Raw genomic sequence first — 115,343 nt, 5'->3', positions numbered from 1 at the left:
ACGGGCGGCGCATCTGCCACTCCCGGCGGCCCGCGTGCGGGGTGTGCCCCGTCGCGGACCTGTGCCCGTCCTACGGCGAGGGCCCCACGGACACCGCCCAGGCGGCGGCCCTGCTCAAGTACGAGTTCGCCCCGGGCCGGGAGGAGCTGCTGGAGCTGTTCCTCGCCGGGCGCAGCCGGGCCCAGCTGCAGGCCGACGGCTGGCCCCTGAGCTCGTGAGCGGCACCGACCACCGACGACGCGACCACCGAGGAGGACGGCCCGTGGGCGACGCCTACCAGGACCTGCTGCGCGTGGCCCGCAGCGGCCGGCAGCTGCGGATGGAGGACCGCGAGCCGTGGCGGATCGGGCAGATCGACGAGAACTACCGCCGCTCGGCCGTGCTCATCCTCTTCGGCGCGCTCGACGACCTGCCCTCGCGCGCCGCCGAGCACGCGGAGGGCGTGGGCCGGGACCTCGACGTCCTCCTGGTCCAGCGGGCCGCGACGCTGCGCTCCCACCCCGGCCAGGTCGCCTTCCCGGGCGGGCGCCTGGACCCCGAGGACGGGGACCTGCACGAGGTGCTGTCCGTGCCCGGCGGCGAGGTCAGCGCCGCCCACGTGCGCGCGGCCGTCCGCGAGGCAGAGGAGGAGACCGGGCTGGACCCGCACGGGGTGGAGGTGCTCGGCGCCCTGGCCCCGGTGCCCCTGCCGGTCTCCAACCACCTCGTCACCCCGGTGCTGGGCTGGTGGCGGGACGTCTCGCCGGTGGACGTCGTGGACCACGCCGAGTCCTCCCTCGTGTTCCGCGTCCCCGTGCTGGATCTCATCGACCCGGCCAACCGGCACTCCGCGACCGTCACGCGCGGCCGGCAGACCTACCGCTCGCCCGCCTTCACGGTCCCCGTGCCCGGCACCGCGTCCACCGTGACCGTCTGGGGGTTCACCGGAGTGCTCCTGGACCGGGTGCTCACGGCGCTGGGCTGGGCCGTGCCCTGGGACACCGGCCGGGACCTGCCCGCACCGCTGTAGCACGCCCGGGGGCATGACGCCGCCCCGGGCGCAACATTGCCGGCGCCGCGGCAAGCGGACTTACCATTCCAGGGTCCCCCGTGCCCACGACCCCCCGAGGAGGCTCCCGGTGGCCTCGCCCCCGCCCGGCCCCGAGCGGCCCCGGCTCGCCGAGCAGCTCAGCGCCGCGCGCCGCCGCCGCGGCCTGTCGGTCCGGGCGCTCGCGGCCTCCTGCCGGCTGCCGGCCAGCACCATCCAGGGCTGGCTCAGCGGGGCGCACCTGCCCGGCCCGGCCCTGCGCGAGGAGTTCACGGCCCTGCTGGACGCCCTCGGGCTGACGGACGAGCGCCCCGCGGAGCTGTGGTGGGAGGACGTCAACCGTTCCCGCACCCCGGTCAGGCCGGACTCCACCCCGTACGTGGGCCTGCGCTCCTACCGCCCCGAGGACGAGACGCACTTCTTCGGCCGGACCGCCGAGGTCGCCGTGCTCGGCGAGCGGGTGGTGCGGCTGGCGGACGCCGGCGGGCCCCGCATCCTGGCCGTGGTGGGAGCCTCCGGCGCGGGCAAGTCCTCGCTGCTGGGCGCCGGGCTCCTCGGCCGGCTGCGGGCCGAGGGCGGGCCCCTGCACGGGTGGAGCGCCGTGGCCACGACCCCGGGCCTCGACCCGGTGCGCCGGCTCGAGGACGCCGTCGCGGCGGCTCCGGACCTGCTCGTCGTCGACCAGCTGGAGGAGCTCTGGACGGGCGCCCGGGAGGCCGAGGAGCCCGGGCGGTTCCTGGACCGGCTCGCCGCGGCGAGCCGGGACCGGGTGGTCGTGGTCGGCCTGCGGGCGGACTTCTTCGGCACCGCGAGCCGGCACGCCGAGCTGCGCACCGCCCTGGAGCGCCCGGTGCTGCTCGGCGCGCTGACCCGCGAGCAGCTGGAACGGATCGTGGTGGGCCCCGCCGAGGCCGTCGGCGCCCGCGTCTCCCCGGACCTGGTCGGGGTGATCCTGCGGGACGTCGCCCCCCGCGGCACGGAGGCCGGCGTGGGCCTGCTGCCGATGCTCTCCCAGGCGATGCTCGGCACCTGGGAGCACGCCCGCACCCGCGAGCTGACGGTGGCCGACTACCACGCGGCGGGCGGCATCACGGAGGCCGTGGACCGGCGGGCCGAGGAGGTGCACGCCCGGCTGGGCCCGCGCGAGCGGGAGGTGGCCCGCGCGGTGTTCCTGCGGTTGGTGCGCGTGGTCGGCACCGGGACCTCCGCCACGGTCGTGCGCACCCCGGTGCTCCGGGAGGAGCTGCCGGAGGGCGGGGCGGCCGTGGTCGAGGAGTTCGCCCGCGCCCGGCTGCTGACCATCGACCGGGACGAGATCCAGCTCAGCCACGAGGCCCTGCTGGACCACTGGTCCCGGCTCAGCCGCTGGATCGAGGACAGCCGCCGCGACCTCTACGTCCGCCAGCAGCTGCAGCGGGCCACCCAGATGTGGCTCGCCAACGACCGCGACCCCCTCGCCCTGATCCCGCTGGGCCAGCTCGCCTCCTTCCGGGACTGGACCGGGGACCCGCGCCAGCAGGCGCTCCTGAGCCCGGCCGAGCGCGAGTACCTGGCGGAGAGCGAGCGCCACTACGAGGACGCGCTGGAGCGGCAGAAGCGCAGTGCCCGGGAGATCGAGCGGCGCGGCCACGTGGCCCTCGTCCTGCTCGCCCTGGCCGTCTGCGCGGCCGTGGTGGCCGGGGCGCTGGGCGTCCGTGCGGAGCGCTTCCAGACCGTCGCGGAGACCGCCCGCGACGAGGCGCTCTCCCGCCAGACCGCGCTGGAGGCCTCCCGGATCCGGGGCGAGTCGCCCAACCTCGCCTCGCAGCTGAGCCTCGCGGCCTACCGGATGGCCCCCACCCGGGAGGGCACCTCGGCCCTGATCGACGCCACCGCGGTGAACGCCCCGGAGCGGTGGCTCGGCCCGGACGGCGCGTCCCGGCTCGCGGCGCTGGACGACGGCTCCGTCGTCGCGCGCGCCGCCGGGGACGGCCTGCTGTCCGTGTGGCGGGACAGCGACCGGCTCGCCGAGAACCGGGAGGACCTCGCCGTGGTCGACGGCGCCCCCGGACTGAGCGACGTGGACCTCCTGGCGGTGGACGGGCGGGTGCTCGCGGCGGTGGGCGGGCTCGGGCACGTGAGCCTGTGGGACGTCACCGGGGCGCCGGCCCGGCGGCTGGCCGGGCTCGACGTGGGGGCGGGGACACCGGTCAACGCGGTCGTCCTCTCGCCCGACGGACGGCAGCTGCTGGCCGGGGGGCGGGGCGAGGTGCTGCGCTGGTCGATCGAGGACCCCGGGGCCCCCGCGCCGCTGCCGGCCCTGGCGCTGGGGGAGGACGCAGACGTCCTGGCCCTGGCGGCCGCCCCCGACGGAACGGTCTACGCGGGCGGGACGTCCGGGGAGATCACCCGGTACGCCACCGACGGCGCCCGCGCGCAGCGCCTCGACCCGGTCCCGACCGGGCGGGTCGTCCGGGCCCTGGACCTCGCCGACGACGGCGCGCGCCTCGCCGCCGGGCTGAGCGCCCGCGAGCTGCGCCTCTACGACGTCGAGGGGGAGCGGGTCTCCCGCTCCGGGACGCTCACGGACTTCGGCAGCTGGATCAGCGACGTCTCCTTCACCCCGGACGGCGAGGCCGTCGTGGCCGCCAGCTTCGACCAGAACGCCTACGTGCACCGGCTCTCCGACCTCGCCCGCATCGACTCCCTCCCCACCGCCGCCCGGGTCACCAGCGCGCTGCGCGTGGGCGAGCGGGTGCTCACCACCTCCCAGGACGGCACCACCCGCGCATGGGACCGGCGCGGGCCCGTCATCCACCGGCAGGGCGAGCCCGTGTACCAGCTCTCCGTGGACCGGCAGCACACCGTGCTGAGCGCCGTCGGCGTCGGCCCCGACGTCGTGTCCCTCTTCGACCTCTCGGGCGAGGACCCCCGGCCGCTGCCGCCCCCGGAGGCCCCGCCCGGGGAGACCCTCTGGTACGCGGGGGCCGTGGCCCCCGACGCGTCGCTCATCGCGGGGGGCACCGAGGACGGGGACGTCCTCGTGTGGCCCCTGGACGGGGGCCGCCCGGAGGAGCCGGAGCGCGCCGCGGCCATCGAGGCGGGCATCACGGGCGCCGACGTCACGACGAACGCCGGCACGATCGCGGCGTGGTCCGAGGTGGGCTCCGAGATCGCCCTCCTGCGCCGCGGCCCCGAGGCGCCGCTCCGGCGGGTGGCCACGATCCCCGTCCCCGGCTCGGAGGCCGCCCGGTTCGACGCGGACGGCACCCTGTTCGCCGCGGCGGACGACACCAACGGCGTGGAGCTGTGGGACGTGTCCGACCCCGCCGCCCCGCGGCGGGCCGCGGGGCTGGCCCTCGACTCCGTGGCCACCTCGATCGCGTTCTCCCCGGTGGCCGACCTCCTGGCCGTGGGCACGGAGGCGGGCCGGGTGCGGCTCTGGGACGTCGCGGACCCGTCCGACCCCCACCCCGTGGGCGAGACCTCGGACGCCCTGTCCTCCGTCAAGGGCCTGCAGTTCTCCGCGGACGGCACCCTGCTGGCCGGGGCCTCCGGCGACAAGTTCGTGTGGATGTGGACCGTGGGCGCCGCGGACCTCGACGTCTACGCGGCCCTGTCCGCCTCCGGCGACCGGATGAACGACGTGCGGTTCGTGGGGGACCGGCTGGTCGCCACCGGCGACGACGGCGTGGTGCGCAGCTGGCTGGTCCGGGCCGAGGACGCGGTCGAGGCGGTCTGCGCCAACCGGGGCGACCCGATCACGGAGGACGAGTGGCGCCGGCACGTGACGGGCGCCCCCTACCGGGACCTGTGCTGAGGCCCCTGCTGTGACCTGGGCCGGGGCGGCCTACTTGGCGTCCGCGTAGGACTCCACCACGGCCACGCTGACGGGGAACTCCACCGGGATCCGCCCGAACACCAGCCGGGCCGCCCGCTCCGCGCACTCGCGGACCAGCTCGGCGGCCCGCTCGGCGTCCTCCCGCGCGCAGTGCAGCACGACCTCGTCGTGCAGGAAGAACACGAGCTCGGCGTCGACCGCCTCCCGCGCCAGCGCCGAGCGGATGGCGCCCATCCAGCACACGGCCCACTCGGCGGCCGTGCCCTGGACCACGAAGTTGCGGGTGAAGCGGCCCTGCCCGCGGGCCATCGCCCCGGCGCGCCGCTCGGCCTCCTCGGTGGCGGTGTCCCGCTGCGTCGCGTCCCACGCCGGGCCCGGCAGCGGGGACCAGCGGCCCAGGTGCGTGCGGACCTGTCCGCCCGTCTCGCCCACCCGGGCGGCCTGCTCCACGTAGTCCACGGCGCGGGGGAACATCCGCGCGAGGTGCGGCATGAGCCGGCCCGACTGGCCCGTGGTGGCCCCGTACATCGCGCCCAGCATGGCCACCTTCGCCTGGGGGCGCTCGGTCAGCTCCGAGCCCCGCTCCTCGCCGAGGTCGGCGATGGCCTGGTAGAGGTCCCTGCCGCGGGACGCGGCGGCCAGGGCGTCGTCGTGGGCCAGCGCCGCCAGCACGCGCGGCTCGAGCTGGGCCGCGTCCGCCACCACGAGCACGCGCCCGGGATCCGCCCGCACGGCGTCCCGCACCACGTGCGGGATCTGCAGGGCGCCCCCGCCGCGGGCCGACCAGCGGCCGGTGACCACCCCGCCCACCACGTACTCCGGGCGGAAGCGGCCGTCCCGCACCCACGTGGCCAGCCAGTGCCACCCGTTGGCGCTGAGCAGCCGCGCCTGCTTCTTGTGCTCCAGGACGGGCTCGATCAGGGCCTGGCGCCGGGCCGCCAGGCCGGGCACGGCCCGCGCCCACTCGACGAGCTCCCACTGCCGGGTGCTCGTCACGTCGATCCCCGCCGCCCGCATCGCCTTGAGCAGCTCCTGCGGGGAGTCCGGGTTCAGCCCCGGCGCGTGCAGCGTCTCCCGCAGCCGGGCCACGGTCTCCTCCATCCGCGGGGGGCGCTCCCCGGGCGCCGGCTCGGGGCCCAGGGCGTCCTCCAGCAGGGCCCGGTGGACGTCCTCCCGCCAGGGCACCCCGGCGTGCTGCATCTCCGCGGCGATCAGCGCGCCCTGGGACTCCGCGGCCAGCAGCAGGGTCAGCCGGCGGGCGTCCACCGCGCCGGCCACCGCGGCGAGCTGTGCCCGCAGCTCGGCGACCAGCACGGCCGCGTCGGGACCCGTGGCGCGGGGGAGGTCGAACAGGCTCGACTGGTCCTCGGCGGGGGACGGCGGCGGGAGCAGCCCGGGCGCCTCGTCGGCGGGCAGCGGCGGCAGCACCGGTTCGTAGGGCAGCGGGCCGTCGGCGCCGGACCCGTGGGCGGTGGCGGCCGTGGCGAGGATCGCCTGGCACAGCCGCAGGTCGTGGCAGCGCTCCACCCGGACGCCGGCGGCCAGCAGCTGCGGGTAGACGGCGCCCGTTCGCTCCCAGGTCCAGCGCGGCGGCGTGGACCCGGCGCGCCGGGCGGCCTCCTCGCGGTCGGCGACGAACGCGGCCAGCTCCCCGGCGGGCACGTCGACGCCGGGCCCGTCCGGGTCCCCGGAGCCCGTCAGGTCCTGGACCCGGTGCCCGCCCCGGCCGTCCTGTGCTGGTCCCACCACGATGTGCATCCGGCCATTGTCCTGCACGGGTCCGTCACGCTACGCCGGTGCCCGGACTGCACACGCCCGCGGGGCCGCCGGAAGCCCGCCGCCCGTCCACACCGGCGCCCCCGCCGGGCCGGCCCGGTGCCGCCCGCCCGGACAGTGGGGCCATGAGCACCGCCGCCCACCTCTCCGCCCCGGCCCCGCCGCATCCGGGCACCGCGGTCCGCGCGCGCACCGTGCGCCTCGTCAGCGAGGACGCCGGGCTGCGCGCCACGGTCGAGCGCGTCTGCGCGGCCGCCGGCGCCGACCTGCTGGCCGATCCGCCCGGCGCGGCGGCGGCCACCGCGCCGGGCACGCTCGCGGACACCGAGCTCGTGGACGTGCGCCACGCCGTGCGGGGGCGGGTCCGTCCGGGCACGGTGCTCGTGGGCCGGCCCGAGGACCCCGGGATCTGGGACCGGGCGGCCGACCTCGGCGGCTGCGCCGTGGCCGTGCTGCCCGACGCCGCCGGATGGCTCGCCGACCTGCTCACCGCCCGGCCCGGCGGCCCCGCCGGTCCCGGCGGCACGGGCCGGGTGCTGGGCGTGCTGGGCGCCGTGGGCGGGGCCGGCACGTCCACGCTGGCGTGCTGGCTCGCCGACCGCGCCGCGCACGAGGACCGGCCGGCCGTCCTCGTGGACGCGGACCGCGCCGGCTGCGGCATCGACGTCCTGCTGGGCCTCGAGGACCAGGACGGTCTGCGCTGGCCGGACCTGCTCCGGATCGCCGGGACGGTGCACGCCGAGCAGCTGTGGCCGGCCATGGCCCGGACCGGACAGCTGCGCTGGCTCTCCTGGGACCGCTCCCAGCCGGACGGAGCCGCCGCGCCGTACGCCGGCGTGCTCGAGGCGCTGCGCCGGGCGGCCGCCCTCGTCGTCGTGGACCTGGGCCGGGCGGGGGCGGGCACGGCGGACACCGCGGCCCTGTGCGACGAGGTCCTCGTGCTCACGCCCCGGACGGTGCGCGGCGTGCTGGCCGCGCGGTGGGCCGCCGGTTCCCTGGCGGGCGCCAGTGCCCGCCTGGTGCCGGCCGGGCTCAACGTGGCCGACGTGGACGACGCCCTCGCCGCCGCCACGACCGGTCTGCCCGTCGCCGGCTCCCTGCGCTTCTCCGGCGCGGTGCCGGAGGCCGCCGAGACGGGCCGGCTGCTCGAGGCGGGCCGCTCCCGGCGGCTCGCCCGGGACGTGGCGGGCCTGCTCGAGGCCGTGGGGGCCGCCCCGTGAGCGCCGCGCTGCCGGCCGCCCTGCTCGACGACGTGCGGGACCGGCTGCTGGCCGCCCCCGGGCCGGTCACGGACACCGACATCGCCGCGGCCGTGCGCGCGAGCGGCCGGGTGCTCGGGGCCGCCGGCACCCTGCGGGCGGTGCAGGCCGTGCGCGCCGAGCTGACCGGTCTCGGTCCGCTCGAGCCGCTGCTGCCGCACCGGGGTCTCACCGACGTCTACGTCAACGGGCCGGACCAGGTCTGGCTCGAGACCGAGGCCGGGGTGCGCCGCGTCCCGTCCCCCTTCCGCACCGACGCCGAGGTGCGCGCCCTGGCCGTGCGCCTGGTCACCGCCGCAGGACGCCGCCTCGACGCCGCCCACCCGTGCGTGGACGTCCAGACGGCCGCCGGCTACCGGGTGCACGCCGTCCTCCCGCCGATCTCCACGGGCGGGACCCTGCTCTCCGTCCGCTTCCGCAGCACGAGGACCCTGTCCCTGCAGGACCTCGTGGCGGCGGGGACCGTCCACCCCGGCACCGCCGAGCTCCTCGTGGGCGCCGTGCGCTCGGGCGCCAACTTCCTGGTCAGCGGCGCCACCGGGGCGGGGAAGACGACCGTCCTCAACGCCCTGCTCTCCTGCTCCCCGGCGCACGAGCGGATCGTGCTCATCGAGGACGCCGCCGAGCTTCGGCCCGAGCACCCCCACGTGGTCGGTCTCCAGGCGCGGCACGCCAACACCGAGGGCGCGGGCAGCATCGACCTGGCGGAGCTCGTCCGGCAGGCCCTGCGGATGCGGCCCGACCGGCTCGTGGTGGGCGAGTGCCGCGGCGCCGAGGTGCGCGAGCTCCTCACGGCCCTGAACACCGGCCACGCGGGGGCGGGCACCGTGCACGCCAACTCCGCCGAGGCGGTCCCCGCCCGGCTCTCGGCCCTGGGCGCCCTGGCCGGGATGAGCCGGGAGGCCGTGACGCTGCAGGCCGCGAGCGCCCTGGACCTGGTCGTCCACGTGGCCCGGGCGGGCGGGCGCCGAGAGATCCGGGCGGTGTCCCTGCTCGAGGACCGGGCCGGCGCCCTCGTCTCCGTGCCCGCGGCGGTCCGGTCCCACGACGGCGTGCGCCGCGGCCCGGGCTGGGACGGGCTGTGCGCCCTGCTCGACCACCGGCCCGACCGAACGCCCGGCGACGCGTCCGACCGCTCGCCCGACCGTTCGCCCCACCCCGGCGGGGACCTCGCGGGAGGCCGGCCGTGAGCACGGTCCTCGTCCTCTGCCTCGCCCTCTGCCTGTGCCTCGCCGGGGGCGCCGCGGTGCTGGTCGCGGGTCCGGGCCACCGCGTCCGGTCGGCCGCGAGGGCGGGCGCCGGCACCGTCGTCCCGGTCCGGTGGTGGGCCCGGTTCGCCCGGGACGCCGAGACGGAGGCCGCCGAGTGGATCGCGCTGCTGCGCCGGCTCGCGGCGCTGCTGGAGGCGGGCCGGTCCCCGGCGGCCGCGTTCGAGGGAGCGGGGCCCGGGGGCCGCGCCGCCCGCACGGGCACCGGCCGGCACCTCGAACTGCTGTGCACGTCCGTGGCGGCCGCCGCCCGCCTGGGGCTGAGCGTCTCGACCGCCCTGGCGGGGGTGCCGGCCCCGGAGCTGGGCCACCGCGCGCTGGAGCGGCGGGCCGTCGCCACCACCGCCGAGCTCTCCCTGTGCTGGGAGGTCTCCGAGCGCACCGGCGCGCCCCTCGCCGCCCTGCTCGGCGGCCTCGCCGACGCCCTCGAGGCGGAGCTCGACGCCGAGGCCGCACGCGGCACCGCCCTGGCCGGCCCCCGCTCCACCGTCCGGATCCTGACCTGGCTCCCGGTGCTCGGCATCGGACTGGGCATGCTCATGGGCGTCGACCCGCTGCGCACGCTGCTCACCACCCCGTGGGGGCTGGCCGCCCTCGTGGCCGGCGCTGCGCTCACGGGCCTCGGCCGGGTGTGGACGCGCACCCTGATCAGCCGCGCCGAGGCGGTGGGTGCGCGATGACCGCCCTCGCAGCGCCCGCCGCCGGGCTGCTCCTGGTGGCGGCCGTGGCGCTGGCGGCGCTCCCGTCCCGAGCCCGGCTGCCGGGAACGCCCCGTCCGGCCGCGGCCCGCCGCCGCCCGCCGGGACCGCACGTCTCCGCCGGCGTCCTCGTGGAGCTCACCGCCGCCATGCTGGACGCCGGTCTGCCGCTCGCGGAGGCCGTGGCGGTGCTGGGCGGGTGCCGGACGGACGCCAACGGCGCCGCCCTCGAAGGCGTGGGCTCCCGGCTGCGGCTCGGGCTGCCCTGGCACACGGCGTGGACCTCGGCGGGCGAGCTGCCCACGCACCTGGCCGACTACCGCGAGGCGCTCACGTTCACCGCGACGTCCGGGGCGCCGTCGGCCCGGAGCCTGCGCTCGCAGGCCGCCCAGGTCCGGCGTGCCGCCTACCGGCGGGCCGAGCGCGCCGCGGAGTCGCTGTCCGTCCAGCTCGTGCTGCCCCTGGGCCTGTGCTCCCTGCCGGCCTTCGTCTGCTGGGGCGTCCTGCCGGTCGTGATGGGGCTCGTGCCCGAGGTGTTCGGATGACCCGCCGCGCCCGGAGCCGCGGGCCCCCGGCCGCCGGGGCGTTCCCCGTCCGCCCCTGCGCCCTCGAGGACCGGCCCGGCGCCGCTGCGCTGCGCCGTCCGCCGTCCTCCGGCGGGCCCTGCCGCCCGTCCGGCACCGGCTCGGCGAGTGCTGCTCGCCCAGTGCTGCCCGGCCCGTGCTGCCCGGCCAGTGCCGGCCGTCCGGCACCTGCTCACCCCGCACCAGTTCGCTCCGCACCGAAAGGAACCATCATGTCCCAGCACCAGATCACCGCCTCCCGTCCCGCCCGGAAGCGCCGCAGCCCCTCCGGGCCCGGCCTGGAGGTCGCCGCCGGGGGCCGCCCGGTCGCACCGTCCGCCCGCCGGGCCACCGGCGCCCCGCCCCGCCCGCTCGTCCGGGCCGGGGACCCGGACCTCGGTGCGACCACCGTGGAGTACGCCATGGTCGTGCTCGCCGCGGCGGCCTTCGGCGGGGTCATGGCCGCGGTCCTCTCCTCCGGCCAGGTGCGCGAGCTCCTGACCGCGATCATCGAGAAGGCGCTCGGCGTCTGAGCGGCTGCTCCCGCGGGGTCCGTGGTGCCGTCCCCGGCGCCGCGGACCCCGCGGGAGCGTCCTCCCCGTCCGTCCTGGCCGCCGGTCCCAGCAACCCGAGCCGCCGTGCGCCCTGCCCGTGAGGAGTCCACCATGCCCGCCCACCGCCCCCGATGCTCATCCCGTGGTCGGTCTCGTCCGCCGTCCCGACCCCGTTCCCGTGCTTCCCGGTGGCGTGTCGGTTCCCGCCTCCGTCCGTGGTCGCCGCGCGGCCCCAGGTCCCGGTCCGCGCCGCGGCCGGTGCCGCCGGACCGCGGCGCCGTCACCGCCGAGACGGCCGTGCTGCTGCCCGCCCTCGTGCTGCTCCTGGCCGTGCTCCTCGCGGCCGCCGCGGCCGGGATGACCCTGATCCGCTACGAGGAGGCCGCGCGGGCCTCGGCCCGGGCCGCCGCCCGCGGCGAGAGCGCCGCCGTGGTCCGCTCCACGGCGCTGCGCGTGGCCGGGGAGGACGCCGCGATCCGCCTGGGCGGGAACGCGGGGACGGCCACGGTCACCGTCACCGGCCCCGCCCCCGGCATCCTCGGGACCTGGGGCGGCTGGGAGCTGCGCGCGGACGCCTCCGCCGAGACGGAGGGGGCCGGAGCGGCCGATGGGCACGGTGGCTGAGCCCGCGGTGCCGGGCATCCCGGGGCGGCCCGACCGCTGTCCGGACCGCGACGGCGACCGGGGGAGCGGCACCGTGCACGCGCTGACGCTCACCCTGGTGCTCGGCGTGCTGCTGGTGGCCGTGCTGCTGCTGGCCCAGGCGGGGATCGCGACCCACCGTGCCGGCAAGGCCGCCGACCTCGCGGCGCTCGCCGCCGCCGACACCGCCCGGGGCCTCGTGGCCGGCGACCCGTGCGGCGCCGCCGAGCGCGTGGCCCGGGACAACGGGGCACGGCTCGAGCGGTGCGCGCTCGTGGAGCCGGAGCGGGTCGTCGTGGACGTGCGCACCGCCGTGGCCCTGGACGGGCCGCTCGCCCGCTTCGGGGCCGCCCGCGGCGTGTCCCGGGCCGGGCCCCCGGAGGCCGCCCGTGCGCCGTGAGGACTCAGGCGCGGGGGGCGTCGTGCAGCACCGCGTCGATCAGCCGCACGGCGCCGGCCTTGTCCAGCGGGTTGTTGCGGTTGCCGCACTTCGGCGACTGCACGCAGGACGGGCACCCGTGCTCGCACTCGCACGAGGAGATCGCCTCCCGGGTGGCGCCCAGCCACGCGACGGCCGTGGCGTAGCCGCGCTCCGCGAACCCCGCCCCGCCCGGGTGGCCGTCGTAGACGAACACTGTGGGCAGCTCCGTGTCGGCGTGCAGCGCGGTCGAGAGCCCGCCCACGTCCCAGCGGTCGCACGAGGCCACGAGCGGCAGCAGGCCGATCGCGGCGTGCTCGGCCGCGTGCAGCGCCCCGGGGACGTCGGGTTCCTCGATCCCCGCGCCGGTCAGCACGGGGCCCGGCACGGTGAACCACACGGACTTCGTGAACAGGTCGCGGGCCGCGAGGTCCAGGGGCTCCTCGCCCAGCACCTCGTTGGAGATCACGGCCTTGCGCTGGAACGAGACCACCTTCGTGGTGACCTGCACCTGGCCGAAGTGGACGGTCACCGGCCCCCAGCGCTCCGAGCGCTCCTCGGCGACCACGCTCACCTGCGTGATGTCCCGCGCGGTGGTGTAGAAGTCGGGGTTCGCCCGCGTCACGGCGGCCACCGAGCCCGCCTCGTCGAGCTCGTCCACGATGTAGGTCCGGCCCTGGTGCACGTACACGGCCCCCGGGTGGGCCTGGTAGTGGGACTGGGGGGAGTCCATCGTGCCGAGCACCGCGCCGGTGTCCGTCTCGATGATCCGGATCGGCCCGCCGCCGTCCGAGCGCAGCGACACCATCCCGGCCGCGGACTGGGGGTGCGTCCAGAACCAGCCGTTCGGCCGGCGGCGCAGGTGCCCGCTGGCCACGAGCGAGCCGAGCACCTCCGGCGCGGTGGGCCCGAAGCTGTCGATCTCCTCCGCGCGCAGCGGCTGCTCGGCCGCGGCCGCGCACAGGTGCGGGGCCAGCACGTAGGGGTTGGAGGGGTCGAACACCGTGGCCTCGATGTCGACGTCGAAGATCGCCTCCGGATGGTTCACGAGGTACGTGTCGAGGGGGTCGTCGCCCGCCACGAAGGCGGCCAGGGCCTCCTGGCCGGCCCGGCCCGCCCGGCCGATCTGCTGGAAGAAGGACGCCCGGGTGCCGGGCCATCCGGCCACGACCACGGCGTCCAGCCCGGCCACGTCGATGCCGAGCTCGAGCGCGGACGTGCTCGCGATCCCGAGCAGCCGCCCGTCCCGCAGCGCCTCCTCGAGCTCCCGGCGCTCCTCGGGGAGGAACCCGGAGCGGTAGGCCGCCACCCGGTGGGCCAGCGAGGGGTCGACCTCCTCCAGCTGCCGGTGGGCGATCTGGGCGATCGTTTCCGCGCCGCGGCGGGACTTGATGAACGCGATGGTGCGGACCTGGCGGAGCACCAGGTCGGTGAGCATGTCGGCGGTCTCGGCCAGGGCGGTGCGGCGCACCGGGGCGTCGTTCTCGCCGCCGCCGTCGGTCTGCTCCGGCTCCCAGAGCACCACGGTGACCGGTCCGTGCGGGGAGAAGTCCGTGGTCACCGGCGTCACCTCGGCCTCGGGGACGCCGACGAGGCGGGCGAAGGAGGCGTGCGGCTCGAAGGAGGTCGCGGACGCCCCGATGAAGACGGGGTCCGCGCCGTAGAGACGGCAGATCCGGCGCAGCCGCCGCATGAGGTTGGCCACGTGCGAGCCGAAGACACCCCGGTAGGAGTGGGCCTCGTCCACCACGACGTACTTCAGGCGGCGGAAGAACCGGGACCAGCGCGCGTGGTTGGGCAGCACCCCGTAGTGCAGCATGTCCGGGTTGCACAGCACCACGTCGGCGTGGTCCCGGACCCACCGGCGCTCCGCTGGGTCGGTGTCGCCGTCGTAGGTCGCGGCGCGCAGGGTCGGCAGGCCGAGGGCGTCCAGGCCCTTGAGCTGGTCGGCGGCCAGGGCCTTGGTGGGGGACAGGTAGAGGGCCGTGGCCTCGTCCGGGTGGTGGATCATGCCCGGGTTCGCCAGCGCCGCGAGCCGGCCGCGGTGCACGGCGTCGGCCACGGGCGCCTGGTAGGCGAGGGACTTCCCGGACGCGGTCCCCGTGGCGACCACCACGTGCCGGGGGGCCAGCACCGCCTGGACCTGGTGCAGGTACGGCGCGTGCACGCCGAGCCGTTCCCAGGCCGCGACCACGTCCGGGTGCAGGTGCTCGGGCCACGGGACCGTCACGGCGTCCCGGTCGGGGATCTCCCGGACGTGCCGCACCTGCTCCGGCGCGTCGCCGCGGCCGAGCAGGGGGATCAGGGAGACGTGGTCGGAGGACGGCACCGGTTCATTGTGCCACCGCCGCCCCGGCGGCCCCACCGGCGGGGCGGCCGCCGGGAGCCGCCAGGGCAAAGGCGCTCGGTGCTGTCCCGGCGGCTCCGTGCGGCGCCGCGGCGCGGTGGCGCCCTGCCGCTGCGGCGCGTCTCAGCCCTGCGTGTCCGCGCCCCGGGTCCGCCGGTGCACGCGGGCCTCCCACGGCCGCAGCAGCCCCTCGTCGCCGGGGACCACGCCGTCGGGGCGGTTGCCGATCAGCAGCTCGGCGCCGGCCCAGCCCTCGGGCAGTTCGGTGCGGACCTCCTCGCCCGAGACGTTGGCGAGCACCAGCAGCTCGACGTCCCCGAGCCGCCGGGTGAAGGCGTAGAGCTGCTCGTGGTGGGGGGCCAGCATGGTGAAGTCGCCCAGGGCGACCACGGGCTCGGTGTGCCGCAGCTCGATGAGTCGCCGGTAGTGGTGGAACACCGAGTGCGGCTCGGCCCGGGCGGCCTCGGCGTTGACCTCGTCGTGGTTCGGGTTGACCGCGATCCACGGGGTGCCGGTGGTGAACCCGGCGTTCGCGCCCGCGGTCCACTGGACCGGGGTGCGGGCGTTGTCCCGGCTCGACCAGCGCAGTCCGCGCAGCACCCCGGCGGGGTCCGCGCCGGCGGCCACGGCGTGGCGGTAGTGGTTGACCGACTCGATGTCGCGGAAGTCCTCGATCGTCTCGAACGGTGCGTTGGTCATGCCCAGCTCCTCGCCCTGGTACACGTAGGGCGTGCCGCGGTGCAGGTGCAGCAGGGTGGCCAGGCAGGTCGCGGAGGCCACCCGGTGCTCGGGGCTGTCGTCGCCGAAGCGGGAGACCGCGCGGGGCTGGTCGTGGTTGTTCCAGTACAGGGAGTTCCAGCCGACCTCCTCCAGGCCCTCCTGCCAGCGGCCCAGCGAGGCCTTCAGGTCCGTCAGGCGCAGCGGCTCGGGGTCGAACTTCCCGCCGGGCCCGTGGTCGAGGCCCACGTGCTCGAACTGGAAGACCATGTCCACCTCGGCGCGGGCCGGATCGGTGAAGAGCTGGGCCTGCTCCACGGTGACGCCGGGCATCTCGCCCACCGTGATGAGCTCGGCGTCCCGGCCGGCGAAGACCTCGCGGTGCATCTCCTGGAGGAACTCGTGGATCCGGGGACCGCACAGGTAGGACGCGGAGCCGTCGCCCCAGGGCGTCCCGTCCACCGGGGGCCCGTCGTGCAGGTGGCCGTCCTCGGCGACGTCCTTGCTGATCATGTTGATGACGTCCATGCGGAAGCCGTCCACGCCGCGGTCCAGCCACCAGCGCATCATGGCGTGGACGGCCTGCCGCACCTCGGGGTTCTCCCAGTTCAGGTCCGGCTGCTTGCGGGAGAACAGGTGCAGGTAGTACTCCCCGGAGGCCTCGTCCAGCTCCCACGTGGAACCCGAGAAGAAGCTCTGCCAGTTCGTCGGCTCCGCGCCCGGCGCGCCGGCCTCCATCCCCCGGCGGGGAGCGCGCCACCAGTACCAGTCCCGTTTCGGCGAGTCCGGCGAGGAGCGGGACTCGACGAACCACGGGTGCTCGTCGGAGGTGTGGTTGACCACGAGGTCCATCACCAGTTTCATGCCGCGGGCGTGCACCGCCCCGAGCAGCTCGTCGAACTGCTCGAGGGTGCCGAAGACCGGGTCGATGTCCTGGTAGTCGCTGATGTCGTAGCCGTTGTCGTCCTGCGGGGAGGAGTAGATCGGGGACAGCCAGACGACGTCCACGCCCAGGTCCTGCAGGTGGTCGAGGTGGGCGATGATGCCCCCGAGGTCGCCGATCCCGTCGCCGTCGGAGTCCGCGAAGGAGCGGGGGTAAATCTGGTAGACGACCGCGTCGGTCCACCACGCGGGGGTCTCCCCGGCGCCGCTGCCGGTGCCGGGCCGCTGCGCGGTGATGTCCTGCTGCTGGGTGCGGGTGCTCATTCGGCTGCTCCTCGGGTGACGCCGCTGACGACCGCCCGTCGGCAGGCAACGGCCCCCGGCGTGGCGGCGTCGTCGTGCAGCCGCGAGCGGTCTCGATACCCGACCAGTCTGCTCGGACGGAGTGCGCCGGCAACACCGCCGAGCCCGAACCGGAAGCAACATAAATACACGCGTGATATGTTCGAATCAACACCCCGAGGGTGGCGTCGGTCCGCGTGCCGCACTGCACTCCACCGCACGGACGGCTCGACGAACCCGGAGAACGGATGACCGAGATGCTCCCCGACCGCCGACGGCGGGAGATCCTCGACCGCGTGCGCGCCTCCGGTGCGGTGCGGGTCGCGGACCTGGTCGCCGAGCTGGGCGTGTCCGACATGACGGTGCGCCGGGACCTGGACCGGCTGGCTCGGGACGGGGAGCTGCAGAAGGTCCACGGCGGGGCGAAGCTGCCGGCGGGATCCTCCGCGGCCGAGCCCGGATTCACGCACAAGTCCGAGCTGCAGCTGCCGGAGAAGGCGGCCATCGCCGCCGCCGCCGAGGCGATGGTGCGACCGGGCATGTCCGTCTCGCTGAACTCCGGGACCACCACCTTCGCGCTGGCCCGGGCCCTGCGCCGCGTCAGCGACATCACGGTGGTGACGAACTCCCCGCGGATCGCGGACGTGCTCCAGGACGCGCCCGCCACGGGGCAGACGGTGGTCCTGCTGGGCGGGGTGCGCACCCCCTCGGACGCCCTGGTGGGCCCGCTGGCCACCGCGGCCCTGCGCACCCTGCACGTGGACCTGGCCTTCCTGGGCGTGCACGGGCTGTCCGAGCGCGACGGGCTGACCACTCCGAACATGATGGAGGCCGAGATCAACCGCCTCTTCCTGGAGCGCTGCGACCGCAGCGTGGTGCTGGCCGACTCCACGAAGTGGGGCCTGTCCGGGCTCCACCGCATCGCCGGTCTCGACGAGGTCGACACCGTCGTGACCGACGACGGTCTGGGCGCCGCCGACCGCGAGACCCTGAGCCAGCACGTCCCCGACCTGCGACTGGAGCCCGTCCGATGACCTCTCCCGCCCCCGCCGAGCGCGCCGCCGCGCCGCTGATCGCGCACCGGACGCACCACCTCGCCGACGGACGGGAGGCCGTGTTCTTCTCCGACCGCGGCACCCCGCCCGTGGAGCACGTGGTGGACCGCCGGCCCCTGGACGTCCGCTCCGGCGGCGGTGAGGTGCGCTTCGACCGGCTGACGGGGGAGTGGGTGGCGGTGGCCGCCCATCGGCAGGCGCGCACCTACCTGCCCCCGGCCGACCAGTGCCCGCTGTGCCCGAGCGTGGGTGGGCGCGAGTCGGAGATCCCGGCGGAGGACTTCGACGTCGTCGTCTTCGAGAACCGCTTCCCCTCGCTGGGCCCGGAGCTGGCCGAGCTGCCGGACCCGCGACAGGTGGGGGAGCGGTCCCTGTGGGGAGTCCCGTCCCCGGCCGTGGGGCGGTGCGAGGTGGTGGTGTTCACCCCGGAGCACCAGGGCTCCTTCGCGTCCCTGTCCTCCGAGCGGGCGCGCACCGTGGTGGAGGCCTGGGCCCAGCGCACCGACGCGCTCTCGGCCATGGCCGGGGTCCGGCACGTGTTCCCGTTCGAGAACCGGGGTGAGCAGATCGGGGTGACCCTGCACCACCCGCACGGGCAGATCTACGCCTACCCCTATCCGGCCCCGCACGCGGCCCGGCTCGCGGCCCGCTCCCGGGCGCACCTCGAGGCCACGGGGCGGACCCTGATGGGCGAGGTCCTGGCCGACGAGACCGCCGCCGGGGACCGCATGGTGCTGGCCGGGCAGCACTTCTCCGCCTACGTGCCCTACGCCGCGCGCTGGCCCCTGGAGGTCCACCTCGTCCCGCACCGCCGCGTCCCGGACCTCGCCGCGCTCACGGGGCAGGAGCGGGACGAGCTGGCGGTCCTCTACCGCGATCTGGTGCAGCGGGTGGACCGGCTCTACGACACGCCGACCCCCTACATCGCCGCCTGGCACCAGACCCCCGTGAATGCGGCGGACCGGGAGGCCGGCCGGTTGCACCTGCAGCTCACCAGCCCGCGCCGGGCCGAGGACAAGCTGAAGTTCCTGGCCGGCTCCGAGGCCGCCATGGGGGCGTTCATCAACGACGTCACCGCGGAGCAGACCGCCGCACGCCTGAGGGAGGCCGCACGATGACCGGACAGCACACCCCCCAGCCGGCCGCTCGGCAGACAGGCCAGGACGACGCCGCCCGGGCGGATGAGCTCTCCCGCCGCTTCACCGAGGTGTACGGCCACGCCCCGGACGGGGTGTGGCGTGCCCCGGGACGGGTGAACCTCATCGGGGAGCACACCGACTACAACGACGGCTTCGTGCTGCCCTTCGCCATCGACCGCTCGGCGATGGTCGCCGTCCGGCTGCGCCGGGACGCGGAGCAGGGGCGGCGGACCGGGCAGGGCGAGGACGCGATCCGGCACGACGTCGTCGACCTGGCCTCCACGTACGCCCCCGACGGCGGGGGGCTGTCCCGGGCCCGGTTCCGGATCCCCGGGCTCGCCCCCGGGGCGGTCGGCGGCTGGGGGGCGTACCCGGCCGGCGTGGTGCACGTGCTCGCCGGCCTCGACGGGGTGGAGGTGCCCGGGTTCGAGCTGCTGCTGGACTCGACCGTCCCCGTGGGCGCGGGCCTGTCCTCCTCGCACGCCGTGGAGGTCGCCACGATCGTGGCCCTGAACGACCTGCTCGGACTGGATCTGGACCGGCCGGCGATGGCGCGGCTGACGCAGCGGGCGGAGAACGAGTTCGTCGGCGCCCCGACCGGGATCATGGACCAGTCGGCCTCCCTGCGCGGCCGGGCCGGCGCGGCGCTGTTCCTGGACTGCCGCACCCAGGAGGCCGAGCTCGTGCCGCTGCCGGTGGCCCGGCACGGGCTCGCCGTCCTGGTGGTCGACACGAAGGTCGCCCACTCCCACGCCGACGGCGGCTACGCCGCCCGGCGCGCCTCCTGCGAGCGCGGGGCCGCCGCCCTCGGAGCGGTCTCCCTGCGCGACGTCCCGGACGGGACCGACCTGAGCGGACTGGACGAGGAGACCGCCCGCCGGGTCCGGCACGTGCTCAGCGAGAACCGCCGGGTCCTGGAGACGGTCCGGCGGCTGCGGGCCGGGGACGTCCGGGGCATCGGGGAGCTGCTGGTCGCCTCCCACGCCTCGATGCGGGACGACTACGAGATCTCCTGCCCCGAGCTCGACCTCGCCGTCGACGCGGCCCTGGCCGCCGGGGCCGCCGGCGCGCGGATGACCGGCGGGGGCTTCGGCGGCTCCGCGATCGCCCTCGTGCCCGCGGCGCGGGCGGAGCAGGTCGGGAACGCGGTCGCCGAGGCCTTCGCGGACCGGGGTCACCGGGCGCCGGACGTCTTCGTCGTCGTGCCGGGGGAGGGTGCCGGCCGGGTGCGGTGAGGCGCGGATCCTTCGCAGGACGACGTCGGTGGCACCGCGCCACTGCTCCTCGGCCCCGGGCCCACTGGGCCCGGGGCCGGCGTCATCGCAGGGCGCACTCTTGACGTGCAGTGTGATCTGGATCATCCTTGTGTTCAAGATATAAACACAGTTGCCAGCATATGGCAACGGTCCGGCCGGCCGGGCTCCTCGCGAACCCGTCCACCCGCCGGTGCACCTCTCTCCAGCTCCGCTCACGTCCCTGCCCCCGCCGTCCGGGGTGCCCTCAGCGAAGGACCTCCCATGCACAACGCTCCTCCACCGGCCGCGGCCGCGACCCACGGCAAGACCCCGAAGAAGGCGGCCCTGGCCAGCTGGATCGGCTCCGCCCTGGAGTACTACGACTTCGCCGTCTACGGGACGGCCGCCGCCCTGGTGCTCAACCACCTGTTCTTCCCGGCCGACACGTCCCCCGGGGTGGCGATCCTGCTGTCGATGGGCACCGTGGGCGTCGCCTATGTCGTCCGGCCCCTGGGGGCCCTCATCATGGGCCCCCTCGGAGACCGGTTCGGGCGCAAGTTCGTGCTGATGCTGACCCTCTTCATGATGGGTGCCGGCACGTTCGCCGTCGGCTGCCTGCCGACCTACGACCAGGCCGGGCTGCTGGCCCCGGCCCTGCTCGTGACCTGCCGCGTCATCCAGGGGCTGTCGGCCTCCGGCGAGCAGGCCAGCGCGATCTCGGTCTCGCTGGAGCACTCCGAGGAGCACCGGCGGGCCTTCACCACGAGCTGGACGCTGCAGGGCACCCAGTTCGGCACCCTCCTCGCCACCGCCGTCTTCATCCCCTTCACGCTCGTGCTCACCGAGGAGCAGCTGTTCAGCTGGGGCTGGCGGGTCCCGTTCTGGCTCTCCGCCGTCGTGGTGGTCGTGGCCTATCTGATCCGCCGCCACCTGGAGGAGCCGCCCGCCTTCGAGCAGGCCCGGGCCGTGCTGCCCGGCGAGAAGCCGGCCACCCCTCTGGCCCTGATGTTCAAGCACCACAAGACCGCGGTGCTGCGCGTGGCCGCGGCCGCGATGATCAACACCGTCAACGTGGTCTTCCTGGTGTGGTCGCTGTCGTTCGCCACCTCCGTGGTGGGCCTGGACCGCTCGACCATGCTCTGGGTCTCCGTCATCGCCAACGCCGTGGCCCTGCTCGTGATCCCCGTGGCGGCCACGGTCGCCGACCGGGTCGGGCGCAAGCCGGTGTTCATCGCCGGGGCGGCCGGCGCGGCCGCGGTGATGTATCCCTACCTGGCCGCCGTCCACGCCGGGAACTGGACGCTGATCTTCCTCCTCGGCGCCGTCATGTCCGGCTTCTTCTACTCCATGTCCAACGGCATCTGGCCCTCCTTCTACGCGGAGATGTTCCCCACCCGGGTGCGCGTGACGGGGCTGGCCCTGGGCACCCAGATCGGCTTCGCGATCTCCGGCGGCTTCGCCCCCGTCCTGGCCAGCTCCCTGGCCGGGGCCGAGGGGGACAACTGGCTGGGCGTGGCGGGGTTCGTCACCGGCGCCTGCCTGGTCGCCGTGGCCGCCGCCCTGACGGCCAAGGAGACCAAGGACAGGACCCTGGGCCAGATCGACGACCTGCACACCACCCGCACCGAGGCGGCCGAGCTGGAGCGGCTGCAGGGGGCGGGCACCGCCTCCAGCCGCTGAACGCTGCGGAAGCGCTGACGAGGGCGGACGCCCCGGCCGGTCACCCGGCCGGGGCGTCCGCCCGTCCCGGACCGGGTTCCGGTCACGAACATGACACGGGTCACGCCCGCGGAGGCCCCGTGCCAGAATGACCGCATGAGCAACCCCATGAACATCTCCGGGCACAATCCCGACAAGGAGGCCCGGGCGCACCGGCCGCCGGTCACGGAGCTGACCCCGGAGCAGTGCTGGGAGCACCTCTACAGCGCACGCTTCGGCCGGATCGCCACCATGGACGGCGACGAGATCGAGATCACCCCCATCAACCTCGTGGCCGACGACGGGAAGATCTACTTCCGCACCGCCAAGGGCACCAAGCTGCTGCACCTGGTGCTCAACGAGCACGTCGCCGTGCAGGTCGACCAGGCACAGGGCGGGGAGGCCTGGTCCGTGATCGTGCGCGGCACGGCCCGCCAGCTGACCGACCCGGAGGAGACCGACCGGGTGGACGAGCTGCCGCTGCGGCCGTGGGTCGGGACCACCAAGCTCGAGTACGTGGAGGTGGCCCCCACGAAGGTCACCGGCCGCGTGTTCCACCTGGGCCACTGACCCGGCGCCCGGACCGCTCGGCGCCGGACGCCCCGCCGCGCTTGTAGCCTGGACCCGTGGCACAGCACCGGATCGTCCTGCACTACGTCTTCACCCCGCTCCCCGACCCCACGGCCGTGATGCTCTGGCAGCGCGCCCTGTGCGAGGGGCTGGGCCTGCGCGGGCGGATCATCGTCTCCCCGCACGGGCTCAACGCCACCGTGGGCGGTGAGGTCGGGGCGCTCAAGCAGTACGCCCGCACCACCCGCTCCCACCCCGGTCTCCGGGACACGGTGTTCAAGTGGTCGGACGGCTCGGCCGAGGACTTCCCGCGGCTGTCGGTCAAGGTCCGGGACGAGCTCGTGTCCTTCGGCGCGCCCGGCGAGCTCGCGGTCGACGAGCACGGCGTGGTCGGCGGCGGCACCCGCCTGGCGCCCGACGCCGTGGACGAGCTCGTGGCCCGCCGCGGCGAGGACGTCGTGTTCTTCGACGGGCGCAACGCCCACGAGGCCCGGATCGGGCGCTTCCGCGGGGCCGTGGTCCCGGACGTGGCGCACACCCGCGACTTCGTGGCCGAGCTGGACTCCGGGAAGTACGACCACCTCAAGACCCGGCCCGTGGTCACCTACTGCACCGGCGGGATCCGGTGCGAGGTGCTCTCCGCACTGATGCGCAACCGCGGCTTCCAGGAGGTCTACCAGCTCGACGGCGGCATCGCCGAGTACGGCCGCGAGCGCGGGGACCGTGGGCTGTGGGAGGGGTCCCTGTACGTCTTCGACCGGCGCATGCACGTGCGGTTCACCCCGGCCGCGGTCACGATCGGGCGCTGCGACCGGTGCGCCGGCCCCGCGAACCGCTTCGTCAACTGCGCGGACGGCACCTGCCGCGCCCTCGTGCTCGCGTGCCCGGCCTGCCTCGAGGAGCGGCCGCGGCTCACCTGCCCGGCCGGGTGCGGCACCGCCACGGCACCGGGGGCCGGCGACGGCGCCCCGGTCGCCGTCGCACCCGCCCCCGCACCCGTGCCCGTGCCGACGGGCGCCGCATGAGCCCCGCCGCCCCCGGCCCCTCGGCGGCACCGGCCTTCTCCCGGGTCCCGGGGACCCCCGTCTCCGACGACCCGCGGGCGCCGGCCGAGCTGCACGACGCCCTCCGCCGGACGGGCTTCACCCACGACCGCGTGGCGGAGCTGCTGGGGGAGGCCGCCATGGACGCGCTCGCACGGGACCAGGCGGTGCCCGCCCTGCGGGTCCTCGAGCCGGCCCTCCGCACGCCCGGGCACCCGGACCGGGGCCTCGCCGGGGTCGTCTCGCTCTTCCTGCTCGGCCGCACCGTCCCCGCGGAGACGCTCGCGCCCGCCCCGGTGCGCCCGGAGCAGCTCGTGGGCCTGGGCCTCGCCGAGGAGACGGAGGGCGGGCTGCGCTCCACCGTGGACCTGCGCCCCCACGCCTCCGACGACGGGACGGAGCTGTACGTGGCGAGCGACCTGGGGGAGTCCCAGCGCCCCGGCGTGCTGCGCCGCGACCACGTGCTGGGCATCGGCCAGGCCTCCCTGACGCTGGCCCAGACGACCGACCGCCGCCGGGTGGAGCGGGCGCTGGACCTGGGGACCGGGTGCGGCATCCAGACGTTCCACCTGCTCGCGCACGCGGGGCACGTGACCGCCACCGACGTCTCGGACCGGGCCCTGGGCTTCACCCGGTTCAACCTGCTGCTCAACGCGCAGGCGCTCGGGATCGACCCCGACCGGCTCGAGGACCGCGTGAGCCTGCGGGCGGGATCCCTCCTGGAGCCCGTGCGCGGTGAGCAGTTCGACCTCGTGGTGTCCAACCCGCCGTTCGTCATCACCCCGCGCCCCGCCGGAGAGACCCCTCTCGACCGCTACACCTACCGGGACGGCGGTCTGCCGGGGGACCGGATCGTGGCCGACCTGGTGCGGGGGCTGCCCGGGGTCATGGCCCCCGGGGCCATCGCCCACCTGCTCGGCAACTGGGAGGTCCTCGCCCCGCCGCCCGGGGACGCGCGGCCGGCCGCCGAGCGCTGGGCGCAGCGGCCCGAGCAGTGGGTGCCCGAGGGCGTCGACGCCTGGTTCGTCCAGCGGGAGCTGGCCGGCCCGGAGGAGTACGCCGAGACGTGGCTGCGGGACGCGGCGGAGTCCCGCGACCTCGAGCACTACGAACGCGCCTACCGCGCCTATCTCGACGACTTCGCCGCCCGCAGCGTCGAGGCCGTGGGCTTCGGGATGATCCGCCTCCGCCGCCCGTCCCGGGCCCGGCCAGGAGGCGCGCTCCGCCGCTTCGAGCACGTCCCCCACCCGGTCCAGCAGCCGCTCGCCCCCGCGCTCGCCGCCACGTGGGAACGGGCCGACTGGCTCGCCGCGCACCCCCAGGACTGGCTGGACGCCCACCTCGTGGCCGCCGAGGACGTCACCGAGGAGCGCCACCAGCGTCCCGGCGCGGAGCACCCCGGCGTGATCCTGCTCCGGCAGGGGGCCGGGCTGCGCCGGACCGTGGTGCTCTCGAGCGAGGCCGCGGGCTTCGCCGGGGCCTGCGACGGCGAGCTGAGCGCCCGGCAGATCCTCGGGGCGCTCGCCGCCCTGCTGGACTGGGCGGGCGAGGAGCGGCAGCGGCTGACCGAGGAGGTCCGGTACCTCGTGCTCGACGGCTTCCTCGTGCCGCACGAGCCGGTGCCGTCCGCCGCCTGAGCGACGTTGTGGGCGGATGAGCAGGCGGCGCCGCGACCGTGGGGGTGGGAGGATGGGAGCATGAGCATCGGAGACAACCTGAACCCCATCAAGACCCTCGACAAGGACACCGTCTGGCAGCTCCTCGAGCAGCACCCCTTCGGCCGGCTGGCCGTCGAGGCCGCCGGTCTCGTGGACATCTTCCCGGTGAACTACGTGGTCCACCAGCGCAAGCTGTACTTCCGCACGGCCCAGGGCTCCAAGCTCTCGAGCCTCATCGTCAACGACCAGGTGGCGTTCGAGATCGACGAGGTCTCGGAGGAGCACGTCGTGCGCTCCGTGGTGGTCCACGGCCGGGCCCGCCGGCTCGAGACGCGCGCCGAGATCGACGCCGCGGAGGAGCTGCCGCTCAGGCCGTGGGCGCCCACGCTGAAGTACAACTTCGTGGTCATCGACGTGGAGCACGCCACGGGCCGCGAGTTCACGATCGGCGACGAGCCCGAGCGCTACCCCTCCTGAGACCGGTCCGGGCCGCCCGGGCCGGGCGGCCCGCGCGGCCCGCCCGGGGACGCCGATGTCCTCCGGGTCCCCGCCGCGCGGGGGTTGACGGCGGTGAGGCGTTATGGTGGAGCGCAACGGCGGGCCGACGCCCGCCCGTTCGACCCGACGTCCAGCAGCGCCGCGGCCCGCGGCACCGCGGACCGCAGCAAGGAGTACCGTGCCAACGAAGGCCACCCAGAGCCCGGGAACGGGCAAGAGCCTGCTCATCGTGGAGTCCCCCTCCAAGGTCAAGACCATCGCCGGGTACCTCGGCGACGCCTACGAGGTCGAGTCCTCGATGGGGCACATCCGCGACCTCCCGCAGCCCTCGGAGCTGCCGGCGGAGCTCAAGAAGGGTCCCTACGGCAAGTTCGCGGTGGACGTGGAGCACGGCTTCGAGCCGTACTACGTGGTGAACCCGGACAAGAAGAAGAAGGTCACCGAGCTCCGGCGCAAGCTCAAGGACGCGGACGCCCTCTACCTCGCCACCGACGGCGACCGCGAGGGGGAGGCCATCGCGTGGCACCTCCTGGAGGTGCTCAAGCCCAAGATCCCCGTCTACCGGCTGACCTTCTCCGAGATCACCCGCGAGGCCATCGAGCGGGCCTTCGGGGAGCTGCGCGAGCTCGACCAGGACCTGGTCGACGCGCAGGAGACCCGGCGCATCCTCGACCGGCTCTACGGCTACGAGATCTCCCCGGTGCTGTGGCGCAAGATCGCCTCGGGCCTGTCCGCCGGGCGCGTGCAGTCCGTGGCCACCCGCCTGGTCGTGGAGCGGGAGCGCAAGCGCATGGCGTTCGTGCCCGCCGACTACTGGGACCTCAGCGGGACGTTCGCGCGCACCGACGGCGAGGACGCCGGCACCGCCTTCAGCGCCCGGCTCTCCTCCGTGGACGGCAAGCGGGTGGCGGGCGGCCGCGACTTCGGCGACGACGGAGTGCTCAAGGGCGCCGCGGACAAGCTCGCGCACCTGGACGAGCAGGCCGCCCGCGAACTGGCCGCCGGTCTCGAGGACGCGGCGTTCACGGTCCGGTCGCTGGAGACCAAGCCCTACACACGCCGCCCGGCCGCCCCGTTCACCACCTCCACGCTGCAGCAGGAGGCGGCGCGCAAGCTGCGCTTCACCTCCCGCACCACCATGCAGGTGGCGCAGAAGCTGTACGAGAACGGCTACATCACCTACATGCGCACCGACTCCGTGGCGCTGTCCGACCAGGCGGTCACGGCCGCCCGGCGCCAGGCCACGGAGCTCTACGGCGCCGACTTCGTGCCCGGCTCCCCGCGGCTCTACAGCTCCAAGTCGAAGAACGCGCAGGAGGCGCACGAGGCCGTGCGCCCCGCGGGGGACTCCTTCCGCGCCCCGAACCAGGTCCGCGGCGAGCTCTCCGCGGACGCGTTCCGGCTCTACGAGCTGATCTGGAAGCGCACCGTGGCCTCCCAGATGGCCGATGCCAAGGGGTCGACGGCGACCGTCCGGCTCGGGGCGACGTCCTCCGCCGGCCGGGACGCCGAGTTCTCCGCGTCCGGCACCGTCATCACGTTCCGCGGCTTCCTGGCCGCCTACGAGGAGGGCCGGGACGAGGACCCCGCCACGGACAAGGACGGCGCCAAGGACGGCGACAAGCGGCTCCCGCGGATGGCCGAGGGCGACCGCCTGGACGCCACCGAGGTCGAGGCGGACGGGCACCGCACCTCGCCGCCGCCGCGCTACACCGAGGCGTCCCTCGTGAAGGTCCTCGACGAGCTCGGCATCGGCCGGCCCTCGACCTACGCGGCGACCATCTCCACGATCATGGACCGCGGCTACGTCCGCGTGCGGGGCTCCGCGCTCATCCCCTCGTGGACCGCGTTCTCCGTGGTGCGCCTGCTCGAGGAGCACTTCTCCGACTACGTGGACTACGACTTCACGGCGGAGATGGAGGAGGGCCTCGACCGGATCGCCCGCGGCGAGGAGGACAGCACCGACTGGCTGCAGGACTTCTACTTCGGCTCCCAGGGCCACGAGAACGGGCTCAAGCCCATCGTCGACGACCTCGGCGAGATCGACGCCCGCGCCGTGAACTCCATCCCCGTGACCGAGGACATCACCCTGCGGGTCGGCAAGTTCGGCCCCTACCTGGAGGTGGCCGGCGCCGTCGACCCGGAGACCGGGGAGATCACCGACCCGATCCGGGCCAACGTGCCGGAGGACCTCGCCCCCGACGAGCTCACGCCCGACAAGGCGCGCGAGCTCATCGAGACGGGCAAGGCCGACGGCCGGGAGCTCGGCCGCGACCCCGTGACCGGGCGCGCCATCGTGGCCAAGGACGGCCGCTACGGGCCCTACGTCACCGAGGTGATCCCCGAGCCCACCGCCGAGGAGCTCGCGGCCCAGCCCGTCGAGTACTACAAGAACGGCAAGCCCAAGCCCCCGAAGAAGCCGGTCAAGGAGAAGCCCCGCACGGGCTCCCTGCTCTCCACGATGACGCTGCAGGACGTGACCCTCGAGGACGCGCTCAAGATCCTGTCCCTGCCGCGCACGCTGGGCACGGACGCCGAGGGCAACGAGATCACGGTGCAGAACGGCCGCTTCGGCCCCTACCTGAAGAAGGGCGGCGACTCGCGCTCCCTGCAGTCCGAGGAGCAGCTGTTCACGGTCACCCTCGACGAGGCCCTGGCGATCTACGCCCAGCCCAAGCAGCGCGGCCGCGGCGCCGCCAAGCCTCCGCTCGCGGACCTCGGCACCGACCAGATCACGGAACGGCCCATGGTCATCAAGGACGGGCGCTTCGGCCCCTACATCACCGACGGCGAGACCAACGTGACGGTCCCGCGCGGCGAGACCGTGGAGCAGATCACGCCGGCGCGCGCCAGCCAGCTGCTCGCGGAGAAGCGCGCCCAGGGCCCCGCTCCGAAGAAGACGGCCCGGTCCACGGCCAAGGGGACGACGACCAAGGGGACGACGGCCAGGAGCAGCACGGCGAAGAAGAGCACGGCCAAGAAGCCCGCGGCGGCCAAGCCCGCCCGCGCCGGGTCCAAGGGCTGATCCGCTCCGCACGCGCGGGACGGACACGGAACTCGAAGGAGCACCACGGCATGCGTCTCGGAGTCCTCGACGTGGGGTCGAACACCGTCCACCTCCTCCTGCTGGACGTCTACCCGGGCTCCCGGCCCGAGCCGTACGCGTCCCACAAGCTCGCCCTGCGGCTGGTGCAGTACCTCGACGCCGACGGCAACATCTCCGACGCCGGCCGGGACGCCCTCACCGCGTTCGTGGTCGAGGCCCGCGACTTCGCCGTGGACAACCGGGCCGAGGACTTCCTCGCCTTCGCGACCTCCGCGATCCGCGAGGCCGGCAACGGGGCGCAGGTGCTGGACCACGTGCAGTCCCGCTCCGGCGTGACCCTCACGGAGCTGGCCGGGGACCAGGAGGCGGCCGTGACGTTCTTCGCGGTGCGCCGCTGGTTCGGCTGGGGCGCGGGGACCGTTCTCGACCTCGACATCGGCGGCGGGTCCTTCGAGATGGCCCTGGGGGACAACGCGCTGCCCACCGTGGCGACCTCGGTGCCGCTCGGCGCGGGGCGGCTCACCCGCACCTTCGTCGCCGGGGACGTCGCGACCCCGAAGGAGATGAAGGCCCTGCGCAAGCACGTGCGCCAGGAGCTCCGGCCCGCGGTCGACCGGGTCCGCGCGGCCGGGGCGCCCACCTGCGTGGCCGGCACCTCCAAGACGTTCCGCTCCCTGGCCCGGATCTGCGGCGCGGCGCCGTACGAGATGGGCCCGTACGTGCCCCGCACCCTCCACCTCGAGGACCTGCGGCTGTGGACCCGCCGGATGGAGGCCATGTCCCCGGAGGAGCGCGCCGAGCTGCCGGGGGTCTCCGCCGCACGGGCCCGGCAGATCCTCGCCGGCGCCGTGGTGGCGGAGTCGGCGATGGACGCCTACGGCGTCGAGTCGATCCGGATCTGCCCGTGGGCGCTCCGCGAGGGACTGATCCTGCGCCGCCTGGACCAGCTGAGCAGCCACTCCGACGTCCGCACCGTGGACCCCCGGCACCTGGTGGGTGCGGCATGAGCGAGCAGCAGGGCGCCGCCCCGGAGCCGTACCGTCCGCACGTGGCGCTGTCCACCAGCTCCCTCTATCCGCTCGGGGTGCCGGAGACCTTCGAGGCGGCCGTGGAGCTGGGCTACGACAGCGTGGAGGTGCTCGTCACGCACGAGCGGATGAGCCAGCTCACCCACCAGCTGCAGGACCTCGTGCAGCGCCACCAGCTCCCCATCTCGACCATCCACGCCCCGACCCTGCTGCTGACCCAGCAGGTGTGGGGCAAGTCGTGGACCAAGATCCAGATGGCGGCCGCGCTCACCGAGCAGGTGGGCGCGGAGGTCGTCGTGGTCCACCCGCCCTTCCGGTGGCAGCGCCGGTACGCCGCGAACTTCGTGGAGGGGGTGCGGGTGGTCTCCCAGGCCACCGGCGTGAAGATCTCCGTGGAGAACATGTACCCCTGGCGGGTCCGCGGCCGCGACACCGTGGTCTACGCCCCGCACTACAGCCCGCTGGGCCTGGACTACGACTGGGTGACGTGGGACTTCTCGCACGCCGCCACCGCCCGGATGGACTCCCTGGCCGCCATCCGGGAACTGGGCCCCCGGCTGGGCCACGTCCACCTGACCGACGGGTCGGGGGAGACCACGGCGGACGAGCACCTGCTGCCCGGCCACGGGGTGCAGCCGGTGGCCGAGTCCCTCGAGTTCCTCGCCTCCACCCGGTGGCAGGGCATCATCGGGGTCGAGGTCTCGACCCGCCGCTCGAAGAACGCCGACGAGCGCACCCAGTGGCTTTTCGAANTTCGAAAAGGCACACGAGCCGCTCCGACGGCGCCCCGAGCGCCGGCGGCCCCGACGGCACGGAGGGCGCGGACGGCAGCCGGGGCTGAGGCCCGGGCGCACCCGGCCCGCCGGCCTGCCGGCGCCGTTCCCACCGTCCCGTTCCCACCGTTCCGATTCCACCGTTCCGATCCCACCGATGAGAGGACCTCACCGACCATGACCCCTGTGCTCGCCTTCCTGGGCTGCGGCTCCATGAACGGATCCATCCTGCGGGGGGTGCTGGCCTCCGGCGTGCCCGTCGAGCAGGTCCGGGCCACCGTCCGCTCCGCGGAGAGCGCTCGCCGGCTCGAGGACGAGACGGGCGTGCGGCCCTACGTCACCGGGGACGATCCCGAGGCCAACCGGCGGGCCGCCCGTGAGGCGGACGTCGTGCTGCTCGGCGTCAAGCCCGTCGGCATCCTCGACCTCGCCCGCGAGATCGCCCCCGCCCTGCGCCCCGGCACGGTCGTGGCCTCGGTAGCGGCGGGGATCTCCGTCGGCGCCCTCGAGCGCGCCCTCCCCGCCGGCCAGCCGGTCGTGCGCACGATGCCGAACACACCCTCCAGCGTGGGCCGCGGGGTGGTCTCGGTGACCCCGGGGGCCGCCACCGGCCCCGAGCAGACGGAGGCCGTGCGCCAGGTGCTCGAGGCCGTGGGCACCGTGGTCGAGGTCCCCGAGGAGCAGGTGGACGCCGTGACCGGCGTCTCGGGCTCCGGGCCCGCCTACGTGTTCCTGCTGGCCGAGGCCATGCAGCAGGCGGGGGAGCGGATGGGGCTGCCGGCGGACGTCGCGCGGGTCCTCGCGAAGGAGACCGTCTCCGGCGCCGGGGAGCTGCTGCGCCCGGCGGAGGCCGACCCCGCGGCGCTGCGCAAGGCGGTCACCAGCCCCAAGGGCACCACGGACCGGGCCATCACGACCTTCCAGGACAACGGCTTCGAGGCTCTCGTGGCCTCCGCGGCCCGCGCCTCGGCGGACCGCTCCGCGGAGCTCACGCGCGAGTTCAGCGGCGACTGAGCCGCGGACCGGCCGGTCCCCGGGTCAGGGGCGGGCCGCGAAGCGCTCGAGCAGGTCCACGTGCCCCGAGACGATCAGCAGGTCGCGGGAGGTGACCTTGGTGTCGGGGCGGGCGTACGTGAAGTCCTCGCCCGGGGACTTCACGCCCACCACGGTCACGCCGTACTTGGAGCGGACGTTGGAGTCGCCCAGCGTGAAGCCCTGCACCTCCCGCGGCGGATACATCTTGACGATCGCGAAGTCGTCGTCGAACTCGATGTAGTCCAGCAGCCGGCCCGAGACCAGGTGCGCGGTGCGCCGCCCGGCGTCCGCCTCGGGGAAGATCACGTGGTGCGCCCCGATGCGGGAGAGGATCTTGCCGTGCGAGGGCGTGATGGCCTTCGCCCAGATCCGGCTCACGCCGAGGTCCACGAGGTTCGCCGTGATGAGCACGCTCGACTCGATGGACGTGCCGACGCCCACCACGGCGGAGTCGAACTCGGCCGCCCCCAGCTGGCGCAGGGCGTCGATGTCCGTGGCCTCGGCCTCGACCACGTGGGTGAGCTGCCCGGAGAGCTTCTGGACCAGCTGGGCGTCCCGCTCCACGCCCAGGACCTCCCGGCCCTGGCGGGCGAGCTGGAGCGCGGTGGCGGTGCCGAAGCGGCCGAGGCCGATCACCAGGACGGGGACGCTGTGGGACGAACGGTCAGCCAATGATGGGCCTTTCCTCGGGGTACCGGTAGAGGCGCCGGCGTGAGCGCAGCGCCAGGGCGGCGGCCACGGTGGTCGTGCCGATGCGCCCGATGAGCATGATCAGGGCCAGGACGTACTTGCCGGCGGGGGGCAGCTCGCCGGAGAGCCCCACGCTGAGACCGCACGTCGCGTACGCGGAGATCACCTCGAACAGGACCCGGTCCAGCGGCTCCTCGGAGATCTCCAGGAGGATCCCGCAGCCCACCAGGACGACGGTCGCCCCCATCATGATCACCGAGATCGCGATGCGGAGGGCGTCCTCGGGGATGGTCCGGTAGAACGCGATCACGGACCGGTCGCCCCGGGCCTCGGCCAGGATCGCCAGGAAGACCACGGCGAGGGTGGTGACCTTGATGCCGCCGGCCACGGAGGCCGGGCCGCCGCCCGCGAACATCAGCGCGTCGGTCATCAGCAGGGTCACCGGCTCCAGGCTGTTCATGTCCACGAGGTTGAAGCCCCCGGAGCGGACCATGACGGAGTGGAAGAAGCCCTCGAAGATCTTCTCGTGCACGGGCCGGTCCCGCAGGGTGTCCGGATTGGACCACTCGAAGGCCAGGAACAGGGCCCACCCCACGAACAGCAGGATCGTGGTGGTCACGATCACCAGCTTCGTGTTGAGGTTCCACCGCGAGAAGCGCAGCCCGGTCTGCCGCAGCACGAGGACCACGGGGAAGCCGAGGGAGCCCAGGAGGACGCCCAGGGCGATCGGCAGGAGGATCAGCACCGCGTCCGTGTACGGGACGAGGCCGTCCGAGTGCGGGGTGAACCCCCCGTTGTTGAACGCGGAGACCGCGTAGAACACCCCGTGCCAGAGCGCCGTGAGGAACGGCTCTCCGACCACCAGGAAGCCGATCGTCAGCACCGTGGCCAGGATCGCCTCGATCGTCACGGACATCAGCACGATGATCTGCAGGAGCGAGCCGACCTCGCCCAGGCGCCCGATGTTCAGGGCCTCCTGGGTGATCAGCCGGGACTTCAGGCCGAGCTTGCGACCGATGGCCAGGGCCAGGATCGAGGTCATGGTGAGGGTGCCCAGACCGCCGATCTGCATCGCGACCAGGATCACGAACTGGCCGAAGAACGACCAGTTGGCCGCCGTCGACACCGTGGTCAGGCCCGTCACGGTGACCGCGGAGGTGGCCGTGAACACGGCGTCCTCGACCGGTGTCACGACGCCGGGGGCCGAGGCCACGGGCAGCCACAGCAGGAAGGAGAACACGGACACGACCGCGGCGAAGGAGATGACGGCGAGACGGGCGGGGGAGCCCGCCGCGATCCGGTCCACGAGGTCGCGCAGCGAGGTGAGCAGCCAGAACCGGCCGCGCTCCTCCGGACGGGCCCAGGGCGCGCGCTGCAGGTGGCTCACGGGCTCTCCTCCTGGTGTCCTGACCGCCCGGGCGGGGCGGCGGCCGCGGCGTTCGCCTCGACCCGAGACAGTATTCCACCCGAGCCCGTCCGCGGCGGGCAGCCGCGGGTGTAGGTTGTCGCCCATGCCCCTGGAAGAGGCCCTGCTGCGCGCCCGGGTCCGTCGACTGACCCGACGGCACGGGATCCGCTCCCCCCACGGTCGTCGGCCGGGACAACGGCGGAGCACCGATCCGCGGGAGGTGACCGCGGCGCGCACGGCGCAGCTGATCATCGGTGCGTTCGCGACCGCCCTGGCCGTCGGCACCGTCCTGCTGATGCTCCCGGTCGCGAGGTCGGGCCCCGGCGGGGCGTCGTTCATGGAGGCGTTCTTCACCGCGACCTCGGCGATCTGCGTGACCGGGCTGGTCGTGGTGGACACGCCGACCTACTGGACGCCGTTCGGGCAGGCGGTGATCCTGGCCCTGATCCAGATCGGCGGGTTCGGGGTGATGTCCTTCGCCACCGTGCTCGGGATCCTCCTGGCCCGCCGGCTGGGCCTGACGGCCCGGATCATGAGCTCGACCGAGACGAAGAACCCCGGCTACGGGGACATGCGCCGGGTGCTGCTGCGCATCCTCGCCACCACGCTGCTGATCGAGACGGTCGTGGCCGCGGCGCTCGCCCTGCGCTTCTTCGCCGGCTACGGGTACGGACCGGGGCAGGCGGTGTGGCACGGCGTGTTCCACGCGGTCTCGGCGTTCAACAACGCCGGCTTCGCCCTGTACACCCTGTCGATCATGGACTTCGCCGCCGACCCCTGGGTCAACCTGCCGATCGTCGTCGCCGTGGTCCTGGGCGGGCTGGGGTTCCCGGTGCTCTACCAGCTGCGCCGGGAGTGGCGCCGGCCCCGGCGGTGGAGCATGAACACCCGGATCGTGCTGTTCGCCACCGTGGTCCTGCTCGGCGCCGGCACGGTGTTCCTGTGCGCGGTGGAGTGGTCCAACCCCGCCACCCTCGGGCCGATGCGGGCCGACGAGAAGCTGATGGCCGGGTTCTTCCAGTCCACCATCGCCCGCACGGCCGGGTTCAACAGCATCGACATCTCGGCGATGCACCCGGTGTCCTGGCTGGGGCTGGACCTCCTGATGCTCATCGGCGGCGGCCCCGCCGGGACGGCCGGCGGGCTGAAGGTCACCACCGTCGCCGTCCTCGGCTTCATCGCCTGGACCGAGATCACCGGGGGAACGGCCGTGCACGTCCTCGGCAAGCGCCTGTCCCGGTCGGTGCAGCGCCAGGCGATCACGGTGGTCGTCCTGGCGCTGGGTGCGGTGACCACCGCCACGATGGCGCTGATGCTGCTGCACGAGGACATCGGCCTGGACCGGATCCTGTTCGAGACGATCTCCGCGTTCGCCACCGTGGGCCTGTCCACGGGCATCACCGCGGATCTCTCGCCGGCGGGCCAGGGGGTGCTCATCGCCCTGATGTTCCTGGGCCGGCTGGGGCCCATCACCGTGGCCACCGCCATGGCGGCCCGTCCCCGGAAGGCCCTGTACGAACTGCCCAAGGAACGCCCGCTGATCGGCTGAGTCCACCGCGCTCGCCCGGCACACCACCCCACGGGGCCCTGCGGCCCACCCCGACACCTCTTGGAGGTCCCCACATGTTCCCCTCCCGCCCCGGCACCGCCCCGTACCACCACTCCGGCCGCCGCCGGCCACCGGGCACGGTGGCCGTGATCGGCCTGGGCCGCTTCGGCGCCGCCCTGGCCCTCGAGCTGATGCGCAACGGCGCGGAGGTGCTGGGCATCGACGTCGACGAGGACGTCGTCCAGGAGCTCAACGGGCAGCTGACCACCGTGGTGCGCGCCGACGCCACCCAGGAACAGGTGCTGCGCCAGCTCGGCGTCGACGAGTTCGACAAGGTGGTGGTCGGCATCGGCTCCGACGTCCAGGCCAGCATCCTGGTCGCCTCCCGGCTGCTGAAGTTCGCCCACCCCGAGATCTGGGCGAAGGCCATCACCACACCCCACGCCGAGATCCTCGAGCAGCTCGGGGTCCACCACGTCATCAGCCCCGAGCACGACATGGGCGTGCGCTCCGCCCACCTGATCCAGGGCCGGGTCCTCGACTTCGTGACGATCGACGAGGGATTCGCCCTCATCCGCTGCCCGGCCCCGGAGGCCGTCCAGCAGCGGCCGCTGGACACCCTCAGCATCCGGCGCACCCACGGGGTCTCGATCGTCGCGGTCCGCCGCCTGGGCCAGGGGTGGGAGGCCACCGAGCCCGGCACGGTCCTCTACGAGAACGACCAGATCCTCGTGACGGGACCCACCCGTGCGGTCGAGGCCTTCAGCGACCTCGACTGAGCCGCGCCGGGGTGACACAAAGGGCGCCGGCGCCACGCCCGCGACGGCGGGCCCCGGCCCCGAGTGGTCTAATGGCGGTGTGACCCCTGCTACGTCCGGGCCCGGCGCCCCGTACCCCACGCGACTGTTCTGGGACCCCGCCCTGCTCGAGTACAACTTCGGGGACCACCACCCCATGCACCCGTCCCGGCTCGAGGCCACCTACCGGCTGGTCCAGGAGTTCGGCCTGGACCGCCGGGACAACGTCACGGTGGAGGCGCCCGAGGTGGCCCCGGACGAGGTGCTCAACCTCGTCCACCCGCAGCACTACGTGGCCTCGGTCCGGGCCGTCAGCGCCGACCCCACCGTGGAGGTCCCCGAGTGCGGTCTCGGCACCGAGGACACCCCCGGGTACCCGGGGGTGCACGAGGCGAGCGCCCGGCTCGTGGGCGGCACCTACCAGGGCGCCGTGGCCGTTCTCGCGGGGGACGCGGTGCACGCCGTGAACTTCGGGGGCGGGATGCACCACGCCCACGCGGAGAAGGCCAGCGGATTCTGCATCTACAACGACTGCGCCGTGGCGGTCCAGCACCTGCTGGACCAGGGTGTCCGGCGCGTGGCCTACGTGGACGTCGACGGCCACCACGGCGACGGCACCCAGTCGATCTTCTACGACGACCCCCGCGTGCTCACCGTCTCGCTGCACGAGACGGGCCTGACGCTGTTCCCGGGCACGGGCTTCGCCAACGAGACCGGCCGCGGGGAGGCCGAGGGGCACTCCGTGAACGTGGCGATGCCCACGGCCTCCGACGACTCCATGTGGCTGCGCGCGTTCGACGCCGTGGTCCCGCCCCTGCTGCGCCAGTTCCGGCCCGAGGTGATCGTGAGCCAGCACGGCTGCGACTCGCACTTCGCCGACGAGCTCACCCACCTGCGCGTCAGCGTCGACGCGCAGCGGCAGACCGCCGTGGCCCTGGCAGGGCTGGCCCACGAGCTGTGCGAGGGCCGGTGGATCGCCACGGGCGGGGGCGGGTACAACTGCTACGACGTGGTGCCCCGCTCCTGGACGCACCTGGTGGGAGTCGCCGCCGGCCACCCGATCGACGTGGGCACCGCGGTGCCGCAGCCGTGGCGCGACTACGTGCAAGAGCGCTACGGCGCCGACGCGCCGCGGGTCATGGGCGACGAGGTGGACCTGTGGTGGCGCTCCTGGGAGGTGGGCTTCGACCCCAACGACGAGACGGACCGCACGATCATGGCCACCCGCAAGGAGGTCTTCCCCCAGTGGGGGCTGGACCCGTGGTTCGACTGAGCCCGCCGCCCGCGGGCTCCGGCAGCGGCGGGGGCAGCCACGGGGGCGGCACGGACGTGCCGGTGCCGGGAGCCGCACGGCAACCCGTTTACAGTGATCGGATGGGCAACAACGACGTGTTCGCGGTGATCGCCGACAAGACCCGGCGGGGGATCCTCGCCGCGCTCAAGGACGGCGAACGACCCGTGGGCGACCTCGTGGCAGAGCTGGGGGTCTCCCAGCCGACCGTCTCGAAGCATCTGAAGATCCTGCGCGAGGCCGGTATGGTGTCCATGGAGGCACAGGGGCAACGACGTCTCTACGCCGTGCAGCCGGAGCCGCTGGCCGAGGTCACCGCTTGGGTCCACGAGGTCGTGGGCGGTGCGGCGCACCAGCCGGCCGCCCCGACGCGCGCCCCCGGGGACGCCGCGGACAGCGGCACTGCCGGGGCCGGCGTCGCCGGACCCGACGTGGTCGTGACCGCGGGGGCCGATGGGACCGGGACGGCTCCGGAGGCGACGCCCGGGACGGACGTGCTGGACGCCGCGGCGGTGGCCGTTCCGGAGCCGGCCGTCGTCCCCAGCCCTGAGCCGGCGGTCGAGACCGGCCCGGCGCCGGCGGTCGGCGGCACCCCCGCGCGCCCGGGCAGGGGCGCGGGGGCTCGTGCGGTGGACATCCTGTCCAGCCTCTCCGGCCTGCGCCGCCGCACCAGGAACCCGCGGCGGTGACCGGCCGGGCCCAATCGATCCGAACGAGGAGCACCATGCACGAGGACCTGTACCCGATCCGCCAGGCCGTACTCGCCCGCAACCCCGGAGAGGTGGAGTTCCACCAGGCCGTGGACGAGGTCTTCGACTCCCTGGGCCCCGTGGTCGCACGCCACCCCGAGCTGCTCGACGCCGCCGTGCTCGAGCGGATCTGCGAGCCGGAGCGGCAGATCATCTTCCGCGTGCCGTGGACCGACGACGAGGGCCGCGTGCACATCAACCGCGGCTTCCGCGTGGAGTTCAACTCCGCGCTCGGGCCCTACAAGGGCGGGCTGCGCTTCCACCCCTCCGTGTACCTGGGCATCGTGAAGTTCCTGGGCTTCGAGCAGATCTTCAAGAACGCCCTCACGGGCATGCCGATCGGCGGGGGCAAGGGCGGGTCGGACTTCGACCCGAGCGGGCGCTCCGACGGCGAGATCATGCGCTTCTGCCAGTCCTTCATGACCGAGCTCTACCGCCACATCGGCGAGTACACGGACGTCCCCGCCGGTGACATCGGGGTGGGCGGACGCGAGATCGGCTACCTGTTCGGCCAGTACAAGCGGATCACCAACCGCTACGAGTCCAGCGTGCTCACCGGCAAGGGCCTCAGCTGGGGCGGTTCCCTGGTGCGCACCGAGGCCACCGGCTTCGGCACCGTGATGTTCGCCGAGGAGATGCTGCAGACCCGCGGGCAGTCCTTCGACGGTCAGACCGTGCTGGTCTCCGGCTCGGGCAACGTGGCGACCTTCGCGATCCACCGGGCGCAGCAGCTCGGGGCCACCGTGGTCACCGCCTCGGACTCCAGCGGCTACGTGGTGGACCCGGACGGCATCGAGCTGGACCTGCTCCGCGAGGTCAAGGAGGTGGAGCGCGGCCGGATCTCCGAGTACGCCGAGCGCCGCGGCGGACGCGCCCGGTTCATCGCCAAGGGCTCCGTCTGGGACGTCCCCGGCACCGTGGCCCTGCCGTGCGCCACCCAGAACGAGCTGGACGGCTCCCACGCCAAGAAGCTGCTCGGCCACGGCGTGCTCGCCGTGGCGGAGGGCGCGAACATGCCCACCACGGGCGAGGCCACCCGCCTGTTCCAGGAGGCGGACGTGCTCTTCGGCCCGGGCAAGGCGGCCAACGCCGGGGGCGTGGCCACGTCCGCGCTCGAGATGCAGCAGAACGCCTCCCGCGACTCGTGGACCTTCGAGTACACGGAGGAGCGGCTCGGCCAGATCATGAAGTCGATCCACGACACCTGCGCCGAGACCGCCGAGGACTACGGCATGCCCGGCAACTACGTGGCCGGCGCGAACATCGCCGGGTTCATGAAGGTCGCCGGCGCCATGATGGCGCAGGGCCTCATCTGACCCGTGCCGGGTCCGGTCCGCCGGGCCCGGCACGGGTTCCCCGTCCGCACTTCCGACACGTCCGGACCCGCGTTCGTCCCACGGAGGGCCGCGGTGGTCCTACCCTGGAGACTATGGCAACGCATCGGCAGGTCCTGCAGTGGCTGGAGAACGAGCTGTTCGACGGCCACCTCGTGCTGGGCCAACAACTGCCCTCGGACCGCGACCTCGCGGCCATCCACCGCGTGTCCCGCAACACCATGCGGGAGGCGCTCAAGACCCTGGAGGCCCAGGGCATCGTGCGGCTGTTCGACGGGCCGCGCAAGTCGATCCTGCCCATGCTGGTGCGGGAGCCCGCCGCGTCCGCGGGGCCAGCGCTGCAGCTGCACATGGCCACCTCGGACTACCCCCTGCGGGACATCGTCCAGACCCGGGTGCTGCTCGAGACGTGGGCCCTGGAGCGCTCGGACCCGGAGCACCCGGCGATGGCCGAGCTGCGGGCGCTGCTCGAGCAGATGGCCCGGGACGACCTGTCGCTCAAGGAGTTCCACCACCTCGAGGTGAGCTTCCACATCGCCCTGTGCAAGACCGCCGGCAACTCGGTGGTCTCCGCCCTGATGTCCTCCCTGCGGGACTCGATCTACGAGTACACGATGGCCCTGGTGGGCCACGTGCCCCTGTGGAGCACCACCGCGGACCGGCTGCGCGCGGAGCACCACGCCATCTACTCCGCCGTGGCGGCCGGTGACCGCCGGCTGGCGTCCCGGCTGGTGGCGGAGCACATCGAGTACCAGTACCGCGAGGCCGGCGTGGACCCGGACCAGGAGCAGCGCACCCCCGGTCCGGCCCCGGACGCGCCCGCCGAGCTCAACCCGCCCGGCGCCGCGGCGCAGCCGGACACCGGCGCGCACGAGCTCGCGGACGCCTTCGAGGAGGAGCCCGGGGACGGGCCCGCACCGGTGTCCCGCAGCGCCTGAGCCGGCCGCGGCCGGACCGAGTACAGCAATCTCCCCACAAGACGGTAGGGTGTCAGTGAACGTTTGCCCGGCCGTCACCGTCCGCAGGCCGGCACCCCTGGTTCCCGCCTGTCGCGCGGAGTCCCCGGGGGCACACCACCGAGACATGAAGATGCGAGGGATCCTATGGGTTCAGTGATCAAGAAGCGCCGCAAGCGGATGTCCAAGAAGAAGCACCGCAAGCTGCTCCGCAAGACCCGTCACCAGCGCCGCAACAAGAAGTGACCCTGCGCTGAGCGCCACCGGGGGCCGCCGTCCGATCCAGGACGGCGGCCCCCGGTGCGTTCCCGGGCCCGTCCGCACCGCGCGGCGGGCCCGTAGCATGGGCTCCATGACTCCTCCTCCGCCGCCCGCCGTGACCCTCCTCACCCGCCCGGGGTGCCACCTCTGCGAGGCCGCCCGGGAGTCCGTGGACCGGGTCGCCTCCGCGCTGGGGCTGGAGTGGGAGGACGTCGACGTCGACACCGACCCCGAGCTGGCCCGCCGGCACGCCGAGGAGATCCCCGTGGTCCTCGTGGACGGCGTCCCGCGCGACTTCTGGCAGATCGACGAGCGCCGCCTCGCCCGGCTGCTGCGCGAGCGCCTGGCCGGCTGAACCGCCCCCCGTTTTGGGGCCGGTGCGCCCGGTCTGGGACCATGGGGGCATGCCCTCCTCGACCGTCCACCTGCTGCGCCACGGCCAGGTCCTCAACCCGGACCGCATCGTCTACGGGAGGCTGCCCAGCTACGGCCTCACCGAGCTCGGTGCGCGGATGGCGGAGGCCGCCGCCGCGGAGCTCGCCCGCCGCGTGAACACCGGCTCGCGCATCGTCCACCTCGTCTCCTCGCCGCTGCAGCGCGCCCGGGAGACGGCCGCGCCCGTGGCCCGGGAGCTGCACCTGCCGGTGCACCCGGACGAGCGGATCATCGAGGCGCACAACCACTTCGAGGGCCTGCACGTGGACCTCCCCGAGCTGCTGAGGCCCCGGCACTGGCCGCACCTGCGCAACCCGCTGCGGCCCTCCTGGGGCGAGCCCTACCGGCACCAGGTCGCGCGCATGGCGGAGGCGGTGCTGGACGCCGGGCGCGCCGCCGTGGAGCGCGGCGGGGACGGCGCCGAGGCCGTGCTCGTGTCCCACCAGCTGCCGATCTGGCTCACCCGGCTCTCCGCCGAGGGGCGCCCCCTGCCGCACGACCCGCGGCGGCGGCAGTGCAACCTCGCCTCCATCACCTCGCTGGTCTTCGACGACCTCGACTCCGGGCGCCCGCCCCGGGTCGTCTACAGCGAGCCCGCCGCCGACCTCTACCCAGGGGTCAACCAGCTTCCCGGTTCATAATGGCCGGGCGCCGCCGCCCTCCCCGTCCCGTCCAGAGCACCAGGTGATCCGTCCGTGACCTCCCGCCCCTCGCCCGCCCCCCGTCCGTCCCGCCGCCGCGTGCTCTCGCTCGCGGGCCTCGGCGTCCTCGGACTCGCCCTCGCCGGGTGCACGGAGGAGGACTCCCTCGCCCAGCAGGCGAACTCGGGGGACCAGAAGGGCTACATCGCCGGGGACGGCACGGTCTCCGAGTACCCGGCCGCCGAGCGCGGGGAGCCGGTGCAGTTCGCCGGCACGCTGTTCGACGGCACGCCCCTCGCCGCCGAGGACCTGCGCGGGCGGCCCGCGCTGCTGAACTTCTGGTACGCGGGCTGCGCCCCGTGCCGCGTGGAGGCCCCCGACCTCCGCGAGCTCGCCGAGCGGTTCGAGGGGCAGGCCGCCTTCTACGGTGTGAACCTGCGCGACGAGCGGGCCACCGCCGCGGCGTTCGAGCGCACCTTCGAGATCCCGTACCCCTCCGTCGCGGACAAGGACGGGGGCGTGCTCATGGCGCTGAGCGCGTACGTGCCGCCGCAGGCCGTGCCGACCACGCTCGTGCTCGACGCCCAGGGGCGGGTGGCCGCCCGCATCCTCGGCATCGCGGACCGCTCCGTGCTCGAGACCCTCCTCGAGGACACGGTGGCCGAAGCGGCATGACGGCTGGCAACCCCTTCGCCGAGATCGTCCTCGACGGCTCCCTCCTCGTCGCGCTGCCCGTGGCGCTGCTCGCCGGCCTCGTCTCCTTCGCCTCCCCGTGCGTGCTGCCCCTCGTGCCCGGCTACCTCGGCTACGTCACCGGCCTGACCGGCGCGGACCTGCAGGAGCAGCGGCGCGGCCGCGTGCTCGCGGGGATCACGCTGTTCGTCCTCGGCTTCTCCGCCGTGTTCCTGCTGATGTCCGTGCTGCTGGCCCAGCTGGGCGCCTACGCCTGGTTCCTGGGCCAGAACTGGATCACCGTGGTCCTCGGCGGGCTCGTGGTGCTCATGGGCGTCGTGTTCCTCGGCGGGGTGTCCTTCTTCCAGCGGGACCGCAAGATCGAGCACCGCCCACCGCCCGGGCTCTGGGGCGCCCCGCTGCTCGGCGTGACCTTCGGCCTCGGCTGGGCCCCCTGCATCGGCCCCACCTTCGCGGCCGTGCAGGCGCTCGTCTACGTGGACGGCGCCTCGACCGGCAAGGCGGCCGTCCTCACGGTCGCCTACTGCCTGGGCCTGGGCGTGCCGTTCCTGCTGCTCGCCCTCGCCCTGCGCCGGGGCATGGGCGCCATGGGCTTCTTCCGCCGGCACCGCCTCGGCATCCAGCGCGCCGGCGGCGGCCTGCTCGTGCTCGTCGGCCTGCTCATGATGACGGGCGCGTGGACCGCGTTCGTCTCCTGGGTGCAGGCCGAGCTCGTCACCGACTGGGTGATGCCGATCTGAGCACCTCCGACCCGCGAGCCCGCACCGACAGCAGAAAGGCCGCCATGAGCACCGCAGCGCCCCCGTCGTCGTCGGGCCCCGCGTCCCCGGACCCGTCCGGACAGCGCACCCCGGACGTCGAGCTCCCCGCCCTGGGGCCCCTCGGCATGGCCCGGTGGGCCTGGACGCAGCTGACCAAGATGAACACCGCCCTGTTCCTGCTGCTGCTCCTGGCGGTCGCCGCGGTGCCGGGATCGATCTTCCCGCAGCGGATCCAGGACCCGGCGGCGGTCCAGGACTACATCGACAACAACCCCGTCCTGGGGGAGTGGCTGGACCGGGTGCAGCTGTTCGACGTCTTCTCGTCGGCGTGGTTCTCCGCGATCTACATCCTGCTGTTCGTCTCCCTCGTGGGGTGCGTCCTGCCGCGCGCGGCCAAGCACTGGCGGGCGTGGCGGGCCGAGCCCCCGCGCACCCCGCGCCGGCTCGAGCGGCTGCCGGAGCACCGCTCCCTGGCCCTGGGCGGCCGTGACGGGGCCGGGGCGCCGGCCCCGGACGACGTCGTGGCCGACGCCGCCCGGCTGCTGAAGAAGCGCGGCTACCGGGTGGCGGTCCGGGACGCCGGCACGGCCGCCCCGTCGGTGGCCGCCGAGCGCGGCATGTGGAAGGAGGTCGGCAACATCGTCTTCCACCTGGCCCTGCTGGGCGTGCTGGTGTCCGTGGCCGTCGGCTCCCTCTTCGGCTACAAGGGCCAGCGGGTGGTCGTGGAGGGCGAGTCCTTCGTCAACACCCTCATCGGCTACGACTCCTTCACCCCCGGCCCCAACTACGACGCCGACTGGCTCGACCCCTTCTCGGTGCGGCTGGACAGCTTCGAGGCCGTGTTCAACCGGGACACCACGAACCCGCGCAGCTACGGGGCGCCGCTCGACTTCACCGCGGAGGTCACCGTGCAGGACGAGCCCGGCGCCGAGCCGCGGCAGGAGGTCCTGAAGGTGAACCAGCCGCTCAACGTGAACGGCGTGAAGAGCTACCTCGTGGGCAACGGCTACGCCCCGGTGGTGCGGGTGACCGACGGCAACGGGGACGTCGCCTTCGAGGGGCCGGTCGTGACCATCCCCTCCGACGGCGTCTACACGTCCTCGCTCGTGCTCAAGGTCCCGGACGCCCGTCCCGACCAGCTCGGCCTCGTGGGGCTGCTGCTGCCCACCGCCGTGGGCGGCGAGGGCGAGATGCCCCGCTCCGTGGACCCCGGCCTCGCCAATCCCCGGCTGATCCTCTCCGCGTACCACGGGGACCTCGGCCTGGACAGCGGCGAACCGCAGAACGTGTACGTGCTCGACGTCGAGCCGCTCACCGAGCTCAACGCCATGACCAACGAGAACGGCGCCATCACGCTCGACGCCGCGAACCCCGTGCACGAGCTGCCCGACGGCAAGGGCACCGTGGAGTTCCTGGACGTCAAGCGCTACGTGGGTCTGGACGTCCACTACGACCCCGGCAAGACGGGCGCCTTCGTCTCCTTCGTCGCGGCCTTCGCCGGCCTGCTCATGTCCCTGTTCATCGCCCGCCGCCGCGTCTGGGTGCGCGCGGCGGAGGGCGTCGACGCGGACGGACGGCCCTGCACGGTGCTGGAGTACGGGCTGCTGGCCCGCGGCGAGGACCCCCGGCTCGCCGCGGAGGCCGAGCGGCTGGACCGGCTCTGGACCGAGCAGTGGCAGGACGCCGGCGTGCGGGACAACGACACCACGACCACGACCACGTCCGGGACGGCGACCACGCCGGCACCAGCGACAGCAACAGCGACCGCGGCGACGGCCGGGAGCACCGGGCACGCCGCCGGCCGGCCGGACGGCCGGACGGACTCCGTGCCGGACGCCCGGCCGGACCACGAGTGAGAGGATGGGCGGCATGACCGTCAACGAGACACTGGGCGCCTGGAGCGAGCTCTTCATGCTCCTGGCGGCCATGACCTACCTGGTCGCCTTCGTGGCCTTCGCGTGGGACGTGGCGTCCCACTCCAAGACCCTGCGCGGGGCCGAGGGCAGCGGCGAGCGCGAGCTCGTGGGCGCCGCCGCGGGAGCCTCCGCGGCGACCTCGGGGGACGCCGCCGAGCCCGCGGACTCCCGGGCCGGCCACGGCGCGGGCCACCGCGGGCGCGGCTACCGCACGAGCGCGCGCTCCGCCCTGTCCGGCCACGTGGCGGACGAGGAGATGCGCTACACCGGCGAGCGCCGGCCCGCCGCCCGCGTGGCCGTGGCCGTCATGGTCCTGGGCTTCGCCGTGCACGCCGCCGCCGTGCTCAGCCGGGCCTTCGCGGCCGGGCGGGTGCCGTGGGGCAACATGTACGAGTTCTGCACCACGGGCGCCCTGGTCGTCGCGGGCGTGTTCCTGCTGGCCCTGCTGGCCCGGGACCTGCGCTTCGTGGGCTCCCTGGTGTCCGGGCTCGTGGTGATCATGCTCTGCGCGGCCACCATCGGCTTCCCCACCCCGGTGGGACCGCTGCAGCCCGCCCTGCAGTCCTGGTGGCTGGTGATCCACGTGTCCATCGCCGTGGCCGCCTCCGGGATCTTCACCATCACGTTCGCCATGGCCGTCCTGCAGCTGCTGCAGGCCCGGCGGGAGCAGATCATCCTGTCCGGCGAGCGGCCCGGCGCGGAGTTCCTGGCGATGGTCCCGTCCTCCCAGGCGCTCGAGAACCTGTCCTTCCGGCTCAACGCGGTCGGGTTCGCGTTCTGGACCTTCACCCTCGCCGCCGGCGCCATCTGGGCGGAGCAGGCCTGGGGCCGCTACTGGGGCTGGGACACCAAGGAGGTCTGGACCTTCGTGATCTGGGTGGTCTACGCCGCCTACATGCACGCCCGAGCCACCCGGGGCTGGACCGGCAACCGGTCGGCCTGGCTGTCGATCGTCGGCTACCTCTGCGTGATCTTCAACTTCACCGTGGTCAACACCGTCTTCCCCGGCCTGCACTCCTACTCCGGGGTCTGACCCGGCCGCCCCGCCGGGCGACGACACCGGAACGGCCCGCACCGGCAGGTGCGGGCCGTTCGTCGTGGTCGGGGCGGTCGTGGCCGGGGCGTCCGGCCCGGTCGGGTCCGCGGCGGGGCGGCTCCGGCGCGTGGTCCCGCTCTGAGCGGTCCTGCCGTGGGGCCCTGCCGGGTGGTCCCGCCGTGCGGTCCTGCCGGGCAGTCCTGCCGGGCGGATCAGCCGCGCGGGGGCCGGCTGCCGGGGGAGCCGTCCGTCGGTCCGTCGCTGCGGCCGGCGGACGAGCCGCCGGAGGGCCCGTCGTCGGGGCGCTCGCCGGGAGCCCCGTCCGGCCCGGTGCCGCCGGACGCTCCCGGTCCGCCGTTGCGTCGCAGCTCCTCCTCCCACTGCCGGAGCTTCTCGGCCTTCTCCTGCTGCCGGCGGCGCTCCTCGAGGTTGCGCAGGAACTGGGGGTCGTCGTCGGGCCCCCTGCCGCGCGCGGGACGCGAGGACTCCGCGGTGCCCTTGGGCCGCCCGAGGAACAGCCACAGGAGGGCGCCGAGGAGGGGGAGGAGGAGGATCACCGCGATCCAGCCTCCCTTGCGGAGACCGCGCATGTCGGTGCTGTCGGTCCGGGCGCACTCGATGAGGGAGTAGACGATCACGCCCACCGCCAAAGCGGCCGCGCCGATGATGAGGATGGCTCTGCCCATGCCGACAATCGTAGGGGAGTTGCCTGGACGCCAGCTCAGCGCTCCGGAGGCCCTGTCCGCCGCTCCGCCGGCCCGGGGAACCTGTCAGGAGCTCCGGCTAGACTGGGCGCGTGAATTTCCTGAAGTACTCCCTGCTCCGGTTCGCGCTGCTCGTGCTGGCCTTCCTGCTCAGCATGTGGCTGGGCGTGGGGCTGGTCCTGTCCGGGGTCGCCGCGGTGGTCATCTCCTTCGCGGTCTCCTACCTGTTCTTCCCGCGCCTGCACAGCGCCGCGGGGGAGGAGTTCCACCGGTGGTTCGCGCGGGCGCCGAAGCCCCGCAACCGGGTGGCGCTCGAGGACCAGGAGGTCGAGGACGCCTACGTGGACCGGCGGCTGCGCGAGGACGGCCGCGAGGTCTGAGCCGCCCGCCGTCACCTCCTCACCGGGTGCTCACCACCACTGCCGCAGCAGCACCGCCAGCAGGAAGAGCACGGCCCAGCCCACGTTGAGCACCCCGCACTGCCGGAGCACGGGGATGAGCTGGCGCCGGTCCTGCACCCGCAGCACCGTGGCCACGGGCGCCCACGCCAGGGGCAGGAGCAGCAGCACGAGCAGCATCCACGGGTTGTCGGGCACCAGGAACAGCACGAGCGCGAACGCCACGGCGATCTCCGCGGTGAACACCACCCGCGCCAGCGGGTCGCCCAGCCGCACGGCCAGGGTCCGCTTGCCGACCTCCCGGTCCCCGGGCAGGTCCCGGATGTTGTTGGCCATCAGCAGGGCGGTGGCGATCAGACCGGTGGACAGGGCCGCGACGAAGGCCTCGAGGTTGAGGGTGCCCGCCTGGGTGAGCGTGGTGCCGAGCACGGCCACGAGCCCGAAGTACACGAACACGAACACGTCCCCGAGCCCGCGGTACCCGTACGGGCTGCGCCCGCCGGTGTACCCCCACGCGGCGAGCACGGCCGAGAGGCCCACGGGGATGAACCACCACTGACGGCTCAGCACCACCAGGGCCGCGCCGGCGAGCGCGGCGAGGCCGAAGCACAGCAGCGCCGCCGCCCGCACCTGCCCCGGCGCGGCGGCCCCGGAACCCGTGAGGCGCAGGGGGCCCACGCGGTCGTCGTCGGTGCCCCGGATGCCGTCGGAGTAGTCGTTGGCGTAGTTCACGCCGATCTGCAGGAGGAGGGCGACCAGCAGCGCGAGCAGCGCGCGGACGGGGTCGAACGAGTGCAGGGCCTGGGCCGCGGCGGAGCCGGCCACCACGGGGGCGAGGGCCATCGGCAGCGTCCGGAGCCGGGCCCCCTCGATCCACTGTGCTGGCGTGGCCACGGGCTACCTCCGTCGGGAACGACCCGCGCGGGTGCGGGGTGCGGGATGCGGGCCGCGGTGGGGGTCCGTGGCCGCGAACCATTGTGTCACGGCCCGGCCCCGGACCCGGCTCGGGCGGGGGCTCAGCCCAGCAGACGGCCCACGGCGGCGCGGTCCGGCTTCCCGGTGGGCAGCAGGGGCAGCTCGTCCGGCCAGGCCCAGCGCCGGGGCACCGCGGCGGCGCCGTGCCGGGCGCGCACCGACTCCTCGAGCTCGGCGCGCAGCCGCCGGCGGTCCGCGCCGGGGACCGCGACGACCGCCGCCCCGACCGCCTGCCCCCACTCGGGGTCGGGCACGCCGAGCACCAGGGCCTGGCGCACCCCCGGGTGCTCCGTGAGCGCGGCGCTCACGAGCCCCGCGGCGACCTTGACCCCGCCGGTGTTCACCACGTCGTCGACCCGCCCGTGCACCGTGAGCACGCCGTCGGCGGAGATCTCGCCGAGATCGTCCGTGCGGTACCAGCGGGTCCCGGCGGCCTCCCGGAAGTGCCGTGCGGTCTGCTCCGGGTCCCCGGCGTAGCCGGCGGCGACGACGTCCCCGCCGAGCCAGATGCGGCCCGGCCCGGACCCGCCGGTGACCCCGGTTCGCGGGACGTCGTCCTCGGCCCCCTCCGTCCCCACGTGCACGGAGACGCCGTCCAGGGGCACGCCGTCGTAGACGCAGCCCCCGCACGTCTCCGACATCCCGTAGGTGACGACCACCCGGACGTCGGCGGCCCGGGCGGCCGCCAGCAGCCGCGGGGGAGCGGCCGAGCCGCCGAGCAGGACCGCGGAGAAGCTCTTCAGCGCGGAGACCGCGTCCCCGTTGCGCACCCCGGAGGCCGGTTCCAGGATCCGCTGCAGCTGGGTGGGCACGAGCGAGGTGAAGCGCACGGGGTCCTCCAGCTCCTCGGCCGCCGCCGCGAAGGCCTCGGGGGTGAAGCGGGCCGCGGGGTCGAGGACCACGGGGTCCGTCCCGGCGTAGAGGGAGCGCACGAGCACCTGGAGCCCGGCCACGTAGTGGACGGGCAGCGCGAGCAGCCACTGGCCCACCCCGCCGGTGCGCACCGCGGTGGCCATCGAGGACGCCGCGAGCGCGTCCCGGGTGAGGACCGTGCGCTTGGCCCGGCCCGTGGAGCCGGAGGTCCGCACGACGACGGCGGGGCCCTCCCGGCCCAGCGCGCGGGTCAGAGGGGACAGCAGCCGCAGGGGGTCGCCGGGCACGGGCCCGTCGAGGACCACGGCGTCGCCGGGGACGATCAGTTCGGCCATCGCGGGTCTCCTCCTCGCGCCGCCGGTCGGCTCCCGACCCGGGGACGGGTCGTGCACCGGCGGCAGCCGGATCAGAAGTAGTAGGGGAAGCCGGACCAGTCCGGGTCGCGCTTGCCCAGGAACGCGTCCCGGCCCTCGACGGCCTCGTCGGTCATGTACGCCATGCGGGTCGCCTCGCCGGCGAAGACCTGCTGGCCCACCATCCCGTCGTCGGGCAGGTTGAAGGCGAACTTCAGCATCCGGATCGCCTGCGGGGACTGGGCCGCCACGTCCCGGGCGGCGGCGATCGCCGCGTCCTCCAGCTCCGCGTGCGGGACGACCTCGTTGACCGCGCCCATCTCGAGCATCCGCTGCGCGTCGTACTCCCGGGCGAGGAAGAAGATCTCGCGGGCCGCCTTCTGCCCCACCTGCCGGGCGAGCAGCGCGGAGCCGTAGCCGGCGTCGAAAGAGCCGACGGTGGCGTCCGTCTGCTTGAACCGCCCGTGCTCCCGGGACGCGATCGTGAGGTCGCAGACCACGTGCAGGGAGTGCCCGCCGCCCGCGGCCCACCCGGGGACGGCGGCGATGACCACCTTGGGCATGGTGCGGATCAGGCGCTGCACCTCGAGGATGTGCAGCCGCCCGGCGCGGGCCGGGTCGATGCTCTCGGCGGTCTCGCCCCCGGCGTAGCGGTAGCCGTCGCGGCCGCGGATGCGCTGGTCCCCGCCGGAGCAGAACGCCCAGCCGCCGTCCTTGGCGGAGGGCCCGTTGCCGGTGAGGACCACGGCGCCCACGTCCGAGCTCATCCGCGCGTGGTCGAGCGCGCGGTAGAGCTCGTCGACGGTGCCCGGCCGGAAGGCGTTGCGCACCTCCGGGCGGTCGAAGGCGATCCGCACCCACGGCAGGTCCCGGAGCACCGCGCCGTCCGCGTCCCGCTCCACACCGCGGTGGTAGGTGAGGTCCTGCAGGTCCTGGAAGCCCTCGACCGTCCGCCACTGCACGGGGTCGAAGAGCTCCGAGACCTGCTCGGGGAGGTGGTTGCTGGCGGGGGTCGGGGTCGCGTCGGTCACGGGTCCGAGTCTACGGGGACTTCTCCGCCGGCCTCGAGACCGCCCCCCGGACCGTCAGCGACGGTGCGGTGGAGGGCGGGAGGAGAACGCCCCACGACAGCCACCGGCCGTCAGGCCGGGATCGCGCCAGCGGCGCCCGCCAGCAGCGCCCGCACCTCCGCGGCGGACCCGCACGCCAGGGCCCGCCGCGCGAGGTCCTGCGCACCGGCCAGCGTCACGTCCCGCAGGCGCGCCTTGACGAGGGCCACCCGGGTGGGCACCACGCTGAGCTCCTCGACGCCCAGCCCGGCGAGCACCACCGCCGCGGCCGGGTCACCGGCGAGGTCGCCGCACACCGCGACGTGCGTGCCCTCGGGCACCTCGGCGCACACCCGGGACACCAAGTCGAGCACGGCGGGCTGCCGGGCGTCCGCCAGCGCCGAGACCGCGGTGTTGCCCCGCTCGGCGGCCATCGTGTACTGCGCGAGGTCGTTGGTGCCGATGCTCACGAAGTCGAGCCCCTGCGCCACGCGGCGGACGGCCAGGGCCGCGGCCGGGACCTCGATCATGACACCGACCCTCATGCCCGCCGGGCGGCCGCCGATCGCCGAGGAGGCCTCGTCGAGCCGCTCCAGCGCCCACGCCACCTCCTCGGCGGTGCTGACCATGGGGAACATGACGTGCACCGGGTGGTCCCGGGCCACCAGACAGATCGCGGTCAGCTGGTCGCGGAGCACCTCCGGTGCCCGCCGCATGAGCCGGAGCCCGCGCTCGCCGAGGAACGGGTTCGCCTCGTCGGGCGCCGGCAGGAAGGACAGCGGCTTGTCGCCGCCGACGTCCCAGGTGCGGACGGTCACCGGCCGCCCGGCGAAAGCCTCGGCGATCCCGGCGAACGCGGCCGCCTGCGCCTCGACCGACGGGGCGTCGTCCAGGTGGCCGAACAGGACCTCGGTGCGCAGCAGCCCGCACCCCTGCGCGCCGAACGCGACGGCCCGGCCGGCGTCGGCGGGCGTCGTGACGTTGGCGAGCACCGGCACCGGGTGGCCGTCCGCCGTCGCGCCCGGTTCGCGGGCGGTGGCCAGGACGCGCTCGGCCTCGACGGCCCGGGCGGCCGACAGCTCGCGGAGGGAGCGCCGGGTGCTCTCGTCGGGGTCGACGACGAACCGCCGGGCCCGCGCGTCGAAGCCGACGACGGTGCCGGGTGCCACAGCGGCCGCGGCCGGCCCGGCGTCGTGGTACACCGGGATGCCGCGCGAGCGGGCGACGAGGACGCCGTGGCCGGTGTCCCCGCCCGCCAGCGTGACCACGCCCGCGACCCGGTGCGGGTCCAGCGTCGCCGCTGTTGCGGCGTCGAGCTCCCGCACGACGAGGACCGCGGGCGGACCCTCGGCCGGGACGGCGTCCTCGGGCGCGCCGGCTCCGGCCAGTGCGGCGAGCACCCGCTGCCGCACGCTGCGGACGTCCTCGGCGCGCGCCCGCAGGTAGGGGTCGTCCATCGCCTCGAGCTCTCCGCCCAGCGCGGAGAGCCGGTCCTCCCACGCCGTGGGCGCGGGCGCGCCGGCGGCGATGCCGGCGGAGACCGCCTCGATCAGGCCGGGGTCGACGAGCAGGGCCTCGTGGGCCTCGAGGACGGCGCCCACCGGGCCGGGGCCCCCGGTGGCGGAACGGCGCAGTGCGGCCAGCTCGGCGAGTGCGCGGGCGACGGCCGCGTCCGAGCGCCGCTGCTCCTCGGCAGGCCCGCCCGGCCGGTAGCCGGAGAGGTCGATCGCGCCGCCCCGCACCACCGCCGGGCCGAGGGCGACGTCGCCGCCCGGTCCGGTGGCGGGCGGCACGGGCACGACCGTCGGACCGGCCGACCCGGGGGCCGCCGGGGGCGCCTGGTCGGCGGGCCGGTCGCCCCAGGAGTCCGCGGCCAGCGCCCGCACCGCCTCGGTCAACGACTCGGCGCCGGGTCCGGACGCCTCGAAGCGCAGCCGGTCGCCCTGCCGGACGGCGAGCGTCACGAGCCCGGAGAGGCTGCGGGCGTCGACCGGACCGCGGCCCGTGCGCAGGTTCGTGACCACGGCGGCCGCGTCGGCGGCCCGCACGAGCCCGACCAGCCGGGCGGCCGGGCGCGCGTGCAGGCCGTGCGGGGTGTCCACGGGCAGCTCGGCGACGACCTCGGGTGCCGCGGGCGGCGCCGTCGTGCCCGCCGCCGACGGGTCCGCCGCCTCCCCCAGGTGATCCAGCTTGGCGGCCAGTCCGCGGCCGGCCTCCTCGAGCACCGCGTCCAGCGGCGCGCCGGTCGCGGCCGTCACCACGGCGGCGACCAGCCCCTCGACGAGCGGAGCGGGCGACAGGCGCACCCGCTCGGCGACGTCGGGCGGCACGAGCTCCCGCGCCATCTCCGCGCTGAGCACGGCGCTGCCGAGGTCGAGGAGCACCAGCACGCCGTCCGGTGAGTCGACGGCGGTGATGGCGTCGGCGACCGCGACGGCGTCCGTGCCGAACCCGGCGCCGGCACCCGCCGCCACGGCGATCGGCGGGCGCTCCGCGACCATCTCGCAGGCCAGCTCGACGGCCGCCTCGGCCAGCGCGCGGCTGTGCGAGACGACGACGATGCCGATCACGGCAGGCTGTCGGCGGCGGACCGCAGCAGCAGCGCCGTGCTGGTGGCGCCCGGGTCCTGGTGCCCGGCGCTGCGCTGGCCCAGGTAGCTGGCCCGGCCCTTGCGGGCCACGAGCGGGATCGTCGCGGCGCAGCCCGCCTCGGCCGCGTCGGCCGCGGCGGACAGCGCGTCGGCGATGCCGGCGCCCCCGGCCACCGCCGCGTCGTACGCGTCGAGTGCCGGGACCAGGGCGTCCACCATCGTCTTGTCGCCCTGCTGGGCCTTGCCCCGGGCGACCACGCCCTCCAGCCCGGCCCGCAGCGCCCCGCCCAGCGCGGCGGCGTCGACGGCCCGCCCATCGGCCAGCCCGCCGCCGACCCGCAGGAAGAACGTGCCGTACAGCGGGCCGCTGGCCCCGCCGACGGTGCTGACCAGGGTCATGCCGGCCTTCTTCAGCATCGCGCCGGCGTCCCCGGCACCGCCCGCGTCCAGCGCGCCGACGACCGCCCGCATGCCACGGTCCATGTTGCTCCCGTGGTCGGCGTCGCCGATGGCGGAGTCGAGCTCCGTGAGCTCGGCGGCGTGGTCGTGGACGACCTCCGCGAACCTCCGCAGCCAGCGGTCGAGACCCTCGGCGGTGACCTCCGGCATCACGTGCCCCAGCGCAGGCCGGGGGTGTTGACCGGCGCGTCCCACAGGCGGACGACCTCGTCGTCCGCGCGCAGCAGGGTCACGGAGCAGCCGGCCATGTCCAGCGAGGTGATGTAGTTGCCGACCAGGCTGCGGGCGACCGGGATGCCGGCCTTCTGCAGCAGCTGCTGCACCTCGGAGTACATGATGTACAGCTCGATCAGCGGCGTGCCGCCCATGCCGTTGAGGAACGCGATCACCGGGGCGCCGTCGGCCGCGGGCAGGTCGGCCAGGACCGGCTCGACGAGCATGGCCGCGACCTCCCGCGCGGGAGCGATCGGCCGCCGTTCGCGTCCGGGCTCGCCGTGGATGCCGATGCCGACCTCGATCTCGTTCTCGCCGAGCTCGAACGTCGGCCTGCCCGCGGCCGGGACCGTGCACGAGGTGAGCGCCATGCCCATGCTGCGCCCCTGCTCGTCGACCCGCCGCGCGATGTCGGCGACCTCGGCGAGCGGACGGCCCTCCTCGGCGGCCGCACCGGCGATCTTCTCCAGCAGCACGGTGACCCCCACGCCGCGACGTCCGGCGGTGTACAGGCTGTCCTGCACGGCGACGTCGTCGTCGGTGACGACCGAGACCACCTCGACACCGTTCTCGGCGGCGAGCTCGGCGGCCATCTCGAAGTTCATGACGTCGCCGGTGTAGTTCTTCACGATGTGCAGGACGCCGGCGCCGCCGTCGACGCCGAGGGTCGCGGCGAGCATCTGGTCCGGCACCGGGGAGGTGAACACCTCGCCGGCGCAGGCCGCGTCCAGCATCCCCGGGCCCACGAACCCGCCGTGCATCGGCTCGTGTCCGGAGCCGCCGCCGGACACCAGGCCCACCTTGCCGCGCCGGGGCGCGTCGGCGCGGAAGACGACGCGGTTGGAGTGGTCGACGCGCAGGCGGTCCCCGTGCGCCGCCTGCATGCCGAGCAGGGCCTCCCGGACGACGTCGGCCGGGTCGTTGATGAGCTTCTTCATGTGCCCCATCCGACCACTCCGCCGGTGGTCGTGACAACAGTTCCGGACGACTGTGGGGCATTGAGTCCTCGGCGCGCGACGAGAGCGCCGTCCTCTCCGGCGGCCGAGACCCTAAGCTCGGAGGATGGCTGAGATCCGGACGAGCACCCTGCACACCACCGCTGTCGGGGACGACGGCGACCGCGTCGTCTTCCTGCACGGTCTGTTCGGCCGGGGCAAGAACTTCACCCGGATCGCCAAGGACCTCCAGCCGGACTTCCGGAGCCTGCTCGTGGACCTGCCCAACCACGGCGGGTCCGCGTGGACGGACCGGGTGGACTACGAGCAGATGGCGGACTCCGTGGCCGAGACCCTGCGCGACGACTTCGCCGCGGCGGGGCCGGTCGCCGTCGTCGGGCACTCCCTCGGCGGCAAGGTGGCGATGGTGCTGGCGCTGCGGCACCCGGAGCTCGTCTCCCGGCTCGTCGTGGTGGACATCGCCCCCGCCCGGGCCGGGGGCGGCGAGGGCGAGTTCGCCCACCTGCTGGACAGCCTCGCGGCCGTGGACCTCACGGCCGTCGAGCGCCGCTCGGACGCGGACGAGGCCCTCCGGGGGCCCATCCCGTGGGACACCACCCGGAGCTTCCTGCTGCAGAACCTGCGCAGGGGCCCGGAGGGCCTCTCCTGGGAGCCGAACCTCGAGCTGCTGCGGTCGAGCCTGGACACCATCGGCGGCTTCCCGGACACCGGGGACGCCGTGTACGAGGGGCCGGTGCTCTGGGTCGCCGGCGGGCGCTCGGACTACGTGCGCGACGAGCACGCGCCGGTCATGCGCCGGCTGTTCCCCCGGGCGCACCGGGTGACGATCCGCGAGGCCGGCCACTGGGTCCACTCGCAGGAGCCGGAGAAGTTCGCCGCGGTGCTGCGCGGGTTCCTGGCCCGCACCGGGCCCTGACCGCTCTCCCCGCCCGGGGCGCGGCCGCCCCGGACGGTGCGCGCCGGGTGCGGCGGCCGCCGTCCGCCGCGGCCGGCCCCCGCGGCGGTGGGAGACTGGGGCGATGAGCCCCGTCCCCTTCGACCTCGCCCGGATCGGCGCCGGCCTGCCGGTCGCCGGGGTGCTCGGCGAGCTCCGCGCGGCCCTCGCCGGCGGCGTCGCCGTGGTGCAGGCCCCGCCCGGCACCGGCAAGACCACCCTGGTGCCCCCGCTGGTCGCCGACCTGCTGCACGAGCGCGCCACGGGTCCCGGGCCCGGCCGGGTGGTCGTCACCCAGCCCCGCCGGGTCGCCGCCCGCGCGGCGGCCCGGCGGCTGGCGCACCTGGCCGGGACCCGGGTGGGCGCGCTCGTGGGCCACACGGTGCGCGGCGACCGGCGCACCGGGGCCGGCACCCTCGTCGAGTTCGTCACGCCCGGCGTGCTCCTGCGCCGGCTGCTGCAGGACCCCGGGCTGCCCGGGGTGGGCGCCGTGGTCCTCGACGAGGTCCACGAGCGCGGTCTCGAGTCCGACCTGCTCGTCGGCATGCTGGCCGAGGTCCGGCAGCTGCGCGAGGACCTGGTGCTCGTCGCGATGTCCGCGACCCTCGACGCCCCGCGCTTCGCCGGGCTGCTGGGCGAGGGCGTCCCGGCCCCCGTGGTCGACTGCCCGGCCGCCCTCCACCCGCTCACGGTCCGGTGGGCCCCGGCCCCCGGCCGGCGCACCGACGAGCGCGGGGTCACCCGCCCGTTCCTCGACCACGTCGCCCGGACCGCGGCCGACGCCCACGCGCAGGCCCTGGCCCGGGACGGCGCCGCGGACGCGCTCGTGTTCGTCCCCGGGGCGTGGGAGGTCGCCCAGGTCGCCCGGCGGCTGCGGGAGACCTGCCGCGGGACCGAGGTGCTGGAGCTGCACGGCCGGGTCGGGGCCGCCGAGCAGGACCGGGCGATCTCGGGACGCCGGCCCGGGGACCCGCCCCGCGTGGTCGTCTCCACGTCCCTGGCCGAGTCCTCCCTGACGGTGCCGGGCGTGCGCCTCGTGGTCGACTCCGGGCTCTCCCGCGAGCCCCGGCGGGACGCCGGCCGCGGCATGACGGGCCTGGTCACGGTGGCGGCCTCCCGGGCCTCGGCCGAGCAGCGGGCGGGCCGTGCCGCCCGGCTCGGGCCCGGGGAGGTCGTGCGCTGCTACGACGAGCGGACCTGGGCCGCGATGCCCCGCCACCTCACCCCCGAGCTCGCGGCCGCCGACCTCACGGGCGCCGCGCTGCTGCTCGCCTGCTGGGGCGCCCCCGGCGGACGGGGCCTGCCCCTGCCGGACCCCCTGCCCGCGCCGGCCCTGGCCGACGCCGTCGCCGTGCTGCACGGGCTCGGCGCGCTCGACGAGGACGGCCGGGCCACCGCCACCGGTCGGCTGCTCGCGGCGGTGCCCGTGGACCCGCGCCTGGCCCGCGGCCTGCTGGACGGCGCCCACGCGGTGGGCGCCCGGCCGGCGGCCGAGGTCGTCGCGATGGTCTCGGACGACCACCGTCCGCCCGGCGGGGACCTGACCCGCCTGCTCGCCGAGCTGCGCGCCGGGCGGGCCCCGGAGGCCCGCCGCTGGGCCGACGAGGCCCGCCGGCTGGAGCGGATCGCCACGGACCCCGCGTTCTCCGCAGCGCCCGCGCCGCCGGCGGCCGGGGACGTCCCGGCCGATTCCGTGACCGGTGCCGTCGTGGCGCTGGCCCTGCCGGAGCGGGTCGCCCGGAAGGTGGGGGACACCTACCTGCTCGCCTCCGGGACCCGTGCGGGACTGGCCCCGGGGAGCGGCCTGGCGGGCCACGAGTGGCTCGCCGTCGCGGACGTCACCCGGGCGTCCGGCCAGGCCGCCGCCGGGACCGGGGCGGTCGTGCGCGCCGCGGCGGCGCTCGACCGGCCCCTCGCCGAGCGCTGCGCCGAGCACCTGCTCACCGACGAGGTCCGCACCCGCTTCGAGGACGGGCGGGCGAGCGCCCGCCGGGTCCGGGCGCTCGGGGCGATCGAGCTGTCCTCGACCCCGGTGCGGCCCACCCCGGCGGCGGCCCGCGAGGCGGTGCGCGCCGCCCTGGCCGAGCAGGGCCTCGGCCTGCTCGGCTGGTCGGACGGCGCCGACCGGCTGAGGCGCCGGCTCGCGCTGCTCCACCACCGGCTCGGGGACCCGTGGCCCGACGTGTCCGACGCCGCCCTGCTCGACCGGCTCGACGAGTGGCTCGCCCCCGAGCTCGACGCCCTCGCCGCCGGCCGCCGGGTCGACCTCGCCCCGCCCCTGCGGCGGCTGCTCCCGTGGCCGGAGGCCACCCGCCTCGACGAGCTCGCGCCCGAGCGGCTGACCGTGGCCAGCGGCTCCCGGGCCCGGATCGACTACCCGGCCGCCGACGACCCCGCCGGCCGGCCCGTGGTCAGCATCAAGCTCCAGGAGTGCTTCGGGTGGGCGGCGTCCCCGGCCGTGGCCGGCGGCCGGGTCCCGGTCCTCTTCCACCTGCTCTCCCCGGCGGGGCGGCCGCTGGCCGTGACCGACGACCTCGCCTCCTTCTGGTCCGGCCCCTACGCCCAGGTGCGCGCCGAGATGCGCGGCCGCTACCCCCGGCACCCCTGGCCCGAGGACCCCTGGACCGCGCCCGCGACCGCCCGCACCGCGCGCCGCTCCTGAGCCCGGACCCGTGCCCGGGCACGGCGGGTGGCGTCCCGGTGTGATCTGGGTTACGGTGGAGTCACCGCACCTGCCGAGCGCGTTGATCCAGCGCGCACGGACCGGCTCGCCCACCTCGCGATCCCCGGTCCGGGGCACGCACCGGCCGGACCCCCGCGACGCGATCGTTCCCGCGGGCCCGGCACCGGTCACGGTTCCGCCGGGCAGCACCTGCCCTCCCAGCACGGGTGCCCCGGCACATCTGTCACACCGCAGCTCGCTGCACCTCACGGAGAACGGGTACGCCCTCATGACTGCCACCTCGATCGAGACCACGCCGACGACCCCGACCACCTCGTCCCTGCCGCTGGTTCCCCAGGTCGCCGCTCCCGCGGTCGGCCCGGAGCTCGCCCGCTCCTGGCTGCTCGTCAACGGCGCCCAGGCCGAGCGGTTCGCGGCGGCCCGGGCGAGCGCGGCCGACGTCGTCGTCCTGGACATCGAGGACTCCGTGGCGCCCAAGGACAAGGAGCGCGCCCGCCGCAACGTCATCAGCTGGCTGGACGCCCGGGACGAGCACGGCGAGCAGCACCACGCGTGGGTGCGGGTCAACGGCTTCGGCACCCAGTGGTGGGAGGAGGACCTCCGGGCCCTTGCCGGCGTCCGCGGCCTGGACGGCGTCATGCTGGCCATGGTCGAGTCCCCGGAGCACGTCACCCGCACCGCGGAGCTGCTCAAGGACACGCGGATCGTGGCGCTCGTCGAGACGGCCCGCGGCGTGCAGCACCTGCAGGCCATCGCCGGCGCCCGCTCCACGTACCGCCTCGGCTTCGGCCTGGGCGACTTCCGGCGCGACACGGGCTTCGGGGAGAACCCCATGACGCTGGCCTACACGCGCTCGCAGTTCACGATCGCCTCCCGGGCGGCCAACCTGCCCGGCCCCATCGACGGGCCCGCCGTCGGCGCGCTCGGGCCGAAGCTGGCCGAGGCCACGTCCGTGACCCTGGAGTTCGGCATGACGGGCAAGCTGTGCCTGATGCCTGAGCAGACCGCCACGGTCAACGAGGGCCTGAGCCCGTCCCTGTCCGAGCTGTCCTGGGCCACCGAGTTCCTCCAGGAGTTCGACGCCGACGGCGGGGAGATCCGCAACGGCTCCGACCTGCCGCGCCTCGCCCGCGCCAAGAAGATCCTGGGCCTGGCCGGCGCCTTCGGCCTGAGCATCCCCGAGGGCTACGACGTCCACTTCGAGGCGCCGACCGACACGTACCACTGCTGATCCGGTGGTGAGGGGCCGGCACCCGGCCCCGCCCCCGCGCGGGAGCGCACCCCCTCCCCGCGCGTCCGACGGACCGGTGGGTGCCGTGCAGACACGGCGCCCACCGGTTCTTCCGTGTCCGGATCCCTCCGCCCCGGCCTGTCCCGTCCGGGGCGGGACGGACTAGATTCGACACCGTGCAGACTCCCCGCCCCGCCCCGCAGCCCCCGGCGTCCCGGCCCCGCCCCCGGCGGCCGAGGGCGGCCCTCCCGGTCGCCCTCTCCGCGGCCCTCCTCGTCACCGGCTGCTCGGCGCTCGCCCCCGACGGCGGGCGGGAGACCGCCGACCGGGTCGCCGCGGCCCTGGGCGCGGGCAGCGTCCAGGAGCTGTCCTTCGGCGACGTCGAGGGTCCCTCCGCCCAGGAGCAGTACGAGCGGATCACCGCGCCGCTCGGGGAGGCCGCCCCGGCCGTCGAGGTCTCCGCGGTCGAGGACACCGGGCAGGAGGACCGCCGCGAGGCCACCCTGTCCTGGTCGTGGGACCTCCCGGGCGTGGCGCAGGACTGGGCGTACGACTCGGTCCTCCCGCTGATCCGGACCGGGTCCGGGGACTGGTCCGCCGAGTGGTCCCCGGCCGTGGTGCACCCGGGCCTGGCGGAGGGGGAGGCCCTGCGCGCCCGGACGGTGGCCGCGGACCGCGGGGACATCCTCGGGGCGGACGGCGAGACGCTGGTGACGGAGCGCCCGATCCGGCGGGTGGGCATCGACCGGTCGCAGCTCGACGGGGCGGATCCCGAGGAGGCGGCCCGCCGGCTCGCCGAGGCCGTGGACATCGACGCCGACGCCTACGCCGAGGCCGTCGGACAGGCCGGGCCCGAGGCGTTCGTCGAGGCCGTCCCGCTGCGGCTGGAGGACTTCCGGGAGCTGGACGCGGCGGAGATGGAGGAGGTCCCGGGCCTGCTCGTGGTCGAGGACGAGCTGCCGCTGGCGCCCTCCCGCGGCTTCGCCGCCGACCTGCTGGGCGGGGTGGCCGAGGCGACGGCCGAGGACGTGGCGGACTCCGGCGGGGAGCTCGCCCCCGGGACGGCGATCGGCCGCGGGGGAGTGCAGGAGCGCTTCGACGACCGGTTGCGCGGCACGCCCGGCGTCGTCGTCGAGGAGATCGGGGACGAGTCCGCGGCCGGCGAGCCGCTGTTCGAGGTCCCAGCGCAGGCCGGCGAGCCGGTCGCGGTGACCCTGGACCGCGGGCTCCAGGCCACCGCCGGTGAGCTGCTGGCCGGGATCGAGTCCCCCTCGGCGGTCGTGGCCGTCCGGCCCTCCACGGGCGAGCTCGTCGCCTCGGCCAACGGGCCGGGCTCCGAGGGCTACTCCACCGCGCTGCTGGGCCGGTACGCGCCCGGCTCCACCTTCAAGGTGGTCACGGCCCTCGGGATGCTCCGGCAGGGCGACACCCCCGGGACGGTCGTGCAGTGCCCGCCGTCCACGACCGCCGCGGGCGTGCGGGTCGACAACGTCGAGTCCTATCCGGCCGAGTTCACCGGCTCGATCACCCTCACCGAGGCGCTCGCCCACTCCTGCAACACCACCTTCGTGGACCAGTACGACCGGATCGACCAGGCGGAGCTGGCCGAGGCCGCGGCCGCGCTCGGGATCGGGGTGCCCGCGGAGCTGTCCGTGCCCGCGTTCTGGGGTGAGGTCCCGCGGGAGGAGCCGCCGGCCCAGCACGCCGCCGCGATGTTCGGGCAGGGCCGCACGCTCGTGTCCCCGCTGAGCATGGCCGGGCTCACCGCCTCGGTCGCCGCCGGAGAGCTCGTCACCCCCCGGCTGGTCAGCACCGAGGGACTGCTCGACGAGGACGCCGCGACCCGGCCCGGACCGGAGGAGCCCCTGACCGCCGAGGAGGCGGAGCAGCTGCGCACCATGATGCGGGCCGTCGTCTCGTCCGGGCACCTGGGCGTGCTGCAGGGGCTCGAGCCGGACACCGCGATCGGCAAGACCGGCACGGCCGAGTTCGGCGACGAGGACCCGCCCCGGACCCACTCGTGGGTGATCGCCGAGCACGAGGACCTCGCCGTGGCGGTCTTCGTGGAGGACGGCGGCCTGGGCTCGGTCACCGGCGGACCCATCATGCGGGACTTCCTGGCCGCGGCCTCCGCGTCCACCGCCGGCTGAGCCGCGACACGGTGGCCCGGGCCCTTCCGCGGCCCGCGCCGCTGGCCCAGGATGGGAGCACACCGTCCGCAGCCGCGGACCACCGGACCACCGAGGAGTTCCCCGTGCCCGAGACCGTGCCCACCACTACCGCGAGAACCAAGATCGGCGTGGTCGGCGCCGGCTCCGTCGGCTCGTCCCTGGCCTACGCGGTCCTCATCAAGGGCGTCGCCCAGGAGGTGGCCCTCTACGACCTCGCCGGGGACCGGGTCCGCGCCGAGGGCCTGGACCTCGCCCACGGGGCCATGTTCACCCCCAGCTCCCGGGTGACCGGCTCCGACGACGTCGCCGTGCTGGCGGGCTCGGACGTCGTCTTCGTGACCGCCGGGGCCAAGCAGCGGCCCGGCCAGACCCGGATGGAGCTGGCGGGCGCCAACGCCGCGATCCTCGAGCAGCTGATGCCGCGGCTGGTGGAGCAGGCGCCCGAGGCCGTGTACGTGCTGGTGACCAATCCGTGCGACGTGCTCACGGTCATCGCGCAGAAGCTCACCGGCCTGCCCACGGAGCGGGTGATGTCCTCCGGGACCGTGCTGGACACGTCCCGGCTGCGGTGGCTGCTGGCCGAGGAGGGCGGGGTGTCCACCACGAGCGTGCACGCCACGATCGTCGGCGAGCACGGGGACACCGAGTTCCCCCTGTGGTCGAACGCGAACATCGGGCAGATCCCGCTGCGGGACTGGACCGTCGAGGGGCGGCGGCCCTTCACCGACGAGCGGCTGGACGAGATCACGCACCGGACGATCAACGCGGCGTACACGGTGATCCAGGGCAAGGGCGCCACCAACTACGCGATCGGCCTGGCCGGGGCGCGCGTGGCGGAGGCCGTGCTGCGGGACGAGCACGCCGTGCTGCCCGTCTCCACGGTCCTCGACGACTACCGGGGGATCAGCGGGGTCGCCCTGTCCGTGCCGTCGATCGTCGCGCGGCGGGGCGTCGTCGAGCGGCTGGCCGTGCCCATGGACGAGCAGGAGCTGGCCATGCTGCACCGCTCCGCCGAGGCGATCCGGGCCACCCTGGCCTCGATCGGGTACTGACCCCGGACGGCGCCGGGGCCCGTTCCGGCGTGCGGAACGGGCCCCGGCGGAGCGGTGCGAGAGGTCAGCGGGCGGCCATCTCGTCCTCCGCCGCGTGGGCGAGGCGCACGGCGTCGTCGAACTCGCGCTCGATCTCCTCGTCGCGCCGGTAGGTGGCCTTCGAGACCAGCACGGCGGAGACGAGGCTCACGAGGAAGCCGGGGATGATCTCGTAGAGGTCGGCCCACGGGGTCACGGTCCACGCGAACACGGTGACCGCGCCCAGGAGCATTCCGGTGATCGCGCCCAGGTTCGTGAGCTTGCGCCAGAACAGGGACAGGATCACGATCGGGCCGAACGAGGCGCCGAAGCCGGCCCACGCGAACGCCACGAGGCCGAGGATCGTGTTGTTCTGCTCCCAGGCCAGGAACGTGGCGACGAGGGCGACGAGGGCCACGCCCGCGCGGCCCATCCACACCTGCTTGCGCTCGGAGGGGGACTCCTTGACCGTCAGCTTGTACAGGTCCTCCACCAGGGCGGAGGAGGAGACGATGAGCTGGGAGGAGACCGTGGACATGATCGCCGCGAGCACGGCCGCCAGCACGAAGCCGGCGATCACGGGGTGGAAGAAGACCTGCGCGAGGTCCAGGAACACGGACTCCGGGTCGGTCGGGCTCTCGTCCGGGCGGTTGCCGTAGTAGGCGACGCCGACCAGGGCGGTGGCGATCGCCCCGATGACGCTGAGCACCATCCAGGTCAGGCCGATCCGGCGGCCGGTCTTGGCGTCGGCGGGGGAGCGCATGGCCATGAAGCGGACGATGATGTGCGGCTGGCCGAAGTAGCCGAGGCCCCACGCCAGGGCCGAGATGACGCCGATGGCCGTGGCCCCGGACACCATGGAGAGGGCGTCGGGCTGGACGGCGCGGATGTTCTCCGCCATCTGGCCGAAGCCGCCCACGTTGATCACGCCCACGACGGGGACGAGGAGCAGGGCCGCGAACATCAGGAGGCCCTGGGCCACGTCCGTGTAGGTCGCACCGAGGAAGCCGCCGAAGAGCGTGTAGGCGATGGTGACGCCGACGACGAGGAGCAGCCCGGCGTGGTACGTCGAGCCGAAGGACGACTGGAAGAACAGCCCGCCGGCCACCATGCCGGAGGAGACGTAGAACGTGAAGAACACCAGGATGATGAGCCCGGAGACGATGCGCAGCAGCCTGCTGCCGCCCTTGAGCCGGTTGTCCAGGAAGGACGGGATCGTGATCGAGTTGTGCGAGACCTCGGTGTAGGAGCGCAGCCGGGGCGCGATGAACTTCCAGTTGACCCACGCGCCGACGATCAGGCCGACGGCGATCCACGCCTCGACCAGACCGGAGAGGAACACCGCGCCGGGCAGACCGAGCAGCAGCCAGCCGGACATGTCGGAGGCACCGGCGCTGAGGGCGGCGGTCCCGGGCTTGAGGTTGCGCCCGCCGAGCATGTAGTCGTCGAGGTTCTTCGTCCTGCTGTTGGCGTAGAGGCCGATCCCGATCATGGCGGCGAAGTAGATGACGATCGCGATCGTCTGGGCTATCTCTTGGGGCATGGTGTCCTTTCCGCCCGGAGCCGGCCCGGTGGAGCGCAGCGTCCAGGGGGGTGGGTGGAGCAGAGGTCCCACAGAACTTTACGCCCGCTCCCGGGCAGTGGCCAGCCACTACGGGTATAGGGAGGCGGTCCCGGGGGTGCGGGGAGACCGCGCCGGCGGCCCGCGGGGCCGGCTCAGGCGTCGTCGTGCGCCTGCAGGAACTCGTAGACCTCCCGCTCGTCGACGCCGGGGAAGGCCCCCTCCGGGAGGGCGGCGAGCACGTGCGAGTGGGCCCGGGTGTTGGGCCAGGCGTGGCCCGCCCACACCCGGCTGAGCTCCTCGGGCGGGCGCCGGCAGCACGAGGGGTCCGGGCAGGTCGACACCGTGCGGTGCGGGGTGTCGCGGCCGCGGAACCAGCGGGCGTCGGTGAACGCGACGCCCACGCCGATGGAGAACGCGCCCTGGCTCGAGAGCTCCGTGCGCGTGGAGCACCAGTACGTGCCGGAGGGGGTGTCCGTGTACTGGGCGAACGCCGTGAACTGGTTGGGCTGGTCGAAGACGGTGCGCCCGGACCACTTGCGGCAGGAGATCTGGCCCTCGATCGCCCCGGTGTGGTCCGTCGGGAACGCCAGCCCGTTGTTCTCGTAGGCCTTGTGGATCACCCCGGACGAGTGCACCTTGTGGAAGTGGGTGCGGATCCCCAGGTGCCGGGTGGCCAGGTTCGTGAAGCGGTGGCCCGCCGTCTCGTGGGACACGGCGAAGCGGTCCTTGAGGTCCTCCAGGAAGAGGTCCCGGTCCTTCTTCGCCTCGAGCAGGAACGGGACGGTCTTGTCCTCCGGGAGCATCACCGCGGCGGCGAAGTAGTTGGTCTGCACGCGCTGGGCGAGGAACTCGGCGTAGTCCTTGGGCGGCTCGTGGCCCAGCACCTGGTGCCCCACGGCCTGGAGCAGCACCGCGCGGGGGTCGTGGTCCGCCCGGGGGCTCTGCACCAGGTAGATCCGCCGGTTGAGCAGGTCGGTCACCGAGCGGGTCGAGTGCGGGAGGTCGGTGACGTGGTGGATGCTGTAGCCGAGCCTGCCCACCATCTCGGAGATCACGGAGTTGGACACGGGGCCCGAGGAGTAGCCGCCCAGGGTCAGCAGCTCCTTGGCGGCCTGCTCCAGGTCCGGGAAGTAGTTGTCCTGCGCCCGCATGAGCCGGCGCAGCTGCACGTTGGCCCGGCGGGCCTCCTCCGGGGTGGCCGAGTTCTTCTCGAGGGCCTCGGCCAGTCGCTCCTGCAGGGCCACGAGCGCCTCGAGCACCTCGGTGGACAGCGCGGAGCTGACCCGGACGGTCGGCAGCCCCAGCTGCTCGTAGAACGGGGAGCGCTGGGCGCGCTCGAGCTGGATCTCGAGCGCCTCCCGCCGGGTGCCGGGCTCGGCCCCGAGCAGGGCGTCCACGCTCGTGCCCAGGACCTCGGCGAGGCGCCGCAGCAGGCTGAGCCGGGGCTCGCGGCGCCCGTTCTCGATCACGGACAGCTGCGAGGTGGCGGTGCCCGCCCGGTCGGCGAGCTCCGCGAGCGTCATGCCGCGGTCCTTGCGCAGCGAGCGGATGCGCCGGCCGAGACCGATCAGGTCGGTGCTGCCGGCCGGCTCCGCCGTCGTCGGTTCCTCGGTGCCCCAAGCGCTGGTCGTCATTTCTTCACGATAGACGAAAAACGGCGAAAGTTCGACGAGAAATGTGGGGTTGATCCGGGTTGAACTGGGGCAAAGTGGGATGTGTCACCACGGAGGAGTGAACTTCCCGGTGACCCCGAAGCCGAAGCACCCGTTCTCGGACCACTCAACGAGGAGCCGACATGTCCTACCCCAACGCCCCCAAGACCGCCGACGAGATCCGCCAGGAGTGGGACGCCGATCCCCGCTGGGCGCAGATCACCCGCGACTACACGGCGGAGGAGGTCGTCCGCCTGCGCGGCACGGTGCAGGAGGAGATGACCCTGGCCCGCCGCGGCGCGGAGCAGCTGTGGGAGAAGCTGCACACCGAGGACTTCGTGAACTCCCTGGGCGCCCTGACCGGCAACCAGGCGGTCCAGCAGGTCAAGGCCGGTCTCAAGGCCATCTACCTCTCCGGCTGGCAGGTCGCCGGCGACGCGAACCTCGCGGGCCAGACCTACCCCGACCAGTCGATCTACCCCGCGAACTCCGTCCCGGCGGTCGTGCGGCGGATCAACAACGCACTGATGCGCGCCGACCAGATCGAGCACTCCGAGGGCACGAGCACGGTCGAGGACTGGCTGGTCCCGATCGTGGCCGACGCCGAGGCCGGCTTCGGCGGCCCGCTCAACGCCTACGAGCTCATGAAGTCCATGATCGCCGCCGGCGCGGCCGGCGTGCACTGGGAGGACCAGCTGGCCTCCGAGAAGAAGTGCGGCCACCTGGGCGGCAAGGTGCTCATCCCCACCCAGCAGCACGTCCGCACCCTGAGCGCGGCCCGGCTCGCGGCCGACGTCGCCGACGTCCCCTCGCTGATCATCGCCCGCACCGACGCGGAGGCGGCCACCCTGATCACCTCGGACGTGGACGACCGCGACAAGCCGTTCGTCACCGGCGAGCGCACCGCGGAGGGCTACTACAAGGTCCGCAACGGCCTCGAGGCCTGCATCGCCCGCGGCAACGCGTACGCCCCGTACGCCGACCTGCTGTGGATGGAGACGGGCACCCCGGACCTCGAGCTGGCCAAGAAGTTCGCCGACGGCATCCACGCGGAGCACCCCGACCAGATGCTCGCCTACAACTGCTCGCCGTCCTTCAACTGGAAGAAGCACCTGGACGACGCCACGATCGCCAAGTTCCAGCGCGAGCTGGGCGCGATGGGCTTCAAGTTCCAGTTCATCACCCTGGCCGGCTTCCACGCCCTGAACTACTCGATGTTCGACCTCGCCCACGGCTACGCCCGCAACCAGATGACGGCCTACGTGGAGCTGCAGGAGCGGGAGTTCGCGGCCGAGGAGCGCGGCTACACCGCCACCCGCCACCAGCGCGAGGTCGGCACCGGCTACTTCGACCTGGTCTCCACCGTCCTCAACCCGCAGTCCTCCACCACGGCGCTGGCCGGGTCCACCGAGACCGCCCAGTTCTGAGCCGAACGGCCCTGAGCCGAACGGCCGTGACCGGCCGGGGGCCCGACAGGGTCCCCGGCCGCGCCGCATCCGACGACGACCCGCTCCGGCGCCCTCCGGGGCCGCCCCACCCGAACTCCCCAGGACACTCTTCAGGCGAGGACCCAGCCATGATGACCATGACCAGCAACCCCGTGACGATCAACGGCGTGACCCTCACCGGTCACCACGTGCCCCGGCAGAACAGTGTGCTCACCCCCGACGCGCTCGGCTTCCTCGCGGCGCTGCACCGCGAGTTCGAGCCCCGCCGGCGCGAGCTGCTGGCCGCCCGCGAGGAGCGGCGCAAGGCGATCGCCCGCGGCACCGACCCCACGTTCCTGCCCGAGACGCGGAGGATCCGCGAGGACGACTCCTGGCGCGTGCCCCCGCCCCCGCCCGGGCTCGAGGACCGCCGCGTGGAGATCACCGGTCCCACCGAGCGGAAGATGACCATCAACGCCCTCAACTCCGGGGCGAAGGTGTGGCTCGCGGACATGGAGGACGCCAACACCCCGCACTGGACGAACGTGGTCACCAACCAGCTCAACCTCATCGACGCGCTCGAGGGGACCATCGAGTTCACCAACCCGGACGGCAAGAAGTACGCGCTGAAGAACAGGGACGCCCGGGCCAACCCGACCATCGTGGTGCGGCCCCGCGGGTGGCACTTCGAGGAGAGGCACCTGTCCGTGCGGGACGAGCCCATCGCGGGCGCCATCGTGGACTTCGGCCTGTACTTCTTCCACAACGCGCGCCGGCTCAAGAAGCTCGGCCTGGGCCCCTACTTCTACCTGCCCAAGACCGAGTCCCACCAGGAGGCGCGGCTGTGGCACGACATCTTCAGCCGGGCGGAGTCCATGCTGGGGACGGACCGCGGCACCATCCGCGCCACCGTGCTGATCGAGACGATCACCGCGGCCTTCGAGATGGAGGAGATCCTCCACGAGCTCGGGGAGCACGCCGCGGGGCTCAACGCCGGCCGCTGGGACTACATCTTCTCCATCATCAAGAACTTCCGGACCCGCGGGCCCCGCTTCATCCTCCCGGACCGCAACGCGGTGACCATGACGCAGCCGTTCATGCGGGCCTACACCGAGCAGCTCGTGCGGGCCTGCCACCGCCGCGGGGCGATGGCCATCGGCGGGATGGCCGCGTTCATCCCCTCCCGCCGGGACGAGGAGGTCAACCGCACCGCGATCGAGATGGTGCAGGCGGACAAGACCCGCGAGGCCGAGGACGGGTTCGACGGGTCCTGGGTGGCCCACCCCGACCTGGTCCCCGTGTGCCGCGAGGTCTTCGACGCGGTGCTCGGCGACCGCCCGAACCAGCTGGACCGGCTCCGCGAGGACGTGGTGCCCGACGACAAGGCGCTCATCGACATCGCCTCGGCCGAGGGGAGGATCACCGAGGTGGGGATCCGCAACAACGTGGAGGTGGGGATCCGCTACATCGAGGCGTGGCTGCGCGGCAACGGCGCCGTGGGCATCCACAACCTGATGGAGGACGCCGCGACCGCGGAGATCTCCCGCTCCCAGATCTGGCAGTGGGTGAACACCCGCGCCATCACGGACGAGGGCGAGGAGATCACCCGGGACTGGGTGCAGGAGCTGCTGGAGGAGGAGTTCGCGAGGATCGAGCGCGCCGACGGCGACCGCTTCGACGACGCCCGCGCCATCTTCGAGGAGGTGGCCCTGGGCGACGACTACCCCGCGTTCCTGACCACCCCCGCCTACGAGCGGTTCCTGGCCGAGCCCGAGGACCCGCACGCCCCGGAGGAGGCCGGCACCTCCGCGTCCTCGCGCGCCTGAGCGGCCCACCGGGCGGGGTCCACGACCCAGGGCGCCCGGGGCAGGACGTCCTCGTCGAACACGGCGAGGACGTCCTGCGCCGACCGGACCGGGCCGGGGAGGCCCAGCGACGCGGCCATCCAGCCCAGCACCTCCTCGGCGCCGTGCCCCGCCGCGGCGAGCTCGGCGAGGGTCACGGCGCCGTCCCGCTTGGCGAGGCGCTGCCCGTGCGCGTTGAGCACGAGCGGCACGTGCACCCACTCCGGCTCGTCCAGACCGAGCACCGAGGCCAGGTACGCCTGCCGGGGGGTCGAGGGCAGCAGGTCGTCGCCCCGGACCACCTGGTCCACGCCCTGGTGGGCGTCGTCGAGGACCACCGCGAGGTTGTAGGCGGGGCGGCCGTCGTTGCGCAGCAGCACGAAGTCGTCGACGAGCCCCGTGAACGCCCCGGCCCAGCGGTCCACGACCGTGCGGGAGCGCACGTCCGCGCGCAGCCGCACCGCCGGGGGCCGCTCCCGGCGGCGCCGCGCCCGCTCGGCGTCGCCGAGGTCCCGGCACGTGCCCGGATAGGCGCCCGGGGCCCCGTGCGGCGCGCTCGCGGCCGCCTGCACCTCCCGGCGCGTGCAGTAGCACTCGTAGGTGCGCCCCGCCGCGGTGAGACGCTCCACCACGGCCCGGTGCTCGGCCTCCCGCGAGGACTGCAGCAGCGGCGGGCCGTCCCAGTCGAGGCCCAGCCGGGCGAGGTCCGCGAGCTGCCGCTCGGCCGCCCCCGGCCGCACCCGGTCGATGTCCTCGACGCGCAGGACGAAGCCCCGGCCCGTGGAGCGCGCGAGGGCCCACGCGAGCAGCGCCGTGCGGAGGTTGCCGAGGTGGAGGTCCCCCGAGGGGGACGGAGCATAGCGGCCGGCGCCTCCGGCCGCACGGCCCGAGGACGGAGCGGTCATGGTTGCCAGGATAGCCAGCGGCGGTCGGTACCCTGGTCGGGTGGCGCGCATCAACGAAATCCGCGACGGCGTCTTCGCCGTGAGCACGGACAACTGGAGGCTGAACTCCGGGGTCGTGCTCGGGTCCCGTCGCGCCCTCGTGATCGACACGGGCGCGGGCCCGCGCCAGGCCCGCGAGATCCTCGAGGCCGTCCGCTCGCTCACGGGCCTGCCGCTGACGGTGGTGAACACCCACGCCCACTACGACCACTTCCTGGGCAACGCCGTGTTCCAGCGCGCCGGGGCCGAGGACTTCTGGGCGCACCGCGGCTGCGCGGCGGCGATCCAGGCGCACGGCGACTTCCAGCGCTCCTTCGTGGGCACCCACGAGCCCGAGATGGCCGCCGCCGAGGGGCCGGACACCCGTCTCGTCGTGCCCAACCGGCACCTGCCGGGCACGGGCCGGCGCCCCGCCCTGACCCGGGTGGACCTGGGGGAGCGGGCGGCGGTGCTCTTCTCCTTCGGCCCGGGCCACACCGACAACGACCTCTGCGTGGGCGTCGACGACGTCGTGTTCACCGGGGACCTCGTGGAGCAGGGCGCCGACCCCAGCTTCGACGACTCCTACCCGCGGGGCTGGGCCACGGCCCTCGAGAGCCTGGCCGCCCTCGACCGGTACCAGGTCTTCGTCCCCGGCCACGGCAACCCGGTGGAGCGCGGCTTCGTGCTCCAGCAGGCCCGGCTCATGCGCACCGCGATCGAGCGGGTGGACGCGAGCGAGGCCGCCGCGGCGCAGCCGGACGGCATGCGGCCCGTGACGGCCTCGATGTTCCGCCTGCCCTACAACCCGGGGGCGGCGCGGATCCTCCTGGACCGGCTCGAGCGGATCAGGGCCGAGGACGCCGCGACCGAGGAGCTTGCAGCGCTGTCAGCGCCGCTGCCGCCAGGAGACTGACCCCGAGGATCGCCGCGCACGCCGCGACCGCAGCCCAGCCCCCGCCCGGCACGCGCAGGGCCGCCCACAGCGGCAGCAGGCCGACCAGCAGGGCCCCCGCGCCGGAGACGGCCAGCAGGGCGGTCAGGCCCCCGCCGGGCACGGGGCGTTCCACGGGCCCGGTCAGGCGCAGCACGAGCCCGCCCAAGGCCGCCCAGCCCGCCACGACCAGCAGGGACGCCACCACGTCCGAGGGCCGGTGCCAGCCGTTCAGCAGCGTGGCCACCCCGGTCGCGGTCGTGGCGGCCGCCCCCAGCAGCCCGACCACCGGCCGGGAGGAGGCGGGGGCCGCGAGCAGCACCACCGCCACGGCGGCGGCCGCGGCGGCCGTGTGCCCGGACGGGAAGGAGTTGACGGCGGCCTCCTGGATCCCCAGGTCCGGCTTCTCCAGCAGCACCCGCTTGAGCAGCTGGACCGTGAGGTTGGAGAGCACGACCACCGCCGCCCCGACCACCGCCGGGGCGAGGCGCCGGGAGCGCACGGCCAGGACCGCGAGGCACAGGGCGGAGACGGCGCCCACCACCCACGGGACCGAGTCGAGCAGCTGGGCGGCGCGGTCGGAGAGGTCGGGGAAGGCGCCGCTCGCCTGGCGCAGGGCCAGTTCGTCGAGCCACTGCCCGGTCGCGGTGGTGAGGGCCACGACCCCGACCAGCGCGGCCGACGCCCACAGGGCGGCGGCGCCGAGCAGGTGGCCCAGGATCTGCAGGACGGTGGGGGCGGGGCGGCGGGCGGTCGTGGTCATCGAGCTCCTGGGCGGTGGTGCGGATCGTCGGGGCGCGGGCACGGCCGCGGTGGTGCGGATCGTCGGGGCGCGGGCACGGCCGCGGCCGTGCGGGCACCCGCGGAGCCCTCATCATTCCACGCACGGATCGGAGCGGGCTGAGAGGCGCCGCCTAGGCTGGGGAGCATGCTCCCCGCCGTGGTCCTGCCCCCGCTCGACGACCTGCTCGCGCACGCGCACGTCGTCGCCCTGCCGATGCGGGTGCGCTTCCGCGGCGTCGACGTGCGCGAGTCGGTGCTCCTGCGCGGCCCGGCGGGGTGGGGGGAGTTCGGCCCGTTCCCCGAGTACGGGGACGCCGAGGCGGGCGCCTGGCTCCGCGCCGCGGTCGACGCCGCGTGGCACGGCTTCCCGGCGCCCCGGCGCACGCGCATCCCCGTCAACGCGACCGTGCCCGCCGTGCCGGCGGCCCGGGTCCGGGAGGTCCTCGCCGGTTTCGGGGGCGGGGTGCGTGCCGTGAAGATCAAGGTCGCCGAGCGCGGCCAGGGGCCGGGGGACGACGACGCCCGGGTCGCGGCCGTGCGGGCCCTGCTGCCGGAGGCCGAGCTGCGGGTGGACGCCAACGGCGGGTGGGACGTGCCCACGGCCCTCGCGGCCCTGGAGCGGCTCGGGCGGCACGGGCTCGCGTACGCGGAGCAGCCCGTGCCCACGATCGAGGGCCTCGCCGCCGTCCGGGAGGGCCTCGCCGATCGGGGCGTGCCGGTGCTGGTGGCCGCGGACGAGTCCGTGCGCAAGGAGGACGACCCCCTGGCGGTGGCCCGGGCGGGCGCCGCCGACCTGCTCGTGGTCAAGGCGGCGCCGCTGGGCGGGGTGCGCCGTGCCCTGGACGTGGTCGCGCAGGCCGGCCTGCCGGCGGTGGTCAGCTCCGCCCTGGACACCTCCGTGGGCATCCGGGCGGGTCTCGCGCTCGCCGCCGCCCTGCCCGAGCTCCCGTACGCCTGCGGGCTCGGGACGGTGTCCCTCATGCGGGCGGACGTCCTGCGGGAGCCGCTGCGGCCGGTGGACGGGATGCTCGAGCTGCGGGACGCGGTCCCGGACCCCGAGCTGCTGGCGGGCCACGCCGTGCCCGCCGACCGACGCCGGTGGTGGCTGGAGCGGCTTCGCCGCGTGCACGCCCTGGCCGGGGTCGCGCCTCAGCCCTGAGCCGCGACCCCCAGGACCTCGGCCCGGAGCCGGTCCAGGTCCACCGGCTCGCCCTCGTGCAGCCCGTGGCCCCGGACCCAGGCCCGGGCGGCGCGCCACACGTCGTCGCAGCCGAGCTCCATGTCGGGGTGGGCGGCGCCGATCCGGGTCTGGGCCGTGTGCTCGGGGTCGTCGCCCGTGAAGGAGAAGACCGCCACGGGGCTGCAGGCGAGCCCGACCACCCCGCGGACGGAGGCGATGATCCGTCCGTGCAGGCAGTCCCCCGGGTGGAGGTCCCACGCGCGGTGGACGCTCAGGCAGTCCACGGCCGCACGCCGGTACCCGTGCGCGCCGTGCTCGTGCGGAACGTTCCCCCCGTGCTCCCGCGGGGACAGCAGTCCCCCCTCTGGTTCGGTGTGCATCGCGCGCCTCCTCCGCCGGTGTCCCGGCCGGCTCCGCCGCCGCGGCGGCACGGCCCGTGGGCGGATCGAGCAGAAGGAGGGGGGTCTTCCGGACGTTCCCGGTCACGGTCCGGGGCGCTGGACGGATGGGACGGCCTGACGCCTCGAGCATCCCAGAACCGGGGCGGCCGCGGAATCCGCCCGCGCATTGTTTCTTTGAGTGAACTCGGCCCGGAACGGACCCGCTGATCAGGGGCGGATGGGTCCCCGGCCGGTCACTGCCCGTTCACCTGCGGTTCGCACGGCCGCCCCCGGGGCCTCACCGGGCGGTGGTGCAGTGGCGGAGCACCCGTTCCCCGACCGCGGTCCGCCGCGGGCCCCGTCCCCTGGGAGAGCCATGACCGACACCGCCAAGCGCACCGTCCTGCCCCTGCTCGGCCACACGCGCGGCAAGCGCAGCCCCGTCACGTGCCAGCTCAAGTGCGGCAGCGCCTGCGCCGGACCGGAGTGCAACACCTCCGGCAACGGCTACTTCCGCGACATCGCGAGCGCCGCGCTGTCCCGCCGCTCCGCCCTGGGCCTGGGCGCCGCGGCGGCCGTGACCGTCGGCGTCGTCGGCGCCACCCCGGAGACCGCCCAGGCCCACGGCCGCGGACGCTCCGGGCTGTCCTTCGCGCCCATCGCCCCCGTCCCGAACACCGTGGACGACCTCACGGTCCCCGAGGGCTTCGACTGGTCTCCGATCATCCGCTGGGGCGACCCCTTGTTCGCGGACTCCCCGGAGTTCGACCCCCTCCAGCAGACCCCGGAGTCCCAGGCGGGCCAGTTCGGCTACAACAGCGACTACCTGGACATCCTCCAGGACCGCGGCGAACGCAGCGGAGTGCTCGTGAACAACCACGAGTACACCAACGAGAACCTCATGTTCCCCGCCGAGCAGCAGGACGACCTCCAGCGTGTGGCCCGGGTGGCCATGGCCGCCCACGGCATGTCCGTCGTGGAGATCGCCCGCACCGGCCCCGGCCGGCCCTGGTCCTACGTCCGCGGCGGCGCCCGCAACCGGCGCATCACCCTGAGCACGCCCTTCACCGTGGACGGCCCGGCCGCCGGCTCCGCGCTGCTGAGGACGCAGGACGACCCGACCGGCACCGTGGTCCTCGGCACGCAGAACAACTGCGCCGGCGGCACCACCCCGTGGGGCACCGTCCTGTCCGGCGAGGAGAACTTCAACCAGTACTTCAAGGGCAACGGCTCCGCCGAGCAGAAGCGCTACGGGATCGCCGCCGAGGCCCCGAGCCGGCGCTGGCACGAGGTGGACCCCCGCTTCGACTCGACCCTGCCGGGCTACGGGAACGAGCCGAACCGGTTCGGCTGGATCGTGGAGCTCGACCCCCAGGATCCCGCCTCCACCCCGGTCAAGCACACCGCACTGGGCCGCTTCAAGCACGAGGGCGCCAACGTGCGCGTGGCCGAGGACGGCACCGTGGTGGCCTACTCCGGCGACGACGAGCGCTTCGACTACCTCTACAAGTTCGTCTCCGCCCAGAAGTACGTCGAGGGCGACCGCGCCCACAACATGACGCTGCTCTCCGAGGGCAACCTGTACGTCGCGAAGTTCACCGGGGACACCGCGGCCGAGATCGACGGCTCCGGCCGGCTGCCCTCCGACGGCGCGTTCGACGGCTCCGGCGAGTGGTTGCCCCTGGTGGTGGACGGGGAGTCGGCCGTGGCCGGCATGTCCGTGGAGGAGGTCCTCGTCTTCACCCGCCTGGCCGCGGACCAGGTCGGCGCCACCAAGATGGACCGCCCCGAGGACGTCGAGCCCTCCCCGCACACCGGCAAGGTCTACGTGGCGCTGACCAACAACACCGACCGCGGCACCCCGGGCAAGGCCGGCCCGGACGAGGCCAACCCGCGCACCCAGAACCGCGACGGGCACGTCATCGAGATCACGGAGCGCCACCACCGTGCCGACGCCACCGAGTTCGGCTGGAACATCCTCCTCGTCGCCGGGGACCCGGCGAAGAACGCCTCCACCTACTTCTCCGGCTACCCGGTGGAGAAGGTCTCCCCGATCTCCTGCCCGGACAACCTGGCCTTCGACTCGGAGGGCAACCTGTGGATCTCCACGGACGGCGCCCCGGGGACCATCGGCTACAACGACGGACTGTTCAAGGTGGGGCTGTCCGGGCGCGAGCGCGGCAACGTCGAGCAGTTCCTCGCCGTGCCGCAGGACGCCGAGACCTGCGGGCCCGTGATCCGCGACCGCGAGCGCATGGTCTACGTGGCCGTGCAGCACCCGGGCGAGGACGGCTCCTTCGAGGAGCCCCGCTCCTACTTCCCGGACTACGTGGTGGAGACCCGCCAGGGCGAGGGCGAGTGGTCCCTGCCGCGGCCGTCCGTGGCCCAGGTCTTCGCCGTGGACCGGGCCGGGGAGCCCGAGTTCCCCGGCGCGATCCACGACCGGCCGGGCCACGGCCGCAACCAGCACAAGCGGCGCAAGAACGGCGAGCGCGGGCCCCGCTACCGCGGCTACAAGGGCAAGGCCACCGCGGAGACGAAGGCGGCCGCGAGGACCGCGTCCCGCTCCTACTGAGCCCCGCCTCCGGAGGCGTCCGGAGCCCACCGGTCCCCGGCCCGCCCCGCGGCGTGCCGGGGACCGCTGCGTTCCCGGACTACCCTGGTCTCCTGTGACCACACCCTCTCTCGACACCGCCCGCACCGTCCTGGAGGAGCTCGTCGCCGCCGGGATGCGGCACCTCGTCGTGGCCCCCGGCTCCCGGTCCGCGCCGCTGGCCTACGCCGCGGCGGCCGCCCAGGCCGCCGGGGCCCTCGAGGTCCACGTGCGGGTGGACGAGCGGAGCGCGGCGTTCACCGCCCTCGGCATCGCACGGGCCACCGGCCGGCCGGCCGGGGTGCTCACCACCTCGGGCACGGCCGTGGGCAACCTGCTCCCCGCGGTGCTGGAGGCCGACCACGCCGAGGTGCCCCTCGTGGTGCTCTCCGCCGACCGCCCGCCGGAGCTGCGGGGCACCGGCGCCAACCAGACCACCCGCCAGCCGGGGATCTTCGGCGACCACGTGCGCGCCGCCGTGGACCTCCTCCCGGACGACGACGTGCCCGCCCGGCTCGAGGAGGTCCTCGCCGCCCTGGCCGGCCGTGGACCGCAGGGGCCCCGGCCGGCGGGACCGGTCCAGCTCAACGTGGCCCTGCGCGAGCCGCTGCACCCCGCGCCGGAGGACGGCCCGGTGCTCGCGGCCCGGGCCCGGCTGCTGGCCGCCCGGGCGGGAGCACGGCCGGACCCGGGGCCGGCCGCGGTGGCGGCCGGACCCGTCGCGGTCCCGCCGCCGGACGCCGGGACGGCGCGCTCCGTCGTCGTCGCCGGGGACGGCGCCGGACCGGACGCGGCACGCTTCGCCGAGGCGTGCGGACTGCCGCTGCTCGCGGAGCCCTCCTCGAACGCGCGCAGCGGCCCGCACGCCGTGGGGGCCTACCGGCTGCTGCTGGACTCCCCGCTGGGCCGGCGGATCGAGCGGGTCCTGCTCGTGGGCCGGCCCACGCTCTCCCGCCCGGTCGGGGCCCTGCTCGCCCGGGAGGACGTCGCCACCGCGGCCGTGCGGCCGGCACCCGTGGCCTGGTACGAGCCCGGGCGGCGCCGTGAGCGGGTGCTCACGAGCTGGGCCGAGGCGGCCGCCTTCACCGGCCGCGGCGCCCCCGGCTGGGCGCAGGCCTGGCGGGAGGCGGGCGCCGCCGCGGACGGCGCCGTCGCCGGGCTGCTCGCCGCCGAGCCGCCGGGGCGGGCCACGGGCCCGGCCGTGGCCGCCGCGGTGTGGGAGGCCTGCCGGCGGGACGGGGCCGTGCTGCTGGCGGGCTCCTCCAACCCCGTGCGCGACCTCGACCTGGCCGCACGGCCCGGCCCCGACTCCCCGCTCGTGCTCGCCAACCGGGGGCTCGCCGGGATCGACGGGACGGTGGCCACGGCCGCCGGCGCGGCGCTCGGCGGCGGCCGGCCGGTCCGTGCCCTCCTGGGCGACCTGACGTTCCTGCACGACGTCTCGTCCCTGCTGCTGGGCCCGGGCGAGCGCGAGCCCGACCTCCAGCTCGTGGTCCTCAACGACGGCGGCGGGGGGATCTTCACGACCCTGGAGCACGGCGCGCTGGGGGAGCAGGAGGAGTACCGGGCGGTCGTGGAGCGGTTCTTCGGCACCCCGCACGAGGCCCGGCTCGACGCGCTGTGCGCCGGCTACGGCGTGGCCCACCGGCGTGCGGCCGGCGTCGCCGAGCTCGAGCAGGCGCTCGCCGCGCCCGTGCGGGGGCGCTCGGTCCTGGAGGTCGTGGTGGACCGGCGCGGGCTGCGGGACCTCCACGCGCGGATCCGGGCCGCCGTCGCCCGGGCCGCCGCGGAGGCCGCCGCGCAGGACACGGCTCAGGACACCGCGCAGGACACGGCTCCGGACAACCGTGCGGGAGGCCGCACCGGCCGCTGAGGGGTCTCGAGGTGCGCCGGGTGCCCTGCGCCGGCCGGCGCCCCGGGGCCGGGGACGCGGACGGGCCCCGCCCCCCGGCGAGGGGGACGGGGCCCGGAGGCGGTGCCGCGGGGTCAGCCGCGCACGGTGGGCGCCTCCTGCTCGGCGGGCGCCTGCGGGTGCCCGGCGAGCTCCTCCACCCGGTGCTCGGCCTCCTCCAGCCCGCGCTGGTGGGGCACCACGAGGGTGACCAGCGCACCGAGCAGGGCCACGCCGGCGAAGACGTAGAACGCCTGGGGGCCGCCGAAGCCGGCCGCGGCGAGCCAGCCGCCGATGATCGGGCCGAAGATGCCGCCGAACCGGCCCATGCTCGCGCAGAACGCCACGCCGGCGGCCCGGGCGTTGGTGGTGTAGTAGTTCGACTGGAACCCGTAGACCAGGACCTGGGTGCCGATGGTGCCCACGCCGGCCACGGCGATGAAGAGGAACAGCAGCGGCAGCGGGAAGCTGAAGGTCATCAGGACCAGGGCGATCGCGGCCAGCGCGAAGGTCGTGGCGATCATCCGCTGCGGCCCGGTGCGGTCCGCGAGGCGGGAGGCCAGCAGACCGCCGACCAGGGCGGAGCCGTTGAGCACGAGGACGAAGTACAGCGGGCTGATGCTGTGGCCGTAGCCGTTCATGATGACGGCGAGCCAGGTGTTCAGCCCGTAGGTGAGCAGCAGGCCGCAGAAGGACATGAAGCCCAGCAGGATCGAGGCCAGGGCGAACTGCCTGGAGAACACGGCCGCGTAGCCGGTCCTGCGCGGTGCGGCCCCCACCGTCTGGATGACCTGCTCCTCGATCAGCGGGACGCCGGTCCGGAGGGCGACGGCCTCGGCCCGCTCGGTCTCGCCGCGGGTGAGCAGCCAGCGCGGGGACTCGGGGAGCTTCCACAGCATGAGCGGGACGAGCAGGAGGAGGGGGAGGGCCCCGATCATGAAGAGCCCGCGCCAGCTCAGGTCGGCGAGGAAGGCGATGCCCACGAGGGCGGCGAAGACGCCGCCGGCGGGGATGCCGGAGTAGACGATGCCGTTGTAGAACTGGCGGCGGCCGGCGGGGGCGAACTCGGCCATGGTGGCGCCGGCGGTGGCGATCACGAGGCCGAGGCCGATGCCGGTGAGGAAGCGCATCGCGCCGAAGGCCAGCACGCTGGTGGTGAGCGCGGTGACGAACATGCCCACGGAGAACCAGGCGACACCGGTGATCAGCAGCCGGCGGCGGCCGAAGAAGTCGCCGATGGCCCCGCAGACGAGCGAGCCGATGAGCACGCCGATGAGGGCGTAGGAGCCCACCAGGCCGGCGACGGCCGGCTCCAGGGTCCCGATCTGGGTGGGGTCGGCGAGCAGGCCCGGCAGGACCACGCCGTAGATGACGAGGTCGTAGCCGTCGAAGAGCAGGGCGAGGCAGATGATGAACGCCACGAAGCGGGCGGTCCTCTGCTCGAGCAGCGGGTTCTCCGCGATGATGGTGTGTGGTTGGGTCATGTTCCCCGGGACCTCTCTGGGCAGCGCGTGGACAAGGCAGGAAGCGGGGGAGACCGGCAGTGCGTCCCCTGGCTGCGTCCAGCCTGGCAGAGCTGTGATCCGGGTCATATGAGGCAAAGACCCAGGGATCCACCAGGGGGTGATTCACATGCCTGAGGTATTGATGTCCTCGATCGGGTCTGTCGTGGATATGAGTCCGGGCCCGTCGTCCGCAGACGGCGGGCCCGGACCGCGCCGGGTCACTGCTCCGGGGCCTGCACCTGCGTGGGGTTGAGCACGCGGGAGAGGAACGCCTGGGTGCGGGGCTCGCGGGGGTGGCGGATCACCTCGGCTGCGGGGCCCTCCTCGACGACCACCCCGCCGTCCATGAACACCACCTTGTCGGCGACGTCGCGGGCGAACTCCATCTCGTGGGTGACCACGAGCATGGTCATGCCCTCGGCGGCGAGGTTGCGCATGATGGCCAGGACGTCGCCCACCGTCTCGGGGTCGAGGGCGGAGGTCGGCTCGTCGAAGAGCATGAGGGACGGGTCCATCGACAGGGCCCGGGCGATCGCCACGCGCTGCTGCTGCCCGCCGGAGAGCTGGTCGGGGTAGTTGTCCGCCTTCTCGGCCAGGCCCACGCGCTCCAGGTTGCCGCGGGCGATCCGCTCGGCCTCGGCCCGGTCCCGCTTGAGCACCTTGAGCTGGGCCACGGTGCAGTTCTCGAGCACGTTCAGGTGCGGGAACAGGTTGAACTGCTGGAAGACCATGCCCACGTGCCGGCGCATCCGGTCGACGTCGGCCTCGGGATCGGTGACCTCGAAGTCGCCGATCGTGATCCGCCCCTGCTGGGGGGTCTCGAGCAGGTTGACGCAGCGCAGCAGCGTGGACTTGCCGGAGCCGGAGGGGCCGATGAGGCAGACCACCTGGCCGGCGCCGACGCTGAGGGAGATGCCCTTGAGGACCTCGAGGGAGCCGTAGGACTTGTGCAGGCCCTCGACGACGACGGAGGCCGCGTCCGCGAGGCCGTCGGCGCCGCCGGGCCCGGACCGGGGAGTGGGGGAGGATGCAGTGCTCACAGTCAGGCTCCTAGGACTTCTTCATGCGGTCGGTCTTGGACTCGAAGCGGCGGGTCAGGATGCCCAGGGGCACCGTGATGATGAGGTAGCAGACACCCGCCACCACCAGCGGCGTGAGCCCCGCCCCGGCACCGGAGATGGCCTCGCGGCCGTACTTGGTGAGCTCGTACTGGCCCACGCCCATGCCCAGCAGGTAGACCAGCGACGAGTCCTTGGTCAGCAGGATCACCTCGTTGGTCAGCGGGGGCAGCACGATCCGCAGCGCCTGCGGGATGACGATCGTGACCATGGCCCGGGCGTGGGACATGCCCAGGGAGCGCGCGGCCTCGTACTGGCCCTTCGGCACGGCCTGCAGACCCGCCCGCAGGGACTCCGCGATGTAGGCGGCGGCCACGAGGCCCAGGGCGATCATCACCGTGACGTAGTGGTTGAAGCGGAAGCCGAAGGCCAGCGGGATGCCGTAGCCGAAGGCGAGGAAGACCAGCAGGGCGGGCACGCCGCGGAAGAACTCGATGTAGATCGTGGCCAGCCACCGGTAGGGCGCCACGGACGAGAGCTTCATGAGCGCGAGCACCACACCGCCGGTGAGGCCGACCGCGAAGCCGAGGAGCGTGTAGATGAGCGTGTTCTTCAGCGCGACCACGATGATGCCGGGGAACTGCTGGGCCGCGATGGCCGGGTTGAACACCTTCTCGACCAGCAGCGGCCAGTCGGCGACCGCGATGAGGGCGAGGACGACGAGGATCAGGACGGCGTACTGGACGCCGCGGGAGAGCCGTGCTCTCTGGTGCATGGTCATGGCCATGGGTTGGTCCGTTCTGGGTGGTACGGGTGGGACGGTGACGGGGCCGGCGTCCCGGGTGCGGGTCGCCGGCCCCGGGTCAGTTCTCCTGGACGGGGATCCACGTCTCGACGATCTTCTCGAGCGTGCCGTCCTCCTCGATGCGGTCCAGGGTGGCGTCGACCGCGCCGAGCATCGCCTCGTCGCCCTTCGCCACGGCCACGCCGAGCTGGTCGTCGAGGTCGGCGGTCTCCTGCACCACGAAGTCCGGGTCGTCCTGGGCGTGCTGGGCGATCGCCGTGACGTCGTCGAGCACCGCGTCCACGCTCCCGGTGCTGAGCCCGGTGAACAGCGTGGTGGCGTCCTCGAACTGGACGGCGTTGAGGCCGAGCTCCCGGGCCTGGGTCTCGCCGACCGTGCCCTGCATGACCCCGACCCGCACCTGCTCCTCGCGGGCGGCGTCGATGGAGTCGACCCCGTCCTCCCCGTCGGTCACGAGGCCGACCTCGTTGTCGTAGTAGGGGTCGGAGAAGTCCATCACCGTCCGCCGCTCCTCGGTGATGGACAGGGCGGAGATCGCGACGTCGCACTGGTCGGTCTCGAGGGCCGCGCCGGACTGGATCGACTCGAAGGCGAGCGTGACGTTCTTCATCTCCACGCCGAGGTCCTCGGCGATCTCCCGGCCGAGGTCCATGTCGAGGCCGACCATCTCGCCGCCCTCCTCCATCTCGAACGGCGGGTAGTTGGACTCCGAGCACACGGTGAGGAACCCGGGCTCCACCAGGGCCACGGCCGAGGACGCGGTGGCCCCCGCGGTCTCCCCGCCGCCGTCCGCGGCCTCCCCGGAGGGGCTCTCGGACGTGCAGGCGGTCAGGGCGAGGGCGGCGATCGCGGACAGCGCCGCCAGCGCGTGCGCGCGGGACGGGCGGGTCGTCGGACGGGGCATGCGGGGTTCCTCCGGTGGGAGCAGTAGTCGTCGGCGCGGACGGGCCGGGCGCGGGGCCGGCCCTGCGGGGCGGTGGCCCCGCGCGTGTTCGGGCACCAGGATACGGTGCGAGCCCGGCTCCGGCTCAGCCGGCGGACAGGCCCGGGGCGGGCACGAGGCGCTCCGGGGCCCCGGCGGCCCGCTGCCCCAGGGCCTGGAGCATCGGCCGCAGCTTCGCCCAGGTCTCGGCCAGCTCGGACTCGGGGTCGGAGGCGGCCACGATGCCGCACCCGGCGTAGAGCCGCACCGTGCGCTCGTCCTCCTGCACCGCGCCGCGCAGGGCGATGCCCCAGTCCCCGTTGCCGGCCGCGTCGAGCCAGCCGACCGGGCCGGCGTAGAGTCCCCGGTCCATCTGCTCGAGCTCCGGGATGGCGGCGGCGGCCACCGCCGTGGGCGTCCCGCACACCGCGGCGGTGGGGTGCAGGGCCTCGGCGAGCTCGAGGGAGGACGGCGGGTCCCCGGCCGGGCCCGGGCGCAGCGCGGCGGTGACGTCCGAGGCGAGGTGCCACACGTTGGGCAGCTCGAGGATGAACGGCTCCGGGGAGGTCGTGACGGCGTCGGTGTAGGGGGCCAGCGACGCCTCGAGGGAGTCGATCGCGAACCCGTGCTCGTGCTGCTGCTTCTCGGACTCGCCGAGCACCCGCGCGGCGTACTCGTGCGGGTCCTCGTCCGGGGGCGCGGCGTCCCGGTCCAGGGTGCCGGCGAGGACCCGGGCGTGGGCCACGCCGTCGAGGACCCGCACCAGCATCTCGGGGGTGGCCCCCATGAGCCGGCCCGCGCCCGCGGGGTCCCCGCCGAGGCCCACGCAGTACGTCCAGCACTGCTCGTAGCGCCGGGCGAGGTCCCGCACCACGGCCACGGCATCGAGCGGGGCGTCCGTGCGCGCCACGACGTCCCGGGCCAGGACCAGCTTCTCCATCCGGCCGGAGCGGATGCGCTCGACGCCCTCGCGCACCGCCTCCGTCCACTCGTGCTCGCCCAGGGTCCCGGAGGACAGCCGGACCACGGCCGGCGCCGCGGGCGGCCCGCTCGCGGCGGGCGGGCGCCCGGGGGCGGAGCCGATCCGGCGCAGCCAGGCGGCCGCGACGTCGTCGGCGCCCAGCGCGAAGGGGGTCCCGGGGGCCACGGCCACCACGAGGGTCGCCCACGCGACGTCGCCCCGGCGGCCCACGAGCAGCTCCGGGACCACGAGCCCGGAGTCCACGGCGGAGGCGGTCGCGAACGTGAACGCCCCGAAGGCGGTCAGCCCGGTCCCGGGCACTCCCACGCGGTCCTCGATCACGGCCGCGCCGACCAGGTCGTCCCACCACACGCGGGCCGCCGTGAACCGGTCCGCGCCGCGCACCGTGTGCTCGGCGGCCCGGCCCCAGGCCACGAGTCCGCGCCCGTCCACCGTCCAGGTGAGCAGCTCCGGTCCGGCGAGCAGGTCCCGCAGGTCCGGGGCGGCTGCGGGGTCCGCGCCCAGCGCGGACAGCGGCACCGTCAGGGCGTGCAGCACGGGGACCGGCGGGGCGGCTGCGGGGTCGGCGGCGGGGGCGGTGGGAGACATCGCCCCCCAGTCTAGGCCGACCGCCGGACAGCCCCCGGTCCCGCTCCCGCGGGCGGGGCCGCCGGGAGGGCGTCCGGGGCGGGCGCCGGGGGAGGGGCCCGGGCGGGGGCGTCGGAGCGAGGTGCGACAATGACCGGGTGAACCGAGCAGACCTGTCCAAGCAGCCGCACGAAGTCTCCGCCATGTTCGACGACGTGGCGCCCCGCTACGACCTCGTCAACGACATCCTCTCGCTGGGGCGGACCCGCGGCTGGCGCAGGGTCGTCGCGGAGGCCGTCGGCGCCGTCCCGGGGGAGAAGGTCCTCGACCTCGCCGCCGGGACCGGGACCTCGTCCGAGCCGTACGCGGACGCAGGCGTCGACGTCGTGGCCGCGGACCTCTCGCTCGGGATGCTCGAGGTGGGCCGCGCCCGCCGCCCGGACATCGAGTTCGTGCAGGCCGACGCCACCCGGCTGCCGTTCGCGGACGCGTCCTTCGACGCCGTGACCATCTCCTTCGGGCTGCGCAACATCCAGGACTACCGCCGCGCGCTCGCCGAGATGCTGCGGGTCGCCCGGCCGGGCGGGCGGCTCGTGATCTGCGAGTTCTCGACCCCCACGGCCGCCCCGCTGCGCACCGTCTACACGGAGTACCTCATGAAGGCGCTGCCGGGGATCGCCGCGCGCGCGGCGTCCAACCCGGAGGCCTACCGGTACCTCGCGGAGTCCATCGCGGCGTGGCCGGACCAGGAGGACCTCGCCGCCGAGATCCTCGCGGCCGGCTGGACCGGCGTGCAGTACCGCAACCTCACCGGCGGCATCGTGGCCGTGCACCGGGCCGTCAAGCCCGCCGCGGACGCCCCCGCCCGATGAGGGCCCTCGTCCTCGGCGGCGGCCCTGCCGGCGCCACGGCCGGGTACTGGCTCGCGGCGCACGGGATCGAGGTCACCGTCCTGGAGAAGACCGCGTTCCCGCGGGAGAAGGTCTGCGGCGACGGGCTGACCCCGCGCGCCGTGCGCGAGATGCGGCTCATGGGCCTCCCGCACGGGCCCGAGCTCGGCTACGCCCGCAACCGGGGGCTGCGGCTCGTGGCCCGCGAGCGCAGCGTCGAGGTGCCGTGGCCCGAGCTGAGCGACTTCCCGCCCTACGGGCTCGTGCGCACCCGGCTGGGCTTCGACGAGCACCTGGCCGGGCACGCCCGCGCCGCCGGGGCCCGGGTGCTCGAGCGCCGGGCCGTGACCGGGGTGCTCCGCGACGGCTCCGGCCGGGTCGTCGGCGCCCGCGCCAACGTCCTCGACGCCGCCGGGCGGCGCACCGGCGAGACCGAGGAGCACCGGGCGGACGTCGTGCTCGCGGCCGACGGCAACTCCTCCCGCACCGCGGTGTCCGCCGGGCTGCACAAGCGGGACGACCGCCCGATGGGGGTGGCGGTGCGCGCCTACTTCGAGTCCCCGCGCTCGGACCTGGACTGGATGGAGGGCTGGCTCGAGCTCACCGACGGCACCGACCCGCAGCGGGCGCTGCTGCCGGGCTACGGCTGGGTCTTCGGCGTCGGGGACGGCACCGCCAACGTGGGACTCGGGATCCTGGACACCTCCCCGGCGTTCGGGGCCCTGGACTACCGGAAGGTGCTCGCGGACTGGACCGCGTCCATGCCCGCCGAGTGGACGTTCGACGAGGAGCACCGCCGCGGCCGCGTGCTCGGCGCGGCCCTGCCGATGGCCTTCAACCGCACGCCGCACCACGTCCCGGGGATGCTGCTGCTGGGCGACGCCGCGGGCCTCGTCTCCCCGTTCAACGGGGAGGGCATCTCCAACGCGATGGAGTCCGCCCGCTACGCCGCCGAGCACGTCGTGGCGGCCGCGGCCGCCAACGGCCCCGCCCAGCGGGAGCTCGTGCTCGCCGGCTACCCCGACCGGGTCCGGCAGGAGTGGGGCGCGCACTTCACCCAGGGCCGGGTCCTGGCCCAGCTCATCGGCAGCCCCGCCGTGATGAAGGCGGCCGTGCGCACCGGCATGGCCGTGCCCGCGCTGATGCGCTTCGTGGTCCGGGTCATGACGGAGCTCTCCGACCGCCCCGCCGCCACGTGGGAGGACCGGGTGGTCTCCCTCCTGGACGCCCTGACGCCCGCGACCGGCAACACCCGCCCCCCGAAAACTCGCTAGAGTGGTGGACCGTGACTGAATCCTCCTCCCCGAGCGCCGACGGCCCCGCCGCAGGTCTCGGCACCGATCAGGTGAGGCTGCCCGCCGGCTTCGACCTCATCGCGTCCGACGACCGGCTGGGCCCGGTCGTGCTCGGGTCGCTGGCCCGGATCGAGGAGCGGCTCGACGAGGCGGTGCGCAGCGCCGACCACCTGGCCGACGTCACCTCCCGCCACCTGCTCCAGGCCGGGGGCAAGCGCGTGCGGCCCCTGCTGACCGTGCTGGCCGGGGAGATCGGCGGCGGCATCAACGACGCCGTCCTCGAGTCCGCGGCCGTCGTGGAGCTCACGCACCTGGCGACCCTCTACCACGACGACGTCATGGACTCCGCGCCGCTGCGCCGCGGCGTCGCGACCGCGCAGACCGTGTGGGGCAACTCGGTGGCCATCCTCACCGGCGACCTCATCTTCGCCCGCGCCTCCTCGATGGTCTCCGAGCTCGGCCAGCGGGCCCTCAAGATCCAGGCGGACACGTTCGAGCGGCTCGTGCTCGGCCAGCTGCACGAGACGGTCGGCCCCCGCGAGGGGCAGGACCCGCTGGAGCACTACCTCGACGTCCTCTCGGGCAAGACCGGCTCCCTCATCGCGGCGTGCGGGCACTTCGGCGCGGTCCTGGCCGGGGCCGACCAGGACGTCGTGGACGTCATGGTCGAGTACGGGGAGAAGGTCGGCATCGCCTTCCAGCTCGCCGACGACGTGATCGACGTGACCGGCGAGGACGAGGTCTCCGGGAAGTCCCCCGGCACCGACCTGCGCGAGGGGGTGCCCACCCTGCCGGTGCTCATCCTGCGCCGGATGGCAGGGGAGGGCGACGCCGACGCGGTGCGCGCCCTCGAGCACCTCGACTCCGACCTCACCTCGGACGAGGCCCTGGCCCGGGCCGTGGCCGCGGTCTCGGGGCACCGGGCCACCGAGGAGGCGTGGCGGATCGCCCGGCAGTGGGCCGACGAGGCCATCGCGTCGCTGGAGCCGCTGCCGGACACGGTGGCCAAGCGCGCGCTCGTGGCGTTCGCGCACGCCGTCGTCCACCGCGAGGCCTGAGCGAGCTCCGCACCGTACGTCACGGGCCGTGGCGCCAGGTGTGGTTCCCGCGGTCCCACGGGCTAGCCTGTAGCCGTCCGCAGACCACTTCCCGCACCCGAGGACGACCATGACCCCTCAGTCCCCACCCGGCCGTGCCGCCGCGCCACGCGAGGCGTTCTCCAGCCGCACCGTCTTCATCCTGGCCGCGATCGGCTCCGCCGTCGGCCTCGGCAACATCTGGCGCTTCCCCTACATCGCCTACGAGAACGGCGGCGGGGCGTTCCTGATCCCGTACCTCGTCGCGCTGCTGACGGCCGGTCTGCCGCTGCTGATGCTCGAGTACGGCATCGGCCACCGCTTCCGCGCCTCGGCGCCGCTGGCCTACCGCCGCCTGCACCCCAAGACCGAGTGGATCGGCTGGTGGCAGATGGGCATCAGCTTCGTGATCGCCGTGTACTACGCCGTCATCCTCGGCTGGGCGATGCTCTACACGTTCTTCTCGTTCAGCAAGGCCTGGGGCGAGGACCCCGGCACGTTCTTCCTCGCGGACGTCCTGCAGACCTCCGACGAGGTGACCGTCGCGTTCGACTTCGTCCCCAGCGTCCTGGGCACCACCGCCGTGGCCTGGGTGGCGCTGCTGGTGGTCCTGCTGCTGGGCGTGCAGAAGGGCATCGGCCGGGTCAACCTCGTGCTCATCCCGCTGCTGGTGCTGATGTTCCTCGTGATCGTCGTCATCGCCCTGACGTTGCCCGGTGCAACGGACGGCCTGAACGCGCTGTTCACCCCGGACTGGGCCGCACTGGGCAACAGCGCCGTGTGGGTCGCCGCCTACGGCCAGATCTTCTTCTCGCTCTCGGTCGGCTTCGGCATCATGATCACCTACTCGTCCTACCTCAAGCCCAAGACGGACCTCACCAGCTCCGGTCTCGTGGTGGGCTTCGGCAACTCCAGCTTCGAGATCCTCGCCGGCATCGGCGTCTTCGCGGCACTGGGCTTCATGGCCGGGGTCGCCGGGGTGGGCGTCGACGAGGTCGCCACCTCGGGCATCGGCCTCGCGTTCATCGCGTTCCCGACGATCATCTCCCAGGCGCCCCTCGGCACCCTCATCGGGGTGCTGTTCTTCGCGTCGCTGACCTTCGCCGGGTTCACCTCGCTCGTGTCCATCGTCGAGGTCGTCGTCGCGGCGGTCCAGGACAAGCTCGGCCTGCGCCGGCGCACCGCCGTGGTGGCTGTCGTGGTGCCCATGGCGCTGATCTCCCTGGCCCTGTTCACGACCACCACGGGGCTGAACCTGCTCGACGTCACGGACAACTTCGTCAACCAGTTCGGCATCGTCGCCGCGGCACTCGTGTCCGTGATGCTCCTGACGGCCGGCTTCTCCGCGCTGCCGACCCTGCGGGACCACCTCAACTCGGTGTCCTCCTTCAAGCTGGGGCGCACCTGGATGGTCGTGGCCGGCGGGCTCACCCCGATCGTGCTGGGCTACATCCTCATCGACACGCTCACCACCACCGTGGCGGAGGGCTACGGCGAGATGCCCACCTGGTTCGTCAACACGTTCGGCTGGGGCATGGCGCTCGGGCTCATCGTGATCGCCTACGTGCTCTCGAAGCTCCCGTGGCCAGGAGCCTCCCGGGCGAACGAGCTCAGCCCGTCCCCCGCGATCCTGGACGCCTTCACGGACCGGAACCGGATGGAGGGGGACCGGCACCTCTCCCACTGGTCGGACACCGCCCTGCGCACCCCGGCCCTCGACCAGGACTTCTCCTACCGCGCCCTCGCCGAGGGCACGGCCGGGTCCACGGGCCGGCACGCGGAGGCCCCCGCCGCGGGGACCGGCACGGCGCCCTGGAGCTCCGGCACCACGTCCAGCACCACCGGATCCCAGGAGGACCCCCGATGACCACTCCCGCCATCATCATGCTCATCGTGGCCGTGTGCACGGTGTGGGGCGGCTTCATCGCCGCCGTGCTCCACCTGCGGCGCACCCCCGAGGTCCCGGACAACGACCAGGGCTTCGGCGGCGACGACTACGTCCGCACCACCTGACCCCGTCCCGCACCCCCGGGACCAGCAGGAGGGCTCCCGGCGCCGCGCGGCGCCGGGAGCCCTCCTGCGCGTGGTGCTCAGGCGCGGCGCGCCCGCGGGGCGCGCACCGCGTCCAGCACGAGGAGCAGCACCGCGAGCCACACGAAGCAGAAGCTGACCCAGCGCTCCAGGGGCATCTGCTCGCCGAACACGAGCACGGCCAGCAGGAACTGCCCGATGGGCGCCACGTACTGGATCATGCCCACGGTGCTCAGCGGCAGGCGGGTCGCGGCGACCCCGAACAGGATCAGCGGCACGGCCGTGATCACGCCCGAGGACAGCATCAGCAGGAGGTGGCCGGTGCCCTCGCTGCCCAGGGTCAGCCTGCCGTCCGCCCCGAGCAGCGCCACGACGATCGCGGCCACCGGGGTCAGCGCCATCGTCTCCACGGTCAGCGTCACGATCGCCGGGTAGGACCCGCCCATCCGGTTCTTCACGAGGCCGTAGAAGCCGAAGGAGAAGGCCAGGCCCAGCGAGAGCCACGGCACCCGCCCGTAGAAGACGGCCATGACCACGACCGCCACGAACCCGATCCCCACGGCCGTCCACTGCAGGGCCCGCATCCGCTCCCGCAGCACCAGCACGCCGAGCAGGATGGCCACGAGGGGGTTGATGAAGTAGCCGAGGGAGGCCTCCAGGGTGTTCCCCGTGGTCGTGGCGACCGTGTAGAGCCACCAGTTGGCCCCGATCAGCAGGCCGGCCACGGCCAGGGTCCCGAGGGTGCGCGGAGCGCGCAGCGCCCGGCCCAGGGGGTGCAGCTGCCCGGTGAGCGCCAGCAGCGCCAGGCAGAAGACCAGGGAGAAGAGCACGCGCATCGCCACGATCTCCACCGGCGTGGCCGGCTCCAGGGCCACGAAGTACAGCGGGAGCAGGCCCCAGATCCCGTAGGCGGCGAATCCGGAGAGCACACCGGCCCGGGTCCTCGACTGCTCGTCGGGATCCGGGCCGGGTGCGGTGTTGTAGGCGGTCACGCTCGAGGGTACCGCCGGGGGTCAGAGGCCGAAGAATCGGCTGAAGAAGCCCTTCTTCCGCTCGCCCTGCTCCTCCTCGGCGGTCTCCTCGCCCTCCACCACGGGCTCCGTCCCGGCGCTGCCCGGGACACCGGGGCCGGCCACGACCTCGCGCTCGACCTCGCGCTCCACCTGCGGCTCCGCGGCGGGCTCCCGGTGCTGCGCGGCGGCGGGCTCGGGCACCTCCTCGCGGGCCGGGCGGACGGGCTCGGGGCCGGGCACCACCGTGGTGCTCACGCGGCCCGGGCGCACCTCCCGGTCCGAGGGCTCCTGGTCGAACGGGAGGTCGGCCTCGGCGGCACCGGCGTGCGCGGCGGCCGGCTCCTCGGCCGGCCGGGGCTCCTCGGCCGGCTCGGGCCGGACGTGCTCCGTCTCGACGAAGTCGGGCACCTCGATCGGCTCGGGCTGCTCCCGGGGGGCCTCCTCGGGCACCGGGGTCTCCGCGGGAGCCGCCGGGGCCGCGGCGCGGTGCGGCTCGGCCTCCTGCCGGGCGGCCGTGGCCTCGGCGGCGGCACGGTCCTCGCGCAGGGTGGCGGCGCGCTCCTGGGCGTCCGCGGCCAGGTCCACTAGGATCTCGGGGCCCACGGACGGCTCGGCGGGCTCGACACCGGAGATCTGGTGGTCGTCGAACCAGAACCGCTGCGCGCCGTCCCGCACGGTCACCACGCACGTGGCCTCGGTGTCCCACTCGATGTGGGCGCCGCGCAGCTTGGCGTAGGAGTCCACGGCGAGGTTGTGGTCCACCGCGGTGTCCGTGGTCAGCGCCTCGGCGATGACCCGCATCATCCGCTCCACGGTGAGCTCGGGGAGCTCGAACTCGGGTCCGTCCAGCAGCAGCCACGCGGTGACGCCGCCGCCCGCTCCCGCGGGGTAGTGCGCGTACACGCCCGTCACGGCCTTGGCCGCCAGCGTCAGCCGGCGGGCGAGGCCCTCCGCCACGGGCAGCTCGTCGGTGGACAGCTCGTCCACGCCCAGCCGCTCCCCGGCCTCGCGGGCCTGGACCGCGGCGGAGACCACCGCGGCCGGGAAGTGGCCCAGCTCCTGCCAGGACCAGATCCAGGAGCCGCGGGAGGCGGACTCGGTGCCCAGCAGATAGGGCGTCAGGGTCACGGGGGGCTCGGTCTGCAGGGTGAACGCCGGCGCGGAGAAGTCGACGTCCCACCCGGCGCCCTGGGTCAGCTCGGCCAGCCTGGCCTGGTACTCGGTGGAGATGAAGATCGACTCGTCGATCAGTTCCTGCAGCGTTTTCGTCATGCGTCCAGGCTAGCAACCCTCGCGGGTGCGGGAGCGTCACGGCGGGCGCCGCCCGGTGCGTCGGCGGGGGCGCCGGACGGCCGCTCCGCCCGCGGCGGCCGGGGACCGCTTGGGTAGGGTGGGGCGAGACCTCTGGGGCCCCGCAGGTGCCGCGCCCGGCCCCGCGCCCGTCCCGTGACCACCACGATCCGAGCAGGCCCCCTCGCGGGCCGGGAACGAGCCACCGCATGAGCGAGACCCCCGACACCCCGACCCCCGGGCCGGCCCGGCAGGAGCTGCTGAACACGATCGGCTCGTGGGTGCTCTCCGTGCTGCGCACGGAGCCGGGATGGGACCGGATGGTCGTGGACCTCAAGGTCCAGGGCGGGCGCGTGCACCTGCGCGTGCGCGAGCAGCGGGGCGACGAGGTGGTGCCCGGCACCGCCGGGCCCATCAAGGAGGACAGCGCCGTCATCCCCGCCGTCGAGCAGCTGCGGGAGAACGTCCACGTCCCGGGGCGCGGGACGTGGTTCACGGCCACGGTCGTGATCCTCGCCGAGGGCTGGCCCGAGCCGACCCACCGGATCGGAGGGACCTACGACCTCGACGGCGAGCCCCGCCAGTGGGGGACCGAGGGGCCGTTCACGGCCCAGGACGTCCTGGCGCACCTCGAGCGCTTCCCCCGCACCCGCGCCCGGATCCCCGCGTGGGCCCTCGAGCTCGCCCGGCGGGACGGTGTCGAGCTGCCCGTCCTCGCCCCGGGCGCCGAGCAGCAGGCCGACCCCGAGGGAGTCGTCAACCCCCTCGTGCGGGCGGCCGTCGACCGGTTCGTGAGCGCCCCCGACAACAAGGCGATGATCGAGGTCGTCCGGCAGTGCATGGCGGGCTCCCTGCTGCTGGACGTCACGGCCAGCGACCTCGTGGCGGGCCCGGGCGGGGAGGCCGTGGGCCCGGAGTCCACCCTGCGCGTCCAGACCCTGGGGGAGCCGGACGGCACGCGGTCCCTCGCCGCCTACACATCGGCGGCGGAGGCCCAGGCCATGTTCGACCGCCACCACCCGGACGGCGGCAAGCCCGTGCTGCTGCGCGAGTCCGCCGTGAAGGTCCTGAAGATGCTCGCCGACGACCCGCAGCACGACCACCTGGTCATCGACCCGGCCCACCGCGGCTGCCGGATCAGCCGCCCCCAGGTGGAGTGGGCGATGCGGGCGCCGCGCAACGACGCCGTGAAGGCCGCGATGCTCGAGAACAACATGTCGCAGCTGCTCGCCGGGCTCCTGGCCCCGGACGCGGTGCTGCTGCTCGGCGCGCGCGTGCAGGACGGGCGCGCCGTGCCGGTCTACGCGAAGCCGCAGGAGGAGGGCGCCGCGCCGGACACCCTCCTGCTGTTCACGTCCGCGCCCGAGGTCGCCGTGCTGGACACCACCCTGGAGGTCCGCTCCGCGCCGGCCCGGCAGGCGCTGCGCTTCGCCCTCGACGCCGGGGCGCGGAAGGTCAGCATCAACGCGCACCCCCCGGTGGCCACGCTGACCGCCGATCAGCTCCGGGAGCTCCTGGCCCTCGTGGAGAAGGAGCCGGGGCAGGCAGGGGGCGCCGAGGCCGGGCCGGGTCCGGCCGGGGACGGCACCGGGCGGAGCTGAGTCCCGGCGGGCGTCAGCCCGCGGCGGGGAGGGGCTGCTCTGCGGAGGGCTGCTCCGGGGCGGCCTGCGCGGGGGAGGCCCCGGCCGCGAGGCAGTCGGCGCAGATGCCCTGGTAGACGACGTCGGCGGTGAGCAGTTGCATGCCGTGGTGCTCGGAGGGCGTGAGGCACGGGGCGTGGCCGACGGCGCAGTCGACGTCGGCCACCGTTCCGCAGCGCACGCAGTACGCGTGGTGGTGGTTGTCACCGGTGCGGGTCTCGTACCGGGCCGGGGACGCGGGCGGCTCGAACTTGCGGAGCATGCCGACGGCCGTGAGGTCGGAGAGGACCACGTAGACGGACTGCAGGGTGATCGCCGGCAGCACCGTGCGGACGTCCGCGAGGACCTCGTCGGCGGTGGAGTGCGGGCGGCGGTCCACCGCGTCGAGGACGGCCAGCCGCTGCTTGGTGACCCGGCGGCCGTGGGAGCGCAACAGGTCCGACCACGCGGCGGCCCGGGCGGTGTCCGGTGCGGGGCGTTCCGTTGTCTGCATCCTTCTACCGTAGCGTTATCACGATGGACTCACAATAGCGGGACGCATCCGCTCCGCCCGTGTGCGCGATGGTCGATCCCTCGTGACAGTTCTGGTCGCACCGGCGGGCACGGGCTTTCACCCGCCTCTGACCTGCGCTTACGATGTGCGCGGGGGATGGGGGTCCGGCACCGTCGTCGTGGCGTGCGCGCCCGCGGGTCGGACGGGACGTTCCCGGAGCTCTTTCTTCCCGAACGACCGCGACCACCACGGAGACAGACATGACGCGTCCTGCCCACGCCCGTCCGAACGGCCACGCCGGCGATCCGGAGGCGCTCCGTGACGACGTCCTCCTCGGCGCCGCCCACTCCGGGGACGCCGACGCCTTCGGGGTGCTGCGGGAGCGGTACCACGGCACGGCCCTCGCCGTGGCGCGGTCGCGGACCGGCAGCACGGAGGAGGCGGAGGGCGTCGCCGCGGCGGCTCTCGGACGGATCGAGCAGATCGTCGGCGAGGGCGGCGGCCCCCGCGCCTTCCTCGGCGCCTTCGTCGTGTGGATGGTCGGGCGGGAGGCCGACGGCGGCACGCGGCCGGTCGCGCTGCCGGACGATCCCGCCGACCCCGCGTCCCTGGTCCGGGTCTTCAGCGGCCTGCCCGCCGAGTGGCAGGGCTTCCTCTGGCGCACCGAGGTGCTGGGCCAGAGCGCCCGCCGTGCCTCGGCGGCGCTGGGGCTCGGCGCGGTCGCGGCCGCCGGTCTGCACCGTGACATGGTCCGGGGTCTCCGCGGGCTCTACGGCCAGGCCGCGGCGGACCGGGCAGCGGGACCGGACTGCGCGGAGTTCTCCGCCGAGCTGCCCCACTTCGTCCGGGGCACCCGCGGGCAGCGGAGCCGGCGGGACGTCAAGGCGCACCTGGACGGGTGCGCCCGCTGCACCGCCGAGTACCTGGGCCGACAGGACATCGGGACGGGCCTGCGCACGTGGACGCTGCCCGTCCTGGCCGGCCTGCCGCTGTGGGGCACCGAGTCCCTCGAGCTCACCAACCTCATCGCCGCCGCCGGTGCGGGGACCGGCGCGGCCGCCGGAGCAGGGGCCGCAACGGGCGCCGCCGCGGCCGGTGCGCCCGCAGGGGTCGCCGCCGTCGGCGCGGGGGCCTCCCGTGCCCGTCCGGAGGACGCGCCGGGAACCTCGCCGTGGTCGAGCCGCAGGACGAAGGTCCTCCTGGGCGCAGGGGCCCTGGCGACCGCCGTGGCGGTCGCCGCGGTGGGCGTGTCCGGCGGGGGCGACCCGGTCCCGGCCGCCGACAGCCTCGCCGCCGAGCGGGCGCCGCGCACCGCCGAGGACCTGGAGAAGCCGCGCGCGGACGGTCCTGCGGCCGGAGCGGAGCAGGACGACGACGAGTCCGGTGCCGGGGCCTCCGCGGCGGAGCGCGACGGGAGCCCGTCCGGGTCGGCCGAGGCCGCGGCCGGGCAGACGCCGGGCGACGCCCCGGCCGGCGCGACCCAGGACGGTGCTGGGCCGGAGGCCGCGGCCCTCGTGGCCGACGCCGACCGCAGCGATGACGACCTGGCCGGTGACGCTGTGGCCGGTGCCGGCCGCAGCGGTGACGACGCGGGCGCTGCGGCGGCCGCCGGCGGCGTGCCGGGACCGTCCGGGGACGGGGGTGCCACCCCGCCGCGGTCCGGTGCGGAGCGGCCGGCGTCCGTGCCGGGCGGGGACCGTGCCCCGGAGACCGGGACGCCCGGCGCGGCGTCGGGCGATGGAGCCGGAGCTGCCCGGGACGCGTCGTCCGGGGACGCGCCGACGAGCGCGCCGCCGGCCCGCAGGGCCGACGACCCCGCGACCGCTCCCACACCGGCACGGGAGGCGGGCACCCCCTCGCCCGTCCCGTCGGTGCTGACCCCGCAGCCGGTCGTGGACGCGAGCCCCGCGCCGTTCAAGGCGCCGGCGCCCCCGGCCCGGACGGCCGGACCGCCGAGCGACCGCACGGGCTCGGACGCCGCTCCCGGACGCCGGCACGGGCAGCAGGGGGCCGGCGCCCCCGGGGTGCGGTACGCCGAGCGCGGGCCCCGGCACCGCGGGACGAGCTGGGACGAGGACGGGTCCCGCGAGCGGAAGCACTCGGGGCGCCACGGCCGCGAGCACCAGCGGGGGTCGGACGGGGCGCCCGGCCGCTCCGGCGGTCACGCCGACCAGGGGGAGGGCCGCCCCCACCGCTGAGGGCCCAGCCCCGCCCGCCTCTCCCGGAGGCCTGGCGTCACCCGGCGACCCCGCGGCTCCCGGCGGCACTGTGTTACGAACGGGAACGGCTCGTGACAGGAGCGGCGTGCCGCCCTCCACCGGGGCGCTCTACCATGGGCTCGGGGGACCGGGGGGTCCACAGTGCTGGAACCGCGCGCCGTCGGCGTGCGCCGTCATCGTCTTCGCCGGGGGCACGGCCCTGCGGCACCGCTCCCGGGTCGCCCGCACCGCAAGGTGACCGAGCGTTCCCGAGACCGACGGAGACCCCATGACGCGCACGACCGAGCCGCTCGCCCAGGGGCGCACCCCGCGCACCGACGAGGAGCTGCTCGCCGCGGTGCGGGCGCAGCAGCCCGACGCCTTCCCGGACCTGCGGGACCGGCACTGGCACACCGCCGTGGTCGTGGCCCGGCTCCACACGCCGAGCCGCCAGGACGCGGAGCAGCTGGCGGGCACGGCCTTCGACCAGGTCCTCGCGGAGCTCGGCGAGGAGACGCAGGACGAGGACGGGCCGGGGGTCTTCCTGCGGGCACGGCTGGTCGCCGTCGTGGGCCGGGCCGGCGTGGAGCGGGCGAGCGCGGCCGGGACGGTCACCGGCATCTACCTCGGTCTCCCCGCGTCGTGGCAGGCCGTGCTGTGGCACCTGGAGGTCGAGGCCCTCGGGCTCGAGCGGACGGCCGCGGTGCTCGGGCTGAGCCCCGCCGCCACCACCGCGCTGCACCTCGAGGCGCGCGCCGGGCTGCGGGCCGCCTACCGCCGGGCCAGGCAGGACCTGCCGACCCTCGCCGGGTGCGCGGACTGCGCGGCCGACCTCGGCGCCTTCGCCGACGGCGGCCTGTCCGCCGAGCGGACGCAGGCCGTGCAGGACCACCTCGACGAGTGCCCGCGCTGCACCGCCGACCACCTGTACCTGCAGGACACCGAAGCAGGCCTGCGCGGCTGGCTGCTGCCCGTGCTCGCCGGGGTGCCGCTGTGGGACGTCCGGACCGACGAGCTCGTGGAGCTGGTCCGGGCCGCGGGACGGATGAGCGCCGGACGACTCGGCGCGGCCCCGGGCACCGACGTGGCCGGCGGGGCCCTCGCCGCCGTCCACGTCACCCGGCGGGGCCGGAAGGTGCTGCTCGGCGCCGGGGCCCTGGCGGCCGCGGCGGCGCTGGCCGGGATCGTCGTGACCGGCTCCGGCGGCCCCGGCGACGGGACGACACAGGCCACGGTGCGCCTCGGCGGCTCCGGCGCGACGGACCCCTCCGCGCCGGCGGCCTCCGCACCCGCGACCTCCGCCGGGGACGACGGCGCGGCCACCATGGCCCGCGGCGCCGGTGCAGCGGTGCCCGGTGGTGCCGGCGGGGTGCTGTCGCTGCCGACCTCCGAGCCGTCCCCCGGCCCCCTGACCGAGGCCGCGGCCGAGGCACGGACCGCCGGGGCGGGCGGCGGAACCATCACCACCGCGGCCACGACGGACGGACCGGCCGCCGACTCACGGGAGGCCGCCGCCGATGCCGGCGCGTCGACCGGGCGTCGCACCGAGGCGGCCCCCTCCACCCGGGGGAGCGTCCAGGACGACGGCCGAGCGCCCCGGCCCGCGGCGGCGGGTGGACGGCCCTCGGACAGCGGCACCCCCGGCGGCTCCTCGGCGGCCGGGCCGACCGAGCCCAGGACGCCGGTGACCGAGAGCCCGCGCACCGAGCCACCCGCGGAGGAGGTCCCGGCCCCGGAAACCCCGGCCCCGGAAACCCCGGCCCCGGAGACCCCGGCCCCGGAGACCCCGGGCGCGGAACAGCCCCCGGCAGAGCTCCCGGCTCCGGAGGCCCCCGAGGCTCCGGCGTCAGAGCCCCCGGCAACGGCGCCCGCGGCAACGGTGCCTCCGGCCGAGGAGCTCCCGTCGACCGGAGCAACCGGGCCGGGGAACCCGTCCCCGGAGCCCGGTGCCGGCGGTGCCACTCCTCCCACCCCCGGCGGGTGACCGCGGCGATCCCTCCGGCACCGGGCGACGAGCACGCCCGGCGCCGGCTGGGAGAACCCTGGGCGTCGCCCGGCCCGGGAAGACCGGCGCCGCCGGCGCCGTTGTGCCCAACGGAAGACCCCCGTTCCCGATGAAGGAGCCGCACCCGCGATGCACAGCCACAACAACGGGCTCAAGACCGTCCTGCTGCTCGGCGGCCTGTGGGCGGTGCTGCTGGCCATCGGGTGGGTCGTGGCGAGCGGGACGGGCAGCAGCGTCTTCATCTGGGTCTTCGCGCTGATCGGCCTGGCGTCCACGGCGTACAGCTACTGGAACAGCGACAAGCTCGCCCTGCGCTCCATGCGCGCCATCCCGATCACCGAGCAGCAGGCGCCGGGCTACTACCGGATCGTGCGGGAGCTGTCGCAGCGGGCGAACCAGCCGATGCCCCGTCTGTTCATCGCCCCGACGATGAGCCCCAACGCCTTCGCCACCGGACGGAACCCGGAGAACTCGGCGGTGTGCGTGACCGAGGGCATCCTCCAGCTGCTCGACGAGCGCGAGCTGCGGGGCGTGCTGGGCCACGAGCTGATGCACGTCTACAACCGGGACATCCTCACGTCCTCGATCGCCGCGGCCGTGGCCGGCATCATCACCTCGGCCGCGCAGTTCCTCCAGTTCTCGGCCATCTTCGGCGGGGGGCGGGGCGGTGACCGCGGCAACCCTCTCGTGGGGCTGCTCCTGGCCTTCCTGGCGCCGCTCGCCGCGACCGTCATCCAGCTCGCGGTCTCCCGCACCCGCGAGTACGACGCCGACGAGGACGGCGCGCAGCTCACGGGCGATCCGCTCGCGCTGGCCTCCGCCCTGCGCAAGATCGAGATGGGCACGAATGCCCGGCCGCTGAACCCCGCCGACCAGAAGCTCGTCAACACCTCGCACCTGATGATCGCCAACCCGTTCCGCGGCGGCGGCGCCTCCAGCCTGTTCCGGACCCATCCGCCGACCGCGGACCGCGTGGCCCGGCTCGAGGGCATGGCGGGGATCGGCCGCCGCTGAGCCCGCCCGCCGACGACGACGGAGCCGCCCACCTCGCGAGGTGGGCGGCTCCGTCGTCGCACGGGGGGAGCGGCGCGAGCCGCGCCGCGGGACGAGCTCAGCGGTAGTTGATGAACTGCAGGTCCACCTCGAGATCCGAGCCCTTGAGCAGCGTGATGACGTCCTGGAGGTCGTCGCGGGACTTCGACGACACCCGCAGCTCGTCGCCCTGGATGGTGGCCTTCACGCCCTTGGGGCCCTCGTCGCGGATGAGCTTGGTGATCTTCTTCGCCTGGTCCTGGGCGATGCCCTCCTTCACGGAGGCCTCGATCCGGTACTCCTTGCCGGAGGCGAAGGGCTCCCCGGCGTCGAGGGACTTCAGGGAGATGCCGCGCTTGACCAGCTTCGACTGGAAGACGTCGAGGACGGCGTTGACGCGCTCCTCGGAGTTCGCCTTCATGAGGATCTTCTCGCCGGAGAAGTCGATCTCGGCGCCCACGCCCTTGAAGTCGTAGCGCTGCGCGATCTCCTTCTGGGCCTGGTTCAGGGCGTTGGACACCTCCTGCTTGTCGACCTTGCTGACGACGTCGAACGAGGAATCGCTGGCCATGCTGCCTCCTGGGCTGGGACGGTGGACGGGCGGCGTGCGGCCCGCAGGACTGTGTCCCAGCCTACCGGGGAGGGCCCCGTCACCGTTTCGTGACCTGCGCCCAAGGATCCGTCCAGGTCGGTCTCCCAGGATGGCGGCATGAGCACATCCGAGGGTCACGACGACGTGACGCCCGGCCCGGGGCGGACCCGGCGCGGAAGCGCCGTGGCGGCCACCGCGCTGGCGGCGGTCCTGCTGATGGGCATCGGGCTGGGACCGGCGGCCGCGACCGCCGACGGGACGGCGCCGCCGGCCCGACCGGGCACGGGGGCCTCGGCCACCGAACGGCTCGACCCCCAGGCGGCGCAGCGGCTGATCGGCGTCGCCGAGGACCTCGCGGACGCCGTGACCCACGGCGAGATCACCGCGGAGCAGGCGGAGAAGTTCCTCCAGCAGGTGTGCGAGCGGCTCGCCGCCTGAGCCGTCCCCGGCAATTTCGCATCGCGCCGGATCTTCTGTACTGTTGAACTGCTCCCGCACGCGGGGGCGGCCACCACCGGTCCGGAAGGGCCGGCGGGAGCACCCCGGCAGATTACCCGAGCGGCCAAAGGGGGCTGACTGTAAATCAGCTGGCAATGCCTACGGGGGTTCGAATCCCTCATCTGCCACGGCACGGGAAAACCCCGGTTCACTAGGAGAAACACCTAGGAACCGGGGTTTTCTGCTGTGTGCCAGCGGATCGCCCACGGCTCACGTGGGGCGATTTGTTAGAGGAACGTTAGAGCTGCCCCTCAGGGGGTGGTGGTTGAGGATCGCCTCGGGACTAATGCCGCAGCGCGTTCTGCCGCGTCTCGCCCCACGCCTTCTAGCAGATGTGCGTAGGTGTCTGCGGTGAAGGAGGACCGGGAGTGGCCGAGCCGCTTCGACACGATGTTCATGTCTACGCCGGCCGCCATGAGCAATGACGCTTGTCCATGCCGCAGGTCGTGCAGGCGTACCCGTCGCAACGGCACCTTTGGCCCGGTCGGATCCGAGCGATCGACTGGGACCAGCACCCGGTCGGTCAGCCGGTGGAACAGCCGATCCACAGCCTCTGGCCGCAACGGGTCCCCGTTCTCCCGACAGAACACTAGATCGTGGTCCACATATGCCGCATCCCAGTGCTCGCGCTCGTCGTCCTGGGCCAGTCGGTGACCGAGCAGGGCACCCATGGTCCCGGCATCCAGCTCGACCCGGCGGAAATCCCCCGAGTCAGTCTTGGGAGGAGCGAACCGTAGCCCGCGGTGGACCGCCCCACAGCTGGGACAATCCACCTCGGTCCCGGAGCGTTCTGTGAGCTGCTGGCGGACCACCACGACGCCCTTGGGCACGTCTACGTCCGACCAGCGCAGACCCAGGGCTTCGCCCCGGCGCAGCCCGGTCCCGGCGATCACTTCGAAGAGTGCGGCCAGCCGTTCGCCCTGGACTCCGTCCAGGAACGCCCCGAGTTCCCAGGGTTCCCATGGCCGTACCCGCGCTCGCTGAACCTTCGGCAGTTCCACGTCCCGGGCCGCATTGAACGTCACCAGGCGCATCTTCACGGCGGTGGTGAGCGCCGACCGGAGGCAGGCATGCACCCTGGTGACCGTGCTCGCAGAGAGAGGCTCCCCGCTTCGCCCGGGTGTCATCTGCAGGTGCGACAGGAGGTCGGATACGTGACCCGGCCGAAGGTCCCGCAACCGCAGGTTGCCGAGACCGGGTGTCAGGTAGTCGTTGATGTGCTGCCGATACAGGCGTTCGGTGGCCGGTCGCAGACCGTTTCTGACCTTTCGGTCCAACCACGTGTTCAACCAGGTCTCCACGGTGAGGCCGTTGTCGTCAGTCCAGGTGCCGGCGTTGATGGTGACGACGAGGTCCGCGAGCGCTGCCTCGGCCGCACGTTTGGTCCTAAACCCGCCGCGGGCGACCTGTTTTCTCTTCCCCGTGATGGGGTCGGATCCGGCGAGGACGTTGAACCACCAGGATCCGTGAGCCTTGGTGCAGACTCTCCGCTTCCCGGTTGTGGGGTCGGTCAATTCGGCCGTGGAGCAGGTGCAGCGCTTGAAGACGGACCCGGCCATCACAGCACTCCCGGGGTAGAGGACCGCTCCAGCTCGGCGCGCACGTAGAGGTCGGCGAGGTCGTCAGGGATGGGTAAGGGGGTCGTCAGGAGGCGCTCGCAGACGCTCCGGTAGGGAAGTGCATGTCCGAGGGCGGCTACCGCATGTCGTGCCATGGTCTCCCGAAATTCGTCGTCTGTGTACTCGTTCTCCCCTTGCCGCAGGTATCGGCGTGCCTGGCTTTCCGCGGATCGGATGCCTTGGAGATTTTGGATCAGGGCTACGTCCTCATCGGCCTCCCCGGGGGTCAGTGCGGCGGTGCCGCTGAACCAGGACAGCGCATCGAAGGTCGTGGCGGTGGTGCCGCCGACCATTTCGATCGGTTCCCCCGCCTGGGCGGTGGGATAGATCAACGTCACCGGTGGGACGTCGAGAGCTGCCGCGATCACGATGAGGTCGGTGACGGTCACGCTGTCCCGGCGCTCGTTTTCCAGGTTCGCGATTGAGGTTCGCTTCATCGCGACGCCCAGCTCGGTGCAGCGGTCAGCGAGCGTCTGTGCCGTCATGTTCTTCCGTTTGCGGACGGCGGCGATGTTCTTGCCGATCCGGTGGGTGGTGGTGGTGGCCCAGTGGTCCATATCGCCCTCTCGGTGTGTGCTTCAAAAGCACACTACACGACGTATTGACATTCTCCAACCCATTCCGACACACTGAGGTCGTGACCTACTGAGGGTCGTGAACGACAGAAAGTGTGATCGTGAAGCACATCAAGAGTGACACTCCTCCGACTCTTCCGCTTTGGCCCGATGCCGCCCACGAGCTGGGCATCGGGCGCTCCACCGCCTACGAACTGGTCCGCACCAACCAGTTCCCCATCCGCGTCCTGCGCCTCGGGAAGAAGATCTTGGTTTCCAGGGCCGACCTCAACCGGTACCTCGGTATCGACCCGGACCACGCGGCGTAGTCAGCAAGAGCAGCAGGCGCGCCCCCGAGTGGGGGTGAGGTGGACAGACCGATCGAAGAAAAAGAGAACCCCCGCATGGGGCGGGGGCTCTCGGAGAGTAAACGTCGTGTGCAGCAACAACACAAATATACCCCCCGGTCGTATCCCAGACGTGTGCTGCGATCCCGAACAGGCCGAGGACCTGGCCATCCGGCTGATCATGAGCGGCCATCAATTGGCCCTCGCGTGCCACCTCCTCGGGCTCAAGTCCCGGGCCACGCCACAGCCCTACCGGCTGCACCCGGAGGACGTGGATCTCATCGCTCGTCAGGTGGCCGTGGAGTTGACCCTGGGGACGCAGGCCGCGCAGACCGCCTGCTCTGCGTCCAAGGGCACGCAGCGGTACACCGGCACCGTCATGGGTGACCGCGCCGTAGCAGGGCGCACCCACGACCCGTACCCCGTTTACACCGCTGAGGAGCTGGACGAGATCGAAAATCACCAGGGAGGTCGGGCCGCATGACCGACAAGCTCGCCGAGATTCTGGACGATGTGCAGGAATTCGCCACTAGGTTCATCGCCTACCCGACCACCGTGGCCGCTCCGGTCCACGCCCTCTGGGTGGCGCACACGCATCTGGTGGACGCCTTCGAGAACACCCCGCGGCTGGCGTTCCTGTCTCCGGAACCGGGCTCGGGAAAGTCCCGAGCGATGGAGATCACCGAGGCTCTGGTGCCCCGGCCGGTGCTCAGCGTCAACGCCTCGGTGGCCTACGTCTTCCGGAAAATTTCCGACCCGGAAGGCTTGCCGACCCTGCTGATGGACGAGGCCGACGCTGTGTTTTCCCACAAGAAGGCCGACGGGAACGAGGACCTGCGCGGTCTCCTCAATTCCGGTTACCGGAAGGGGGCGACGGCCGGGCGGGTGGTGATGCGCGGCAACGAGCAGATCCCGGAGGACTGGCCGAGCTTCTGCCCCGTGGCGCTCGCTGGACTGAACGAGCTGCCCGACACGTTGATGTCCCGTTCCATCGTCGTGCCGATGAAGAAGCGCCGGCCGGATCAGGTGGTGCAACCGTACCGACGTCGGACCTACGGGCACGAGGCCGCAGAGCTGGCCGCCCGACTGCACCGAGCTGCACGCCGTCACTTCGATGAGGTGCGCGACGCGTGGCCGAAGCTGCCCCCGGGTATTGAAGACCGGGACGCGGACATCTGGGAACCGTTGGTCGCCATCGCGGACGCCGCAGGCGGACATTGGCCCCTGACCGCTCGGGAGGCCGCAACCCAGTTGGTCACCACGGCCAAGGCCAAGCCCCAAACGCTCGGGGTGAAACTGCTGGCCGACCTGCGCGACGTGTTCAAGGACCGGGAGACCATGCTCACCACCGACCTCTTGGGTGAGCTGATCCGGATCGACGCCTCGCCGTGGGGGTCGATCAAGGGGGAGCCGATCGACGCCCGGTTCCTCGCGCGCACTCTCAGCAAGTATGAGGTTCCGACGAATCAGACGGTGCGGACCGCCAAGGGCAGGGGAAAGGGATACAAGCGGGCAGACCTGTTCGACGCCTGGGAGCGCTATCTGCCGCCTCTTACCTTGAAAGTCGGTGACATGGGTGACAACAGTGACGCCCCTAGCCAACCTGTCACCGTAGTCACTGACTACAACACGTCACGGTCAAGCCCCGAGAAGTGGTGTAGCGATCTTTCGTAGGGGTCAGGCAGTGAGGGCGGTCAGGGGGTCGGGGATCACCTCGCTTCCGGTNGGTCAAGCCCCGAGAAGTGGTGTAGCGATCTTTCGTAGGGGTCAGGCAGTGAGGGCGGTCAGGGGGTCGGGGATCACCTCGCTTCCGGTGCGGGCCACGGGGGTGAGCCGGCAACGGGTGAGGACCTCGAGTCCGAGGTAGCGGCGGCCCTCGGCCCACTCATCGGTCTGCTCGGCCAGCACCGCGCCCACGAGGCGAACGATGGCGGCTCGGTTGGGGAAGATCCCGACCGCGTCGGTGCGCCGGCGGATCTCCTTGTTCAGCCTCTCGGCGGGGTTGTTGGACCAGATCTGCATCCACACGTCTTTCGGGAAGCCGGTGAAGGCCAGCAGGTCCTCCCGGGCGTCGGCCAGGTGCTCAGCCACCTCGGGCAGCTTCTCGGCGACGTAGTCGATCAGCCGGTCGAACTGGGCGTTCACCGCGGCGGCATCGGGCTGGTCATAGACCGAGTGCAGCATCGCCTTCACGGCCGGCCACATGCTCTTCGGGCAGATCGACATGAGATTGGCCGCGTAGTGGGTGCGGCACCGCTGCCAGGACGCCCCGGGCAGGTGCGCGGCGATCGCGTCCTTGAGACCGGCGTGGGCGTCACTGGTGACCAGGCGGACTCCGCCCAGGCCCCGGGCCACCAGGTCGGCGAAGAACTCGTTCCACGCCGCCCCGGTCTCGGCCGTGGCCACCCGCATGCCCAGGACCTCCCGGTGGCCGTCGCCGTTGACTCCGGTGGCCAGCAGCACGACCGCGTTGACCACCCGCCCGCCCTCTCGGACTTTCATGGTCAGCGCGTCGGCGGCGACGAACGTGAAAGGGCCGGCCTCGTCCAGGGGCCGGTGGCGGAAGGACTCCACGTGCTCGTCGAGGTCGGTGGCCATGCGCGAGACCTGGGACTTCGACAGGGAGTTGATGCCCAGGGTCTTCACCAGCTTGTCCATCCGACGGGTCGAGACCCCGGCGAGGTAACAGTCGGCGACCACGGTGATCAGCGCGGACTCAGCCCGTTTGCGCCGCTCCAGCAACCACTCGGGGAAGTAGGTGCCGGTGCGCAGTTTCGGCACGGCGACGTCGATCGTGCCGATGCGGGTGTCGAGGTCGCGGTGGCGGTAGCCGTTGCGCTGCGCAGACCGGGTCGGGGTGGGCTTGCCCCATTCGGCGCCGACCACCGCCTCGGCATCAGCAGACAAGAGAGCGTTGATCACCGTCTGCAACAAGCTGCGCATCAGATCCGGGGACGCGTCGGACAGGGCTTCGCCGAGCAGGCCAGCAGGGTCGACAATATGAGGAGCGGTCATCGTGATGATGTCCTTTCGAGGGTGCTGTGAGAGGTGAACTCGAAAGATCTCACGGTGGCCGCGCTCTCGTCGGCAACGACGAGCAGGGCCACCGCGCTACACCACTATCGGGGGCTCAACTNTGAGGAGCGGTCATCGTGATGATGTCCTTTCGAGGGTGCTGTGAGAGGTGAACTCGAAAGATCTCACGGTGGCCGCGCTCTCGTCGGCAACGACGAGCAGGGCCACCGCGCTACACCACTATCGGGGGCTCAACTCACGTCACCGTCACCGCCCAGAAGCCATGCGACAAGGCATGTCACCGCTGTCACCGGTGTCACCGAGTTTCCGGACAGCGCGCAGGGCACTTGCCCCCACGGCCTCCTCTATGCCGAATGCTTCCAATGCAAGGTAGAAGGGTGGGACGCAGCATGAATCCGCTCGACGGCCTCCGGCGAATCCCCGACGACGACGGCCACCTCATCCCCATCACCGGCCGCTGGTGTCCCTCGTGCCGATATCCGCTTTACCCGGCGATCGCGGGCGAAGTGCATCCGTGCTGTGATCGGAGGCCGCTCCGATGACAGAGGACGGCGAGCGCGTAGACGAGTTGGAGGACATCCCCGACCTCACGCGGATCTGCAAGACGAAACAGGACTGGATCGAAGCTGCCCAACAGCTACAGCGACGCAATCACCGGCTGCAGGAACTGCTCCACCGCATACAGACCGACGCCGCCCGAGAGAAGGGAGGCGCGCGATGAGGCCCCGCCGTGCCGGCAGCAGTGGAGCCGACCCATGGGACATTCGCCGTGGGTAGCCCTGCCACTGCCATATCCAAGACCGGTGGGGAGTGCGGCCCAGGACACAAACCAGGACACCCAGGGGAGGAAACAGAAATGACCATGCAGAACGAAGTCGCCCTCCAGAACGAGGCCCGGGTCCTGGAGCTACGTGCCCAGGGCAGGACCACCGAGCAGATCGCCAACGACCCCACGGTGGGGATCACAACTCGGTCCGGCGTTGCCAAGGCACTTCGGCGTGGGCTCGAACGGCGGTCCAAGCTGGGGGCCGAGGAACTGGTGGCGCTGTCGATGGAGCAGCTCGATCAGATTGATGCTGCGGTTTCCGCAGTCGTGACGCTGCCCGGGGTCGGTGCCGCCGAGATCCTCCGGGCGCTGGATCTCCGCCGCAAGGTCGTAGAGACCAGGCTCAAGCTGACGGGACATGCCACCTCGGCCCGCTCTGGGGCCGAGTCCGAGCTGGACGAGCCCCGGGGGCCCCAGAATGCCTACATCCCACCTCCCGGGCAGACTCGCCCCTTCTTCCTGATAGTGGACATCACTGACGTTCCCACCGGGCTGATCCCCTGGGATGAATTGGAGGTGAACCCAGCCCCCCGGTAAGGGGTCGAGCGCGGAGTGGGGGACACCCACGGTGGGAATCAATCCGGCGTCTACGGGTCGGAGGATAGCCGCGCGAGTTGCTCAGCAAGGTGGTTTGCATCACAGCGGTGTCTACTTCCGACACACTGGAACGCTCGATGAGATCCGGGACAGCGCCTTCCTCCGGTACGCAGCTGGTGGGTCCGCTCATAAGCCAGACGGTGGTTCCGCGGGCGCATAGTTCAATGCGGACTGCACCGTGGGGGCCGCGATGGGCCCATGCGAGTAATCGAGTGGAAAGTTCATGACCCACCCACGTACTTCGCCGTCCTCAACAGCGGGGGGCGAGTCCCCGTGGTGCCTACATGAGCGGAACGCATCCAACCTGTAGATTCGATGTGCCCCCCACTCAGCCACCCGCTGAGACTTCTTGATGACCGGGTATCGCCCCCGAGGAGACCAACCATGTCCCGACTTACCGATCTAATCCGTGACGCTAAGCGTAAGGATGCGCGGTTGGGCGAGGAGTTGGAAGCTGAGTTCCGCGCATTATCAGGCCGTCGCCAGTTCGGTCTGAACTTCGAGAGACACCGCCCCGAGGCAGTCGAGCTGCCCGGCCGGCCGGTCAGGCGCGGCGACCTCGTTCGCATCCTGTCGCCGCGAGGTAACGCAGAGCCGGGAGATCAGACGCTGTGGTACGTCAGTCGAATTCAGCGCGTGGACGGCACCCGCGTCGCCCACCTGTCCTTGGCAGATGCGGAGCAACCTCAATCACAGGTGCAGTGTTGCGATGACCTCGTGGTGGTGTCCCCATTCAATGAACCGGTCTACCCCGGCCTAGTGGAAACGGGCCGAGTGGACTGTGTCGGTGATGCACCGGCGCATACGGTCATCAACGGTGAAAACTTCCATGCCTTGAAGGCATTGACCTACACCCACCGGCACAAGGTGGACGCCATCTACATTGATCCGCCGTACAACACGGGCGCGCGCGACTGGAAGTACAACAACAACTATGTCGATGATCAGGACAATTATCGGCACTCTAAATGGTTGGCCTTTATGGAGCGGCGGCTTCAAGTGGCTAAAGAATTGCTGAATCCTGAGGATTCAGTTCTAATCGTCACGATCGACGAAAAAGAGTATCTGAGGCTCGGTCTTCTCCTGGAGCAAACATTCCCTGAAGCTCGGATCCAGATGATTAGTACGGTAATCAATCCAAAGGGATCTGCTCGAAAAGGGCTCTTTTCTCGGTCTGATGAGTACGTCTTCTTCATCTTCTTTGGCGTGGGGGAATTGACGCCATGGTCGGAAGACATGCTTCATGCGCCGAAGGGGGAGACGGCGGTCCGGTGGGCGGGTCTCCAACGCCAAGGTAAGAAGGGGATGCGGTCAATGTACCCGTATCTGTTTTTCCCTGTCTTCTTCAGTGCGGAAAACGGCTCATATCAAGGTATCGGTGATTTCCCTGCCCCGAACCTTGACCGACATGACTACCCCGTGCCTGATGGTTGTTTTGCAGTCTGGCCTGTCTCTCGCTCCGGTACTGATATGACCTGGGGATTGGGGATGGATGAGTTCAAGTCGCGGCTGTCTCAGGGGTATGTCAAATTTGGCCCCTGGCAGCCCGGAAAGACCAGTCGCAGCATCTCCTATTTGCAATCCGGAAATATTTCAGCTATTGAACGCGGAGCAATCAAAGTCGAAGGTCGTGACCGAGAAGGGGCTCTTATCCTTGCTCCAGTGAAAGACCGGGGGGTTCGTCCTCTAACGACATGGTCTAAGACAAGTCATTCGGCGAGCGAGTATGGGTCCTCGCTCTTGAATGCCATCATGCCGGATCGCAGATTCCCCTTCCCTAAGTCCTTATATGCTGTTGAAGATTCCCTGCGGTTCTTCGTCAAAGACAAGCCGGAAGCCGTAATTCTCGACTTCTTCGCGGGATCCGGCACGACGGCCCATGCGGTCATGCGACTGAACAAGCAGGACGGGGGACGACGTCAATGCATCTCCGTCACCAACAATGAGGTGGACGACGGCCAACAGCGAGAGTTGCGTGAGGAGGGCTTGCGTCCCGGTGATCCCGAGTGGGAGCGCTGGGGTATTTGCGACTACATCACAAAACCGCGAATTGAATCTGCAATCACGGGACGCACGCCGGCTGGAGATCCTATCCAAGGCGACTACAAGTTCGCCGACGAGTCCCCTATGAGTGACGGGTTCGAGGCCAATGCCCGGTTCTTCACGTTGACTTACCATCGTCCGGCTGCGGTGGCTTATGGGTCGGAGTTCACCGCGATTGCTTCATTGTTGTGGCTGCGGGCTGGTGCGATCGGGGAAATCATAGAAGAGGTTTCCCCGGCGGGTTGGGCGGTGGGCGACGCCTATGCCGTCCTGTTCGACCTGGACCGCGCCGACCAGTTCGTGCGAGCTGTTGAGGCTGCTCGTGGTATCCACATCTGCTACATCATCACGGACGACGAGGGCCCATATCAGGCCGTTGCTCGTCGTCTGCCAGAAGGTGTGGAGCCGGTGCGGCTTTACGAGTCCTATCTGACCAACTTCCGCATCCTGAACGGGGAGAACTGAGACCGTGCGCTATACCTTGAAGGGCTATCAGAATGACGCGCTTGCCGATCTGCTGACTGCCTTGCGCCATGCCAAGACGTTCTACTCGGCCACCGAGACGCCGTACCCGCAGGCGGTGACCCTGACAGCGACCATGGGCGCTGGTAAGACGGTCATCGCCACGGCGGCAATCGAGAGCCTGTTCTACGGCAACGAGGACCTGGATTTCCCAGAAGACGAGACCGCGGTCGTGCTGTGGTTCTCCTCTAATCCTGCGCTGAACGCGCAGTCCCGAGATCGGCTCCGTAGCGCCAGTGACAAGCTGACGACCTCCAACCTCGTGACGGTGGAAACAACCTTCGACGAGCCGGTTTTGGATACCCGCACGGTGTACTTCCTGAACCACTCCAAGTTGTCGAAGAATTCTCTGCTAGTTCGCGGAGACCGGCAGGCCGAGAATGCCACCATGGACACGCTGGCTGGCCTTTCAAGCCCCGACGGAAGGGCATCGACGTTCTGGGACACGTTGCGCAATACCATCGAGCACCCACACCGGACTCTCTACATGTTCTTGGACGAAGCCCATGAGGGCATGGGCGAGCAACGACGTACCAAACAGGATCGACTGACGCTTGTCCGGCGCGTCATCGACGGTCAGGGAGACGTGCCCTCGGTTCCGATTGTGGTGGGCCTAACCGCTACCCCCGGACGGTTCAAGGAAACGGCGGAAAGGGCCTGGGTGGACCAGCGCAATACTCTCCGCGACCTGCAGGTGGACTCGTCTGAGGTGCAGGCCTCCGGTCTTATCAAAGACCAGGTGGCACTGGACTTTTCCCCGGAGAGCGGTGACTTCGACACGGTCCTCCTGCGAAAGGCAACCCGTCAGCTGAGGGACATGACCGCACGGTGGGATGACTATTCCGGGACGCAGGAGGAAGGTGAAACCGTCGCGCCGTTGATGATTCTCCAGGTGCCCAACACGCCGGACCCTGACGATGTGGCCGAAGCTCTCGACACGATTCGGCAGACCTGGCCGCGCCTGTTGCCGGAGAACTTTGCACATGTCCTCGGTGAGCATGCGACTCAGCAATTCGGTCCCTACAAGGTTCGCTACGTGGCTCCGGAGCGAGTGCAGGACGAGCCGAGCATTCGCGTGCTGATCGCCAAGGACGCAATCAGCACGGGTTGGGATTGCCCTCGGGCCGAGGTCATGATTTCGTTCCGCCCGGCGTCCGATCGCACCTACATCACGCAGTTGCTGGGTCGTATGATCCGTACTCCATTGGCTCGACGGATCCCCGGTGACGATGTCTTGGGCGCTGTTTATTGCTACCTGCCGAAATTTGACCGGGAGACCACGGAGCAGATTGCGATTGCCCTGGAAAAGGGTGAAGACGGCTCGTCTGATCCGAAGGGCGCGGGCCGACGGGTGCTCATCAATCCGCAGCCGTACGCTTTGCCGGTGGCACGGGATGACCAGGGCGAACCCGTGACCGACACCGAGGGCAAGGTCGTATTGGCCGAGGGCGTAGAGGACACCCTGAGTGTGTTGGAGACCCTTCCGTCGCAATCAATCACTCGGGCGATCACCAAGCCAGTCAAGAGGCTCACCAGACTGGCCCACGAGCTGACCACCGACGGTCTCCTGGAAACCGGCAATAGCTTGGCCCACGAGGAGATGCATGCCATTCTCGACGGATTGCGGGCCCGGTACGCCCGCAAACTGGATGAGGCGCTGGAAAAGCTCTACAAGGTGCGACTGAGCACGATGTACGCCCAGCTCGGCCCACGCATTGAGCACGAGATCCAGTCCGAGGCGCAGCGAGAGAATGATAAAAATCCGCAGAGCCGGCGGGAGGATGCATCCTTTGAGCGGGCCGATGACAAGGTCATCGAGCACGCCTTCAAGACTGCGGAGCGAGTTTTTGGTTCCCCCGTGGCCCGATCCTATGTGCGACACCTGGCCGCTCAGAATGCAAAGGCAGAGGATGCATACGAGGCCCTGATCGAGGCCGAAGGTGTGGTTACCGCCCTGGCCGCTCTTCCGAAGGTCAAGGAGGACTTCGACGAGGCGGCGGAGCAGTTGGCCGAGGAGTGGTTCACCAAGTTCCGGGTGGGGATCCGTGGTCTGTCCCAGGCTCGACAGGCCACCTATCGCGAGATCCAGCTGCTCTCTCGTGAGCCGCAGGTCGTGGAGTTGGCTCGTCCTGAGACCTGGCTGGAACCGACGCAGTCGCGTGTTATAGGCGGTGCCCTGGACACCGAGCCTGAGGACCTGCCTACCTTCGCCAAACACCTGCTGACGGACGAGGAGGGGCTGTTCCCGGGGGAATTCAACGACTGGGAAACTGAAGTCCTGAAGACCGAGATCGCCCGTGACTCCACGGTGTTCTGGTTCCGCAACCCGTCTCAAGCCAAACCGGAATCATTGGGCATCGCCTACACCATGAGCGGTGACGACAAGATTCTCCGCCCGGATTTCCTGATCTTTTCTCGCAACGGCGATGAGCTGCCAGCGGTGAGCATCGTGGACCCGCACCGCCATGACTACACAGACTCCCTCCCCAAGCTTCAGGGCTTGGCCCGTTACGCGGAAAAGCACGGTGACCGCTACGCCCGCATCGAGGCCCTGTCCAAGATCGGAGACACCCTGCGCGTACTCGATCTGCAGGAGCCAGCGGTCCGCAAGGCTGTTCTGGATGCTGAGAGCGACGCGAAGCCCCTGTACCTCAGCCAACACGCCCGAAACTACGTCTGACCCCTTCCTGCGGCGGTGGACAAGGTGGGATGCGCTTACCACGCGAGGGCTGAAGACCCGGGTCTGTTAGATAAGTGTTAGAGGAGGAGTCAGCACCATGCAGCACCAGTCAGGCCCAAGCAATACGTCAACTTGGGTCTGACTAGGTAAAACACCCGGGATGAGACAAAATAACTTTTGCTAACACGGCCGTTAGCGAACTGTAAATCAGCTGGCAATGCCTACGGGGGTTCGAATCCCTCATCTGCCACGAGTTCCACCACGAAGGCCCCGGTCCGCGGACCGGGGCCTTCGTCGTCCCCGGTCACGGCGGGGTCACCACGTCCCCCGCCGCCGGGACGCACCCGCCGCCCCCGGCCGCCAGGAGAGCGCCGGGGCGGTGCCCGGGCGGGTGCCGGAGGTGCCCCGGCCCGCGCGGAATTCCGCGCCGAGTCCCCTGATCCGGGGACACGCCGACGGCGCCGCCGCGCCGTTCCACCCTTAACAATTGCTAAGAACATGAATATCCTTGTAGCTTGAGGCGACAGCATCATCCGGCCACGTGCCAGCACTCCCCGAGCCGGCACGTCGGGACCCCCTACTCCGGATGACCAGCAGCACGACCGACCCCGCAGCGCTCCCGCCGGCGTGCCACGCCGAGGACGCTGGGAAGGACTGTGCCGCGCGCTGGTACCCCAGGGGCAGGCCCGGGGTTCTGAATGATTGAGGAGACAGACCGATATGACTGCTGTGAAGAAGTGGGTGGCCGCGGGTTCGTCGGCTGCCGTCCTGGCCGGAGGCCTGTTCCTGGGCGCCCCCGCCGCCCATGCCGACACCTGTGTGGCCCCCGCCGCCAGCACCGCGGTGACCAACCTGGTCACCGCCGCCGACCACCTCTACGACGCGGGCACGCACTTCAACTCCCTCGTCACCGACCAGGCGGTCCTGGGCCAGCTCCAGACCCAGCAGGCCGTGCTGGAGGACGCCATCGTGAACGACGCCACCGTCGACCGTGCGCAGGGCGCCTGGACCGAGATCCTGCGCCTGCAGGAGTCCTACGCGGCCTCGAGCAGCGATCCTGCCGTGGCCGAGGCCTACGCGGCGAGCTCCGCCGCCGCGGCCGGCTTCCGGACCGCCGCCGTGGACGCCCGCGCCCAGGGCGAGGTCTTCATGGAGGACGGCGCCGATCTCGTGGCGCTCTTCCAGGGCAACTGCGACGTCCTGGGCGCCGGGGGCGGCTCCGACGACTGGAACGACTCGGACGACGGGGCCGGCACCGGCACCGACTCCGGCGTGAACCAGGGCATCAACATGCAGACCGCCGAGGAGGGCGGGCTCAGCACCGGCGTGCTGGCCGGCCTGCTGGCCGCCGGTGCGGCCGTGTCCGGGGCCGTGGCCTTCCGGGTGCGCCGCGCCCGCGCCTGATCCCGAACCGCTGACCGCCCTGGTGCCGCGCTCGCGCGGCACCAGGGCGCAGCCATTTCCCGCGCCGACCCCCGGAGGACCAGAGCATGGACGCACCCGAGCAGCAGACCGCGCCGCGCCGTCGTGCGGGCACGCGCTGGGCCGCCGTCGGCGGTCTCGGCGCCGTGGCCGCCCTGTCCGCGGTCCTGCTGACCGGCCCCTGGGGCGCGGAGGACACCGGCTCCCCGGCCCCGACGGCCACCGCGCCGGTGGAGGCATCCTCGGTGATGCCTCCGAGCGCGGCGGCCACGCGGACGCCGTCCGTCGCAGCGCCCGCCGCCGACCGGCCGGCGGCGGCGGCCCCCGTGCGGCTGACCGTCGAGGACGCCCGGTTCGACGTGACCGTCCTGCCGCTGACGCCGAGCGAGCAGGAGCTGGCCACGGAGCTGCTAATCCCGCCGGACACCCTGGACGGCTACTGGCTCAGCCCGTACGGCATGCCCGGCGAGGGCTCGGAGAACACCACGTACATCACCGGCCACAGCTGGGAGGACCGGGACGCCCCGTTCAACCGGCTGAGCGATCCCGGGCTCGTGGGCAGCGAGATCGAGCTGGAGACCGGGTCCGGGACGCTGGAATACGTGGTGGACTCGGTGGTCACCCACGACAAGAACACCCTGAAGGACAGCGACATCTGGCGCATCGTCCCGGACCGGCTGGTCATCGTCAGCTGCTACACCGAGGACCTCTGGGGGAAGAACGTGGTGCTCACGGCGTCCCCCGCGCCGGCCTGAGCCGGAGTCCCCGGCCCCGAGCGCCGGGTCCCGGCACCGGGCGTCAGCCCAGGGCGGCGCGGACCCGAGGCACCACCTCGGCGCCCAGCAGCGTGATCGACTCGAGCACCAGGTGGTGCGGGACGCCTCCCGCGTCCATCCGGAGCAGGAGGCGCTGGTGGCCGAGCGCGCGCTGCTGCGCCACGATCTTGGCGACCACCTCGTCCACGTCCCCCACCACGAGGGTCCCGTCCGGGCCGCACTCCCGGTCGTACTCCTCCCGGGACCAGCGGGGATCCGCCGGCCCGACAGGCCCGTGGCTGCGGGCCCCCGCCGCGAAGTAGGGGTGGCTGAGCTCCCGGGCCTGCGCCGGGGTGCGCGCGACGAAGCCCGGCACGTTCAGGCCCACCGGGGTGCCGACGTCCCGGCCGGACGCCTCGAGGGCCCGCCGGTAGGCCGCGACGACGGGCACCGCCCCGGCGAAGGGGCCGTGGGTGCGCAGCAGGGCGAGGGGCAGCCCGAGGGCGCCGGCGCGGGCCACGGAGGCCGGCGTGCCGGAGCTGCCCAGCCAGATCGGCAGGCACGGCTGCAGCGGGCGCGGCTCGAGCTCGAGCTCCACGCCGTCCCGGGCGAGCGGACCGGCGAAGGTCGGGGGACTGGTCTCCCGCAGCGTGAGGAGCCGGCGCAGCTTCTCCTCGAACAGGGCGTCGTGGTCCTGCTGCTCCAGCCCGAGGGCGCGCAGCACGCGCTGCGAGGCGCCGCGGCCCACGATCATCTCGGCCCGGCCGCCGGAGATGTTGTCCAGCATGGCGATCTGCTCGTAGAGCCGCACCGGGTCCCCGGCCGTGAGCACGGAGACGGCCGTGGTGAGCCGCAGGAGGTGGGTGCGGCCGGCGATGGCGGAGAGCAGCACCACGGGGGAGGCCGCCACCACGTCCGTCCCGTGGTTCTCCCCGACACCGATCACGGTGAGCCCGGCACGCTCCGCGGCCTCGGCCTGCTCGATGATGTCCCGCAGGCGCTGGCGGCTGTCGGGCCGGGTGCCCGTGACGGGGTCCGGGACCACCTCGCCCAGCGAGAAGATGCCGATCTCGAAGTTCATGGCGCACCTCGGCGTGCACGGGGTCTGTCCCCGGACCGGCGTCCCGGTCCCGGAGCCCGCGCCGGAGGCCCGGCCCGGACGCCCAGTCTAGTGCGCGCCCGCGGTCCGGTCTTGAGCCGGCAGTGAAATCCTGTGCCCCCGGACGGCTCTGCCTCTACGCTGGAGGGCATGGCTACTGTTGACATCACCCAGGACACCCTGGGCCAGACCATCGCCGAGAACGACATCGTCCTGCTCGACTGGTGGGCCGAGTGGTGCGGACCCTGCAAGCAGTTCGCACCGACCTACGAGGCCGCCTCGGAGAAGCACGAGGACATCGTCTTCGGGAAGGTCGACACCGAGGAGCAGCAGATGCTCGCCGCGTCGGCCCAGATCTCGTCGATCCCCACGCTCATGGCCTTCCGCGAGGGCATCCTGGTCTTCTCCCAGCCGGGCGCCCTGCCCGCCTCCGCCCTCGACCAGGTCATCGACGCCGTCAAGGGCCTCGACATGGAAGAGGTCCGCGCCGAGGTCGCAAAACAGTAGCGAAAA

The 115,343-nt window shown here is 73.6% G+C and carries 96 protein-coding genes, 1 tRNA gene and 1 pseudogene (1 of these 98 running past the window's edge); 68 read left to right on the top strand and 30 right to left on the bottom strand.

The genetic code is table 11. The features are described from left to right. The 3 genes from nth to H488_RS23245 form a co-directional block, all read left to right on the top strand. Positions 1–218 carry the final stretch of an endonuclease III gene (gene nth, locus H488_RS23255; RefSeq protein WP_017832515.1) on the top strand. The gene continues 658 nt to the left of window position 1, outside the view, so the window shows 218 of its 876 coding nt (coding positions 659–876); its start codon lies beyond the left edge, outside the window; its stop codon occupies positions 216–218. Between the two features lie 101 nt (positions 219–319). Further along, positions 320–1,009 (top strand): NUDIX hydrolase, encoded by a 690-nt coding sequence (locus H488_RS23250; protein WP_081615713.1) that lies wholly within the window; start codon positions 320–322, stop codon positions 1,007–1,009. A gap of 109 nt (positions 1,010–1,118) precedes the next feature. Continuing rightward, positions 1,119–4,826: an nSTAND1 domain-containing NTPase gene (locus tag H488_RS23245; protein WP_017832513.1), complete on the top strand. Its 3,708-nt coding sequence runs from the start codon at positions 1,119–1,121 to the stop codon at positions 4,824–4,826. 30 nt (positions 4,827–4,856) lie between these two features. Here H488_RS23245 and H488_RS23240 read toward each other — a convergent pair whose 3' ends face one another. Further along, positions 4,857–6,605, bottom strand: a complete 1,749-nt coding sequence (locus tag H488_RS23240) for a bifunctional 3'-5' exonuclease/DNA polymerase (RefSeq protein WP_017832512.1) — start codon at positions 6,603–6,605, stop codon at positions 4,857–4,859. A 143-nt stretch (positions 6,606–6,748) separates the two neighbouring features. On the opposite strand from H488_RS23240, the gene ssd reads away from it, so the two are divergent. From ssd to H488_RS23205, 7 genes are all read left to right on the top strand, one after another. Further along, on the top strand, positions 6,749–7,843 hold the full coding sequence (ssd, locus tag H488_RS23235) for a septum site-determining protein Ssd (protein ID WP_017832511.1): 1,095 nt from the start codon (positions 6,749–6,751) through the stop codon (positions 7,841–7,843). Further along, complete coding sequence (locus tag H488_RS23230) at positions 7,840–9,072, top strand: TadA family conjugal transfer-associated ATPase (protein ID WP_017832510.1); 1,233 nt, start codon at positions 7,840–7,842, stop codon at positions 9,070–9,072. The genes ssd and H488_RS23230 overlap by 4 nt, the downstream gene beginning before the upstream one ends. Further along, positions 9,069–9,830 carry a type II secretion system F family protein gene (locus tag H488_RS23225; RefSeq protein ID WP_017832509.1) on the top strand — a complete coding sequence of 254 codons (762 nt, stop codon included), beginning with the start codon at positions 9,069–9,071 and terminating at the stop codon, positions 9,828–9,830. The genes H488_RS23230 and H488_RS23225 overlap by 4 nt, the downstream gene beginning before the upstream one ends. Further along, complete coding sequence (locus tag H488_RS23220; protein ID WP_017832508.1) at positions 9,827–10,393, top strand: type II secretion system F family protein; 567 nt, start codon at positions 9,827–9,829, stop codon at positions 10,391–10,393. The genes H488_RS23225 and H488_RS23220 overlap by 4 nt, the downstream gene beginning before the upstream one ends. 251 nt (positions 10,394–10,644) lie before the next feature. Next, the gene (locus H488_RS37625) at positions 10,645–10,944 is read left to right on the top strand and encodes a DUF4244 domain-containing protein (protein WP_017832507.1); all 300 of its coding nucleotides are present in this window, start codon (positions 10,645–10,647) and stop codon (positions 10,942–10,944) included. A 279-nt stretch (positions 10,945–11,223) separates the two neighbouring features. After that, positions 11,224–11,589, top strand: coding sequence for a TadE family type IV pilus minor pilin (locus H488_RS23210; RefSeq protein ID WP_017832506.1), 366 nt, complete (start codon positions 11,224–11,226; stop codon positions 11,587–11,589). Continuing rightward, on the top strand, positions 11,582–12,007 hold the full coding sequence (locus tag H488_RS23205) for an Rv3654c family TadE-like protein (protein ID WP_306413690.1): 426 nt from the start codon (positions 11,582–11,584) through the stop codon (positions 12,005–12,007). The genes H488_RS23210 and H488_RS23205 overlap by 8 nt, the downstream gene beginning before the upstream one ends. Positions 12,008–12,011: 4 nt before the next feature. Here the strand turns inward: H488_RS23205 and H488_RS23200 are convergent, their stop codons facing one another. Further along, positions 12,012–14,354 carry a DEAD/DEAH box helicase gene (locus H488_RS23200; protein ID WP_017832504.1) on the bottom strand — a complete coding sequence of 781 codons (2,343 nt, stop codon included), beginning with the start codon at positions 14,352–14,354 and terminating at the stop codon, positions 12,012–12,014. A gap of 141 nt (positions 14,355–14,495) precedes the next feature. Then, complete coding sequence (locus tag H488_RS23195) at positions 14,496–16,295, bottom strand: glycoside hydrolase family 13 protein (protein WP_017832503.1); 1,800 nt, start codon at positions 16,293–16,295, stop codon at positions 14,496–14,498. A gap of 266 nt (positions 16,296–16,561) precedes the next feature. Between H488_RS23195 and H488_RS23190 the strand changes: the two genes are divergently transcribed. The 12 genes and pseudogenes from H488_RS23190 (at position 16,562) to proC (ending at position 31,070) form a co-directional block, all read left to right on the top strand. After that, the gene (locus H488_RS23190) at positions 16,562–17,347 is read left to right on the top strand and encodes a DeoR/GlpR family DNA-binding transcription regulator (RefSeq protein ID WP_017832502.1); all 786 of its coding nucleotides are present in this window, start codon (positions 16,562–16,564) and stop codon (positions 17,345–17,347) included. After that, positions 17,344–18,486, top strand: a complete 1,143-nt coding sequence (galT, locus tag H488_RS23185) for a galactose-1-phosphate uridylyltransferase (protein ID WP_017832501.1) — start codon at positions 17,344–17,346, stop codon at positions 18,484–18,486. The genes H488_RS23190 and galT overlap by 4 nt, the downstream gene beginning before the upstream one ends. After that, positions 18,483–19,742, top strand: a complete 1,260-nt coding sequence (gene galK / locus H488_RS23180; RefSeq protein WP_017832500.1) for a galactokinase — start codon at positions 18,483–18,485, stop codon at positions 19,740–19,742. Before galT ends, galK begins: the two co-directional genes overlap by 4 nt. 282 nt (positions 19,743–20,024) lie before the next feature. Continuing rightward, positions 20,025–21,422 carry an MFS transporter gene (locus H488_RS23175; RefSeq protein WP_017832499.1) on the top strand — a complete coding sequence of 466 codons (1,398 nt, stop codon included), beginning with the start codon at positions 20,025–20,027 and terminating at the stop codon, positions 21,420–21,422. Between the two features lie 135 nt (positions 21,423–21,557). Then, complete coding sequence (locus H488_RS23170; RefSeq protein ID WP_232035265.1) at positions 21,558–22,010, top strand: pyridoxamine 5'-phosphate oxidase family protein; 453 nt, start codon at positions 21,558–21,560, stop codon at positions 22,008–22,010. Between the two features lie 56 nt (positions 22,011–22,066). Next, positions 22,067–23,035, top strand: coding sequence for an oxygen-dependent tRNA uridine(34) hydroxylase TrhO (trhO, locus tag H488_RS23165; protein ID WP_017832497.1), 969 nt, complete (start codon positions 22,067–22,069; stop codon positions 23,033–23,035). Beyond that, positions 23,032–24,690, top strand: a complete 1,659-nt coding sequence (locus tag H488_RS23160; protein WP_051063726.1) for a DUF7059 domain-containing protein — start codon at positions 23,032–23,034, stop codon at positions 24,688–24,690. Before trhO ends, H488_RS23160 begins: the two co-directional genes overlap by 4 nt. A 60-nt stretch (positions 24,691–24,750) precedes the next feature. After that, positions 24,751–25,188 carry a pyridoxamine 5'-phosphate oxidase family protein gene (locus H488_RS23155; RefSeq protein WP_017832495.1) on the top strand — a complete coding sequence of 146 codons (438 nt, stop codon included), beginning with the start codon at positions 24,751–24,753 and terminating at the stop codon, positions 25,186–25,188. Positions 25,189–25,387: 199 nt separating this feature from the next. Continuing rightward, positions 25,388–28,234 carry a type I DNA topoisomerase gene (gene topA / locus H488_RS23150; protein WP_017832494.1) on the top strand — a complete coding sequence of 949 codons (2,847 nt, stop codon included), beginning with the start codon at positions 25,388–25,390 and terminating at the stop codon, positions 28,232–28,234. A gap of 50 nt (positions 28,235–28,284) precedes the next feature. After that, positions 28,285–29,262, top strand: coding sequence for a Ppx/GppA phosphatase family protein (locus H488_RS23145; RefSeq protein ID WP_017832493.1), 978 nt, complete (start codon positions 28,285–28,287; stop codon positions 29,260–29,262). Next, positions 29,259–30,017, top strand: a pseudogene (locus tag H488_RS0118040) (sugar phosphate isomerase/epimerase family protein); the annotation flags it as partial. The gene H488_RS23145 and the pseudogene H488_RS0118040, both read left to right, overlap by 4 nt. Positions 30,018–30,233: 216 nt before the next feature. Further along, positions 30,234–31,070 carry a pyrroline-5-carboxylate reductase gene (gene proC / locus H488_RS0118035; protein ID WP_031282523.1) on the top strand — a complete coding sequence of 279 codons (837 nt, stop codon included), beginning with the start codon at positions 30,234–30,236 and terminating at the stop codon, positions 31,068–31,070. 24 nt (positions 31,071–31,094) lie between these two features. Here proC and H488_RS23140 read toward each other — a convergent pair whose 3' ends face one another. Next, a complete protein-coding gene (locus H488_RS23140; RefSeq protein WP_017832491.1) occupies positions 31,095–31,763 on the bottom strand; it encodes a potassium channel family protein in 669 nt (222 codons plus the stop codon). Continuing rightward, positions 31,756–33,168 carry a TrkH family potassium uptake protein gene (locus tag H488_RS23135; RefSeq protein WP_017832490.1) on the bottom strand — a complete coding sequence of 471 codons (1,413 nt, stop codon included), beginning with the start codon at positions 33,166–33,168 and terminating at the stop codon, positions 31,756–31,758. Before H488_RS23135 ends, H488_RS23140 begins: the two co-directional genes overlap by 8 nt. Before the next feature lie 124 nt (positions 33,169–33,292). On the opposite strand from H488_RS23135, the gene H488_RS23130 reads away from it, so the two are divergent. The 13 genes from H488_RS23130 (at position 33,293) to ccsB (ending at position 45,605) form a co-directional block, all read left to right on the top strand. Beyond that, positions 33,293–34,738: a TrkH family potassium uptake protein gene (locus H488_RS23130; protein ID WP_081615709.1), complete on the top strand. Its 1,446-nt coding sequence runs from the start codon at positions 33,293–33,295 to the stop codon at positions 34,736–34,738. A gap of 74 nt (positions 34,739–34,812) precedes the next feature. After that, positions 34,813–35,517, top strand: a complete 705-nt coding sequence (locus tag H488_RS23125; RefSeq protein ID WP_017832488.1) for a potassium channel family protein — start codon at positions 34,813–34,815, stop codon at positions 35,515–35,517. 79 nt (positions 35,518–35,596) lie between these two features. Next, positions 35,597–36,808, top strand: coding sequence for an acetoin utilization protein AcuC (locus H488_RS23120; protein WP_017832487.1), 1,212 nt, complete (start codon positions 35,597–35,599; stop codon positions 36,806–36,808). Between the two features lie 101 nt (positions 36,809–36,909). Further along, positions 36,910–37,515 (top strand): ArsR/SmtB family transcription factor, encoded by a 606-nt coding sequence (locus H488_RS37620; RefSeq protein WP_017832486.1) that lies wholly within the window; start codon positions 36,910–36,912, stop codon positions 37,513–37,515. 35 nt (positions 37,516–37,550) lie between these two features. After that, positions 37,551–38,891 (top strand): NADP-specific glutamate dehydrogenase, encoded by a 1,341-nt coding sequence (gene gdhA / locus H488_RS23115; protein ID WP_017832485.1) that lies wholly within the window; start codon positions 37,551–37,553, stop codon positions 38,889–38,891. Positions 38,892–39,004: 113 nt separating this feature from the next. Then, positions 39,005–39,847 carry a FadR/GntR family transcriptional regulator gene (locus tag H488_RS23110; RefSeq protein ID WP_017832484.1) on the top strand — a complete coding sequence of 281 codons (843 nt, stop codon included), beginning with the start codon at positions 39,005–39,007 and terminating at the stop codon, positions 39,845–39,847. Positions 39,848–40,012: 165 nt separating this feature from the next. Beyond that, complete coding sequence (locus tag H488_RS36435) at positions 40,013–40,111, top strand: 30S ribosomal protein bS22 (RefSeq protein ID WP_005504750.1); 99 nt, start codon at positions 40,013–40,015, stop codon at positions 40,109–40,111. Positions 40,112–40,217: 106 nt separating this feature from the next. Continuing rightward, on the top strand, positions 40,218–40,481 hold the full coding sequence (locus tag H488_RS23105) for a glutaredoxin family protein (RefSeq protein WP_031282502.1): 264 nt from the start codon (positions 40,218–40,220) through the stop codon (positions 40,479–40,481). 49 nt (positions 40,482–40,530) lie between these two features. Next, on the top strand, positions 40,531–41,202 hold the full coding sequence (locus tag H488_RS23100) for a histidine phosphatase family protein (protein WP_017832481.1): 672 nt from the start codon (positions 40,531–40,533) through the stop codon (positions 41,200–41,202). A gap of 54 nt (positions 41,203–41,256) precedes the next feature. After that, entirely contained in the window at positions 41,257–41,877 is a 621-nt protein-coding gene (locus H488_RS23095) for a TlpA family protein disulfide reductase (protein WP_017832480.1), read from the top strand. Then, complete coding sequence (locus H488_RS23090; RefSeq protein ID WP_017832479.1) at positions 41,874–42,635, top strand: cytochrome c biogenesis CcdA family protein; 762 nt, start codon at positions 41,874–41,876, stop codon at positions 42,633–42,635. The genes H488_RS23095 and H488_RS23090 overlap by 4 nt, the downstream gene beginning before the upstream one ends. 44 nt (positions 42,636–42,679) lie before the next feature. Then, on the top strand, positions 42,680–44,512 hold the full coding sequence (resB, locus tag H488_RS23085; RefSeq protein ID WP_017832478.1) for a cytochrome c biogenesis protein ResB: 1,833 nt from the start codon (positions 42,680–42,682) through the stop codon (positions 44,510–44,512). A gap of 13 nt (positions 44,513–44,525) precedes the next feature. Next, positions 44,526–45,605: a c-type cytochrome biogenesis protein CcsB gene (gene ccsB, locus H488_RS23080; protein ID WP_017832477.1), complete on the top strand. Its 1,080-nt coding sequence runs from the start codon at positions 44,526–44,528 to the stop codon at positions 45,603–45,605. Positions 45,606–45,820: 215 nt separating this feature from the next. Here the strand turns inward: ccsB and H488_RS0118015 are convergent, their stop codons facing one another. Continuing rightward, entirely contained in the window at positions 45,821–46,294 is a 474-nt protein-coding gene (locus H488_RS0118015) for a PLDc N-terminal domain-containing protein (RefSeq protein ID WP_017832476.1), read from the bottom strand. A gap of 110 nt (positions 46,295–46,404) precedes the next feature. Here H488_RS0118015 and H488_RS23075 point away from each other — a divergent pair, with 110 nt between their 5' ends. Further along, the gene (locus H488_RS23075) at positions 46,405–46,692 is read left to right on the top strand and encodes a DUF4229 domain-containing protein (RefSeq protein ID WP_017832475.1); all 288 of its coding nucleotides are present in this window, start codon (positions 46,405–46,407) and stop codon (positions 46,690–46,692) included. A 30-nt stretch (positions 46,693–46,722) separates the two neighbouring features. Here H488_RS23075 and H488_RS23070 read toward each other — a convergent pair whose 3' ends face one another. The 6 genes from H488_RS23070 to dhaK form a co-directional block, all read right to left on the bottom strand. Further along, a complete protein-coding gene (locus tag H488_RS23070; RefSeq protein ID WP_017832474.1) occupies positions 46,723–47,604 on the bottom strand; it encodes a 1,4-dihydroxy-2-naphthoate polyprenyltransferase in 882 nt (293 codons plus the stop codon). Positions 47,605–47,726: 122 nt separating this feature from the next. Further along, complete coding sequence (locus tag H488_RS23065) at positions 47,727–48,893, bottom strand: AMP-binding protein (RefSeq protein WP_017832473.1); 1,167 nt, start codon at positions 48,891–48,893, stop codon at positions 47,727–47,729. 71 nt (positions 48,894–48,964) lie between these two features. After that, positions 48,965–49,942, bottom strand: coding sequence for a 1,4-dihydroxy-2-naphthoyl-CoA synthase (locus tag H488_RS23060; RefSeq protein WP_017832472.1), 978 nt, complete (start codon positions 49,940–49,942; stop codon positions 48,965–48,967). A gap of 110 nt (positions 49,943–50,052) precedes the next feature. Next, on the bottom strand, positions 50,053–52,530 hold the full coding sequence (gene ptsP, locus H488_RS23055) for a phosphoenolpyruvate--protein phosphotransferase (RefSeq protein WP_017832471.1): 2,478 nt from the start codon (positions 52,528–52,530) through the stop codon (positions 50,053–50,055). Beyond that, positions 52,527–53,159, bottom strand: a complete 633-nt coding sequence (dhaL, locus tag H488_RS23050) for a dihydroxyacetone kinase subunit DhaL (protein WP_017832470.1) — start codon at positions 53,157–53,159, stop codon at positions 52,527–52,529. The genes ptsP and dhaL overlap by 4 nt, the downstream gene beginning before the upstream one ends. After that, positions 53,159–54,160 (bottom strand): dihydroxyacetone kinase subunit DhaK, encoded by a 1,002-nt coding sequence (gene dhaK / locus H488_RS23045; RefSeq protein WP_031282496.1) that lies wholly within the window; start codon positions 54,158–54,160, stop codon positions 53,159–53,161. The genes dhaL and dhaK overlap by 1 nt, the downstream gene beginning before the upstream one ends. Before the next feature lie 124 nt (positions 54,161–54,284). Between dhaK and H488_RS23040 the strand changes: the two genes are divergently transcribed. From H488_RS23040 to H488_RS23020, 5 genes are all read left to right on the top strand, one after another. Then, positions 54,285–55,094 (top strand): alpha/beta fold hydrolase, encoded by an 810-nt coding sequence (locus tag H488_RS23040; protein ID WP_017832468.1) that lies wholly within the window; start codon positions 54,285–54,287, stop codon positions 55,092–55,094. Positions 55,095–55,197: 103 nt separating this feature from the next. After that, positions 55,198–57,774, top strand: a complete 2,577-nt coding sequence (hrpB, locus tag H488_RS23035; protein ID WP_017832467.1) for an ATP-dependent helicase HrpB — start codon at positions 55,198–55,200, stop codon at positions 57,772–57,774. A 289-nt stretch (positions 57,775–58,063) separates the two neighbouring features. Continuing rightward, positions 58,064–59,026, top strand: coding sequence for an HpcH/HpaI aldolase/citrate lyase family protein (locus H488_RS23030; RefSeq protein ID WP_017832466.1), 963 nt, complete (start codon positions 58,064–58,066; stop codon positions 59,024–59,026). Between the two features lie 176 nt (positions 59,027–59,202). Continuing rightward, the gene (locus H488_RS23025; RefSeq protein WP_017832465.1) at positions 59,203–61,176 is read left to right on the top strand and encodes a penicillin-binding transpeptidase domain-containing protein; all 1,974 of its coding nucleotides are present in this window, start codon (positions 59,203–59,205) and stop codon (positions 61,174–61,176) included. A 104-nt stretch (positions 61,177–61,280) separates the two neighbouring features. Next, positions 61,281–62,249, top strand: a complete 969-nt coding sequence (locus H488_RS23020; RefSeq protein ID WP_017832464.1) for an L-lactate dehydrogenase — start codon at positions 61,281–61,283, stop codon at positions 62,247–62,249. A 64-nt stretch (positions 62,250–62,313) separates the two neighbouring features. Here the strand turns inward: H488_RS23020 and putP are convergent, their stop codons facing one another. Further along, positions 62,314–63,810 (bottom strand): sodium/proline symporter PutP, encoded by a 1,497-nt coding sequence (gene putP / locus H488_RS23015; RefSeq protein WP_017832463.1) that lies wholly within the window; start codon positions 63,808–63,810, stop codon positions 62,314–62,316. 173 nt (positions 63,811–63,983) lie between these two features. After that, on the bottom strand, positions 63,984–65,465 hold the full coding sequence (locus H488_RS23010; protein ID WP_017832462.1) for a helix-turn-helix domain-containing protein: 1,482 nt from the start codon (positions 65,463–65,465) through the stop codon (positions 63,984–63,986). A 161-nt stretch (positions 65,466–65,626) separates the two neighbouring features. On the opposite strand from H488_RS23010, the gene aceA reads away from it, so the two are divergent. Next, complete coding sequence (aceA, locus tag H488_RS23005; RefSeq protein WP_017832461.1) at positions 65,627–66,910, top strand: isocitrate lyase; 1,284 nt, start codon at positions 65,627–65,629, stop codon at positions 66,908–66,910. A gap of 152 nt (positions 66,911–67,062) precedes the next feature. Further along, positions 67,063–68,736 carry a malate synthase A gene (aceB, locus tag H488_RS23000; RefSeq protein ID WP_051063724.1) on the top strand — a complete coding sequence of 558 codons (1,674 nt, stop codon included), beginning with the start codon at positions 67,063–67,065 and terminating at the stop codon, positions 68,734–68,736. On the opposite strand, the gene gluQRS is transcribed toward aceB, so the two are convergent. Continuing rightward, complete coding sequence (gene gluQRS / locus H488_RS22995; RefSeq protein ID WP_017832459.1) at positions 68,658–69,659, bottom strand: tRNA glutamyl-Q(34) synthetase GluQRS; 1,002 nt, start codon at positions 69,657–69,659, stop codon at positions 68,658–68,660. The two genes, aceB and gluQRS, sit on opposite strands and share 79 nt — an antisense overlap. A gap of 40 nt (positions 69,660–69,699) precedes the next feature. On the opposite strand from gluQRS, the gene H488_RS22990 reads away from it, so the two are divergent. Beyond that, on the top strand, positions 69,700–70,593 hold the full coding sequence (locus H488_RS22990; RefSeq protein ID WP_017832458.1) for an MBL fold metallo-hydrolase: 894 nt from the start codon (positions 69,700–69,702) through the stop codon (positions 70,591–70,593). Here H488_RS22990 and H488_RS35975 read toward each other — a convergent pair. Continuing rightward, positions 70,526–71,374, bottom strand: a complete 849-nt coding sequence (locus H488_RS35975) for a phosphatase PAP2 family protein (protein WP_017832457.1) — start codon at positions 71,372–71,374, stop codon at positions 70,526–70,528. The genes H488_RS22990 and H488_RS35975 overlap by 68 nt on opposite strands. A gap of 165 nt (positions 71,375–71,539) precedes the next feature. Here H488_RS35975 and H488_RS22985 point away from each other — a divergent pair, with 165 nt between their 5' ends. After that, positions 71,540–72,553 carry an o-succinylbenzoate synthase gene (locus H488_RS22985; protein WP_017832456.1) on the top strand — a complete coding sequence of 338 codons (1,014 nt, stop codon included), beginning with the start codon at positions 71,540–71,542 and terminating at the stop codon, positions 72,551–72,553. On the opposite strand, the gene H488_RS22980 is transcribed toward H488_RS22985, so the two are convergent. Next, on the bottom strand, positions 72,544–72,954 hold the full coding sequence (locus tag H488_RS22980; protein WP_017832455.1) for a hypothetical protein: 411 nt from the start codon (positions 72,952–72,954) through the stop codon (positions 72,544–72,546). The genes H488_RS22985 and H488_RS22980 overlap by 10 nt on opposite strands. A gap of 376 nt (positions 72,955–73,330) precedes the next feature. On the opposite strand from H488_RS22980, the gene H488_RS22975 reads away from it, so the two are divergent. Both H488_RS22975 and menD read left to right on the top strand, forming a co-directional pair. Further along, positions 73,331–75,529, top strand: coding sequence for a PhoX family protein (locus H488_RS22975; RefSeq protein ID WP_017832454.1), 2,199 nt, complete (start codon positions 73,331–73,333; stop codon positions 75,527–75,529). Positions 75,530–75,623: 94 nt separating this feature from the next. Next, positions 75,624–77,420, top strand: coding sequence for a 2-succinyl-5-enolpyruvyl-6-hydroxy-3-cyclohexene-1-carboxylic-acid synthase (gene menD / locus H488_RS22970; protein ID WP_017832453.1), 1,797 nt, complete (start codon positions 75,624–75,626; stop codon positions 77,418–77,420). A 113-nt stretch (positions 77,421–77,533) separates the two neighbouring features. On the opposite strand, the gene H488_RS22965 is transcribed toward menD, so the two are convergent. From H488_RS22965 to H488_RS22945, 5 genes are all read right to left on the bottom strand, one after another. Further along, complete coding sequence (locus H488_RS22965; RefSeq protein WP_017832452.1) at positions 77,534–78,922, bottom strand: MFS transporter; 1,389 nt, start codon at positions 78,920–78,922, stop codon at positions 77,534–77,536. 239 nt (positions 78,923–79,161) lie between these two features. Further along, entirely contained in the window at positions 79,162–79,983 is an 822-nt protein-coding gene (locus H488_RS22960; RefSeq protein WP_017832451.1) for an amino acid ABC transporter ATP-binding protein, read from the bottom strand. Between the two features lie 10 nt (positions 79,984–79,993). Further along, on the bottom strand, positions 79,994–80,788 hold the full coding sequence (locus tag H488_RS22955; RefSeq protein ID WP_017832450.1) for an amino acid ABC transporter permease: 795 nt from the start codon (positions 80,786–80,788) through the stop codon (positions 79,994–79,996). A gap of 76 nt (positions 80,789–80,864) precedes the next feature. Next, positions 80,865–81,710 (bottom strand): ABC transporter substrate-binding protein, encoded by an 846-nt coding sequence (locus tag H488_RS22950; protein ID WP_017832449.1) that lies wholly within the window; start codon positions 81,708–81,710, stop codon positions 80,865–80,867. A gap of 124 nt (positions 81,711–81,834) precedes the next feature. Beyond that, positions 81,835–83,298, bottom strand: a complete 1,464-nt coding sequence (locus tag H488_RS22945; RefSeq protein ID WP_017832448.1) for an isochorismate synthase — start codon at positions 83,296–83,298, stop codon at positions 81,835–81,837. A gap of 137 nt (positions 83,299–83,435) precedes the next feature. On the opposite strand from H488_RS22945, the gene H488_RS22940 reads away from it, so the two are divergent. From H488_RS22940 to H488_RS36430, 5 genes are all read left to right on the top strand, one after another. Next, positions 83,436–84,149, top strand: coding sequence for a demethylmenaquinone methyltransferase (locus H488_RS22940; RefSeq protein WP_081615708.1), 714 nt, complete (start codon positions 83,436–83,438; stop codon positions 84,147–84,149). Next, positions 84,146–85,441: a geranylgeranyl reductase family protein gene (locus H488_RS22935; protein ID WP_017832446.1), complete on the top strand. Its 1,296-nt coding sequence runs from the start codon at positions 84,146–84,148 to the stop codon at positions 85,439–85,441. The genes H488_RS22940 and H488_RS22935 overlap by 4 nt, the downstream gene beginning before the upstream one ends. 11 nt (positions 85,442–85,452) lie before the next feature. After that, complete coding sequence (locus H488_RS22930; RefSeq protein WP_043738630.1) at positions 85,453–86,520, top strand: polyprenyl synthetase family protein; 1,068 nt, start codon at positions 85,453–85,455, stop codon at positions 86,518–86,520. A gap of 109 nt (positions 86,521–86,629) precedes the next feature. Then, entirely contained in the window at positions 86,630–88,405 is a 1,776-nt protein-coding gene (locus tag H488_RS22925) for a sodium-dependent transporter (RefSeq protein ID WP_017832444.1), read from the top strand. Beyond that, positions 88,402–88,551 carry a methionine/alanine import family NSS transporter small subunit gene (locus H488_RS36430; RefSeq protein ID WP_017832443.1) on the top strand — a complete coding sequence of 50 codons (150 nt, stop codon included), beginning with the start codon at positions 88,402–88,404 and terminating at the stop codon, positions 88,549–88,551. The genes H488_RS22925 and H488_RS36430 overlap by 4 nt, the downstream gene beginning before the upstream one ends. 77 nt (positions 88,552–88,628) lie before the next feature. Here H488_RS36430 and rarD read toward each other — a convergent pair whose 3' ends face one another. Both rarD and H488_RS22915 read right to left on the bottom strand, forming a co-directional pair. Then, positions 88,629–89,561 (bottom strand): EamA family transporter RarD, encoded by a 933-nt coding sequence (rarD, locus tag H488_RS22920; protein ID WP_109268142.1) that lies wholly within the window; start codon positions 89,559–89,561, stop codon positions 88,629–88,631. Positions 89,562–89,582: 21 nt separating this feature from the next. Next, complete coding sequence (locus tag H488_RS22915) at positions 89,583–90,854, bottom strand: DUF6882 domain-containing protein (RefSeq protein WP_017832441.1); 1,272 nt, start codon at positions 90,852–90,854, stop codon at positions 89,583–89,585. Positions 90,855–91,081: 227 nt separating this feature from the next. On the opposite strand from H488_RS22915, the gene H488_RS22910 reads away from it, so the two are divergent. Beyond that, positions 91,082–92,473, top strand: coding sequence for an SseB family protein (locus H488_RS22910; RefSeq protein WP_017832440.1), 1,392 nt, complete (start codon positions 91,082–91,084; stop codon positions 92,471–92,473). Between the two features lie 13 nt (positions 92,474–92,486). On the opposite strand, the gene H488_RS22905 is transcribed toward H488_RS22910, so the two are convergent. Next, positions 92,487–93,005 (bottom strand): Fur family transcriptional regulator, encoded by a 519-nt coding sequence (locus tag H488_RS22905; protein ID WP_017832439.1) that lies wholly within the window; start codon positions 93,003–93,005, stop codon positions 92,487–92,489. A 260-nt stretch (positions 93,006–93,265) separates the two neighbouring features. Here H488_RS22905 and H488_RS22900 point away from each other — a divergent pair, with 260 nt between their 5' ends. From H488_RS22900 to htpX, 3 genes are all read left to right on the top strand, one after another. After that, on the top strand, positions 93,266–95,203 hold the full coding sequence (locus H488_RS22900) for a zf-HC2 domain-containing protein (protein WP_017832438.1): 1,938 nt from the start codon (positions 93,266–93,268) through the stop codon (positions 95,201–95,203). 289 nt (positions 95,204–95,492) lie between these two features. Next, the gene (locus tag H488_RS22895) at positions 95,493–97,187 is read left to right on the top strand and encodes a zf-HC2 domain-containing protein (RefSeq protein WP_017832437.1); all 1,695 of its coding nucleotides are present in this window, start codon (positions 95,493–95,495) and stop codon (positions 97,185–97,187) included. Between the two features lie 150 nt (positions 97,188–97,337). Further along, positions 97,338–98,222 (top strand): zinc metalloprotease HtpX, encoded by an 885-nt coding sequence (gene htpX / locus H488_RS22890; RefSeq protein WP_017832436.1) that lies wholly within the window; start codon positions 97,338–97,340, stop codon positions 98,220–98,222. Between the two features lie 97 nt (positions 98,223–98,319). Here htpX and H488_RS22885 read toward each other — a convergent pair whose 3' ends face one another. Continuing rightward, positions 98,320–98,811, bottom strand: coding sequence for a YajQ family cyclic di-GMP-binding protein (locus H488_RS22885; RefSeq protein WP_017832435.1), 492 nt, complete (start codon positions 98,809–98,811; stop codon positions 98,320–98,322). 138 nt (positions 98,812–98,949) lie between these two features. Here H488_RS22885 and H488_RS22880 point away from each other — a divergent pair, with 138 nt between their 5' ends. Both H488_RS22880 and H488_RS22875 read left to right on the top strand, forming a co-directional pair. Then, positions 98,950–99,270 carry a hypothetical protein gene (locus H488_RS22880; RefSeq protein WP_017832434.1) on the top strand — a complete coding sequence of 107 codons (321 nt, stop codon included), beginning with the start codon at positions 98,950–98,952 and terminating at the stop codon, positions 99,268–99,270. A gap of 106 nt (positions 99,271–99,376) precedes the next feature. Next, positions 99,377–99,458: transfer RNA gene (locus H488_RS22875), tRNA-Tyr, on the top strand. Between the two features lie 123 nt (positions 99,459–99,581). On the opposite strand, the gene H488_RS22870 is transcribed toward H488_RS22875, so the two are convergent. Next, positions 99,582–100,889 carry a tyrosine-type recombinase/integrase gene (locus tag H488_RS22870; RefSeq protein ID WP_017832433.1) on the bottom strand — a complete coding sequence of 436 codons (1,308 nt, stop codon included), beginning with the start codon at positions 100,887–100,889 and terminating at the stop codon, positions 99,582–99,584. After that, positions 100,889–101,506, bottom strand: coding sequence for a helix-turn-helix domain-containing protein (locus H488_RS35970; protein ID WP_017832432.1), 618 nt, complete (start codon positions 101,504–101,506; stop codon positions 100,889–100,891). Before H488_RS35970 ends, H488_RS22870 begins: the two co-directional genes overlap by 1 nt. A 119-nt stretch (positions 101,507–101,625) precedes the next feature. On the opposite strand from H488_RS35970, the gene H488_RS22865 reads away from it, so the two are divergent. The 3 genes from H488_RS22865 (at position 101,626) to H488_RS22855 (ending at position 103,524) form a co-directional block, all read left to right on the top strand. Next, on the top strand, positions 101,626–101,832 hold the full coding sequence (locus H488_RS22865; protein WP_190274497.1) for a helix-turn-helix domain-containing protein: 207 nt from the start codon (positions 101,626–101,628) through the stop codon (positions 101,830–101,832). Positions 101,833–101,983: 151 nt separating this feature from the next. Further along, entirely contained in the window at positions 101,984–102,334 is a 351-nt protein-coding gene (locus H488_RS22860) for a hypothetical protein (protein ID WP_017832430.1), read from the top strand. After that, on the top strand, positions 102,331–103,524 hold the full coding sequence (locus H488_RS22855) for a DUF3631 domain-containing protein (RefSeq protein ID WP_017832429.1): 1,194 nt from the start codon (positions 102,331–102,333) through the stop codon (positions 103,522–103,524). Before H488_RS22860 ends, H488_RS22855 begins: the two co-directional genes overlap by 4 nt. Positions 103,525–103,617: 93 nt before the next feature. Here the strand turns inward: H488_RS22855 and H488_RS22850 are convergent, their stop codons facing one another. Beyond that, positions 103,618–104,865, bottom strand: coding sequence for an IS256 family transposase (locus H488_RS22850; RefSeq protein ID WP_031282481.1), 1,248 nt, complete (start codon positions 104,863–104,865; stop codon positions 103,618–103,620). A 559-nt stretch (positions 104,866–105,424) separates the two neighbouring features. Between H488_RS22850 and H488_RS37375 the strand changes: the two genes are divergently transcribed. From H488_RS37375 to H488_RS22820, 6 genes are all read left to right on the top strand, one after another. Further along, positions 105,425–105,607, top strand: coding sequence for a hypothetical protein (locus H488_RS37375; RefSeq protein ID WP_017832427.1), 183 nt, complete (start codon positions 105,425–105,427; stop codon positions 105,605–105,607). A 135-nt stretch (positions 105,608–105,742) separates the two neighbouring features. Further along, positions 105,743–106,249, top strand: a complete 507-nt coding sequence (locus H488_RS22840) for a hypothetical protein (protein ID WP_017832426.1) — start codon at positions 105,743–105,745, stop codon at positions 106,247–106,249. A 444-nt stretch (positions 106,250–106,693) separates the two neighbouring features. Continuing rightward, the gene (locus tag H488_RS22835; RefSeq protein ID WP_031282480.1) at positions 106,694–108,817 is read left to right on the top strand and encodes a site-specific DNA-methyltransferase; all 2,124 of its coding nucleotides are present in this window, start codon (positions 106,694–106,696) and stop codon (positions 108,815–108,817) included. 4 nt (positions 108,818–108,821) lie between these two features. Next, positions 108,822–111,554, top strand: coding sequence for a DEAD/DEAH box helicase (locus H488_RS22830; protein WP_017832423.1), 2,733 nt, complete (start codon positions 108,822–108,824; stop codon positions 111,552–111,554). A 720-nt stretch (positions 111,555–112,274) separates the two neighbouring features. Further along, positions 112,275–112,958, top strand: a complete 684-nt coding sequence (locus H488_RS22825) for a hypothetical protein (protein ID WP_150110295.1) — start codon at positions 112,275–112,277, stop codon at positions 112,956–112,958. Between the two features lie 86 nt (positions 112,959–113,044). Further along, the gene (locus H488_RS22820; protein WP_017832421.1) at positions 113,045–113,731 is read left to right on the top strand and encodes a class F sortase; all 687 of its coding nucleotides are present in this window, start codon (positions 113,045–113,047) and stop codon (positions 113,729–113,731) included. A 43-nt stretch (positions 113,732–113,774) separates the two neighbouring features. Here H488_RS22820 and H488_RS22815 read toward each other — a convergent pair whose 3' ends face one another. Next, the gene (locus tag H488_RS22815; RefSeq protein WP_017832420.1) at positions 113,775–114,812 is read right to left on the bottom strand and encodes an LLM class flavin-dependent oxidoreductase; all 1,038 of its coding nucleotides are present in this window, start codon (positions 114,810–114,812) and stop codon (positions 113,775–113,777) included. A gap of 168 nt (positions 114,813–114,980) precedes the next feature. Between H488_RS22815 and trxA the strand changes: the two genes are divergently transcribed. Next, complete coding sequence (trxA, locus tag H488_RS22810) at positions 114,981–115,337, top strand: thioredoxin (protein WP_017832419.1); 357 nt, start codon at positions 114,981–114,983, stop codon at positions 115,335–115,337. Positions 115,338–115,343: the final 6 nt, after the last annotated feature.

This window comes from Kocuria sp. UCD-OTCP (assembly GCF_000349605.1).
GTDB lineage: Bacteria > Actinomycetota > Actinomycetes > Actinomycetales > Micrococcaceae > Kocuria > Kocuria rosea.
This window is presented reverse-complemented; position numbering and strand designations above follow the sequence as displayed.

Excerpts from the sequence above, each read along its gene's own strand:
- H488_RS23250 (WP_081615713.1), top strand. The coding sequence starts at position 320 with ATGGAGGACCGCGAGCCGTGGCGGATCGGGCAGATCGACGAGAACTAC.
- H488_RS23240 (WP_017832512.1), bottom strand. The coding sequence starts at position 6,605 with ATGCACATCGTGGTGGGACCAGCACAGGACGGCCGGGGCGGGCACCGG.
- ssd (WP_017832511.1), top strand. The coding sequence starts at position 6,749 with ATGAGCACCGCCGCCCACCTCTCCGCCCCGGCCCCGCCGCATCCGGGC.
- H488_RS23220 (WP_017832508.1), top strand. The coding sequence starts at position 9,827 with ATGACCGCCCTCGCAGCGCCCGCCGCCGGGCTGCTCCTGGTGGCGGCC.
- H488_RS37625 (WP_017832507.1), top strand. The coding sequence starts at position 10,645 with ATGTCCCAGCACCAGATCACCGCCTCCCGTCCCGCCCGGAAGCGCCGC.
- H488_RS23195 (WP_017832503.1), bottom strand. The coding sequence starts at position 16,295 with ATGAGCACCCGCACCCAGCAGCAGGACATCACCGCGCAGCGGCCCGGC.
- H488_RS23190 (WP_017832502.1), top strand. The coding sequence starts at position 16,562 with ATGACCGAGATGCTCCCCGACCGCCGACGGCGGGAGATCCTCGACCGC.
- galT (WP_017832501.1), top strand. The coding sequence starts at position 17,344 with ATGACCTCTCCCGCCCCCGCCGAGCGCGCCGCCGCGCCGCTGATCGCG.
- galK (WP_017832500.1), top strand. The coding sequence starts at position 18,483 with ATGACCGGACAGCACACCCCCCAGCCGGCCGCTCGGCAGACAGGCCAG.
- H488_RS23175 (WP_017832499.1), top strand. The coding sequence starts at position 20,025 with ATGCACAACGCTCCTCCACCGGCCGCGGCCGCGACCCACGGCAAGACC.
- H488_RS23170 (WP_232035265.1), top strand. The coding sequence starts at position 21,558 with ATGAGCAACCCCATGAACATCTCCGGGCACAATCCCGACAAGGAGGCC.
- H488_RS23160 (WP_051063726.1), top strand. The coding sequence starts at position 23,032 with ATGAGCCCCGCCGCCCCCGGCCCCTCGGCGGCACCGGCCTTCTCCCGG.
- H488_RS23155 (WP_017832495.1), top strand. The coding sequence starts at position 24,751 with ATGAGCATCGGAGACAACCTGAACCCCATCAAGACCCTCGACAAGGAC.
- H488_RS23145 (WP_017832493.1), top strand. The coding sequence starts at position 28,285 with ATGCGTCTCGGAGTCCTCGACGTGGGGTCGAACACCGTCCACCTCCTC.
- proC (WP_031282523.1), top strand. The coding sequence starts at position 30,234 with ATGACCCCTGTGCTCGCCTTCCTGGGCTGCGGCTCCATGAACGGATCC.
- H488_RS23130 (WP_081615709.1), top strand. The coding sequence starts at position 33,293 with ATGCCCCTGGAAGAGGCCCTGCTGCGCGCCCGGGTCCGTCGACTGACC.
- H488_RS23125 (WP_017832488.1), top strand. The coding sequence starts at position 34,813 with ATGTTCCCCTCCCGCCCCGGCACCGCCCCGTACCACCACTCCGGCCGC.
- H488_RS37620 (WP_017832486.1), top strand. The coding sequence starts at position 36,910 with ATGGGCAACAACGACGTGTTCGCGGTGATCGCCGACAAGACCCGGCGG.
- gdhA (WP_017832485.1), top strand. The coding sequence starts at position 37,551 with ATGCACGAGGACCTGTACCCGATCCGCCAGGCCGTACTCGCCCGCAAC.
- H488_RS23110 (WP_017832484.1), top strand. The coding sequence starts at position 39,005 with ATGGCAACGCATCGGCAGGTCCTGCAGTGGCTGGAGAACGAGCTGTTC.
- H488_RS36435 (WP_005504750.1), top strand. The coding sequence starts at position 40,013 with ATGGGTTCAGTGATCAAGAAGCGCCGCAAGCGGATGTCCAAGAAGAAG.
- H488_RS23105 (WP_031282502.1), top strand. The coding sequence starts at position 40,218 with ATGACTCCTCCTCCGCCGCCCGCCGTGACCCTCCTCACCCGCCCGGGG.
- H488_RS23100 (WP_017832481.1), top strand. The coding sequence starts at position 40,531 with ATGCCCTCCTCGACCGTCCACCTGCTGCGCCACGGCCAGGTCCTCAAC.
- H488_RS23090 (WP_017832479.1), top strand. The coding sequence starts at position 41,874 with ATGACGGCTGGCAACCCCTTCGCCGAGATCGTCCTCGACGGCTCCCTC.
- resB (WP_017832478.1), top strand. The coding sequence starts at position 42,680 with ATGAGCACCGCAGCGCCCCCGTCGTCGTCGGGCCCCGCGTCCCCGGAC.
- ccsB (WP_017832477.1), top strand. The coding sequence starts at position 44,526 with ATGACCGTCAACGAGACACTGGGCGCCTGGAGCGAGCTCTTCATGCTC.
- H488_RS0118015 (WP_017832476.1), bottom strand. The coding sequence starts at position 46,294 with ATGGGCAGAGCCATCCTCATCATCGGCGCGGCCGCTTTGGCGGTGGGC.
- H488_RS23065 (WP_017832473.1), bottom strand. The coding sequence starts at position 48,893 with ATGGCCGAACTGATCGTCCCCGGCGACGCCGTGGTCCTCGACGGGCCC.
- dhaL (WP_017832470.1), bottom strand. The coding sequence starts at position 53,159 with ATGCCGGAGGTCACCGCCGAGGGTCTCGACCGCTGGCTGCGGAGGTTC.
- dhaK (WP_031282496.1), bottom strand. The coding sequence starts at position 54,160 with ATGAAGAAGCTCATCAACGACCCGGCCGACGTCGTCCGGGAGGCCCTG.
- H488_RS23040 (WP_017832468.1), top strand. The coding sequence starts at position 54,285 with ATGGCTGAGATCCGGACGAGCACCCTGCACACCACCGCTGTCGGGGAC.
- hrpB (WP_017832467.1), top strand. The coding sequence starts at position 55,198 with ATGAGCCCCGTCCCCTTCGACCTCGCCCGGATCGGCGCCGGCCTGCCG.
- H488_RS23030 (WP_017832466.1), top strand. The coding sequence starts at position 58,064 with ATGACTGCCACCTCGATCGAGACCACGCCGACGACCCCGACCACCTCG.
- putP (WP_017832463.1), bottom strand. The coding sequence starts at position 63,810 with ATGCCCCAAGAGATAGCCCAGACGATCGCGATCGTCATCTACTTCGCC.
- H488_RS23010 (WP_017832462.1), bottom strand. The coding sequence starts at position 65,465 with ATGACGACCAGCGCTTGGGGCACCGAGGAACCGACGACGGCGGAGCCG.
- aceA (WP_017832461.1), top strand. The coding sequence starts at position 65,627 with ATGTCCTACCCCAACGCCCCCAAGACCGCCGACGAGATCCGCCAGGAG.
- aceB (WP_051063724.1), top strand. The coding sequence starts at position 67,063 with ATGACCATGACCAGCAACCCCGTGACGATCAACGGCGTGACCCTCACC.
- gluQRS (WP_017832459.1), bottom strand. The coding sequence starts at position 69,659 with ATGACCGCTCCGTCCTCGGGCCGTGCGGCCGGAGGCGCCGGCCGCTAT.
- H488_RS35975 (WP_017832457.1), bottom strand. The coding sequence starts at position 71,374 with ATGACCACGACCGCCCGCCGCCCCGCCCCCACCGTCCTGCAGATCCTG.
- H488_RS22985 (WP_017832456.1), top strand. The coding sequence starts at position 71,540 with ATGCTCCCCGCCGTGGTCCTGCCCCCGCTCGACGACCTGCTCGCGCAC.
- H488_RS22980 (WP_017832455.1), bottom strand. The coding sequence starts at position 72,954 with ATGCACACCGAACCAGAGGGGGGACTGCTGTCCCCGCGGGAGCACGGG.
- H488_RS22975 (WP_017832454.1), top strand. The coding sequence starts at position 73,331 with ATGACCGACACCGCCAAGCGCACCGTCCTGCCCCTGCTCGGCCACACG.
- H488_RS22965 (WP_017832452.1), bottom strand. The coding sequence starts at position 78,922 with ATGACCCAACCACACACCATCATCGCGGAGAACCCGCTGCTCGAGCAG.
- H488_RS22955 (WP_017832450.1), bottom strand. The coding sequence starts at position 80,788 with ATGGCCATGACCATGCACCAGAGAGCACGGCTCTCCCGCGGCGTCCAG.
- H488_RS22950 (WP_017832449.1), bottom strand. The coding sequence starts at position 81,710 with ATGCCCCGTCCGACGACCCGCCCGTCCCGCGCGCACGCGCTGGCGGCG.
- H488_RS22945 (WP_017832448.1), bottom strand. The coding sequence starts at position 83,298 with ATGTCTCCCACCGCCCCCGCCGCCGACCCCGCAGCCGCCCCGCCGGTC.
- H488_RS22935 (WP_017832446.1), top strand. The coding sequence starts at position 84,146 with ATGAGGGCCCTCGTCCTCGGCGGCGGCCCTGCCGGCGCCACGGCCGGG.
- H488_RS22925 (WP_017832444.1), top strand. The coding sequence starts at position 86,630 with ATGACCCCTCAGTCCCCACCCGGCCGTGCCGCCGCGCCACGCGAGGCG.
- H488_RS36430 (WP_017832443.1), top strand. The coding sequence starts at position 88,402 with ATGACCACTCCCGCCATCATCATGCTCATCGTGGCCGTGTGCACGGTG.
- H488_RS22915 (WP_017832441.1), bottom strand. The coding sequence starts at position 90,854 with ATGACGAAAACGCTGCAGGAACTGATCGACGAGTCGATCTTCATCTCC.
- H488_RS22910 (WP_017832440.1), top strand. The coding sequence starts at position 91,082 with ATGAGCGAGACCCCCGACACCCCGACCCCCGGGCCGGCCCGGCAGGAG.
- H488_RS22905 (WP_017832439.1), bottom strand. The coding sequence starts at position 93,005 with ATGCAGACAACGGAACGCCCCGCACCGGACACCGCCCGGGCCGCCGCG.
- H488_RS22900 (WP_017832438.1), top strand. The coding sequence starts at position 93,266 with ATGACGCGTCCTGCCCACGCCCGTCCGAACGGCCACGCCGGCGATCCG.
- H488_RS22895 (WP_017832437.1), top strand. The coding sequence starts at position 95,493 with ATGACGCGCACGACCGAGCCGCTCGCCCAGGGGCGCACCCCGCGCACC.
- htpX (WP_017832436.1), top strand. The coding sequence starts at position 97,338 with ATGCACAGCCACAACAACGGGCTCAAGACCGTCCTGCTGCTCGGCGGC.
- H488_RS22885 (WP_017832435.1), bottom strand. The coding sequence starts at position 98,811 with ATGGCCAGCGATTCCTCGTTCGACGTCGTCAGCAAGGTCGACAAGCAG.
- H488_RS22880 (WP_017832434.1), top strand. The coding sequence starts at position 98,950 with ATGAGCACATCCGAGGGTCACGACGACGTGACGCCCGGCCCGGGGCGG.
- H488_RS22870 (WP_017832433.1), bottom strand. The coding sequence starts at position 100,889 with ATGGCCGGGTCCGTCTTCAAGCGCTGCACCTGCTCCACGGCCGAATTG.
- H488_RS35970 (WP_017832432.1), bottom strand. The coding sequence starts at position 101,506 with ATGGACCACTGGGCCACCACCACCACCCACCGGATCGGCAAGAACATC.
- H488_RS22855 (WP_017832429.1), top strand. The coding sequence starts at position 102,331 with ATGACCGACAAGCTCGCCGAGATTCTGGACGATGTGCAGGAATTCGCC.
- H488_RS22850 (WP_031282481.1), bottom strand. The coding sequence starts at position 104,865 with ATGACCGCTCCTCATATTGTCGACCCTGCTGGCCTGCTCGGCGAAGCC.
- H488_RS37375 (WP_017832427.1), top strand. The coding sequence starts at position 105,425 with ATGACAGAGGACGGCGAGCGCGTAGACGAGTTGGAGGACATCCCCGAC.
- H488_RS22840 (WP_017832426.1), top strand. The coding sequence starts at position 105,743 with ATGACCATGCAGAACGAAGTCGCCCTCCAGAACGAGGCCCGGGTCCTG.
- H488_RS22835 (WP_031282480.1), top strand. The coding sequence starts at position 106,694 with ATGTCCCGACTTACCGATCTAATCCGTGACGCTAAGCGTAAGGATGCG.
- H488_RS22825 (WP_150110295.1), top strand. The coding sequence starts at position 112,275 with ATGACTGCTGTGAAGAAGTGGGTGGCCGCGGGTTCGTCGGCTGCCGTC.
- H488_RS22820 (WP_017832421.1), top strand. The coding sequence starts at position 113,045 with ATGGACGCACCCGAGCAGCAGACCGCGCCGCGCCGTCGTGCGGGCACG.
- H488_RS22815 (WP_017832420.1), bottom strand. The coding sequence starts at position 114,812 with ATGAACTTCGAGATCGGCATCTTCTCGCTGGGCGAGGTGGTCCCGGAC.
- trxA (WP_017832419.1), top strand. The coding sequence starts at position 114,981 with ATGGCTACTGTTGACATCACCCAGGACACCCTGGGCCAGACCATCGCC.